The sequence below is a fragment of the Metabacillus niabensis genome (assembly GCF_902829255.1).
Classification (GTDB): Bacteria; Bacillota; Bacilli; order Bacillales; family Bacillaceae; genus Metabacillus; species Metabacillus niabensis.
The window spans coordinates 1-92687 of record NZ_CADEPK010000011.1; the positions used below are offsets into that span (position 1 = coordinate 1).

A 92687-nucleotide genomic window follows, 5' to 3' on the forward strand; every position below is an offset into this window, starting at 1 on the left:
CCGCTAATCTTTGGGAGCAAGCTCCCTCAGATCCGCTCGACTTGCATGTATTAGGCACGCCGCCAGCGTTCGTCCTGAGCCAGGATCAAACTCTCCAATAAAGTGTTTGACTTGCTCATTGTGTACTTAATAGTACGATTTGTTGTTAATCGAAATTAACGTTGGCACGCTTGGTTTTGTTTAGTTTTCAAAGAACATTCAATGTCGTTTCTTTCAGTGAAGCGACTTTCTTAATATAACATTTCTCGTTTTCTCTGTCAACACTTTTTTTAAAAAGTTTTTTTGAGAGAGAAAATTGAGATGATGGCCGCCGTTTTGTTAATCTGTAACAGCGACGTCTACAAATATATCATCTTCAATTATTCACGTCAACACTTTTTTCCAATAAAATATGCTCGATGAAAAATCCCTTTCCCTTTCGTTTCAATTCTTTTCGTTGAAATGTACTTTCTTTCAACTAAAAATTCTAAAATAATGCTTAAATCAACCGAATAATACTTAAGTTCTGGATGGTGATACAATTCATTATAAAACCACGATTCCTTTTCAGACATGATTGATATAATATGAGCAGCACCAATCTCTGTTTTTGAATGAATAAGAAAATCACTAGCTAAAAATAAAAGCTCTAATCTTTTTTCTAATGTTTCATCACTTTCTACTAGTTCCTTATATAGCTTATAAATTTGTGGCTCAATATGCTTAACCTGATTCCACACTGTTACCTCGGGATAAAACCCACGATCAATCACTTCTAATCGCGCTAAATGGTGTAATGCATGAACAATATGATTGTATGCATCAAGTAGCTGATTTGACTCAAAAAAGGCTTTTCCTTCAATATATCTTCGAATTAGTTTTCCATATTCAATTCCTATTTTTAATTTACGCTCTGCAAAAGGAAAGGTTTTAATGCGTTCAATAAGTTTGACTAAATATTCATTTCGATCAAAAAGAACTCGTCCATTTAATATCCATTCGACTATTCGTCGATTTGTCCCAAGTAAGATAGCCTCCTGTAAATCTTCTTTCGTCATAACTGTTAAAGATGCTTTTTTATCTTCAAATTCATAATGCTTAATTAATGTTGTTGCATCTGAGTCATTCACAACAACGAGTAAAACAGCATCTAAATTATCTGTTATAGGTGATGTTTGATTCCGCTTTTCAATCATAATGATCGCTAATGTATCGGAATGACTAGCCCGTTCCTGATAAATAGGACGGAGAATATTTTCCATCATTATTTTATTCCTCCAATATAAGGACTTTATTAATTACTTCTACATATAAAAGGCAAATCCCTTTTCAAAAATAGCACGAGGAAAATTATAAAATAATCTATATCGTTTAACAAATAAAAGTTTGCTAAGATTTTTCTTTTCTATAACATGATGCATTTCATTTGATTAATCATGTCACTCTTAAACAACCTGTGCTATATTTTAAACAAGGAGGTTTACGATTATGGCTCGTAAATATACTAGTAAAATTAATAAGATACGTACTTTTGCACTTAGTTTAGTTTTTGTCGGGTTTATCATTATGTATTTAGGTATCTTTTTCCGAACAAACATTTGGATTATGACGATTTTCATGCTGCTAGGGATGTTATCGATTATCGCTAGTACTGTTGTTTACTTCTGGATCGGAATGCTATCAACAAGAGCCGTTCAGGTAATTTGTCCAACCTGCGAAAAACCAACGAAAATACTCGGTCGAGTCGATATGTGCATGCACTGCAAAGAACCACTCACATTAGATAAAGAACTAGAAGGTAAAGAATTCGACGAAAATTATAACCGTAAAAATATAAAAGTGTAATTTCGAAAAGCGGAAGCGCCTTGTTCAGCCCCGACTAGCATAAGACGCAAAAGAAATGAAGGTGTTCTTTACCTTCAATTCTTTTGCGTCTTGTGACCTCCGAGGGCTATGCTTATCCTCAAAACTATGTACAAAACTACCTCTTCAAAAAAAGACGAGGCCTCTATATAGGAATACTCCCATAATAAGAAGCCTCTTTTTTCGTTCTCTACACAAAAAAACAAGCGCAGAATTGGTCCTGAGCTTGTCTTAATGCGTTTCCTTTTTATCGCATTCAGCGCATTTACCGTAAATCTCCATACGATGGTGACTTACTTTAAAGCCTGTTACATGAGCCGCTAACGCCTCAACTTCATCTAGTCCTGGATAGTGAAAGTCTACAATTTTACCACAGCTTTCACATATACAGTGATAATGATCTGACGTTACAAAGTCAAATCGACTTGATGCATCGCCATACGTTAATTCCTTTACAAGTCCAACCTCACGAAATACCCTTAAGTTATTGTACACAGTTGCAACACTCATATTAGGGAATTTTCCTTCTAACGCTTTATATATATCATCAGCTGTAGGGTGTGTCATGGAACCAACTAAGAATTCAAGTATAGCATGACGCTGAGGTGTGATACGTACTCCAGTTTGTTTTAAAGCATCTAAAGCATCCTTCAATTGATGTTCAGACATCCGCCATGCACCTCACTTCAATAAATATTATTACTTTATAATGTTTATAATTAGTGTACATTGTGACAAATAGTTTTGTCAAACCTCAATATATAGGATATTGTTTACTTTTTACCTTCTGTTATGCTTTTAATATCGTTTTCTCAAATCAATGATGTTCCGCATCATTGATAATTCACCATTTCTAAACCTTTCAAGGTTGTCCTCGAAGATTGGCATGACTCTCGGAAGGTAGTTTTTGGTAATGCCAGATAAATGTGGTGTGATCGTCACATTTTCCATATCCCAAAATGGATGGTGCTCATCGAGAGGTTCATGCTCGAATACATCTAATACAGCATGGCTAATTAGCCCTTCATCTAAAACCTTTAATAAGTCCTTTTCATTGACGACATCACCACGGCCGATATTAATAAAGACTGCCTCTCGCTTCATTTCTTTAAAAAGTTCATAGTTTAGTAGGCCTTTCGTTTGCTCTGTGCTTGGTAAAACAGAGATAACAAAATCCGCTTCTTTAATCGTTTCTTCCAGCTCTTTATATGTGTACATTTCCTGAAAGTATTCGACAGGTCTGCCATCCTGGTTCATCCCTAACACCTTCATACTAAACGCCTGAGTAAGCTTTGCTGTTTCCTGTCCGATTGCTCCTGCACCTAGTATATAGACTGTTTTCCCGTATAATTCCATCATTCTTACCGTTCTGTCCCATTTATGAGCTTTTTCATTTTCAATGAGCGCCTTCGATTGACGTGAAACCTGGAGCATCATGGCTAAGCAATACTCTGCCATCGGAATCGCATGTACCCCTTTTGAATTCGTAACGAGAATCCCTCTTTTTTCAATTTCATCAAATGGAAGCTTTTCAATTCCGGCTGATCCGACCATAATCCATTTCAGTTTTGTTGCAGCCTGTATATGGCTAGCTGTTAAGTCCTCTCCATACGTAAACAAAATATCTGCCTCAGCTAAAATATCCAGTGCTTCATCTATTTTTTTATCATGGTAAAATGTCACTGTCGGAAATTTGCTCTCAATTTGCTGTTTCAGTACAGTCGGGAGCTTCACTGTAGATAATATGTTCATAGGTTGTCACCCTCCATGCTCTATGTATTTTCTATATGGATAAAAAAGAGTGCGGAACAATTTCCGCACTAGTCCGGCGCTAACATTTGAGGAGGTAATGCCTTCCCTATAAGATACGAAAATTCACCTAGTTTGTCTGGACGTTTGCCTTGCTTCGAAAAAATAGGCTACTTTCTAAGATTCTCTTGATTTAAACCTTTGAGATCTGCTAGAACGAATTCCCCATCTTTTCGGATTAGAACATCATCAAAATAAATTTCCCCACCCCCGTATTCTGGACGTTGAATCAGCACCATATCCCAATGGATCGCTGATTTATTTCCATTATCTGCTTCCTCATATGCTTCGCCTGGTGTAAAGTGAAGACTGCCACATATTTTTTCATCAAATAATATATCGCCGATCGGTTCTTCAATATATGGATGAAAGCCAAGCGCAAACTCTCCGATAAATCTCGCTCCTTCATCCGTATCGAGAATTTCATTTAATTTGTTCGTATTATCTGCTGTTGCTTCAATGATTTTCCCATTTTCAAAAGTTAATTTAACATTTTTAAATGTTGTCCCATGATATGGACATGGTGTATTAAACAGAATCGTTCCGTTAACAGAGTCCTTTATTGGTGCAGTAAATATTTCACCATCTGGAACATTTGCTTCACCAGTACAAGGAATCGCAGGAATATTCTTAATCGAAAATTGCAAATCTGTACCAGGGCTTACGATTCGGACCTTGTCCGTTTTTTCCATCAGCTGCTTTAACGGGGAAACTGCTGCTGCCATTTTATCGTAATCAACCGTGCATACCTTAAATAAGTAGTCTTCAAAGGCTCTAGTGCTCATCCCTGCTTTCTGCGCTAACCCCTTCGTAGGATAATTGAGAAGCACCCATTTACGGTTATTCACATAAAACTCAGAGACTGGCTTCATAATTTCTCCACGTAAGCGATGCATTTCCTTTGGAACCTCGACCATTTCCGCATCATTTTCTTCCCCAATAATGATAATCACCGCATCGACATCTTGATAAATCTGCATTTGCCATTGTGCTTGTGCCGTCAGTTGGTCACGCTTGTAATTTTTCGCTAAATGGAGATTGATTTCATCGTCAAATAAATCAACATATGGATAAGCCCCTAGCTCATATGCTTGATCAATAAGCTCTGTTATTAAAGGCTTCGTATTTAGATGACCCCTTATTAAAACCTTTTCTGCCTTTTTTATCTTTACTGAATGTGTAAGCAAGATCGTGGCTAGTTTCGTTATTCTCTCATCCCTCATTTAGTCACCCGCTTATTTAGTTTTGAATATCTTTAATATATTGCAGCGCTTCTTCAACATGATCCTTTACTTTAACCTTTCGCCATTCCTTTACTACTTCCCCTTCAGGATTAATAATAAACGTCGACCGTTCAATTCCCATATATTCTTTGCCGAAATTCTTTTTCAATGTCCAAACACCGAATTCCTCTGCTAATTTATGCTCATCATCAACAAGTAATTGAAAAGGAAGCTCATGTTTTTCCTTAAACTTCTGATGTTTATCCTGCGGGTCTGGGCTAACTCCGATAATAACGGCATTTAACTCTGAAAAGCTTTGATGCTGGTCTCTGAAATCACATGCCTCTGTCGTACAACCAGGTGTCATATCCTTTGGGTAAAAATATAAGACAATGTACTTTCCTTGATAATCGGTTAAGCTAACCTGCTCGCCATTGTCTGCTAATAGCTTCATATTAGGTACTTTGCTGCCTACTTCTATTGTCATGTAAACTCCTCCTAAAAGATTGTCTAACTTAAGCGTATCCAACTTTTGCTCAACATACAACTAATTCTACTTATCTACCCCGATAAATGTTCGAGCGAGGAAAACTGCTGGTAGCACATAGCCAATTAACGCCTCAACAACAGCTAACAGCCTGCCAATACCGATCGGAACAAGGTCGCCGTAGCCAACGGAAAACAAGGTAACAGCACTAAAATACATCGACATAATTAACTTTTCGAAATAGGTCCCTGCAACCGGAACATCTGACTCTGTTAAAACAGTTAAATTACTTTGCATACAAATTAAATAAATCATTCCAAAGCCAATTAGCAATGTAATATAAAGATAAGAAAAAATAAGAATTGTTTCAAAGGAAAAGAAATTTTTCTGAAAGCATGCTTCTACAACACTTTTAAAGCTCATAAAAATACAAATGGCGATAAACAAGCAAAATATTATTTCCACAACCATCCCACCCTACTTGAGCCTTCGCTTTGTACAAATATATACAAGCAGTTGTGATGATATTCAACTGAATCCTTCGTATCCTAAAAAAAGCAGGATAGCTAAACTAGAAAAGAGCAAGCTCCTTGTACAGTTCAGCCAAAGTTGGGTCAAGACGAAAAAACTCGCTACCTTAATCGTAGCGAGCCTGCTCTTTCATAATATTTTATTTATATATAAGTTCAACTATAATCCTTTAATAAAAATCCCTCTTGATATTCCTTTGGAGAAATCCCCTCTAATTCCCTGAACACTTTTGTGAAACGCTTTGGGTTTTTGTATCCAACAATCGTTCCTACCTCAAATATTTTCAACTCTAGGTTTTTTAAGAGAATCTTCGCTTGCTCGATCCGAATCTTTTTTAAATAGTCGACAAAATTCTGCCCTGTGTATACCTTAAACATATGGCTAAAATAAGAATAGTTAAGGGAAACATAGTTTGATACGACAGCTAGATTTAAATCCTTATTGTAATTTTCATGAATATATTTTATTGCCTTCTCCATATATTTTTGCTCAGAATAGACTAGCTTAAGCTGTTTGTTATATTCATGTAATAGCAGGATGAGATTTTCAAGCTCATAGACATAGTCGTAAAACCTTTCAAAATGATAAATATCCCCGACCTTATCATACCGTTTAAGGATTTCAATTGATTCTTCTCCAAGTCTCTTAAATGCTTCGTCAAGAATAATCCGATTGATCGCATCATGAAGAGCCTCCATGTATTTAAGCCCGTAGGCTGAAATAACGTCGATATTCAGCACTTCTAATAAGTGAATCCGAATTTCCTGATCACGATTCGTCCCAATCATATTCGAGATTTTCTTTAATTCATCAATTGGTGGTGGCTGAACATCTCCTATGAAGTGATTGCTTACCTCTTCAAACCAAATCATTGACCTTCCTGGTAAAATGAAATGACTTTTTAAAGAAAATATAGCTTGTTCATAGGCTGTTTTAATTTTCCTAATCGAATTCTCCTTTCCGCTAACACCAATTGAGACATTTCTTAATGGAAGATGGTTGATTAATTCAGTAAACACTGAATCCTCTGTCGTTATCATCACAACATTTCCGTCTTTATCATGAAAACACAGAATGTTTTGCGGTGGTTCATTACAATAATTAGTAAGAATTCCTTTCACCCAAGAAGCCTGATCTTCAGCATCACTTTTCAAACATGTAAGTGCCCCAACATAATAACCATCTCCAAATAGAGCTATCGGTAGTCTCGCCGCAATCGCTTCGATTTCATCCTCAGAGATTTTCGGGTTTAAAAAAATATAGTTTAATTGATTTGACGTATATTCATCAAAGTCAAATTGGTTCTGCTTATCTGTGATTAGCTCATTTAAAACCTGATTCACTGTATTCTTTAACTCATCTCGATTAATCGGCTTAAGTAAATAATCCTTTACACGATATTTTATCGCTTCCTTTGCATATTCAAAATCATCATAACCACTAATCATCACAACCTCTGGCTTTCGATCCAATTTTTGAATTTCTTGTACAAGAGCTATGCCATCCATAGTAGGCATTTTAATATCTGTAAACATAATATCAATCTGCTCATTTTTTAATAGCGTAAGAGCCTCTTCACCATTACTTGCTAGCATAAATGTAAAGGATTCTGGAAATTCCCTCGATATCATCGCCCGAATTCCGAGACGAATATTTCTCTCATCATCAACAATTAATAGCTTATACATTTCCATTTGCCCCCCTTATTAATAAATAAGGTAGTTTGATGACAACTGATGTGTACTTACCTTTGACACTTCTCACGTTCAAGCCAAACTCTTTCCCGTAAAATAAGACAATTCGTTCATGAACATTTTTCAAGCCTATTCCGTTGCCTGATTGAGATTGCCTGTCACTATAACCTTCATCATGAAGGATTTTACGATTTAACATAGCAAGATCTGTCTCATCCATCCCTATACCATTGTCTGTTATTTCAACAAAAACGAATTGGTCATCTTTGTATGCGTTTACAATTATTCTCCCTCTCGTTGCAGCCTTACTCGGTTCAATTCCATGTTTAATTGCATTCTCAACAATTGGTTGTAAAGATAGCTTTAACATTTCTTGATTTAAAAGTTCATTTGGTATGACTACTTCTAATACAAGCTCTCGATCTAACCGCAGATTCATAATCATCACGTAATGCTTAATATGTGCTATTTCCTCACCTATGACAACAAATTCATTTTTCCATTTTATATTGTATCTCATCATTGAGCCTAATGAAGTAAGTGCGTCAGAAATCTCGTATTTCCCCTCAACCTCTGCCATCATTTTAATATTCTCTAATGTATTATAAAGAAAATGTGAGTCAATTTGGGTTTTCAACGCTCTAAGCTCAGTATCCTTTGAGACTGCCTGTTTATTAACGGCTTCAGCAATGAGATGATTGATTTTACTTAGCATATTCCGAAAATGAAACGCTAAAGTTGAAAACTCATCACGTCCATCAATGTCAATTTTCGTTGTAAAATCACCCTTTTCTACTTGCTTCATATTTTCAATGAGCTTATACATCTTTTTTAACAATAAGGATGTAATGACATATGTCAATGTTGATAAAATCGCGAGCAGCACAATAGCGATGATAATTGTCATATATCTTACTTTTCTCGTCTCTGAATCTATTTTCTCTAAAGAAACAACGTTAACCATTTTCATATTTAATTCCTCAATTTCTGTGGAAGCTATTAAATAAGGAATGCTGTTGTTCATATAAATAAAACGATTTTTACCATTCTGAGTTAATTGTTGAATAAGCTCTTGAAAGTGTTTCTTTTTAAATTTATGCTCGCGGAGAAATTTGTTTGCTGGATTCGTAAATACTTCCTTCTCCTGATCAATGATAAATATTTCTGATTGCCCATCAGTAATTGGACTGTACATTTTCGGAAAAAAGTTTCGTTGGAGCATTGAAATTTCGATCATTCCTAAATGGTTATTTTGACTATCCTTTACTTCCCTAAATAATGATATTTTCGGGTTATCGTCAGGAACATTTGAAAGCAGTCGATAATCCTGTCTTTTCAACCACCAAAGCTCTGTCCCATTCTGCTTCATCACCCTTTCGTACCAAGGCCTACTTTTTATTCGATTTTCCCGAAATAACAATGGCCACATCTCTATTAATGAAGGATCATCAATATAAAACTGTGAATAATCAATGAGTGGATTGACGGATTGCAGCTCCTTTGAGTCAATATGCTCGTTCTGAAATTCTATTAACTCACGCACACTTTTATCACGCCGATCACTAACAAAATGAATTAGTTGATCATCTGAAATTAACGTTTGCGCTGCTTCTCGCATCGCTTCAATATTTTTTTGAACCTGGATTTTCTCCATTTCAATTAAATATTCATTTTCTCGTATAGTATCAGAAATCACATTTTCATAAAACTCATGTGAGAGGACAAAAACAAGTACGAAAACTGGAATCATAAAAAGCGTTGTGTATAGAAAGACTAGTTTGTTTTGTAAAGACAACCGACTAAACCAACGATAGATTCGTTTTATCATCCTTTTGAGCAGCATAAACAACACATCCTAATAGGTGAAAGGTTTCGTATTTCTATTATGACATAGGATGTATGAAAGCGCTGTCTTTTTATAGACCGTTTCCGTAAACTTTGTTGCTTTTTATTATAGTCTTTTGGTAGATTTCATCGTGCAATGCTTGCTTTCTAATGGTTGGTGATTGCATTCTTGGTGTAAATACCTGCCAAGTCACATCCAAAGACCCCGTAAAAGTCTCGGCACTTATGCACTAAGCAACCTCTACAATGTTTTACAAAAAAAGTCTTAGAAAGAGAAAATCTGCAAATTAAGCAGATTCTCTCTTAATCTTTCCTATTCCTTTTTTTGCGTTTCCGCTTTTTCTATTTTCACTTTATTCTCTGCAAAGCGTTTCTCCTGATATTCCCTAACCTTGTCATATCCTAATTCATCACGTTTTTCTTGGAATTCTTGATAAATTTTTTCAAATTCCTCTTCAGATTTAGCTAATAGGAGCTTTGGTAATGTTTTCCCCCACTCCTGGGCAATTTTGCTATTAGCAATCCCTGCCTCAGAGGTTCCTTGCGGGTTAATATCATCATATACTGCAAAGCTTTTCGTTTTTCCTTTCGTCCAGTCTTCCATTTGTTTAAATGGCTCTTCAGTTGGTGTTTGCCATTGCAGCTGCATATCTGTGTCCATTAGCATCCAAAACGTGTGTGAAGCCCCATATTTTTTGTCAAATGCGGTGCGATCGGTTGTTAATAATTCATATGCTTCCTTCGTGAATTGTGGTTTACCATTAACAACTTCATGTACAACTCCTTCTGGACCAAGATACATATCCTTTTGTCCTTCTTCACTAAGCAAATAACTCATGAAACGAATCGCTCTTTCAGGGTCCTTTACATCCTTAGAAATCAATGTAATAGTCCAACCAGCTAAGCTATCACCTGCTAATGTCGGCTGGTCTAATTGTTCGTTTGCTGGTCCGTCGACAGCAATGTAGACAGAATTCGGATCATTTGCGTAAAGCGATAATTGCTGTGCCTGCATATCACTGCGCTGATAAAGCATTGCAAAGTAACGACCCTGGGCAATTTTTTCTTCCATTTGCGGACGTTTATCGATGAAAATATCCTTCGCCAATAATCCTTCTTCATTTGCTTCTCTAAATACCTTTAACCATTTCAAATATTCCGGGTCTGTTGAACGGTCATAAAGCTCTCCATCCTTCTCCATCGGAATCGCTAAAAAGTTTTGCAAATACCATTCAAGTGAGCTGTTTCCTGTATCAGTAAATTCATGCAAGCCTAACGGGATTAACGGCGCTCCATTTACTTCAGGGAATTTTTCCTTTGCAGCCTTTAATGCATTTAAGAACCCTTCAGGTGTCCGCATATCAGGGCTACCAATTGCCTCATATATATCCTTTCTAACTAAAAACGTTTGGTTTGATGGCTTCAATTCCTTATATTTCTCAAAGTTTGCCGGTGATGAGGAAGCATTTGGATAGCCATATACGTTCCCATCCTCCTGTCGATACCATTCAAGCTTTGCCGGATCAGAAACATTGAAAAAGTATGGATCATATTGATCAGCAAGCTCATTCAACGGAAGAACAAGCTCTCCTTCAATCATTTGCTTAACAGCCTCTTCCCCCCAGCCTAATGTAATAAAGTCTGGTAAACTACCAGAGGCGATCATCGTATTCATTTTCTCTGCTTCATTCCCTGCAGGTGTCATAATATTTAACGATACACCTGTTTTTTCCGTAATATATTTTGAGGTTGCATCATTTCCCCATTTGTTCGCAAACCATGAGAAGTTAATATACCAATCAAACGTAATTGGTGATGTGTCCTCCTTCCAGCCAGGCTCATCCGCAGATAGATTTGATTTTGGCTTTTCGGTTGATGATGCCTCTTCCTTTTTATTTGCTGAACAAGCGACCATAAGACTAGCCATAATTGAAATAATAAATGCTAAATAGAAAGCTCTCCTCAGTTTCATTCTCCCCATTGTTTTTACCCCTTTCGTTTTTAACCTTAACAACTTGCCTCCCCTTGCACTAGGAAAGGCAAGCTAGTATCTAGCAACCAGTATTCTTACCCTTTAATCGAACCAATTAACATTCCTTTCACAAAGTACTTTTGTAGGAACGGATAGACAATGACGATCGGCAATGTCGTGACGACCATTGTAGCTAGTTTAATAGACTGTGATGTAACTGTTTTACTAGCAACCCCGCCAGGAGCATTTGTTATCATTTGATTTGAGCTCGATTCGGCAATGATTTTATATAAATACGTCTGGATCGGCTGTAAATCTGGATTATTGACAAAAATAACCCCAGCAAAATAATCATTCCATTGATAGACACCGTGAAAAAGGGCAATCGTTGCGATGACAGGCATTGATAATGGAATGACTACCTTAAGAAAAATCTTAATATCACTCGCACCATCGATTTTAGCCGCTTCCTCTAAAGAGGTTGGCAAAGCTCTAAAAAAGGAGACAAAGATGATTAAATCAAAGAAACTAAATAAGGCTGGAATGATGTAAACAAAGAAGCTATCTAGTAAACCTAACTCACGATATAAAAGGAATTGTGGAATTAGTCCTCCGCTGAAGAACATCGTGACAATACCAATAAACATATAGAGTTTTCTGCCGCGTAAATCTTTACGTGATAACGCATAGGCAACCATTGCCGTGAAAAAAACGTGAGCCACAGTACCAATGACGGTTTTAGCAATTGTCACTCCATATGATGTCACAATTCCTTCATTAGCAAAAACCGCTTTATAGTTATCAAAGGTAAAATCTCGTGGCCACCAATAAATGCCACCCTTCATTGCATCCAAGCCCTCATTTAAGGAATTAACGAGCACATACCAAATCGGATATAACGTAATAAAGCAAATGAACAGCATAATTAGCACATTCAAATTGTCAAAAATATACTCGCTTGTCGTTCGTCTATTTCGTTTAAACAAGTTAAACATATGGTCTCCTCCTTTCTAAAATAGTGAAGTTCCATCTAGCTTTTTCGTAATTTTATTGGCTGCCAATAAGAGAATAAATGCAATAATAGACTTTAATAGCCCAACGGCTGTTGCATAAGAATATCGGGCATTTTGAATCCCAACCTGATAAACATATATATCAATTACATTACTAGCACTTTCATTTAGCGCATTTCGCAGGACGAGAATTTGATCAAAGTTCGTATTTAACACATTCCCGACTGCTAAAATAAATAAGATTGTAATCGTTGGTCTAATTGCTGGTAGTGTGACATGCCACATTTTTTGAAATTTCGTTGCCCCATCAATCGTCGCAGCCTCATACAGCTCAGGTGATACACTTGTAATGGCTGCTAGATAAATAATTGCTGACCATCCAAGCTCCTTCCAAATATCTGAAATAATCACAATACCCCAGAAATAGTCCGGCTCCGCTAAAAAGCTCAACCGTTCATTTGTTAGCCCTAATCCTATTAGAATATCATTGATAATTCCAACATCTGCGAGCCAAGTCGTTAAAATTCCCCCTAAAACAACCCATGATAAAAAGTGGGGTAAATAAGTAATTGTTTGCACGGCTCTTTTAAATTTTAACGACGTTAGTTCATTCATAAATAGAGCAAAGATAATTGGTAAGGGAAAGCCAATGATTAGTTTAATGACACTAATTCCAAGCGTGTTTTTCAGCACGACCCAAAACGCATCATCCTCAATAAATTCCTTAAAATGCGCTAGCCCTACCCACGGTGCCTCTGCAATCGTCCGAATGACACTGTATTCTTTAAAGGCGATAATTAACCCATACATTGGGATGTAATTAAAAATAATCATCCACAATATACCTAGCAATGCCATTACTTGTAGCTGCCGTTGGGCGATTACTTGCTTTACTAGTTTTCGTAGCCTTCCTTTTCGTGTTTCTCGTATAACCAGGTGGCTACTTTCCTTTGTTATTTTTGTATCCGTTTTCATTTCTCCACCTCAGCCTTCAGCATCTACTCTTTCGTTACGTCTATCATAGTGAAGTTTTTCGAGAGATGTAAGCACTTATATTTTGACTGAGGGAACATAATTTTAGGTTGGAGGTACAAATCCATTAAACGACAAAAAAGGCTTGATTTCATATCAAGCCTCTCTTATTGCACCGATTTAATTACCCGCTCCACGATACTTTTTCACCCCTGCATTCCAAAGCAGAACAGAAATTGTAAAAAAGACAATTCCGATTACAGGTGTCAAAAATGAATAAACATACCATTCTTCCTTTTCTAAGAAAAACGCTGCCGGATAAACCCCAACAAACGCGAATGGCAGAATCCACGTCAATACGAAACGAATTACGGAATTATAAATATCAACCGGATAACGACCATAGTTCCCGATATTGTACATCATCGGCATAAGTGATGTTCTTGCATCAGACCAAAAGCCAATGCTTGCTAACGATACAAAAATCCCGGCATACACAAGAGCACCACTTATCACAAAGACAATAAATAACAAAACATCATACCATTGGAACGTCAATTGCAGCTGTATTGCTGCATAGGCCATTATAATGATACCGGTGAAAGCCCCGAATAAAGATTCCAATTCCATACGTTCGAGCACAACCTGGAATAGACTATGAATCGGCCGCGTCAAAATCCGATCCATTTCTCCCTTAACGATATAACGCTCATTAAAATCCCAAATATTAAAAAATGCACCGAATATTGCATATGGAACGAGAAAAAAGCCATAAATAAAAATAATTTCATCACGATTCCAGCCGTTTAAAAACTGTGTATGACCAAATACAACGAGGATAAACACGAGATTTGTTACTTGAAACAGCATATCTGATAAAAGCTCGACAACCATATCTGCGCGGTATTGAAGCCTTGTTTTCATATATTGACCAACATATTGGGTAAACATTGAAAAGTAAAACATTCCCTCATCCCCCCTGTATAATCATTTGTTTTTTCGCTAATGACCAAAGCATTTGAATTGGGATGAGCAACACAATTGCCCACAAGCCTTGTAATAAAATCTTGTATAGAACCTCGTTTCCTGTTATCCCCTCAGTAAATATCATACTTGGAATATAGCTAATTGCCTGGAACGGAAGATAATTCATGATCTCCTGAGCCCACATTGGATAAAAGCTAATCGGTAAAAGAAGTCCAGAAAATAAATCAATAATCACACGTTTTGCTCTCATTAACCCATCATTATTAAATAAGAAAAACGTGAGCATCCCTGTAATTAAGTTAATCTGTGTATTAATAATGAAGCTAAATAAAAGCGAGCACGCAAATAACAGCCATGTTGTCCCATTTGATGAAAACTCCATCGGAAACACGAGACCGACGATCACCATTCCGGGAACAGAGAAAAATACTAAGCGAAATATCCCTTCACCAAAGGCTGCCATCGTTTTCATTCCTAAATAGTTATAAGGTCTAATAAGTTCAACCGCTACCTTCCCTTCCTTAATTTCCAAAGCAATTTCACGGTCAATATTATTAAAATAAAAGGCGCGCGCCATCCAGGAAACTGCTACATATGTCGTCATCTGCACAGCAGATAGTCCTTCAATTGATTCCTTGCCACCGTAAATCGCTGTCCAAAGGAAATAGTAAGCGCCGATATTAATACTATAAATTAAAATTCCGCTATAATAATTCGTTCGATAGGCAAGCATCATTAAAAAGCGGATTCGAATCATTTCAATATATTTATCCATCATTCCACCTCAGCTAGTTAACGCTTCTCCCTTTTCGTAAATTTTGCGGATGACCTCTTCGGTCGAGATTTCTGCAACCGTTAAATCAAGGATTTGATGTGCTCCAACTATACGGCCAATAAGCTCAGACATTTGCGCTTCCTTATCGCTAACAACCGCATTCCACACATTCAATTTATCCCCCTTTTGCCACATTACATCTAAATTTGCCGTTAAGGAAGACAAGCTGCTTTCCGCCACTTCTTCAGCAAATTGAAATTGAATTTGCTTCCCATCTCCCCAATGGGTTCTTAATTTTTCTAGCGCCCCATCATAAATGACCTTTCCTTCATCAAGCATGACAACTCGTTCACATAAAGCCTCAATATCGGAAAGATCATGTGTTGTCAGCAGGATTGTTGTTTTATATTTTTCGTTCATTTCTTTTAAAAACTGTCGGATTTTCAGTTTAACTAAAACGTCCAAGCCAATTGTCGGCTCGTCCAAAAAGAGCAATGGCGGATTGTGAATTAAGGCAGCAGCAAGCTCACATCGCATTCTTTGACCTAAAGACAGCTTTCTCACCGGCTTATCAAGTAACGGGCCGATGTCCAATGTCTTAATGACATGGTCCATATGCTCGTTATAATCTGCGTCCGAAACCTTATATACCTTTTTCAATAAGCGAAACGATTCCTGGACAGCGATATCCCACCATAGCTGTGAGCGCTGACCGAAGACAACCCCAATCGTCCTTACAAACCGCTCTCTTTCTTTATGTGGGTTCATTCCATTGACGAGAATCTCTCCTGACGTAGGAGTTAAAATCCCTGTTAGCATTTTAATTGAGGTTGATTTCCCCGCACCATTTTCGCCAATATAGCCAACCATTTCCCCTTGCTTAACAGAGAAGGTAACATCGTTAACAGCAGGAACAACTTTATATTGTCGATTTAACAAATCGCGAAACGCACCCTTAAGCCCTTGGCGACTTGAATACGACTTAAACTCTTTTCTAAGCTTTTTCACTTCGATAATATTTGACATGATTTTCCCTCCACGTTTCATCACAACGAATAGTTTAACTAATTTTTCTAAATCCAACAAATACTATGCGCTGGCTTTCGTCAAATATCTTAAGTTATGTTTCATACTTTATATTTTTTTACGTGCCTATTAAAAAGCTCCACCCGCAAAACAAGGAAATTTTTTATCCGCTTTTCTTATGCTAAAATGAAAAGGACTCGTAAGAAAGTAGGAGGCAATTATGGAATTTTCTAAATCAAACGCGTTACATGAAGAGGCATTACAACATATTGTCGGTGGGGTTAACTCACCTTCACGTTCGTATAAAGCTGTTGGCGGCGGTTCACCAGTTGCTATGGAAAGAGCAAAAGGTGCTTATTTTTGGGATGTGGATGGAAATAAGTATATCGATTATTTAGCAGCATATGGTCCAATTATTACTGGACATGCTCATCCGCACATTACAAAAGCAATCCAAAAGGCAGCAGAAAACGGGGTTTTATATGGGACACCTACTCCGTTTGAGGTTACCTTTGCAAAAATGCTAAAAGAGGCTATGCCAGCGTTAGATAAGGTTCGTTTTGTAAACTCTGGTACGGAAGCTGTTATGACAACAATCCGCGTTGCAAGAGCGTATACAGGTCGCAATAAAATCATTAAATTCGCAGGATGCTATCACGGACATTCTGATCTTGTCCTTGTAGCTGCAGGCTCTGGGCCTTCAACATTAGGAACACCTGATTCAGCTGGTGTCCCTAGCAGTATCGCTCAGGAAGTCATCACTGTTCCATTTAATGAAATCGAGCCATTAAAGGAAGCATTAGACAAATGGGGTGACCAAGTAGCGGCGATTTTAGTTGAGCCAATCGTCGGTAACTTCGGGATTGTAGAGCCTAAGCCTGGATTTTTGGAAAAGGTAAATGAATTAGTTCATGAAGCTGGTGCACTTGTCATTTACGACGAAGTAATTACGGCTTTCCGCTTTATGTATGGTGGGGCTCAAGACCTTTTAGGTGTCTACCCTGACTTAACAGCATTAGGGAAAATTATTGGTGGAGGTCTGCCGATCGGTGCTTATGGCGGACGGAAAGAGATTATGGAACAGGTTGCCCCATTAGGTCCAGCATATCAAGCAGGAACAATGGCCGGTAACCCAGCATCGATTTTATCAGGGATTGCTTGCTTAGAGGTGTTAAAGCAGGAAGGTGTTTATGAGCAGCTTGATGAGCTTGGAGCTATTCTTGAGGAAGGGATCCTTAAGCACGCTCGTACATATCATATTCCAATCACGATTAATCGTCTTAAAGGTGCACTTACTGTTTACTTTACTGACGAACAAATTACAAATTACGAGCAAGCAGAAAATACAGATGGTGAAATGTTCGCGAAATTCTTCAAGCTTATGCTTGAGCAAGGAATAAACCTAGCTCCTTCAAAATATGAAGCATGGTTCTTAACAATTGCACATACAAAGGAAGACATCGAAATTACATTAAAAGCCGTTGAGCATGCATTTAGTCAATTAATTGATGCATAATAAGCAAATAACATTAAAAATGGGGATACTTTAAGCAAGTATCCTCATTTTTAATTTTTTGAAAATACACTCTTTTTTCTTTTTTGTTAAAATGTATTTTTACATCTTGTATAAAGCATCTAAAGGTTGTATAGTACGTTATTGGTCTAAAAGTAAAACGATCGTTATATTGATATTTACATGTAGACAAATATGATATCTAAGAAAGGAATGTCATTCACATACATGAAACTAGGTGCTCGCATTCTCAAAACAGGGATTGCTATAACACTGGCATTAATTTTAGCAACAGCCTTTCAATTACCTTCGATTGCTTTTGCAGGAATCTCAGCAATATTTGCAATCCAACCGACAATTTATCGCTCATATCTATCAATTATTGAACAAATCCAAGCAAATATCATCGGTGCTGTTTTAGCGATAAGCTTTGGACTTATCTTTGGCTCACACCCTGTTATAACTGGGATTACAGCGATTATCGTCATTGGACTTAACATTAAATTAAAATCTGAAAATACAATTCCAGTCGCACTTGTCACAGTCATTGCGATATTAGAAAGTCCTGGGGAAAACTTTACAGAGGTTGCCTTAATTCGCTTTTTCACGATTTTACTCGGTGTGCTCGCAGCCTTTATCGTAAACCTCGTCTTTATACCGCCTAAATATGAGAAAAAGCTCTATTTGCGGATTACGGAAAATGCTGAAAATATTATAAAATGGATTCGAATCAGCCTGCGAAAATCGTCTGAGCATAATATATTAAAAGATGAAATTGATAAACTAAAGGATGAAATGCTTAAGCAAGATATCCTCTATCGAAATTATAAAGAGGAACGAAATTATTTTAAGAGAGAATCCTATGCGAAATCAAGAAAGCTCGTCCTTTTCAGACAAATGATCACAACGACAAACAGGGCATTCTTTACATTAAAAAGACTTCACCGCTTGGAAAATGAACTTATCCAATTGCCTGAAAACCTACAAAAAGGGCTATTTAATGAGCTAGAATATTTACTTTATGTTCATGAGGAAACATTGCTCCGGTTTATCGGGAAAATCAAAACCCAACCATCAACAAAGCTAATTGATGAAGGGAAATTCAATAAGAAACAGCTTATGGATGCCTTTATGGAATACTATAAAGACCATCCGACAGAATATTATCATCTATTACCGCTTATCTCAACGATTATAGATTACAGTGAACAAATCGAGCATTTAGAAACATTGATTTCAAGCTTCCATAGCTATCATAAAAAAGAAAATGAAGTAAAAATCGATGTTGGGTAAATAAACAAGAAGCTATTGTAAAAAGGTCTATCTCCTCCAAGTGTGAGGGGCTGATCATTTTTCGATAGCTTCATTTTGCTTTTCCCTCTTAAAACAACAAAAATCTCCCAAATGAAGGCCGTTCATTGAACAATACAAAAACTAAAAAGGTCCGAACTAATCCGAAATTCAATTAGAATTTCAATAATAGTTCGGACTTATCTTTGGCTGAAACCTTTTTTCCCTAACTCAAATCTTAATCAAGCTGCTGAATTTGGAACAGCTTATAATAACTTTCCTGTTTATCCATTAGCTGTTGATGACTTCCTTGTTCAACTACTTTTCCATCCTCTATTAAGACAATTTTATCAGCATGTGTAATCGTTGATAATCGGTGTGCAACGATAAACGTTGTACGATTTTTTGCGAGCTTTTCAAGTGCCTCTTGAATAAGATGTTCACTTTCTAAATCAAGCGCTGAGGTTGCCTCGTCTAGAATGAGGATCGGTGGATTTTTCAAAAAGACGCGAGCAATTGATACCCTTTGCTTCTGACCTCCTGAAAGCTTAACACCTCTTTCACCAACTTTTGTATCATAGCCATTTGGCAGCTTCATAATGAAGTCGTGTGCATTTGAAGCCTTTGCCGCATTGATTACTTCCTCTTCTGTTGCATCAGGCTTACCTATTAAAATATTTTCACGAACCGTGTTGCTAAACAGAAATGTATCCTGAAGCACCATCCCGATTTGCTCACGCAAGCTCTGTGCTTGGTAATCCCTAATATCGATGTTATCTAACAAGATTCTCCCTGCCGTTACATCATAAAAACGCGGGAGCAAACTAACAAGGGTAGATTTTCCTCCACCACTCATTCCGACTAAGGCAATTGTTTCCCCTTTTTTAACCTGGAGTGAAAGGTTTTCTAAAATGAGAGGTTCGTTCTCATTGTAGCGAAACGATATATTTTGAAACTCGATCTCACCCTTTACATTTTTAGCAATAATCGGATTTGGCTTATCAACTACCTCATATGGCTCATCAATAAATTCAAAAACACGATCCATTGATGCAAATGCTTGTGTTAACGTTGTCGAAGAATTGATTAAACGACGAAGCGGACCATATAGCTGTTCAATATACGCAATAAAGGCAACCATCGTTCCAATTGAGAGCGTTCCTTGAATAACATGATAGCCAGCATATGTAATGACGACTAATGGTGCAATGTCTGTTAACGTATTAACGACAGCAAAAGTTCGCGCATTCCAGCTCGTATGATCAAGTGCCTTTTTTAGAAAATTTGAATTTTCCTTCGCAAATTGTTGCTGTTCAAAATCCTCAGTTGCAAAGCTTCGAATAACAGGCATCCCTTGAACACGCTCATGTAAATGTCCTTGTACTTCGGCTAATGCCTGTGAGCGTTCTCTCGTTAAATGGCGCAGCTTTCCGTAAAAATATTTCACTGAGATTCCGTAAAACGGGAATAAAATAATTGAAACAAGTGTTAGCTTTATATCCATAGTTAGCATGATACCTATTGCAATCACAATTGTGACAACATCAAGCCAAACATTCATCAATCCAGTTATGACAAAATTCTTTGTTTGCTCAACATCATTAATAACTCTCGAAATAATTTCACCAGCACGGGTATTTGCATAATACCGCAGGCTAAGCCTTTGCAAATGCGTAAATAGTTGATCCCTGATATCGTATAAAATTTTGCTGCCTACCCATTGTGCAAAATATTGTCGATAATATTCAATCGGTGGCCTGACGACGACAAACAGAACGAACATAATTCCCATAATCGTTAATAGTGTCCTTATTTTTTCATCCGGTGAGCCAGTTCCTCCAATAATGTCATCAACAACATGTTTAATCAGCAATGGTAAAAGAAGTGGGATAGAAAACTTAATAATCCCAATAATAATCGTCCCCACGATTTGAATTCGATATGGCTTAACAAACTCCATATATCGTTTTATAGAACCCAAATAAATCCCCCGTTTCTAAAAAAGCGCAGGCGCCTTGAACAACCCCAACGTAAACTAGGGCAAGGCGCTTATTTCTACATTCAGAAAGCTATGGTCATTAGCTTTCCTTTTTTAAAATTCTTCTATGTAAAAAGGCTGACCCTCTTCCACTTCAATTATCTGGATAACTGAAGAACTGCCTGAGTCAACCCTACTCCTATTTTACATATGTTAAATACCGTTCATACCACTCATCAATAAATTCTGGAGCGAACGGACCTTTTTTTTGCCGAATCCACCTGAGCAATGTTTCTAAATTTTTCTTTAAAATCAAATCAATGACTTCAGGATAGTTCATTTCTTTGCTGTGCTGCTCATACTCATCCTCATCAAGTATCGTATAAGTCATATCAGGATACACTTTCACATCTAAGTCATAGTCGATATATTTTAATGCTTCATCATCCCAAACAAATGGTGAGCTTATATTACAATAATAATAAACACCGTCATCTCTTAGCATGCCTATAATATTAAACCAATATCTCGCATGAAAATAGCATATCGCCGGTTCTCTCGTAACCCATGTTCTACCGTCCGACTCTGTCACGACAGTCCGGTCATTTCCACCGATTATACAATGCTGAGAGCCTTTTAATACAGTCGATTCATCCCAGACTCTATGTATATATCCATTATGCTTATAGCTATGAATTTGGATTTTGTCTCCTTCCCTGGGAATACCCACTTTTCTCCCCTTCTTTCAACTATTCGAATCGTAAAACGAAATTTTTATGAATGATTTTATATACTTCTTTCTATTATAACGTTTGTCCTTAAAAAAACAAAATAAAAGAGCCATTTACATAGAAATGACTCTCATTTGCTACTAAGATACTGTTTCAAATCTTTGCTTTTCATACGAGCGAATCACTTCTTCTGTTTGCTTCTCAAAAACCTGTTGAATATGGTTTAGTTCTTTCTTCATTTCGATAATTTCTTCCTGTATAGATTGAAGCTTTGCCTCATCCTGTAACACATTTAATTGAGTTTTTATATCTTGACATCGCTCTATTTCTGATTGCAAATATAATAATTTATCCATCGTTTTTAATTGCTCGCCAACTAGCTGTTCAAAATTCATTGTTCCTCTCCTTTCAAATAAAGAGAATATATTTTTCATACTGTTTATTTCTTCATAATCTCTTTCTATCCTTTGACTACTTATGTAGAGGAAAAGGAGGTTTTGTCGTTTGAGAAATTTCTTTTTTGAAAAGTATGTTTTTTAGTCCTATAAATTTTGCCTACAAAAAAGACACCTCTCGACGATTGAGAGAGGTGTCTTTTAAACAAAATTAAGAGTTTTGACCTTTGTTTTGCTCAGCTTGTTGGTTACGTTTTTTTACGTCTTGAACGTTCGTTTCGCTAGCAAATTCAGTACCGAATTGACCTGAAGTTGCACCTTGGCCTTGAGCTGATTGAGCGTTTTGTTGTCTTACTTCTTGGATGTTAGTACCTGATGTTGTTTTACCACGATTATTTTGTGCCATCTTGATATCACCTCCACGACATATAGATTGTCCCAGAGGTTTGTTTTATATCCATGATTTCAAAAAAATTTTTTTAAACAAGGAGAGAGCGTCCACCATCAACGATAAGCGTTTGTCCTCGAATCATTGACGCCTTATCTGTGAGGAGAAATTCGATTGCATTGACCATATCCTCAATTTCCACCATTCTTCCTGCCGGTGTATTTTGTTTCGCATCCTCCAACAGTTCATTTCGATTTGGGAAATGCTTAAGTGCGTCTGTATCTACTGCACCACCAGAAACTGCATTAACAATAATATTTTTTGGAGATAGCTCAACTGCTAAATATCTTGTTAATGCTTCAAGTGCAGCCTTTGAAACACCGACCGTTGTATAATTTTCTAAATAACGAATCGAACCGAGTGAGCTCGTGCTAACGATAAAGCCCCCACCATTTCGTTCCATCAGCTTTGCCGCTTCCTGAGCACAGAATAGCAACGCTTTACTATTGATGTTCATCGTCCAATCCCAGTGGCTTTCTTCAAGCTCCATTGCTGGTTTTTGTACTCCTGATGCAGCATTGCTGACAAGGACATCAAGTCTGCCAAACTGTTCATCAATTTGTGCAAACAATTCCTTGATTTTTTCTGGCTTCCCGACATTTGCTTTAATCGCAACTGCTTTTACACCGAGTTTCTCGATCTCTTCAACGACCTCTAATGCAGCTGATTTACTGCGAGCATAGTTAACAACAATATCATATCCTTTTTCTGCTAATCGAATCGCAACTGCTCTTCCGATTCCACGACTACTTCCTGTAATTAATGCTACCTTATTTTGCTGGTTCATTTTGTCAGCTCCTTCTAGTTAAAACAATCGAATAGATGTTTATATTGTATCAGATAATATAGTGAAACTTCTAATTGCTAATTATCATTCATTGCGATATTAGATATTACACATTATGTAATAACAACAGCACTTTTCATTAAGGAGGGTTCACATGTACGTTGGTCGAGATATGACAGAATTATCAATGATGTCAAAAAAAGAGTGGGAAGACTCTGAGCTTGCTTATTTCCACCACTCATTACAGCAGGTTGTCCCATACCTTAACGCTGAAGGGCAGACAATCCATCGAGAAATCATCGAAGAAATCACCTCCCGCGGCGGCCTAAACCACAAACAAGCCACCTACACCCATGGCACAAAACCTCAATACGATTAGGGGGCAACCCTTAGGGGACAGTCCCCAAAATAAAGTGAAAATCTCAAAAATGCAATACTCACTTTGTTTTTGGGGACTGTCCCCATTCCCCCACTTTATAGTGAAATCCCCTTGATTTTACTGGGTTCACACTCTTTGGGGACTGTCCCCCAACGATTGAGATGACCACTCATTTCCTTGTGTTTCGCTTGGGTGGGGGACTGTCCCCTAATGTTCTCCCCACATTTTTGTTATTTTTTGATGTGATACGGGGAATGCGTGTTGTTCTAGTTCTTGTTTTGTGATGCGTTTTAGTGTTTCTTTTGGTTTGTTTTTTACTTCTCCGCTGTAGACGGATATGTTCCAGATGAGGTGAGAGAAGACGTGTTCAACTGTTCCGATAAGCTCGGATAGGTTGACTTTTGCTTCATATTCGCTTTCAAGGTACTCGGTAAGTTGCTCTCTATATGTTTTTGATTTTGATTGAGTAACTTCGACATTTGGGTGCTCCCATAGGTTTGCAAGTAGCCCTGTTGAAGGCCGTTTATGGATATAAAGATTGCCCTCGTTGTCGTAAAGAACAACCGCGGCCATTTGTAATGGCTTAGGCTTCTTTTTCTTACTTTTAATCGGCAATTCAGCTTGGACACCTTCTACAAAGGCTGAACAATGCTCTCGTACCGGACATAATAAACAAGATGGTGAAGTCGGTGTACAAATGAGAGCACCTAATTCCATTAGCCCTTGATTAAAGGATGACGGATCCTCTTTATCAATTAGTTCATATATCGCCTCTTCAAAAAGCTTTCTCGCCTTCGGTTTCGCGATATCCTCCCAGATTGATAATATTCTTGAGATGACTCTCATCACATTCCCATCAACTGCTGGTTCTGGAATATTATAAGCAATACTTAAAATTGCCCCTTTCGTATATGGGCCAACTCCCTTAAGCTTACCTAATTCCTCTGGGTTGTTAGGAACAACACCACCATAAACCTCCTTAACCTCTCTGACGGCGGCCTGAAGATTTCTTACTCGCGAATAATAGCCTAATCCTTCCCACGCCTTTAATACTTCCTCCTCATCAGCATCAGCCAACGCTTCAATAGTAGGAAATTTTGTTATAAATGAGTTAAAATAAGGAATAACCGTATCTACTCGAGTTTGCTGAAGCATTATTTCAGAAACCCAAACTTTATACGGATCCTGATCCTTCCGCCAAGGAAGATCTCGTTTTTCAGCAAGGAACCAATTAATTAAATCCTGCTGAAATTCATTAACCGAAAAGCCGTGAAGCTTTTCCTTTATATCGTTCATGTCTTTTCCCCCGATAATAAATAATGTTGTTATAGCAAAACTTTGTAGAGGTCGAAAAGAGCATTAGTGCGAGACCCCACAGGTGTTAAGGCTTGCCCCTTCCCTTGATAAGTGAGCACCGCACGAGAGAAATAACCAAAACGACTACCAAAAAGCTACAAAGTTTACGAAATAGTCTATTATAAAGATTTTTTGAAAACAAAAGCACCTACAATCTAAATCACCCGAGATGCTTCACATAAAAAATTTCAAGCAACAAAATATACAAAAACAGCCAAACTATAGAATGAATCTTTCAATTTATTTAATTGCCATTCAAGATTTATGAAAAGTAATAAGAATTCCTCACATTGGACAGGATGAGTACATATACATTCAATTGAAAACCTTATGTTAGGAAACAATAAAAAAGGAAAATTTCCATTTCGTTTAATACTCACAATTCACCTTATGAGTAAATACTAGGAGGTTACATTTTTGGACACCGGAACACATATCGTGATGGGAATCGCATTAGGAGGACTTGCAACTTTAGATCCTGTTGTCGGAATTGATAATCCAACAGCACATGCTGTCATGCTTGGAACGATTCTTGGTTCTCAGGCTCCTGATCTCGATACAATTCTTAAACTTAGCAATAACGCAAGATATATTCGAAATCATCGTGGAATTACTCATTCGATTCCAGCCATCTTTATTTGGTCTGTTCTGATCACGGGAATGATCACAATATTTTTCCCAGAAAGCAATTTATTGCATTTATGGCTATGGACACTTTTTGCGATAGTCCTTCACGTATTTGTTGACATTTTTAATGCATACGGCACACAAGCGTTACGGCCGTTTTCAAAAAAATGGGTTGCATTAGGAATGATTAATACGTTTGACCCTTTTATCTTTATAGCACATATCGTCGGAATTATCATTTGGTTAGTTGGCGCACCTCCTGGTTATACCTTTTTAGGTGTATACGCCGTTTTAATTGTCTATTACATCGTTCGCTTTTTTATGCAAAGACAAATTATTCATCAATTACACGAGCTTCTTGATGACATCGAGCAAATAACGATTTCACCTACAATGAAATTTAGACAATGGCATATCGCGATTACGACAAAAGATCGATTTCATGTAGCAAGAGCTGTTGAAGGAACAATTCATTTTTTGGATGAATTCGAACGAGTCCCTGTCCCCCAAACAGATGTCATGAAAGCAGCTGAAAAAGATAAAAATATTTCCGCTTTTTTATCGTTTTCTCCGGTTTATCGCTGGGAGGTTGAGGAATTCTCCGACCACTATGAAGTCCGTTTTATCGATTTACGCTATCGCAGCAAAAATTATTATCCATTTGTCGCAATCGTTCAGCTCGATACAAATTTAAATATTGTCAGCTCGTATACAGGCTGGATTTTCAGTGAAGAAAAGCTTCGGAAAAAGCTTGAGCTCATTCCCGAATAAATAATCGTAATAAATGGGCATCCGTTAAAGGATTGCCCATTTTTTCAGTTACGTTAAGTTGTTGATTTCACCATGAGGCATTCGCTTTCCATAGGCGGTCTGCGAACCTCCCTGTTGCTCTCCACTCCTGTAGGGGTCTCCTCCTGCACGCTACTCTAAGCGAGAGTCTCATATATCCGTTCCAATTAACAACTAAACAATCATCTTTTACCATAGCCATTAATTAAACAAATGTTAATGCTTTAAATAATCGTCGTTTAATAAATGACTATATTTTGGATTTGTTGCGATAAATTCATGTAGCTTCTCTCCATAATTCGTGATCATCTGTCTGACGACTTGCTCTGCCATCTCCTGCCCTCGATATTTTCTTCCTGCTTTAGCCTGTGTTGATTCAAAATCTTCCCATAAAAGCTCAACCCAAGTTCTCGCTTGAGCATAGGATAGTGTTTTGTTTTTACTCAATAATTCATTTGTTAATCGTTCAAAATAGATTTCCATTATTCTCACCTCTAGGAAGGATTCGTTACTTATATTCACATGATGAAAGCATCATACTAATTGTACACTTCACGTTTGCTGAAGTTGATGACTTATTGGGGAGGGATTTTGATGCGTAACAAGGAAAAGGGCTTCCCTTATCACGGTGATAATAAATTAGAAGGGGAACCGCGAGCGAAAGCAGAATATGCTTCAAAACGACCAGATGGAACGACAAATACCCATCCACAGGAGCGAATGAGAGCCTCTGGACAACGAGAAAATCCTTACTCCTAACCAATTACGGGGGGATTGTCCCCCTGTTTTATTTTTTTACGAGCATTGAGATCGGTAAAGCTTCTTCTACACCTGGTGTCGATAATCGGTTACCCCAGGCAAAAATTCCATTCATATAATCAATTTTAAACGATTCACCAGGGTCCCCTTCAATTTCATAAACCTCACCCGATTTATAATCATCAGGATTTAATAAGTATGATTGCGCCATCGTAATTTTCCGCTCTAACACGGCAAATTCGTTAATAATCCCTAATTGCTCCGCTTTTCGTGCCTTTTCCTTTAGCAGACCAATTTCTGTTTTTAATTCATACTCCGTCATTTCACTATATCGTTTCTGATTCATGATTATATCCCCTTACTCATTTAATCCCTCATTAAGATATTTTTCAATTAATTCGATTGAAAAGCCCTTTCTATATAAAAACTGCTTCATTTTTTGCTTATATTGATAATCTTCCTCATGGCTATATTTCCTTTTCGCCTTTTCGGCCTGTTTCATTAAAGCTTCCATTTCTTCGTTATCGTTCTGTTCAAATTGAACCTCTTCTAAAGCAATTGAAATAATTGAATAAGAATAACCTTTTCGTAACAAATACTGCTCTAGCTTTGCTTTTAACAAAACAGTTGAGAGATTATGATTCTTTTTCAGCAATTTGTTTGCATGGTTAATCGCTTCTTCCACTTGTGCCTCTTGGTCATATTGCTCAAGAGCTTGTTCGATTAATAGACTAGCGACCCCTTTTGCTTCTAGCTCTCGCTTTAATACAGTTGGACCTTTACCATTTGTTTGCCATCCTGTTTTCACATAGGCGATCGCAAATTCTAAATCATCAACATAACGATTATCCTTTAGCTTGCCAATTGTTTCTTGAATAATTGCATCATTATATTCATATTTTCTTAAATGATCTTCGACTTCCTTCATTGAGCGCATTCGATAACTGAGAAAGTCTAAAGCTTTATTATACGCCTTTTTTAATTCATCACCATATTGAATCTCAATAATATCAAATTCATCAAGCTCTTTGCCCTTTTTTAAATTAAATTTGATCAGAACATCCTGGTCAACACTAAAGGCAAACCTTTCACCGCTACCATCGTCCAAAAAAATGTTAAAGCGGTCATCTGATTGCTTTTGGGTCGTGATTTTCGTAATAATTGCCAAATCTATAACCTCCTTTCACTACCCTTGTACTTTTTTATCAAACATACAAGGAATTCTCTATTTTTACAGTGTATATAGTAGTATAAACGTTTTTAATAGGAATTGTTGTTCCTATTTTACCATGAACTGAAAAAACTTCTGTAGTAAAAAAACTGAATACATATGCAGGCAATTTCATATAAGAAAAAGTAACGAAAACCTTTGAAATGGAGTTTTTTATGAAAAAAACATATTTATTTAAGCAAGCTACTGTTTATCCAGTTACAGCAAATGTTTTATATGATACAGATGTCCTTGTAGAAAATGGCAAAATCATCGCGATTGAAAACAATATAGATGCTACCACGGAAATGAAGGTCATTCCTTGCAAGGATCATTTTTTGTTCCCTGGCTTTATTGATGTTCATACTCATATCGGATTATATGATGAAGGAACAGGCTGGGCAGGCAATGATGCAAACGAAACGATTGAACCATTAACACCACATATTCGGGCATTAGATGGTGTTCACCCTTTAGATCCTGCTTTTACTGATGCAATAAAATACGGTATTACTACATGTCACATTATGCCAGGAAGTGCAAATGTAATTGGCGGTACAACCTCTGTCATTAAAACCTTCGGAAAAAACGTCTCAAAAATGCTTTTAAAGGAGACGGCAGGGTTAAAAATCGCACTCGGGGAAAACCCAAAACGGATGCATAGCCATGGAAATAAAGAATCCATTACTAGAATGGGCATTATGGGGATGCTTCGTGAAGCGTTTTACAAAGCGAAGTATAGTGATGACTTTGAAGATTTTCGAATTATCCCTCTTAAAAAGGCTTTAAGCAGAGAAATCCCTGTGCGAATTCATGCTCATCGTGCAGATGATATTATGAGTGCGATTCGATTTGCCGAGGAATTCAACCTCGACTATCGGATTGAACACTGTACAGAAGGACATTTAATTGCTGATGAATTAGTCGGGAAACAAGTAAAGGTTTGTATCGGGCCAACGTTAACGCGAAAATCAAAAATAGAATTAAAAAATAAAAGCTGGACCACCTATCAAGCATTATCAGAAAAAGGTGTTGAAGTCTCAATTACAACCGATCATCCTTACACACCAATTCAATACTTGAATATTTGTGCCTCCATTGCTGTGCGTGAAGGCTTTGATGAGCAAAAGGCGCTTGAAGGAATTACGATTGCTGCAGCAAGAAATTTAAAGGTTGAAAATCGAATCGGGAGTATTGAGGTCGGAAAGGACGCTGACTTAGTTCTCTGGAATTATCACCCCTTCCACTATTTTGCAAAGCCGCAGCTAACGATGATTAACGGTGAAATCGTTTATCAAATTTAACAGAAAATTATTATTTTAATATTATAATGATCTGGTCTCTCAATAACGAAACTAGTTAAATTATGATCATAATCCATTTCACGCCCTCTACCTTTTTAACACATTAAATTGCTAGAATTATCAAAAATAATTATTCTAAAAATTACCAATCCGCTAGATTTCAACAACTATTCTAAGATACATATTTTTTTTTTGAAATTCGACAAAAAAGGTGTATCTTTTTTATTTAAATTGACGTATTATACTTCATGAAGATATCAATGTTCATAACTAGGAGGTACTATATCCTTTAGGAGAATTAGTACGATCAACTGATGATTAGACAATTAAATCTAGTAATGGGAAGGCAAATGGTGCGCCACCAGCTTTACTGGTTCTAGTGGGTTCGATTCCCACCCCGAAATTTTTTGATTTTATAGCTTTCATAAAAAAATTTCGAGGGTGGAGACAACCATACACGTGGGGTCTGCCCTCATATTGGAGGGATCCAGATGCTAAAAAAACGTGATATTCATGACAGTCATGCACTTTATGAACTTATGGTACACCCTGATGTCTTCCCTTTTGTGCGCCATAAAACAAATTCGATTGATGAATATTTATTTATTACAAAACAAACGATTGAGGCTGAAGAACGTGGTGAATTAATCTCACGTACCATTTTAGATGAATGGGGCTCTCCAATCGGAACGATAAGCTTATTTGATATTCAGGATAAAGCTGGATTTTTAGGAACTTGGTTAGGAAAACCATACCATGGCAAAGGCTATAACAAGCTTGCCAAGGATGCTTTTTTTCATGAATTATTTTATGAGCTAGATATTGAAACGATCTTTTTACGTATTCGCAAACAAAATATTCGTTCAACGAAGGCAGCAGAAAAGCTTCCATATGTAGTAAATGCAAATGAAACAAGAGCTGCATTACTTGAGCAAATTAACAACGGTGAAGATCTATACAATCTTTTTGAAATCACAAAGGATCGTTATACCTTTTATACGTATCAACAAGGTACGGAAATGGATGATCAACAACTTAAAGAAGCTTAAAAGATGTGGATATGTTAGCCACATCTTTTTTATATAATACATGCTATTTTTTAAGACAAGCTAGTTAACGAGAGAAGGACAGCAATTAAAATTCCAGGAAAATTTTTGAATAAAATCATCTCTAATGTCCAAACTAATGATGAATAATTTTGTTTGGAAGGTGGATAACGATGGCAAATGAAAAAAAGCGAAGAGATCGAACAAAATCAACATTATCTAGTAGCCAAGAAGTAACATACCAACGCGAATTTAAAATGGCTGACCGTGCAGGTGGATACATAAGTAAACGTCAACACTAATTTCCAATCATGATTTTCTGAAAATAAGCCAACCTAAACTTGAACGATATGTTCAATATTATTTTAGGGGGCTTTTTTCATGGGTCGCGGAAATAAACATAGTCATGGTTCACGTGATAAAAATACAAATACATTGCCACAAACACCGAAAAATTTAAAAAGAGATGGAATTGATCAAGAGTTTTCACAAGAATTAGCTGATCAAGACGATATTGAAGCACAAGCAAGAGCAAAAGCTGCTGACCAGCGTCAAAAGGCTAAGAAAAAACGGAAATAATATTCACGAGGCTGTCCATTATAAGACAGCCTCAAAACGTTATTGGATTTTTTTTCCTATCAACTCTAGCTTTCGTATCATCATAAAATAGTCGATACTCTCTTTTTGTCAGCTTTTATTAACTATTGTGGATAATCCTTTTATGTTTTGTGGATAAATACACTGGTAAATTTGTGGATATTGTGAATAAACTGTTCATAACCTTGATGTACATACATAACTTTATCCACATTATATTCAGTTCAGTAACCATCTAATATAAATTAGTTGTGGGAATTGTGGATAACTTCCTGTCTACTAAATCGGGTCTCACCATTTACTAGCTCCGTTCATACAATAAAGCGTAATAGTTTGTAAAATCAAATGACAGGGGTGTTTATCCGTTGGTTTACGAGATTACACGAGACTATATACGCACTGGTAACTCCCGCTCAGGTCAACGTATCGGTACTGTTCGCTTTATCGTCAGTCATGATACCGGCAATCCGGGCTCAACTGCTTACGGCAATCGCAACTATTTTGACAGGCAGCAACCATCCGCTTCAGCACACGCCTTTATTGATGATAAATATATTTTGGAGATTATCCCTTTAACAGAAAAGGCCTGGCACGTCCGTTCAAACGTAACAGGTGATAATAGAAGATATGGTGTAAACGCAAACGATGCCGCAATAGGTGTAGAATTATGCCATGGCGGAAAAATTAACTTTCAACAAGCCTATGCCCGCTACGTATGGTATCATGCATACCTTTGTGACAAGTTTAACTTAAACCCGAGAAATGATATTATCGCACACGCAACATTAGACCCATCAAGGCGTACTGATCCGATTAATGTTTTGCGTAATCATGGGATTTCTTGGTCAGTATTTATTGATGATGTTGCAGAAGCATTACAAAATTTCGGGAATTCAAACCCACCTGACACAACAACACCTGCTAAGCCGCCAACAACATCGAAGCCACCCGCATCTGTTGTAAAAGGAACAACAGTAAAGCTGCCGATCGGTGAAGGTGATTCAGGTCCGTTTGTACAGGATATTCAGGAGGAATTAATAAAAGCCGGTTATCGACTTCCTCGCTATGGAGCGGACGGACATTTTGGGGAGGAAACGGAAAATGCGGTAATGAGATTCCAAAAAGATTACGGGTTAGCTGTTGATGGATTAGTCGGCCCGATTACACTTAATAAGCTTCAAGAAGTAAATCATCAAAGGGTTTCTGCATCAGACTTCCCATTACCTACAGGTGTATTGAAAAGAGGTAGTCAAGGAGAAGCTGTAAGACAAGTTCAACGAGCGTTAAAACAAATCAATTTCAATCCTGGTACAATTGATGGTATTTACGGTCCTAATACAGAAGATGCTGTTAGAAGATTTCAATCAATGTATGCTGCGTTAGCTGATGATGGCATATATGGTCCAAATACTCGAAAATATATGCGAATGGAGCTAGACGATTAAAATCGTAAAAACGATGTATAACAACTCCATTTCCAACATAAAGTATTATTACATCAGGAACCGACATCACAGAAAAAAACACGCTTGCTCGTATTGAGTGGCGTGTTTTACTATAGATTCATTAATCTTCAACTAATTCACCTTTATATAATCTATTTCGGATCAGCGAAATATTAAGCTCCTTCGCCATTTTCTTTAATTCCCTTTCCTCACGTTCAGTTACAATTGAAACGACCGTACCAGAAGCTCCTTGTCTTCCTGTTCTTCCTGAACGATGAACATATTGCGAGACATTTGCAGGCAAATCAAAATGAATCACATGAGTAAGTCCTGCAATATCAAGTCCTCTTGCAGCCACATCTGTTGCCAATAAAAGTCCTTGATTTTCATTTCTCATCGCTTTTAGCGCTCTTTCTCTCTCATCCTTCTTCGTGTCACTATGTAAAAGATGTAAATCGACACCTTTATAATCAAGCTTTTCAGCAATGACGTTAAGATTACCGATATCCTTTACAAAGCCTAATCCCTTCATTCTTACCGTCTTTGCTATCCGTTCAAGCAAGGTGATTTTTTCACGCTGTTCACAAACGAGGTATACATGCTTAACATCACCAATTGGAACTTCATTAAGCTCCACCTGAATAATCTCAGGGTCCTTTTTCATTAAATCTCTTGCTCTCGATTCTGTTCCTTCATTTAAAGTCGCAGAAACTAAAACAATTTGACGTTCACTTCGTGTCGCCTTAACAATTTCTTTTATTGTATTTTTATGTTCAGGAGTAAGCAATTGGTCTCCTTCATCTAATACTACCGTCTTCACTTCATGCATTTTAAGCTTTTTTAATTTTATCAATTCTTGAATTCTTCCCGGCGTACCAACAACAATTTGCGGGCTCTTCTTTAGCTTTTCAACCTGACGCTTAATATTCGCACCGCCAATGAAGGATGCACTTGTAATACTACTTCCTTCAGACCATTTTTTTATTTCATCAAAAATTTGCATAACTAATTCCCTTGAAGGTGCAACGATAACGATTTGCGTATTTTTCTTTGTTTCTTCAACCCTTTGTAATAATGGTAGAACATACGCCAACGTCTTCCCTGTTCCTGTTGGTGATTCAGCTATAACATCTTTCCCACCGGCGATTAGTGGAATTGCTTTTATTTGTATCGCAGTAGCCTCAGCAAAGCCTGCCTTTTCCCAATTTGCTTGAATAAACGGCTTTACATCTTCAATTAAGTTCAGTTGAGTCATCAATATTTTTCTCCTTTACGAAAACAATTGCTTTAAAACATTGTTCATTAAGTCATCACTATCGTACAGTTTCTAATCAAGAAAAGCAAAACTAATTATGGGGACTGTCCCCTATTTTTCATATAAATAAAGGACTCCATTTTTCGCTCTCGTTAGTTTTGGTCCGATAAAGCCTCTTTTAATTAGCTCCTTATTTAAATAAATCATAAGAGCACCATGGCTGACAATTAGTGTTTCTCCCTCATTTTCACTCTCAATTTGATCAATTACTTTGCGAACCCTACATTTCACAGCAGCTTTTGCTTCCTTTTGGGTTTTATGGTTCATCAGCCAAGCAAATCTAAATAGAAACATCCATAAAACAAAAGGCATTTTTACATTTCGCAAATGAAATGGATAGATTGGTATTTCCCTCAATTCCTTTATCTGTTTAACTTCTCCTTGAAATAAGTAGCTAGCCGTTTTTACAGCCCGCTTCATATCACTTGAATAACATTGTACCCATTCTACCTCTTCTATATGTTCTCGATAATCCTCTATTTCAGCTCCATCATATTCCTGCACCCATTGAAATAATTCACCCTCAGTCATGAACTGTGTTGGCTTCTCCTTTTTCACCTTAAGATGCCTCACTAAACCAATTTTCATTTCTCACACTCTTTCGTCATATTTCCCCAGAAATAATTTCAATTTATCAATTATTTGTCGCAAGGGACGGTATATGTACTCGATTTCGTCATAAACATACAATCTCCTGCTAAAATCACTGCTTAATTAAACGTTTGTTTAAGGAAATTTCCATTCTCTACACGCTAATTTTTTATTATTTTATCGATTTTGTTTGTTTAGGACGAAATTTATCCGGGTATTAGCAAAATACAAATGAAAAATTGTATAGTCCTTGTTCTGACGACAAGTCTCTTATATGAAAATAATTTGGAAGGGCGTGGCGAAGTGTGGCACAAATACTAGAAGTTAGAAAGCTAACTAAAATAAAGGCTGAAATAGATGCTATTTCAAAGGAATGTAAGCAGGCCTTTTCAGCTTGGCTACAAGATCGAGATAATACCGAATTATTTATTGAATACAAAGAGCTTTTAGCTAAACGGAGAATGCTGCTTAATCGTTATCGTGCTTTTTCTATTATTTATGATGATAGAAAAAAAGTGTCAAATTATGAGCATTAGTGTTGATAAAAGAAAGGCTGATGTCAAACATCAGCACAGTAGAATTTAAAAACAAATACTCTTTTTCCTAATATTCCTATATAATATTAAAAACGCCTCTGTAGCTCCAGAAGGGAAGAGCGCCGGAAAACATTGTAGAACCGGGTCGCAAGGCAAGGGTTTCAGAAGCACCGAAAAGCAATTAGCTGAGACAGGTGGAATTCCTGTCGGTGAAATTCCGTAGGGAAGCGTGTTCCCCCTAGCCTAAGCTAAACAATCATGGATTGTGAGTGCGGGTTCGAATCCCGTCAGAGGCAGTCTTATCCTAGCTTTTGAATGAAAACTACCTTTAAGTAGTTTCCTTCCTTATACTCTTTCATCGTTGGAAAATCGCTCGGTAGACTATATTCCTCGATTATCTTATATTTCCCCTTTGTTGCTTTAAATGCCTTTTCAATAAAGCCTTTAAATTTATTCATGCCAAATGTACTGCAATTAGAGGAGGCAATGATGATTCCATCCCTTTTCGTTATCGCAATTGCCTGTTCTAATAGAGCTGGATAATCCTTACCTGCACTAAAGGTATGCTTTTTAGAACGGGCAAAGCTAGGAGGATCAAGGATCACCATATCAAAGGATAGCTTCTTTCGAACAGCATAGTGAAAGTAGTTAAAAACATCTTCAACAATGATATCCTGTGCTTCAACGTCAATTCCGTTCACTTGAAACTGCTCAATCGTCTTAGGCTTACTTCGATTTGCCAGGTCAACACTCGTTGTTTTTACAGCTCCTCCTAGTGCAGCAGCTACTGAAAAAGCACCTGTATATGAAAATGTATTTAACACATGCTTACCCTTTGCATATTTATTTTTAATCGTATTTCTTACTTCTCGTTGGTCTAAAAATACCCCAACCATCGCACCTTCATTTAAATAGGTAGCAAACTGAATATCATTTTGTTTAACGATAAGCGGAAACGTTGCTCTCTCACCAGCAACAAAGTCATCATCCTCAATATATTTCCCCTTCACATCAAACCGTTTTTTCTCATATATTCCTTTTACATCAAATAAAGATAAAAGAGAATCAATGACCTGCTTCTTAAACGTGTAAATTCCCTCACTATACCAACTAACAACGTAATAACCATCATAATAATCGATCGTTAAACCGCCAATTCCGTCTCCTTCACCATTAAATACACGAAAAGCAGTTGTTGATTCGTCGATAAAGAGATCCCGTCTTCTCTCAAATGCTTTCTTTAACCGTTGATCAAAAAAGCTTTGATCAAGTCTTTCATCTCGTTTCCGCGTCAGAATCCAGCCTATTCCTTTATTTTGAACTCCAAAATAGCCTTTCCCGATAAATTGCTGACCATCGAATAGCTCGATAATAGTCCCTTCCTGTATTCCTTCGTAGGCTGTAATTGCATCCTTACTAATAAGAGGAAAACCTGATTTTAATATTTTTGCAAAATCCTTTTTTACATTAAGTCGAGTTGTTTTTGTCATAGTTCACCAAACATTCTATCGTAGTCATTTTATTATGTGCATTTTCTATCATATCGATAATTCGATGAAAAGGAAAATTTAATTAAGTTTTGGGGAGAAATAAAAAAAAGGAAAGAAGTGTAAACTGGTACCTGTAGTTAGGACACTTGAAAAAGAGTGTTTTATCTACAGGTATTTTTACTAAGGGGTTATGATTTTTTTACTCTTCTGGCATCTTGCTTAACTGTGCTCGGGAAAGTGCCAAAGTTACTACAATAGCTATTGTAACTCCTAATGCGCCTATCCAGGTAACGGAAGATAGTGATACTTTCTCGACAAAAATACCTCCAATTCCTGCACCAGCCGCCATTGCCAATTGCATTACTGACTGATTTAAGCCTAATAATATACCTGATGACTCTGGCTCGATTGTAGCCAAGTTATATTGTTGTGTTGGTCCTGATGACCATGCAGCAAATGACCATAGTATTAATATTATTAAAACACTAATATAAGAATTTGTTACAAGAGATAATAATATTAGCGTAATGATGTGTAACGACATTCCACCTAACAGTGTTTTTTGAACTCCCCAACGATCTGTACTAAATCCACCAAATTTAGAACCGAATAAACTTGCGATACCAAAAATCAGCAATACACCACTTAAAAGTTTTTCCTCTATTCCTGATACATTTAACAAGTAAGGTGAAAGGTAAGTGTACGCAATTGAATACCCTCCAAGCCAGAAAAAAGTAATTGCTAATCCAAGTGTAACCCTACTTTTCTTAAGAAGAGCCAACTGTTTAACTAGTGGTACAGGCTTATCACCCTTAATAAGTGGAATAGATGCTCTAATTATTATCATTGCAAGAATTCCCAGCAGTGCTATTCCACCAAAAATAACTTTCCAACCTAATAAACTAGAAATAATTCTTCCAAGAGGTACTCCTATGATTAATGAAGCCGTAAACCCCATAACCACTGTAGCAATAGCGCTACCTTGTTTACCTTCTGGTGCTATCTTTGCAGCGATAGTTAATGCTGTAACAACAACCATCCCTGCCCCGAGTGCCATAACTACTCGAGCTACTACAAATAATCCGTAACCTGGTAGGATGAAGGCCAAGATATTACCTATTACGAACAAACCTAATGAAAAAATCATTAATTTACGTCTGTCAATACTAGATGTTATTCCCATAAGAATAGGTGTAAATATTGCATATACAAGTGAGAATATTGTAATTAATTGACCTGCTGCAGCCAAAGTTATTTCAAGTGAATCTGCAATCGTATCTAAAATTCCCGAAATAATATATTCGGAAGTTCCTACTAAAAAACTAACGATTGCCAAGATATAAATCTTCAAAGTATTAGACAAATGATGTCACTCCTTATAATTTTATTTCATATCGACATATCGTTAATCATCGATATGTGTATTCAAAAAAATATATAGCATGAATACTAGCTATGTATTCTAGCGGAAATGAAACTGAACCCTCCCAAAGAATTCGTAAGGAATTCAGTTTCACTCAGTTATTTCTTTTGCTTCAAGAACTCGGCGATCCCATTGATGGCATCTTCATTTCTTTTGTAATAAGTATACTTACCTATACGGTCAGCCTTTATAAGTCCAACCTGTAAGAGCATTGAGAGATAATGAGATGCTGTCGATTGCGTCATTTCCAATTTTTCTGTAATTTGACTAACGCATACCCCGGTTTTGTTCATATCAATCCCTTCGTGGGGAGTGAAATGGAGATCTGGTTCCTTAAGCCATTCTAAAATTTTGAGCCTTGCTTCATTAGATAATGCTTTAAAAATATCAACTTGTTTCATACAAATCATTGTATCGAGAATTATCGAATTGTCAAGTGCGCACTCTTTCTTCGAACCCATATAGGATTAATTCTCAACAAAATTAATATTATACAATTCATTATATCGAGAATTATCGATGCGTCAAGTGTGAGTGGTATAACTTTTTTATAAACAGTTCAACTTTATTTCAAATCTACAGTTTTAAAACGCTTGATAATTCCCCTCGACAGTTACATAAGCTAGCTTTATATCTGAATTAGTAGAAGATTCAGCATTCTTGAATATATAACATAACCTCGCGGATCGAATATAACTTGATCTAAAAAACAAAAAGCCCAAAGAAATAAAAAATACCCTATAAAGTAGAAGTCTACCAATAGGGTACTTTTTAAATTCTGTGGGCATGTTTTTACGAATCATTTCAAAAAGGATAATACCTTACTATATTGAAAGTTATAAAAGATCCACCATCACTCGATTTAACCCATTAAACCCGAAACTGCTCCACCATTTCCCTTAATTGCTCTGCTAATGTAGCAAGCGATTTAGACGAAGAATCAATCTCCTCCATAGATGCTAGCTGTTCTTCAGTTGAAGCGGCTACTTCCTCTGAGTTAGCTGCATTTACTTTTGCTAGGTTACTGATTTCGGTTGCGGAGCTGGAAGCCTGGTTAACTTTTTCAGAAATTTGCTGGATTGTAAAAGTGATCTCTTCGATTTGTGGTGAGATGGTTTTCATACTGTTCATGATTCCATCAAATTTTTGTGATGTATCATTTGTAATTTGAACACCTTGTTCGGCATTTTTGGTCACTTCATTCATGACGTTTACCGACTTTTCCGCATCTTGTTGAATGCTTGTAATTAAATCATGAATAAGCTTAGTTGATGCTTGAGATTGTTCTGCTAGCTTACGAACCTCATCTGCAACGACAGCAAAGCCTTTTCCATGCTCACCAGCACGGGCGGCCTCGATTGCAGCATTCAACGCTAGTAAGTTTGTTTGCTCAGCAATTCCACTAATGACAGTTAGAATCTCACTAATTTCTTTAGAGCGTTGCGATAGGGATGCGATAACTTTATTTGATTCGTTAACCGAGTTATTAATTGATTGCATTTGTGTCAAACTACTTTGTACAAATTGTCGTCCTTCTTCAGCCTCACTTGAAGTTTCCCTTGAAACCTCTGCTACTTTTTTCGTTCGATCCTTTATTCCTGAAACAGCCTGCTGAATCTCATTCAATGCACTTGAATTTTCTTCGATTTTCACAGTTGTATGCTCTGAGCTGCTCGCAATTTCCTGTGCAGAAGAAGAAACGGTTTCGGTTGCTTGAGCTGTCTGACCGGCACTTGCTGTTAACTGTTCAGCAGATGATGCCACCTGATTGATCGAATCCTTCAAGCTAAAAATAATCGACCGTAGTGTATTAACCATCGTATTAAAGCTGCTACCAAGCTTTCCGATTTCATCCTTGCCCTTCACGTCAATTTGCTCAGTTAAGTTTCCATTTGCAATCTGATCAGCTGATTTGATTAATGCTGATAATGGACGAGTAATCGAACGAATAATAAAGGTAACAAGGGCAGCACCGACTAAAACAGATGCAATAATGACGATAATCGTTGTGAAGAGAATGGATTTAACCTCTTCGTCAACTTCATCTGCATACATTGTCCCTGCAAGCTTCCAACCAGTTAACTCATTTGTTGTAAAGAACATTTTCTTTTTGTCTTTTCCGTTATGTAGGTAATCAAATGTACCTGCATCACTCTTATACAGGTTATCGTTTTGAACATTTTTAGGTGCTTCGCTACCTAGCTCTTGTTCAGGATGGTAGACAAATTTATGTTCTGAATCAAGGATATAAACATACCCTTCAGTTCCAACCTTGATTTCGCTTGTAATTTTTCCTATCTCATTTAAATTCACATTTGTTGCAACGACACCTTGTCCATCATTCGTTGTTTTTGCAATTGTAATGACAAGATTGCCAGTCGCATTTGATGTATAAGGCGCAGAAATAACAACCTTCCCTTTATTATCCATTGCTAGCTTATACCAATCTCTTACTCTAGGATCATAATCATCAGGGTTTTTCATTGAAGAAGGAGAGTTAATGTATACTCCCTTTTCCGTTCCGACAAAGACCAATTCAAGCTCAGGATGAACTTCCTTAAAGCGGTCAAGCTCTTTGGACACTTCCGAACTAACTCCGATATTGGAATTTTCTTTCACACTGATTGCTTCAGAATTGATGACAGTTGATAACAGCTCAACATCTCTCATTTTCGGTTCAATAAATTGATTGATTACATTGTTAAGCAGGTCCACGTTAGAAGTGGCTGATTTCATCATCTGATCCTCGACCTTTTGCGAAGCCCTTTCGAAAGAGAATGTTCCAATTACGATTGCTGGAATGATGAGAATCAGTAAAAATGAAACCCATAATCTTTTATTAATTGTCCATGTGAAATTTACTTTTTTCTTCAATCTTGTTTTCAAAACGAGAACTCCTTTATCTTTTATTTTATTGAAATATAAAAAACTGAAGTAATTAGGTGAGGAATTCGTGTTGTTAGAGCTAATATAGGACCTTATTGTCCGAGTGTATGTAAGATGATTAAGCTTGAAATGATTAGGTCATTAGTCGTGTGTCTTAGCTCATAATCTGTATTTTTCGAAATCAAACTATGACTATTATACTATATATCGGTAAAAAATCATTTATATTAACATTTTTTTTCGTAAATTAAAGTGTATTTATATATGAAATTTCAAAGGGAATGTGTGGATTTTAGAAGCTATTATTAAAGAAGTGGTGAAGAATTCCCGTAGAAATTACGGATATATATGAAGAAGCAACTTGCAATTAATGACTAAAATGAGAGGCGATCCAAGAAAGATAAAGTAATAAGGCAAAATGTGTTGTTATATTAAAAAAATGATCAAACGACATAATCGTTTGATCATCTTACAAGTTGGTAAATAGAAAATATTAACTTTAACTATTTCCCTTATGATAACGATACTCCAATTCATCTATCTGCTCATTATACTCAACAGATAAATCATGACCTTTAAAAAACCATAAGTCTGATTCTTCGATAAAAAAAGTAATGCCATCTTTAACGGTATGCACAGCGGCATCTTTCGAATCATTATTGATTGTAAAGGCAAGGGCATAACCCTCTTGAATAGGACTCGTTCCGTAAATTTGTGAAAAAAATCGAACTTTATTTCCTGTTTCTAAGCCGACTTCTTCTTTAAACCAATGTATTGCTTTCTCACTAATCTCTATTTTCATTGAAAACCGATCCTTTTATGATGGATTTGCTTGCAACAGCTATTAATAAACATCTCTTTGATATCTATTACTTTTTTTCATTTCATTCAATTGTTCTTCTGCTTCTTCTAAGCTTATGTTTCCTTCGTTTGATAAGATCTCGATAAGCGTATTGTGAACATCCTTCGCCATATGCTCCTTATCTCCACAAACATAAATATGGGCACCAGCTTGTATCCACTGATACAATTCCGCACTCGTTTCCTGCATTTTGTTTTGTACATACACCTTTTCCGCGGTATCACGTGAGAAAGCGGTTGTTAATTTTGTAAGTGCACCGTCTTTTTGATATTTTTCAAGCTCATCTTGATAAAGAAAGTCTGTTTTTGAATGTTGAGCTCCGAAAAACAGCCATGATCTTCCACTTGCATTTGTCATTGCACGTTCCTGAATAAAGGCACGGAAAGGGGCAATACCAGTACCAGGACCAATCATGATAACATCTACATCATGTGACTCTGGCAGTTTAAAGTGTTTATTTTGTTGAATATATACTGGAAGTGTATCACCTTCTAAAACACGTTCCGAACATTGAACTGAGCAAACACCATTTCTGTTCCGTCCATGAGCTGTATAGCGTACAGCACTTATTGTTAAATGCACTTCATCAGGATATGCCGAAAGACTGCTTGAAATCGAATATAGACGTGGTGGCATTTTTCTTAAAAGTGAAACAAACTCCTGTGCCTCAACAGTGCATGGACCAAAATCCTGTATTAAATCAAGTAAATCACGTCCATACATATACTCTTTTAACGATGCGGCATTTTCTAAAGAAACAAGACTCTCAAGTTCTTTATTGTCAACAAGCTTTGAGAAGTTTTGTACGATTTTCTTTGTCAATAACGTAATTTCAAAGTAAGTTGTTAAAGCATCCTTCAAGGAAAGCTCTTCACCTTTATTATTGATAATGACCTTCTGTTCTCCATCCCAATTCATTGCAGAAAGGAGAGACTCGACTAATTGTGGGTCATTTTCTGGAAAAATCCCAAGAGCATCTCCAGGAAGATAAGATATACCTGATCCCTTTAAGGATAATTCTAGATGTCTAGTTTCTCTATTTGAGCCAGCACCATTTAAGTTTATATTTTTTAAAACCTTTGCTCGAAACGGATTGTTTCTGGTGAATAGTTCTTTGTTTTGTTGATCTGTTTGACTACCATTCATATTTTTTCACCTATCTCCTAACTTTATTTTAACGCTAGAAACATGTTCTCTTTGAATAGATCGCTATCTATTATGTATTATACAGTTAAATGTCATATTCTCTAAACTCACATTCAATTATACGATGATTTTATTATAAGTTACTCATTTGCACTTTTTCAACTGATAAGTATAAAAAGTTTTTAATGTATAATTTGTATAGAAATTACAATTTTCTCGCCAACCGTTAAAGAATGGTTTCGCGCAGAAAATAATCATCATGAAGGACAATTCCGATAAATTCCGTCTAGAAAATATCGAGTGGAAAATCAATTTTACCGGTAACATGTATTTTGTAAAGGAGGGAAATGAATGCTACAAAAGTTCAATCATTTAATGGACTACATTGAGGCACATTTGACAGAGGATATCTCGGGAAAAGAGATATCGAAAATTGTCGGGCTATCTGATTATCATTTTAAAAGAATGTTTTCGTATATGGCCGGAATGTCATTGAATGAGTATATCAAAAATAGGCGATTATCAGCTGCAAATGTTGAATTAATTAACGGGGCAAAAGTAACAGATATTGCCTATAAATATCGTTATCAATCTATCGAAGGTTTTTCAAGAGCTTTTCGTGAATGGAGTGGCTTTTTACCTTCAGAAGTAACGAGAAACAAAATTCAAAAATCATTTCCCAAATTTTCATTCTACATCGATATAAGAGGAGGGATTTCAATGGAATTTAAAATTGAAAAGAAAGAAAAGTTTCATATAGTTGGTGTCTCGAAAAGAGTGCCAATACAATTCGAAGGAGAAAATCAAGCTATCATAGAGCTAGCCAAGTCAATAACTGAACAACAAAGAAATGAAATGCATCAATTAGCTGATGTATATCCTCATTATGTCTTAAATGTATCATATGATTTTGATGATGGTTACTTGGAGGAAAAAGGCCACTTAACCCATATGATAGGTTTTGCCACGACAAAGGAAAATCCTTTCGCTGATTTAGAGCAACTTACAATTGAAGCAAGCTTATGGGCAATCTTCCCAAATCAAGGCCCATTTCCCACTACACTTCAAGAAACTACCGCGAAAATTTATTCTGAATGGCTGCCTTCATCAGATTATGAAATAACAAATCTACCTGGCATCTCTTTTACAAAGCACAATGGTACTTCGGACAATGTGTATAGTGAAATTTGGATGCCAGTAAAGGAGAAAAAATAGCTAGTGGGAAACACAGGTTGGTATTCTGTTTAAAAATCTTTATTTATAATAATGGACCAGTTAAAATAAATTTAACTGGTCCATTATTAGTATAGAAGGATTCTAAGAAGAAAATCAAAAATTAAAAAGGCATTTGGGAAAGAAAGCTTTCCCAAATGCCTTTTGTCTTCAATCTGAGGCATTGTTCTTCGGAACAATGCCTTTTTTGAAGTTAAATAAACATATCCAGGATGAGGACTCCAACAAGTCAACTAAAGAAATATTCGTTACCATGATCGACCAAGTTTTAATGTTCTTTCCGATAGAAGGCACTAAAAATTGCATAGGTAATTTTTTATGTGATAGTACATTATTACTGTTAACGTAAAAACAGGGGATTATCAGAGAGGTAAAGGAAGCTGGATTAGGATTAAAAGAAGAGCTTACAATTGTATAACCCTCTCTCTTTTTATGTCAATTAAGTATATTTAAGATTAATTGCATTATTTTGATGAGTTACGTTAAATAGTCTCATTAGTCATTAATGGTTGCTGATAATTGGAAAAAAGTGAGGTTTATCAAAATTAGATAAATCTCATCTTCTTTTTTTTATATTTTAAAGATAGAGAAATGTAGGCTTGTCCGTTTAAAAAAATTAATCACCTTTATATGCTTAGACAAAAGAGCTAAACAGAAATTAAAACTTCTTGTTTAAGCTCTAGCTTTCGATATACAAGGGCAATTAACATTGCTGGCAAGGTACAAATAATCATTCCAATAAAGGCATATCTTGGTTCAATTTCGTATAAATAGCCTCCGAAGATAGTAAACACTGCCGTGCTCCAGCTTAGCGCAAGCGCTGAATACATGCCTTGTGCTTTCGGAATCTGTGCGTGTGGGATGTTATTGATTAAGTACTTCATAAAAGCAAAATGCCCCATAGCAAACGAAAATGCATGTAAGGTTTGCGCAACACAGAAAACAATAACATTAGGAAAGGCGAACACTAATATCCAACGAATTGAAGAACCAATTGCTGCTAGTGTCAGCAAAGTGCCTACAGAAAATTTGTTAAAGCTTTTATCTGCAATTGAGAAGAATATGATTTCTGCAATTACAGCAATGTTAATAATAAAACCGATTAGGTATATTGGTGCTTGAATATCTTGAAGAAAAATATAGCCATAATTGTAATAAGTAGCATGTGCTGCTTGCAGTAAAATGACAATTATGAGCACTAAACTAAAGTGTTTGATACGGAATAAGCGTAACATGCTTACTTGTTGTGTTTGCTTTACTTGTGGCTTTTTAGATAAAACATCAGGTGCATTCATAAAGCTTAAAAATACAAAACCAGTCATTCCAAGCAATAGTGCCCAAAAAATAACCTCATCTCCAAGCATTCCTGTAAAAATGGTTAAAATCATGCCAATTGAGACAAATCCTATTGATCCCCATTGACGACTTCTTCCATAATGTCTTAATTGTTTACTTTGCACAAGGATACTTGCAGCACTATCTAATGCAGGCATTAAAGCTGGATAAAATATGTGTAAAAGCATAGTTACTATCAATAAACCAGCAAAGGAGTTTACCGGAATATAACAAAGAATTGTAACGAGTGTACCGAGTCCGGCCACATTTAATAAGATTTTACTGCTCAATCGCCCTGATAAATAGGGAAAGGCAAATAATGTGGATAGTCCTCTTGCAATTAAACCGAAGCTCATGATTAAGCTAGCTTGTGATACTGTAATTCCTTTTGTATAAATCATCCACCCAGACCAATAAGGTAGAAAAATACCCCATGTCATAAAAAAACTAAAGAAACGTGTACTCATCCAACGTTGTGTATTCATTATTATCCTCCTCATTGATTGCATGATATCATGGAATGAAATATAAATAATATGAGAAATCTCATATTTTGAGGTGTAATATGGAAGTTTACAAAGGTGAAAAAAAGCGGTTGTTTTTAGAAAAAAATCCAATAGCACATCTATTTTCCATTCAAGTTGAGGAGTTTATAGAAGTGCACGAATATGTGCGAGATGAATGGATTATTAAAGAGGGCTTGAGACCGGCTTATCTTTATTATGTAATTGAGGGGAAAGCTAAAATATATGTAACACATCAAAATGGAAAAGTATCGTTAATAAATTTTATTAATGCCAATGATTATATTGGGGAAATGGAATTATTAAATGAAGTGTACTATACAAAGGGGATTCAAGCATCAACGAAGACGGTTTGTTTTGCGCTTCCGTTTCATCGCTATCGTACACAATTACTGGAAGATACAAAATTTCTACGTGAATTGACCAAATTTTTAAGTGTGAAGGCTACACTTATGGCAGCTAAGTATTCACAAATTCTCGCTTTCCCACTTGAAAATCGGCTAGCAGATTTTATTTTACAAACTGCTGATGAAGGGATCTATAGGGAAAAGCACGTAACGGTTTGTGATTATTTAGGTGTATCCTATCGACACTTATTGTATGTACTTACACAATTTTGTGAGAAAAATTATTTGCACAAGGAAGGTCGACATTATCGAATTAAACAATACCATTCCTTGTATGAACTTGCAGAAGTGTTGAGGAATAAATAATCATTTAGAAGCTTTCCAGGTAATCTACTAAAAGTTTAAGTGAACGCCAGTAAGAGGTGTAATTCTACTTTTTTAAAATTGGCGCTGATTAATCCTAGTTGTTTATTTCGCAACAGGGGTTCGCTTTTAATTGGCTGTCCGGGAGCTTCTTTGAGCGTTAGTGCCTGATGAGGGCTCCCTTTGACATACTTCTTTCGTAGGGGTCTCACATAAACAAATCTCAACAATAGGCTCTAAAATACCCCTAAATTTAAAAATAGCACATGATGTTTTAAGAGTTGCAATAAACATAAAATTATTTCAATAAAATAAATTTCAAGATAAATTAATGGGATTTGTTCAATATCCACGAATGCCAAAAAATGTTATATACTGATTTGTAACTACCTTTTTAACACAAAATGAATGATTGACATCAAGAAGGTTTTTTGGAATAATGAATTTAATTGCATAATGGTACCTTTAAATCAGTCCAGAGAGGCTGACAAGGACAGCGGATTTTTTATGATATACGAGGGATAGGTGTATTTACCTATATATCGTATTTTGTAATGGAAAAAGAGGCTAATTGTCAGGAGACTGGTGATTAGCCTCTTTTTTTGTGCTGTGGTATCAGGAAACATTAGATTTGGAGGAAATAATCATGGATAAAGTAGATTTAGAGTTTTCGTGGCAGGCTGTACCAAAATCGAACCGTAATAATTTCTGGAAAACATTATCGGTCATGTTAGGATTTACGTTTTTCTCTGCGAGTATGTTAGCTGGAGGAGAGCTAGGACTTGGCTTAACGTTTACGCAGTTTATTTTAATTGTATTAGCAGGTAACTTAGCACTTGGGATTTATACAGGTGCCCTTGCGTACATCGCAGCAAAAACAGGACTATCTACACATTTACTAGCAAAATATGCATTTGGTGATAAAGGATCATATTTACCTTCATTTTTATTAGGCTTTACTCAAGTTGGATGGTTTGGTGTAGGGGTAGCAATGTTTGCTGTTCCTGTAGCAAAGGCGATGGATTGGAATGTATATGCGTTAATTTTTATCTTTGGAATAGCAATGACAGCATCTGCAATATACGGAATGAAATCATTAGTCGTTTTAAGCTTTATTGCGGTACCAGCAATTGCAATTTTAGGAGGTTATTCTGCATTTGAAGCTACGCAGACGCTCGGTGGGTTTGGTGCATTATTTGATTATGAACCAAAAGAAACGTTAACAATTGCTGCGGCTTTATCAATTTGTATCGGCTCCTTTATTAGTGGTGGTACTTTAACACCTGACTTTGCACGATTTGCAAATACTTCACGTTCTGCCGTCGTGGCAACGGTGATTGCGTTCTTTCTAGGGAACTCATTAATGTTCCTATTTGGGGCACTTGGATCGATGTCTTATGGTTTAGGGGATATTTCAGAAGTAATGTTTTTACAAGGATTAATGATCCCAGCGATTATCGTTTTAGGATTAAATATTTGGACAACAAATGACAATGCCCTTTATGCATCAGGCTTAGGGTTTGCGAATATCACAAAGATTTCAAAAAAGGTGTTTGTTGTAGTAAATGGCCTAATCGGTACAGTGCTTGCGATGTGGATGTACAATAATTTTGTAGGATTTTTAAATGTCCTTGGTGCTGCTATACCTTCAATTGGTGCTATTATTATAGCTGACTATTTCTTTGTAAGACGTGGAAAATATGGTAAGTTTGAAGAGATGAAGTTTAAAACAGTGAACTGGATATCAATCGTAGCATGGGCGATCGGTGTAGTCATAGCTCAGGTTGCACCAGGTATTACTCCGTTAAATGCACTAATTGGAACAGCTGTAGTATATATCGTATTTATGTACATTGCTTCTAACAAAAAATGAATCAAAGAAAAGGTGATCACTGATGATAATTCAAAATGCAACATTAAGAGGTAAAGAAGGACTTTGGCATATTGTTGTTAAAGATGGTCAATTTGCGGCGATTACCCAAAATCTCGGTGAAATCGATCCGAATGAAGAGGTAATGGATGTAAAGGGATCTCTTGTTTTACCACCTTTTATTGAGCCACATATTCATTTAGATACAACATTAACTGCTGGTGAGCCGGAATGGAATCAGAGTGGAACATTGTTTGAAGGGATTCAACGCTGGTCCCAGCGTAAGGAATCTTTAACACATGAAGATGTAAAGGTGCGGGCAAAAACAGCTTTAAAATGGCAAATTTCGCAAGGGATTCAACAGGTTCGTACACATGTAGATGTGACAGATCCAAATTTAACAGCTTTAAAAGCAATGCTCGAAGTGAAAGAGGAAATGGCTCAATTTGTCGATATTCAGCTTGTCGCGTTTCCACAAGAGGGGATTTTATCATACCCTAACGGTGTAGAATTGCTTGAAGAATCACTAAAAATGGGTGCTGATGTTGTCGGAGGGATTCCTCATTTTGAGTTTACTAGGGAATATGGTGTAGAGTCTTTAAAAATCGCTTTTGATCTCGCTGAAAAATACGATCGCTTAGTAGATATCCATTGTGATGAAATCGATGATGAACAGTCTCGATTTGTAGAAGTTGTTGCAAAAGAGGCATATGAACGTGGAATGGGTGCTCGAACAACAGCGAGTCATACAACAGCAATGGGCTCTTATAATGATGCTTACACATACAAATTATTTAGATTATTGAAGCTATCTTCTATTAACTTTGTTTCAAATCCACTTGTGAATATTCACCTTCAGGGAAGATTTGATACATATCCAAAGCGAAGAGGCTTGACACGGGTAAAAGAATTACAGGAAGCAGGGTTAAATATTTGCTTTGGCCATGATGATATATTTGATCCATGGTATCCACTTGGAACGGGAAATATGCTTCAAGTGTTACATATGGGAATCCATGCTTCACAATTAATGGGTTATGAGCAAATTGTAAATTCAATCGATTTGATTACGAAAAATAGTGCAAAAACATTACACATTGAAGATGGATACGGAATCGAAGTTGGGAAGCCAGCTAACTTTATCGTCTTATCTGCAGAAAATGAATATGAGGCAATTCGCAAGCAAGCGACAGTCAGATATTCTGTACGAAAGGGTAAGGTTATTGCTGAAACAAAGCCAAGTGAAACATCGATAACATTAGGCGAATCTAAAGAGAAGATTGATTTTAATAGATAATAGATATTTGGGCACAACTTTAAATAGGGCTGTGCCTTTTCCCATAAAGGGATTAATTTTAAGACAAGGCTCTTTTCTAAAAGAATGTTTTTAGTACTACCTATATAAGGGTTGATTGGAGCTTGTTGCGAGACTCCTGCGGGATGCGTGGGAGAGGTTAATCTTGAGCAGGTGTTACACTGAGGAGGCTCACCACCCACCCCGCGGAAAGCGAGTACTGCAAAAGGAAATCAACCAAGACGATTACTCTGTTAAAAGAAACAAAGCCTGCGAAGACAGCCTAAGACAAAAACAAAAGTAGTGATTCTAAAAATCATCAAGGGGGTCAAAGGAAAATGAAAAGAGTTTATTTAGCTAGTCCGTTTTTTAATGAAAAAGAGATTGAATATGTGGAACAGGTTGAGAAGATTTTAGAGGAGAAGGGTTTGAATGTTTTTTCACCGATGAGAAACCAACTGGACGAAAAGCTTGAGACTGGTTCTCGTCAATGGTCAATCGAAACATTTATGAATGATTTAAAATACATTAAGTGGGCTGAAATTGTTGTAGGTATCTATCATGGTAACTATTCAGATAGTGGAACAGCCTGGGAACTTGGTTACGCATATGCTTCTGACAAGCCAGTTATTTTAGTTCATGTTGGTGAAAACAGTAATCTTATGGTGCACGAAGGTTCACATGCAAATCTTACTTTGGATGAACTTAAAGATTATGACTTCAACAAATTAGCTAGTTCTTTCTATACAGGTGAAATGTTCTAAGGATTAAACACCAACAAACCTTATTTAAGTTTGCTAAGGTAAAATAGCTTCTCATTAAATTATATTAGTATAATACCGTTCTTTGAAAAGGGCTTGCCATTTGGCAGGCCTTTTCGTTTTTAACTAGGAATATAATGAGCAATTTTGATTGTTGATTTAGCACTTTATGACACCTGTCATGAGGTTTTCCTTACAGGTGTGAATGTCGATCCATTCTTTTCTTAGATACGATAAAAATACAAATAAATTTAATTAGAAAAGGATGAAATGAATGGACATCAAAGGGAGAATTCGCTTACTCGATATTTTGCGAGGAATTGCAATACTTGGGACGTTAGGAACGAATATTTGGATTTTTGCACACTTAGGGGATTTATCGTATATTACGACATCAAATTATTCTGGATGGTGGAAACCAGATGATTTTCTGCGAATGATCGTGCTATTTTTAGTGAATGGAAAGCTTTTAGGTATGTTAACCATTATGTTTGGGGTAGGGATGGAGCTGAAATATCAGCAAGCATTGAGAAGAAAAAGAGCTTGGCCTGGAGTGTATTTATGGACAGCAGCTTTTTTACTTATAGAGGGATTCCTCCATTATACATTTGTAATGGAATATGACATTTTAATGAGTTATGGAATCACTGCCATTATTGTAGCATTTATCATAAAAGGTGGAGATCGCTTTATCGATAGAACGATGAAGGTAATCGGAAGTGTCTTTGCAGCTTTTATTTTGTTTATGTTAGTAGTTGGCTTGCTTGGATCAAATATGTCGTTAGGTAATTTTAGTGAGGTTGTTGCCCTTTATCAAAGTGGCAGCTGGCTTGAACAGGTACAATATCGATTCTTAAACTTCTTTGCCCTAAGAAGTGAAGCATTTTTTATTGTTCCAATGAATATCTTTTTGTTTTTACTTGGCGTTAGGATGATGCGTTCTGGAGTTTTTTCTCCTGATGAGAAGGGAAGGAAGCAACGCGACAAGCTTTTTAAAATTGGGATATATCTTGGTGTACCTTTAAATATGCTCATTTTTACACCTGGGGGAGCCTTTGATTTACCAGTTCGATATTTGTTTGCACCATTACTTTCGCTAGGTTATATTTCAATTATTGGTAAATTATTGGAGTATTATAAATGGGAGTGGCTCTGGCGCTGTCTTGAAAAGGTTGGGAAAATGTCTTTAAGCTGTTATGTCATGCAAAATATTATTTGCTCAATCGTCTTTTATGGTTGGGGGCTTGCCTTTGGCGGAAAGGTTAATTCCTTCATGGTTATAGCCATTTGGTTACTTATTTCACTTTTACAAATTATCATTTCATCTTTTTGGCTTCAAACTTTCAAAGCCGGGCCAATGGAATTTATTCGACAACGTACATTAAAGGTGTTCATTTCTAATTAAGGAATGGGAGGAAGTAATGAAGTATAAGATTTATCCTAGAGAACAAATTAGACAATATTTGCTTTTCGATGTGATATCAGTCGTGTTTTTATGCTATATCGTACTACGTTCAGATACGATTTTTGGGTTTTGGGGCAATCTTCTTCTAATTATGCTTTTTCTCTTTTCATTTTATATTGGACTATGGTATCGGGATGGACGTTTATTAGCATCATCTTTACTTGGCTTTTCTGTCATTACGATATTTGGTATTTATGTCGAGCTCAATATATTATTCTATGGTTTAATTTTTGCAGATCTGATTGGAAGGGCAAAGTCAAAGGTGCATATTGGGATAGGAATCGTAGCCATTGCCCTGATGTTTTTCATTGTTCAGTGGAAAACGGATGGAAGTCTTTTTAAGCAGGAATTTTCGATATTACTCCCTATCATGGTTGTGCAACTAATTTTACCGATTTTGATTTACATTAAAGAAAGAGCAAAAAGTTTAAAGGGAGAATTGGAAATCGCCAATCTGCAAATTGAGAAGCTTATTCAACAGGAGGAAAGGCAGAGAATCGCAAGGGATCTTCATGACACGCTTGGGCAAACATTAACAATGATTAAATTAAAAAGTGAATTGACTGCAAGATTAATAGACAAAGATTCCTTTGAAGCAAAACAGGAATTAAAGGATATATTAACAATGACTAGAAGAGCTTTACATCAGGTAAGAGAGGTAGTTTCAGATATGAAATTTATCCCTTTGGAAAGTGAAATAGAGAATTCAAGAAAACTAATGCAGTCTGTTGGCATTGAACTCATAGTAAAGAAAGGTGATATCCCGCTTTTACCTAGTGTAACCCAGACAATGCTTGCTCTTTCGATTCGAGAAGCGCTGACAAATGTCATTAAACATAGTAAGGCTGCTCACTGTATACTGGAATTGGATGTAATCGATCATACGCTTCTAATTCAAATTAAAGATAACGGGATAGGTTTAGCAAAGGTACAGAGTGGGAATGGCATTCAGTCGATGAAAGAGCGACTTCGAGTTGTTCAGGGAACAGCAGTGGTGACCAATTCGCCAAGAGGTGGAACGAATGTAATGTTGAAACTTCCAATCTATCAAACAGGAAAGGAGAATCCAACTTCATGATACGGGTCGTTATTGCAGAAGATCAAAAAATGCTTCGGGGAGCATTAACAGCTCTATTAAAATTTGAAACAGATATTGAAGTGTTAGCAGAAGTATCTGATGGACAGAAGGCTTGGGAAGTGATTCAGAGGAAACAGCCTGATGTATGTATACTAGATATTGAAATGCCTATTATCAACGGTCTTGAATTAGCAGATAAAATAAAGAAGGATCGTATATTACACCATTGCAAAATCATCATTGTTACGACCTTTGCACGTCCAGGATACTTACAAAAGGCAATGGATTTGCAGGTAGATGGCTATCTATTAAAGGACGAACCGATTGATTACCTTATTGAGTCTATTCGTAAAGTCATGAATGGAGAGCGGGTGATAAGTATCGACCTTGCAGCATCCCTCTTTATGAAGGAAGAAAATCCATTAAGTGAACGAGAAATAGAAGTATTGCGACTTACGAAGGATGGATTGACAACAAGCGAAATTAGTAACACTCTTTTTTTAACAAAGGGAACAGTACGTAATTATCTTTCCTCTGCGATTCAGAAACTTGAAGCAGAATCGAGGCAACAGGCTGTAAATACCGCTGTCGAAAAAGGTTGGTTATAATATCTACTTACTCTTAATCAGCTAACACCCATATAAACAACCTACTATTTCAAAAATAAGGTTTATTATATGGGCGTTATTTAATTTACCCTTCCCGCAAAATTGGCAAGGTACAACAGCGAAAGGATCCACCTGATTTAATAATTTCAGTAATATCAACTTCTATAACCTCAAAGCCGCGGTCACGAAGCTGCTTGTTTACCTTTTTATTAACGGGCAGTCCTAATACTCGGTTGTTACCGATACTCAATACATTTGTTCCTAATTGAAATTGTTCTTCTTCCGTAACTTCAATTAAATCATAGCGGGAAGCGAATAGGTCAATTTCCTTTTGATTTAAAGCATGCGGGTAAATAAGAGCGACATCTGGTGAAACGACGTTAAATATACAGTCCAAATGCAAGTATTTTTCTTTAAATGGAATCGTAATGACTTGAAACTCATTTAAAAGACGCTGTAATTGATCGGCAGCCTTCTGATTTGTTCGATTACTGAGACCGACGTAAATTGTATCTTGATCGATTACAACATCTCCACCTTCGATTTGCTCTTCAACTAAATTATAATAGGAGATTTCTTCATCCTCTAACCATTGCTTTAAAACGTTTTCCTCACCAGCACGAACATCTGTGGCCATGTTAGCAACAAAGATTGTTTGTCCTAGTGTAAATCCAATATCACGTGTAAAGACCTGTTCTGGATATTTTTTATGATATGGTAATAAGATGACATCGATATCATTTTTTTTAAGGGTTTTGACAAATTCATCATGCTGCTCAAGTGCACGTTCAATATGGATCCCTTCATGCTTAAAATGCTCCTGTGTATCATTAATAACTTCGCGGATTGTCATATATTGCGGCTGACAAAGAATGACTCGTTTCAATGTATCATATTCACTCATACAAAAAGACTTTTTGTTGTTTGACTTTATGCGTTCTTCCATTTTTTAGCCATCCTATCTATACTTTTACTAACTATTTTTTCCTAAACAAGTGTAATTATTACAAGTTAACATTAAGAAAATCCCTTCGAAGTTATTTTTGAGATAAAGATAAATAAGCGGAAAATGATTAGATCATTGATGTTAGGTGTAAAGGACATATCGGTAAAAAAAAAAGAATTGGCTCTCTAAACATTTCCTATGTATAAATATTTATTCTTCAATTTTCCACGCCCGTACTACTTTTCATTCCTTGTTACGTATTCAAAAAATTTGTTAATGAAAGGGAGTGGCAAGCTCCCAAATCTTTGGAAATGAGGCATACTATATTCTTGTTCAGGGCCAGACCATAAGAGCAAGAATGAGGACGAAATGGAGGTTAATTACTTGTTAAAATGAGTCCAACAACCAGTAGGGGGATTAAAAATGAATAAGATTCAGGAATTTAATGAGATGCACTTTTCAAAGGATCTATTATTTTTAGGAAATGCATGGGACTTGCTTTCTGCTTTAACACTTGAAAGGTTAGGATTTAAAGCAATCGGAACGACAAGCTGGGGAATCGCAAATTCACTAGGATGTGCAGATGGAGAACTGATTGATTTTAAGAGGCATTTAGGAATCATTAAAACGATCGTAGCGAATGTAAAAATTCTTGTTTCTGCTGATATTGAGGCAGGGTATGGGAAAGATATTCCAACAATTGTTGAGCATGTGTTAAGGACAGCAGATGTTGGGGTAGCTGGCATCAATATTGAGGATTCATTCAAAAAACAAAAAGGATTAAGAGATATATCTTGTCATTGTGACCTTCTAAGTAATATAAGAACAGCGTTAGATAGTAATGGGTATAGAAATTTTTATATTAACGCAAGAACGGATACTTACCTTCAAAGGCAAAATCCCTTATCAGAAACAATTGAACGAGCAAAGGTATACGTTGAGAGTGGTGCCAGTGGGATATTTGTTCCAGGTTTAATTGACGATGATGAGATTAAGGAAATGACCGTTCATATTAGTGCTCCACTAAATGTATTATCTTTACCTGGACTAACGAATTGTAATAAGCTTAAAGAATTAGGTGTAAAACGATTTAGTTTTGGAAATGCCTTATCTGATAAAGTGATTTCCTATTTAGAAAAGAAGGTTGGCAAATTATTAGAGGAACAGGATACGTCAGTATTATATGAGAACTAACATAAATGCTGAAAGGATAGTGGTGGACATGGTGGCTAATATCAATCTTTCCTTTGAAGAGATGTGGGAGAAAATCATCGCTTGTGATCGTAAATATGATGGTCTATTTTTTACAGCAGTGAAAACAACAAAAATATACTGCCGTCCTTCGTGCAGATCAAGGAAGCCTAAAAAGGTAAATGTAGAATTTTACCATGATATAAATGAGGTTGAAGCGGCAGGCTACCGTCCTTGCAAAAGATGCCAACCGGAAGTTGAACAATCTCCGCATATTGCAGTTGTTAGAAATAGTATTACATTCCTAGTTAATCATTATAAACAAAATTTGTTATTAAAGGATATAGCAGATCAAGTCGGCTTAAGTCCGTTTTATTTGGAGCGCTTATTTAAACAAGAGACCTCTGAGACTCCACGTACTTATTTAGAAAAAATACGTATCGATAAAGCAGCACACCTTCTTAAGTATACAGCTATGACAAACTTAGAAATCTGTTATGAGGTAGGCTTCCAAAGCCCATCCAATTTCTATAAAGTATTCCGCAGCTTAAAAAACTGCTCACCTAGCGAATATCGGAAGGAACTCCGAAATGAATTGGATTGATTATGAATTATATTTGGATATTTATCCTCCAAAGGAATTTAAATTCGAGGAATGTTTAATTTTTTTAGGAAGGTCCGAGCAGGAAGTGCTGCATCAGATTAAAGCTAAAGCTATATATAAGCTAATAAAGGTTAAAGAATCTTTCATTTTATGTAAAATAGAGTATATCAATCATTGTATAAAGGTTGAATTTCCATATGGAGATCCATCCATTGTTGAGCGCAAAAAGGTAGGAGAATTTATTTGGGAATGGTTTGATTTGGATCAGGACTTGGGGCAATTTTATCAAATGGCTCGTAATGATAAAATTTTAACGAAACCTGTGGAAAAATATGCAGGTTTACGAATTATGTGCATCCCAGATTTATTTGAAGCACTAGTATGGGCTATCATCGGGCAGCAAATAAATTTATCATTTGCTTACACATTAAAGCAACGATTCGTTGAACAATTTGGAGAGTTTTTAACCTTTGAAGGAGAAACATTTTGGGTATTTCCTTCAGCCGAAAAAATTGCCTCCTTGAATGTCGAGGATTTAAGGAAACTTCAAATTACTAAAAGGAAGGCCGAATATATTATCGGTGTTGCTAAGGAAATGAAAAGTGGAAGATTAACAAAGGAATTATTGCTAGAAAAAAACGATTATGAGCAGGTGCAAAAATCATTAATGTTCATTAGGGGGATCGGTGCATGGACGGCTGATTATGTAATGATGAAGTGCTTGCACTATACCTCATCCTTCCCAATTGCAGATGTTGGTCTTCATAATGCTTTAAAAAATCTCTTGAATCTTAAGGAGAAACCGACGATTGCTGAAATAGAAGAATATGCAAAAAATTGGGAGGGCTGGCAGGCATATGCTACTTTTTATCTTTGGAGGTCATTGTATGACAAAACGATATAAATTAGACTACGAATCACCGATTGGTGTAATTGAAATAATTGGTACGGATAAAGCTATCCTTTCAATCTTGTTTTCTGAAGAAATTAAAAAAGAAACTGTATTGCAAGCTGAAACTCCTTCTGTTTTAACAGAATGCTATAACCAACTTGACGAATATTTTAAGGGGCAGCGCAAGGAATTTACATTTCCGTATTATTTTGAAGGGACTGACTTTCAAAAAACAGTATGGAACGCTTTAACAAAAATACCCTATGCTAAAACGGGATCCTATAAGGATATTGCTGTTTCTATCGGAAATGAAAAGGCGATTAGAGCAGTAGGGAGTGCGAACGGGAAAAATAAGCTAAGCATTGTAATCCCTTGCCACAGAATAATCGGTTCAAATGGAAAATTAACTGGTTATGCTGGTGGTCTTTGGAGAAAAGAATGGCTGCTTCAACATGAGAAAGCTCATCACATTTAAGAGCCTCTTTTAAATACGTTAGGAGGAGTAAAATGGATAGCATTAAAAAGGTCTTATGCATGTCTCTTCATCAATTGCAGTAACATTTAGCATTAGCTGAACCTTTAACAGCAGCAATATTGGGAGTTTTATTATTAAATGAAAGCTTAGATATTGTTTCATGGAGTGGGATTTTCCTTTTACTGCTTGGAATTGAATATTTATATGGTCTTCCGGTAATCAAAATCGTGCGAAGAGACTAAGTACTTAGCTGAAATAAAAGATTGATAAGGAAAGCATACGATCCCAAAAATTCTAAAAAAAATGGAAAAAGCCCAGCAGTAATAACTACTGGGTTGAACGTTACAAAATATATAGTAAAGCGTTAGAGAAAAAATAAATGACATAATTATGCATTACTTTTAAATTCCTGAATACCAAATAAATCATTAAAATCAGACCATTTCATTTTTCGTTTCAAATATTCCCGAAAGGAAAAGACGTGTTTATCCTGGGGTTTATTGTAAAGTAACGAAATATAGCTTTGTAAATGGACCTGAACGATAAAATAATAATGATGATCAGTCTTTAATACAGGGATTTCAATTACTTTTATCCGCTGCTTTACTATATTTTTGAACTCTAGGCTCTTAGACAACAAAATACCATCCTCTTTTATACCCGTTTGTACATATTATAACGTATTGGAAGCATTTGCATAGTGAGTTTTTGAAATAATTTGAAAATAAAATTAATTATAAAAAACTGGAATCAAAAAGGATTCCAGTTTTTTAACCGTTCTTTGTAATGTTGATTTTCAAATAGTAGTACTCTTCAGTTAGACCGTTAATGCAATGCCTCTTTTATGCTAGTCTTGTTTTGAAATCCTGATAACCGAATTCACGGACGACTTTACAATCACCATTTTTATCTTGTATCGCAATAGCTGGCAATGCCATTCCATTGAATGTATTTGTTTTTACCATCGTGTAAATTGCCATATCGCCGAAGACTAATCTGTCACCACATTTTAATGGTTCGTCAAAGGAATAATCTCCAATTACATCACCTGTTAGACAGGTTTGTCCGCCAAGTCGATAGGTAAATGGCTTTTCTCCTGGCTCGCCTGACCCTAATAGAGGTGGTCGATATGGCATTTCCAATACATCAGGCATATGACAAGTAGCTGATGTGTCAAGAATTGCAATATCGATCCCGTTTGTATGAGTATCAAGTACTGATGTAATTAGGTATCCTGCATTAAGAGCAATAGCTTCTCCTGGCTCAAGATATACCTCCAACCCATACTTATCCTGCATTCTTTTAATACATGATTCTAGAGTTGGAATATCGTAATCTTCTCTTGTAATATGGTGGCCACCGCCAAAATTAATCCATTCCATTTGTGGCAACCATTGCCCAAACCTTTCTTCCACTGCATTTAGAGTTGTCTCTAAATCGTCTGAGTTTTGCTGGCAAAGGGTATGGAAGTGTAGCCCTGAGACACCTTCAAGCAAATTAGGACGGAAATCCTCCTGTTTAACACCGAATCTCGAACCTGGTGAACACGGATCATAGATTTCATGACCAACCTGTGTGGAGCATTCAGGGTTAATACGTAAGCCAACCTTTCTTCCTGCTTGAAGAGCCTTATCTTTGAACTTTTCCAACTGTGAAAAGGAATTAAAGATAATATGATCGCAAATAGATATAATTTCGTCGATTTCATCCTCACGGTAGGCAGGGGCAAAGACATGATTTTCCTTGCCCATTTCCTCGTGACCTAGGCGAGCCTCAAATAAACCGCTCGCTGTTGTGCCACTTAAGTATTTTCCAATTAGGGGATACATCGTTGTCATGGAAAATGCCTTTTGTGCCAACACAATCTTTGCTCCTGTACGTTGCATAACACCATTCAGGATTTTTAGATTTTTTTCAATGAGTTTTTCATCGACTACATAACAAGGAGTTGGTAATTCTTCAAAAAGCATTTTAGCGAACTAACTCCGGTTCTGTAGTTTTTGTAGATTCCTCATCAACAAGAACTGGATTAAAATCTTCTACCCATGGAAGTCCCCATTTGTTCAACTCTTCCATAAATGGATCTGGATCAAATTCTTCAATATTGAATACGCCTGGTTTGTTCCACTTTCCAGTTAAAATCATCGCTGCACCGATCATAGCTGGAACACCTGTTGTATAAGACACTGCTTGGGAGCCAACTTCTGCATAGCATTCTTGGTGATCACAAACATTGTATAAGTAGTAAGTTTTCTCTTCGCCGTCTTTTTTCCCTTTAAAGATACAACCAATGTTTGTTTTTCCAACAGTACGTGGTCCTAGTGTTGCAGGATCAGGTAAAACAGCCTTTAAGAACTGAAGCGGAATAATTTGCTTGCCTTCAAACTCAATTGGTTCAATAGAAGTCATTCCTACATTTTCAAGTGCTCTTAGGTGAGTAAGGTAGCTTTCACCGAATGTCATGAAGAAGCGGATACGCTTAAGTCCTGGAATGTTAACAGCTAGAGATTCAAGCTCCTCATGGTAAAGCAAATACATATCCTTTTCGCCAACTTCAGGGAAGTTATAAACACGTTTGATTTCCATTGGTTCAGTTTCAATCCATTCACCATTTTCCCAGTATCTTCCGTTTGCTGAAACTTCACGGATATTGATTTCAGGGTTGAAATTAGTTGCAAATGGATAACCATGATCGCCACCATTACAGTCGAGAATATCAATATACTCAATCTCATCAAAGTGATGTTTTAACGCATATGCAGAGAAAACACCTGTTACACCTGGGTCAAATCCACTACCTAAAAGAGCTGTAATCCCAGCCTTTTCAAATCGCTCGCGGTATTCCCATTGCCATTTGTATTCGAATTTTGCTGTATCTTCTGGCTCATAGTTTGCTGTATCCATATAGTGTGTTTTTGTAGCAAGACAAGCATCCATGATCGTTAAATCCTGGTAAGGTAAAGCTAAGTTCATTACGATATCTGGTTTTACTTCTTCAATTAATGCAATGAGCTCATCAACATTATTTGCATCAACCTGTGCAGTCGTAATTTTTGTTTTGCCACCATCTAGTTTTGCCTTTAATTCATCACATTTAGATTTTGTACGGCTAGCGATACAAATTTCTTCAAATACCTCACTGTTTTGTACACATTTATGAATGGCAACTGATGCCACTCCACCACAACCAATAACTAGAGCTTTTCCCATTTTTCGTCTATCTCCTCACTTAATAGATTTTTTTAACGGAATTTCATAACAACCCGATTAACGGTGTATCTGCCACTTGCGATGTTTGTAGAAAAAGGAAGATTTATATAACTACTCAAAACAAAAAAGCAAGTGTAAAAACGCATCATCGCGCATCACACTTGCTTAAGATATAATCGTTAATATTAAAGAAAAAGAGGTAACTCCATAACAAAAATAATGTGTAAAAATACGAAGAAAGCTCTTTAATATTCAGAATATATCAATTATGGATCAGAGTCTATATAGCAAATAATTACTTTTTCCACTCTTATTGACCGTTTCACAAGTTGATGTGCAAATGCACTGGTTGTAAAGTAACCAACTTATAAAATTTGAGCTTTTAACTCAATCAATAAGGCAACTAAAGTTGCCGATCGGCATTTGACCCGGCTGTCCGTATGGCCTTAACATCCTTTATAAGGGAAGTGGTCAAAAATTATCTGCTTGGAAAGACCCAAATATTTTGAAATGAAGCTTTCCATTTACGCATCTTTTATAATAACACATGCTATATTATTGCAAAAGAAAAAAATAAAATTATTTATTAAAAATCGACAAATTAAGACATTTCTATATTTTACATTGCAAAATGATGCCTAAAACAACTTCGTAAAACCCTTTTATATTTGTAGATTAAGATGCACTAAATAAAAATGAAACATAATAAAAATTATCTCCAATTTTAATGAAAGACCAAAATTTTCATTTTTTTCGGATGCTTCATTAAGAAGTAATTCGTGTATGTTTCTAGGCTCTATGGACAGATTTCTCACTTTTTTACAAGCTTTAAATAGTTTATAATTATTTGATAAAGTAGATACTTTAATCTTTAAATAGTTTATAATTATCTGATAATAGAAAAATTTTAATTTTATATAGTTTGCGTATTTAAAATGGTTAATTTAGACAGAAAAGGTGTTTGACTAAATCGTGTCTTGGTTTGTTGTGACGCATATAAACAGCGCTTACATCCTTTCTGCAAATTTTAGGGGGATAAGGAGTAAAATGAGCAATAAAGAAACTACCACAGACGTTATCTTAATTGGTGCCGGAATCATGAGTGCGACTTTAGGGACACTTCTAAAAGAACTAGTTCCTGATTGGAAAATTACTGTTTTTGAAAAGCTTTCAAAAGCAGGTGAGGAAAGCTCTAACGAATGGAATAATGCAGGTACGGGGCATGCGGCATTGTGTGAACTAAACTACACAGTCGAAAAACCAGATGGATCTGTTGATATTAGTAAAGCGATCAGCATAAATGAACAGTTTCAGGTTTCAATGCAGTTTTGGTCTTATCTTGTAAACAGCAAGCTGATACATAATCCACAGGATTTTATTATGCCTTTGCCACATATGAGTTTAGTACAAGGGGAACAAAATGTATCGTTTTTAAAAAAGCGTTTTAAAGCGTTATCAAACAATCCGTTATTTAAAGGGATGGAATTTTCCGATGAGCCGGAAAAATTAATGGAATGGATTCCGCTCATTATGAAAGACCGCAAATTAGATGAACCAATCGCGGCTACGAAAATTGACTCTGGTACTGATGTTAATTTTGGTGCTTTAACACGTATGTTATTTGAACACTTAAAGGGTCAAAATGTCGATATCCATTACAAACATAATGTTAGTAATATTTATCGTACGAGTGACGGCTTATGGGAATTAAAAGTGAAGAATCTTGAAAGTGGTAATGTTGAACACCATACTGCCAAATTTGTCTTTATTGGAGGCGGTGGAGGAAGCCTACATTTATTGCAAAAATCCGGTATTCCTGAAGGGAAGCATATTGGTGGTTTCCCGGTAAGTGGAATTTTTATGGTTTGTAATAATCCGGAAGTTGTTGCTCAGCATCATGCAAAGGTATATGGAAAAGCTAAGGTTGGTGCGCCACCTATGTCTGTTCCGCATTTGGACACGCGATATATTAACAACAGAAAAACGCTGCTTTTTGGACCATTTGCAGGCTTCTCACCAAAGTTTTTAAAAAATGGCTCAATGTTCGATTTAATAACTTCAGTGAAACCGGATAATCTTTTAACAATGCTTGCGGCAGGCGTAAAAGAGATGTCATTGACGAAATATTTAATCCAGCAAGTTATGCTATCAAAAGAACAGCGAATGGATGAGTTACGTGAGTTCATCCCAAATGCTAAAGATGAGGATTGGGATTTAGTAGTAGCTGGTCAACGTGTGCAAGTGATAAAAGATACTGAAGCTGGAGGAAAAGGAACGCTTCAATTTGGTACAGAAGTAATTACTGCTAAGGATGGTTCGATTGCAGCATTACTAGGTGCCTCTCCAGGTGCTTCAACAGCTGTTCACGTTATGCTTGAGGTAATTCAAAATTGCTTCCCAGAACATATGGATGAGTGGGGGCCGAAACTAAAAGAAATGATTCCTTCTTATGGGTTGTCATTAATGGAAAACCCTGAGCTTCTCCATGAAGTTCATACTTCTACAGCGCAAGCGCTTGGTCTAAGCCAAAAAAGGCCGGTTTTTAGTTAAGGCTCTTTTCTGAAAGTGAGACTTCTGTGTGTTACATGGGTAGGTGAGGCACCTCAAATGTTTACACTAAGGCGGTATACCACCCACCCCGCGAAAAGGGAGTACTGTATGAGGAAATCAAGAAAAACGACAACTAAGTAAAAAGCAACAAAGTTTACGAAAACAGCCTTAGTCTGGAAATAATGAGTACCTTCGATCGATTCTTGGATTGAAGGTCTTTTTTCTGTATAAGGAAAAAAGAAATAATAAGCCTTTTGCAACATTTATAAATGGAGAGATGTTGGTCTAGATGAGGCTTTAGTTGAGTTATGCTTCGTAAATGGGTATAGAAACAGTTGTAAAGTAAAAGAAGCGAAAACTGTAGAAGGCATTAGGCGTTGTTATCTATAAAACCATTAGACATAATCAATCGGAAATACTGCTGTTGTACAAAAATAATGCGGATGTTTCATGTGAAACATTCGCAAATTTTAGAACATGATATACGAAAAAGAGTAAGTGCCTTTCGATCTACCTATTTGAATAAAAAGACATTTAGTTTTTCGGTTTTGTCAATTGTCGCAAGTAGGACTTTTTCCACCTCAGTTTGATATAATCTTTTTAAATTGGAAACGAGCCATTCTTTATCCTTTTGAATGTTTGTTAATTCCTGGGCAATAATTTTCCCTTCTTTAATAATTGTTCGCGGCATATCAAAGGATTTCACCTCTATATTTAATGTTTCTGGAGTAATTGGTTCATATTTTGGATCTAAGAAAATGGATAATTTTCCTTCTGCCTCCCAATAAGCTAAAGCAACCTTTTTAATATCTTCAATTTTATCCTTTCTTAATTCCTCCAATAAAACATCAATAGATATTCTCGCATGGAGTAAACCTTTATATATAACTTCCCCATTTTTGATAACAGGAATTGGTTCATGATTTACAAAATTCCGAAACCATGGAAATTTTAGCATAGAGAAAACCCCTATAATATATAAAATGACTAAAACAACCGTAGTAATGATTGATCCTTTTAGACCAAGTTCCTCGTCAGATAAAGGGTGAGCTATAATATTTCCGATAACTAAAGCAATGACAAAATCAAGGAGCCTTAATTGAGAAATAGCTCGCTGTCCAATTATTTTAGCCACAATAACTAAAAAGAAAAATGATACGACGGCTCTCAGAACCCACTCAATTGTAGTAAGAGATCCCTGACTTTGGAAAAAGTCCATCAATAAACACTTCCTTTATTCGAAATAGCATATTTTCAAAGTACTAGTGGTTGATGCTCTTAGTATAAGATAGGAATGTTTTCCTCTATGGAGGAAAGGTACATTAAGAAGGCACAAACTAGGAGATGCTCTAGTATGTCGTCTAACGAATCATTTCCCTTTTTTTATCAGTTTTATTTAATAATGAGACATTTCTACATTATATCCTTTCTCAGTTAAAGCTTTATGGAGAAGGGAGATATGGTCATGATTTTTTGTTTCTACAGATATCTCAAGCTGTGCATATCCAGGAAGAATATTTTTCCCTATTCGGCTTAAATTAACCGATTGAATATTTGCATCATGGGCAGAAATGGAATTTAAGACCTTTTGGAGCTGCCCTGGTTTATCAGTTATAGTAATCGTAAATTCAACAAATCTACCTGACTCAACCATACCACGTTCAATAATTCTAGATATAAAATTCACATCAACGTTTCCGCCACTTAAAATAGCAACTACTTTTTTCTCCTTTAGTTTTACTTTATTATATAGCAATGAAGCAAGGGAGCATGCACCAGATCCTTCAACAAGTAGCTTATTCCTCTCTAATAGCATAAGCATCGTTCTTGCTATCTCCATCTCATCTACACAATAGATATCATCGACATACTTTTGGACAATTTCAAATGTTCTTTGTCCGGGCTTCTTAACAGCAATCCCGTCGGCTATCGTAGGTGATGACTCAACAGTAATAGGCTTATTTACATGAATGGATTGTTGCATGCTTGGGCAAGAGAGCGCTTGGACGCCGTATACGGAAATATGGGGGTTTTTCTCTTTTACTGCCATTGCAACTCCTGCAATAAGGCCCCCCCCGCCTACTGGGCAAATAATTGCCTCAACATCAGGAAGCTGTTCAATAATTTCTAACCCAACCGTACCTTGCCCAGCGATAATCGCTTCATCATCAAAAGCATGAATAAATGTAGCATCCATTTTCTGTTTAACTTCTAATGCATAAGATAGGGCATCATCAAAGGTGCCACCCTCCAATATAACATCTGCCCCGTACTGCTTAGTTGCTTGAATCTTACTAAGTGGTGCACCTTTAGGCATGACAATTGTGCATGGCACATCAAGCATTTGGCTAGAATATGCCACTCCTTGGGCATGGTTACCTGCTGAGGCAGCCACAACGCCCTTCTTTAACTCATCCTTTGCAAGGGAGCTAAGCTTATTATAGGAGCCTCTTACTTTAAACGACCCAGTTTTCTGGAGATTTTCAAGCTTTAAAAAGACTTCATTTTTCGCTAGATTACTAAAGGTTTTTGAATAATCTAGTGGAGTTGTATGAACAATCCCTTTCATTTTCTCCCTTGCGATAACAATGTCATTAAGATTCATAAGGTTCGCCTCCATTTTCGTGCCAGCCAGAATTCCTTTTCTTAGGATGTGCTTGTGACAGCATACTATGTCTTATTTTAGAAAATGACTATAATTTAAGAGAAAGAGTGGAATGAATTTATGTTATTTACTCAATTTTTAGTAAAAAATACCTATGATGTGTTAGGATATACAAAGATGAAGTATTAAGATATTTGAAATAACAAAGGAGTATGTATGAACGAATTTTATACTCATATAAATAAAAGGCTTTATTATATTACTGTGATCATTGTTATTTTCTTATTAATAACTGGTATATTAGTAAAAAATCCATTTTTAAGAGAAGTAAATGCAGGGTACATTATCCAGATTGTTCTTGCCTTTATTCTTACTATCTGTTTATTGTTATATCCAAAATATGTGACACATTATTTGAGAGTAATCATTACTATAACAGGTGCGGCATATTTCTATGTTTTATTCTTTTTATATCCGGAGACGTGGTCAACCTTTATTTTTCTTTGCTTGATTCCGGCATCAGCGATTATGTTTTTTGATTCAAAGCTTTTTTATTTTTCGATTGCTTTAAATAGTATTACGATCATCCTTCTATTTGGATATATTGCGTTTGTGGACAAGGGAAATCTCTATCCTTACATTAAACAGGATATAATCGGGAATGTAATAAATTTTATCGGTAGTCAAGGAATCCTATCGTTTATCTTCTATTTATCCCATGGGCGCATTAAAAAGCAGCAGCTTTACTATGAACAAATCCAACAATCTGAACGTTTAAAAACAACTGGACAGCTTGCAGCTGCAGTCGCACATGAAATTCGAAATCCTTTGACCGTTGTGAAGGGATTTCTCCAGTTATATAAAGATGATCCTGAAGTTAATAATGATAAAAAGGGACATTTTACATTAATGATCGATGAATTAAACACAGCTGAGCAGGTTATTTCTCAATTTCTAGCAGTTGCAAAGCCTACGAAGGAGTTAGAAACAGAAACAGTCAATGTAAAAAGTGTTCTTCAAAGTGTTACAGACTTACTACTTTCCTATGGGCTGTTACATGATAAAAAAATTGAATTAGAAATGATAGAGGATTGTTATATAGCTGCAAATAATATTGAAATGAAACAGCTGCTTATAAATATTATAAAAAATGCAATTGAAGCTTCCAAAGAAGGGGATTCAGTATATATAGTAGCGGGAAGAAAAAAAGATGCTGTTGAGATCAAAGTGATTGATTATGGAACAGGGATGACGGAGGAAGAAGTAAATTCCCTTGGGACGCCTTTTTATTCATTAAAAAGCAAAGGAACAGGATTAGGGATGATGATATGCTTCAACATTGCGGCCAAATATAAAGGCACAATTCGTTTCCAAAGTGCTAAAGGGAAAGGGACAACGGTGACAATTAGCTTTCCAGCAATTAAATAAGAAAAAGAAAGTAAAAAGGAGAGTGACTCAAAAGGGTCTGCCCCTTTTGAGCCCCCTCATCATTTACACCTTTCTCATAAGGAGATAAATAAAATAAGGTGCTCCTAATATAGACACGACAATTCCGACTGGTAATTCCATCGGTGCCATAATTACTCGACCTAACGTATCAGCTGACAAGAGAAGTAAACCACCTAATACTGCTGATAAGGGGAGAACCTTAGCGTGGGTTGCTCCTACTAATCTTCTTGCAATATGTGGGGCAATTAAACCTAAGAACGTAATACCGCCACCTACTGAAACACATGCCCCAGCAAGTGCTACAGAGATGACTAATAGCAATCGCCGTTCTTTTTCCAGTTGGACACCTACCCCAATCGCAATTAAATCTCCAAGCCGCATGACATCTAAAACCCTTGATTTATAAATAGTAAAAGGAATTAGAAGGATGACCCATGGTAATAAAGCTAAAACAAATGTCCAATTCGTTCCCCAAATTGTCCCCGATAACCAGACAATGGTCTTCATAAAATCAACAGGCTCCATTTTCATTTGAAAAATGATTAGACCTGCACCAAATGCAGCATTTACGCCAATTCCAACTAATAAAAGTCTTACCGACGTAACTTGTCCGTTTTTCCAGGAAATAAAATAGATTAAAAACGCTGCTAGAAATGCCCCAACCAAAGCGGTGAGCGGCATGATAAATACCGATGTCCAGCCGTTAATAAAGCTTGTCCCTTGAAAGAAAAACATATATAAAACAACTGCAAAACCTGCTCCAGAATTAATCCCTAGTATACCTGGATCAGCTAAAGGATTCTGTGAAATTCCTTGAAGGATTGCTCCCGAAACGGCAATACCCATCCCTACTAGAATGGCCATAATGATTCTTGGTAAGCGAAACTGAAATATTGTTAATTCATTTTGCGGTGTACCATTTCCAATGAGAGTGGAGAGAACATCATGTATCGGAATTTTGATTTGTCCTGCATTAATACTAAGAATAATGACTAATACAGTTAGAATAAGTGATGTTATCATTAATCCCCGAAACATATTCTTTTTCGGGGTGAAGTTTTTTTCTATCATAAACCTCTTCCTTCCTTACGAGCTAGATAGAGGAAAAAGGGAACGCCGATAATAGCAGTAATAGCTCCAACTGGCGTTTCATATGGTGCATTAACCATTCGTCCAACAATATCAGCTACAATTAAAAGAATTCCTCCTAAAACGGCCGAGAAAGGAATAATCCAGCGATAATCAGTTCCGACTATAAATCGCGTTATATGTGGAATAACCAGCCCGATAAATCCGATCATTCCTGCAATCGAAACGGCGGCACCAGTTAACAATAATACGACAATTGTACCAAATAGCTTCACTATACTAGTATTTTGCCCAAGTCCTTTAGCAACATCTTCACCTAAACTTAAGATAGAAATAGAGCGCGAAAGGAATAAAGAAAGTACAAGTCCACCAATAATAAATGGTAAGGCAAATTGAATATGCTGAGGCTGCACACTTGAAATACCCCCTGCATACCAGTAGCTAATGTCTTTTGAAATATTGAATTTTATTCCTGTTGCAGTAGATAACGAGCTAAGTAAAGAAGTAATTGCTGACCCTGCAAGAGCAAGTTTAACAGGAGTAATTCCTCCTTTAGAGAGTGAGGAGATACCAAATACTAGAGCAGCACCTAAGCCTGCACCAATAAAAGAGAAGGACATTAAGCCTAAATGTGTAATCCCTGGAATCAACGCAAGTGAAATAGCAATTAAAAAGGAAGCTCCTGCCGTCACACCCATAATAGAAGGGGATGCTAGAGGATTTCTAGTCATTCCTTGCATAATTGCTCCAGAAACTGCTAGGGCAGCACCAACAAAAACGGCAGCAATAGCGCGAGGTAAACGTAGTTCATGAATAATTACATGTGCGGAATTATGTAAATCATAATGAAAGATAGCATTTAAAACATCATGATAGGTTAAGTCAGCTGCACCGAAATGGATAGACACAATAATTGAGAAAAATAAGAGAACGATTCCAAATATTAGAATAACTACACTGACAAACCGATTTTTATATGTATAGGGTAATTCATTAGTAACGGGTTTCTTTATTGCCATTGTTAACAACTTCCCTCTAAAATAATAGTTGACAATGAGAGATTAAAAAAACTAAAATGAGTATGACATTGAGAATCATTATCAAAAAATAGCTAAGTACTATTTTATCATAACTTTAGGGGGAATAAAATTGCTTAATAAGAAAAATATGCTGAAGATCGTTGGAATAGGCATATTAACAATAGCATTAGCCGCATGTGGTCAACAGGATTCATCTCAAGGGGATTCATCAACAAAAAAGGCGGATAATGGAACAGAAGAAGCGGCTACAAGAACATTAACGGATGCGATGGGTAATGAGGTCACAATTCCTGCTAACCCAAAACGTATTATTGCTAGTTATTTAGAGGATAATCTTGTAGCTTTAGGTGTGAAGCCAGTCGCTCAGTGGAGTGTAAATGATGGACAAAGCATACAAGGTTATTTACAAGATGGCTTAAAGGAAATTCCAACAATTCCTCATGACCTCCCGTTTGAAGCTGTTCAAGAAATGCAGCCAGATTTAATCATTATGGATTCCGCAAGTATGGTAGAAGGCGGGAAATATGAGCAATATAATCAAATTGCGCCAACATATGTTATTGGAACAGAAGAAAATAATGATTGGCGTCTTGAATTAACAAAGGTTGGAGAAATTCTAGGTAAAGAGGAAGAAGCTAAGAAGGTATTAGAGGATTATGATAAGAAAGCTGCTGAGGCAAAGGCGACGATTGAAGAAAAGGTTGGAAATCCTTCAGTTGCTGCTGTTTGGTTAGTTGGCGGGAAATTCTTTATGGTTAGTGAAACTTTATCAAGTGGTGCTGTTATGTATGGAGATTTAGGGTTGAAAGTACCTTCTGTTGTTAAAGAAATCTCAGCAAAAGCAACAGGAAACTGGAGCGAAATATCACTCGAGAAATTAGCTCAATTAGATGCAGATCATTTATTTTTAATCAATAGTGATAAGGCAACAGGCTCAGCACCTTTAAGTGATGCGTTATGGAAGAGCATCCCTGCTGTAAAAGCAGGTAACGTTTATGAATTTTCTCCTGACGATAGCTGGTTATATACTGGTGCAATTGCAAATGGCCAAATTATCGATGACATCCTAGAAAGTTTAGTTAAATAATTTTAAGAGAGAAGGCTATCATTTTTTTGATAGCTTTTTTTATGTTTAGGGATCTTTTGTAAGTTTTTAACGAAAGCTAAAAAAGGGTAAGTTGATAATAATAAAGGTTTTTGCTAGTTAAGTGATATAATATCTATATAAAGTAACTATTCCACGATCCATAGAGGAGGATAAAAATGAAGGCTCAAGATATTATGAACAAATATGTATACAAAGTAAAAGAGACAGAAAGTGTTCGTAATGTAATTGAAAAGTTTATCGAACATGGGATAAGTGGGTTACCGGTAGTAAATGACCGAAATGAAATTGTTGGCTATGTAAGTGATGGGGACATCATGCGTTTTATCGGAAAGCATAAAGATATCATTATTAATGGTTTCTTTTATGTAAATGTTATAAAAGGTGACGAAGAAGAGTTTGAAGAAAGAGTAAAAAAAGTACTTGAATTAAATGTAATGGAAATTGCAAAAACATCTGTGGAAAAAGTATCTTGGGACACGGATGTAGAGGATATCGCAGCATTGTTAGGGAAAAAGCAAATTAAAAAGCTCCCTGTGGAACGTAACGGAGTATTAGTTGGTATTATTAGCCGTGGTGATGTCATTCGAACATCGTTTAAGGCGTTAATGTGAAGTTAGATAAAGAGAGTCCGCCTCATTCTATTTGAGGCGGATTTTTTAACAAGGTAAGAAAGTATAACATTTTGAACTTAGTTTTAGTGTCTAGCTCCAGCGCCTAGCCCCTCGAGGTCATAAGTCAATTTGGAATTGAAGGCAAAGAACGCCTTCTACTCCAAATCGCCTTATGCTTGTCGGGGCTGATCAAGGCGCTTGCGCTTTTCTTATGAATAAGGGTATTTAAGAATTAAAAATCAAAATTATCTGGGTCTGGTCCTACACGATAATTATCATTTAAACGATTAATTCGTTCCATATCTTCAGCATTAAGCTCAAAGTCAAATATATTTGCATTAGCTAGAATGCGTTGTTCTTTTGTTGATTTTGGGATTGTGACAACACCATTTTGTAAGTCCCAGCGTAAAATGATTTGTGCAACAGTTTTGTTATAGCTTTTTGCAATTTCTTGTAAAAGCGGATGGTCTAATAATTGTCCTTGCATTAAAGGAGACCAAGCTTCTAATTGAATGTGATGCTCCTTACAAAATGTTTGGACTTCCTTTTGGGTGAGTCTAGGATGATACTCAACTTGATTGACCATTGGATTTATTTCAGCGTCCTTTATTAACTCCTTTAAGTGATGAACCTGAAAGTTACTTACACCTATTGCTTTAACTCGACCTTCTTTATATAAAGTTTCTAATGCACGCCAAGCTTCTTTAAATTTTCCTTCTACAGGCCAATGGATAAGATATAAATCTAAATAATCTAAGCCTAGTTTTTTTAAGCTAGCATCATATGCTGCAATGGTAGATTCGTACCCTAAATCAGAATTCCACACTTTAGAGGTTATAAATAGTTCCTCTCTAGAAATGCCAGTTTCTTTTATTCCTTCTCGAATGGCTTGTCCAACACCTTCTTCATTTTCATAAATGGCAGCCGTATCAATACTGCGGTACCCTTGTTTAATTGCAAATTTAATTGCATTTACCAATTCAGGACCTTCCTCAACCTTAAAAACACCGAGGCCGAACCAAGGCATTTGTATACCGTTCGCTAATTTCGTTGTATCTTGTAAGCTAGTAATCATCATTAATTCCTCCAAATGTTAAATATTTTTTTGATTGTTAAAGTTAGAGTGATCTTTTTTCTCAAGGGACCGGCTCAAGCCAGTAAGGAATACAGCTAATAAGACCATTAGTGAGCCGATCCAAGTAGTATGAATAAGTCCAATGGAATCAGTAATGACACCACCCAAAAAGGAGCCTAGCGCAATCCCTGCATTAAAAGCAGCAATATTAATCGCAGATGCGACATCTACTGCAGAAGGAACAAATCGTTCAGCTAACATGACAACATATACTTGTAATCCAGGTACATTCATAAAGGCTAATAAGCCCATCAAGAATATACTTATTAATCCAGCTATTTTAAATGGTGCAGTAAACATTAAAACAAATAGAACAATAGCTTGAATAATGAACATGTAAAATAACGATTTAATCGGATTTTGATTAGAAACTTTTCCGCCAATCATGTTTCCGATTGCAATGGCGATTCCATAAACAAGAAGGATGATAGCAACTGTTCCCTCTTTAAAGCCGGTTATATTAGTAAGGATCGGTGTTAAATAAGTAAAAACGACAAATGTTCCGCCATACCCTAATGCAGTAATGATAAAGACAAGCAATAAGCGTCCGTTTGTTACTAATTTTAATTGGTCGCTAAACGTAGTTCGCGTTGCCTTCTTTAAATTAGCAGGAATAAGGATACTATTTGAAAAGAGAGCGATAATTCCAACAATAACGATGACGACAAACGCGATTCGCCAGCCAAACTGTTGACCAATAAATGTTCCTAAAGGTACTCCGGTTACTGTTGCAACAGTGAGTCCTGTAAACATAATCGATATTGCACTAGCTCGACGATTTTCAGGTACTAAATCGGCAGCGATTGTCGAACCGATTGACATAAATACACCGTGAGAAAAAGCTGAAATAATACGTGCAATAAGTAAAATCGCAATGCTTGGTGCACAAGCAGCGATACTATTCCCAATAATAAAAATAATCATAATCCAGAGCAATAAAGTCTTTCGTGACATTCTTGAAGTAACTGATGTAAGAATTGGTGCTCCAAATGTTACTCCTAAAGCATATAACGAAACAGTTAAACCTGCTGTTGTTACTGGTATTTGTAAATCATCAGATATTAAAGGCAAAAGTCCAACACTAATGAATTCCGTAGTACCAATTGCAAATGCACTCACTGCTAAAGCAAGAAGTGCAAAGGTACTTCTTTTTTTATCTAATGTCATTTTTTCTCCTCCTTCTTTTTGATTAGGGATAAAAAAATCCCTCTATAACGCAAACTATATAAAAATCCTTTACTATAAATTTCAGCCGGCAAATGTTATTATGATACACATATAACAAAGTGAGAAGTACGTACTTTAAAGTAATATAGATACTAAAAAGTGATATAGGTACTTTTTGGTTCCTATAAAAAGGAGGACATTAATTGTGCAAAAAAAGAAATATAATATATCTGTTGAAGCAACGTTAGAAGTAATTGGCGGAAAATGGAAATGTGTTATTTTATGTCATTTAACACATGGAAAGAAACGAACTAGTGAATTGAAGCGGCTTATGCCAGATATAACTCAAAAGATGCTAACACAACAATTGAGAGAATTAGAGGCAGATGGGGTCATTAATCGAATTGTATACCAACAAATCCCTCCTAAAGTGGAGTATGAGCTAAGTGAATATGGATGGAGCTTGCAGGGTATATTAGATTCTCTATGTGCATGGGGGGAGAAGCATATAAAGAAAGTGTACGGGAACACATATGATGTATTAGAGGAAAATGAATTAAATAAACATCTAATGGAAGAGCGTCAGTAATTTTTATATATTTCGTCTTGCAAAAGGAAGTCAAGTGATGGGAAATTATGCTAAAAAACTTGAATTAGGATTGTAAAATAGTTTACGTTGGGGAAAAGATGACGTCATGGTTATCAAATTGTTTAAAATGCAATTTAAAGATGGAAAAGGCATGTATTAAACAATGATAATACAATTTTAATTATTAAAGATTTAAATGTAAAAGGGAGTTCATCTGTTTTGAAGCTAGGGTGAAAAACATTCGTTTAGTAAACGGAATTCATAATATAAATTGTAAAATTGAGGGATTAAGCAGCAAAAAAACAGGAGTCTATTTTAGGGACTCCTGTTTTATTTTATATGGTTTTACTTATCGAATGGTTTTTAATGCTCCACTCCAAGCAATTACTTGGTCAAGCATTTCATTTACATTTTTTAAATGTAATTCAGCTGGTTTGAAGGTAGTTCCATTTTCAAAATCAGTAAATAATGAAAGTGTTGGGTGTACACGAACATCTGCGATTAATAATTCTCCCATAATACCACGTAAATGTTCGGCAGCACGAGCTCCACCTGTAGAGCCATAGCTTACAATACCAGCAGCTTTGTTGTTCCATGCTTCACGTGCAGAATCAAGTGCGTTTTTAAGTGCTCCTGTAATGCTGTGGTTATATTCTTGAACAATAAAAACAAAGCCATCAAGTGTTGCTAACTTTTCATTCCATGCTTGTAAGCCAGGCTCTTGACCAGTACCTTCTCCTAAAAGTGGAAGTTTGTATTCTGCAATATCAACGATTTCATAATCCGCATCACCACGTTGATCTGCGATTGATTTTACCCATTCTCCGACTTGTGGACTCACACGGCCTTGGCGTGTACTTCCTAAAATAATCCCAATTTTTAATTTACCATTTGTCATTTGCTGTTCCTCCTTTGAATTTTTACCGAATAGTTTGTTTAAAAATCCCAAATTTATTGCACCACCTATAATTAATGGAAAACCCTTTACATCCAATTTTTCTTGAATTAAAATATTATTAATTCGAGATAATTGTATTAGACTGTATGGATTTTGTCAAGGCGTTTAAAATATATTCATTACAACAAAAAATGATGACGAAGGGAACGAAAATAATGGATAAATTTCATGAAAAACCAAATGTATTTGTTGGAGAAGTAACAATTAAAGTACAAGATTTAGAAAAAGCTACAGCCTTTTATCAAGAAATAATTGGTTTCCAACTATTAAAGAAGGAGGATAAAAAGGTTATTTTAACAGCAAATGGGCAAACCCCCTTGCTAACTTTGGAGCAGCCAGATCATGTAATTCCAAAAGAAAAAAGGGCATTAGGACTATACCACTTCGCAATTTTGCTACCAACAAGAGAGGATTTATCGCAATTTTTACGTCATATCATTCAAGTAGGATATCCAATTGGGGCAGCAGATCATGATGTTAGTGAGGCTTTGTACTTAAATGATCCAGATGGAAATGGCATTGAAGTATACCGTGATAGACCTTCGTCACAATGGACATGGAACAATGAATTGGTTCATATGGTGACAGAACAACTTGATGGAGACGGGATTCTAGCCGAAAGTAGTAAAAGTTGGCAAGGGCTACCGAAAAATACAATAATGGGGCATATCCATTTACATGTAGCTGATGTTAAAAAAGCAGAGGAATTTTATACGAAAGGGCTAGGCTTTAACGTTGTTAGTTACTATCCGCAAGCAGCATTCCTTTCAACGGGGAATTATCACCACCATATTGCCGTTAATATGTGGCAAGGAGCAAATGCACAAGTACCATCTAAAAATAGTGTCGGTTTAAAATGGTATACACTTGTGTATCCAAATGAGGCGGAAAGACAAGCTGTTGTTGAAAGGTTAAAGCAGCTTGGGGCACCAGTAAGAAAAGAAGAAGACTTCTATACGACGGAAGATCCGACAGGTAATCAAATTAAACTTGTTATTTAAAGCAAAATCAATCGCCAAGAAGATCACTTCATTAAAAATGAATGGTATGATAACAATAAAAACAGTATTATTTTCAGGAAATAATTAATGCAATAGGAATCGTTGTGAAGGTGGAGTATATGGCTAAAACAATAGTAGAAAAACTAAATTTACAAAAGTATGAAGATGTTGCGATTCTTAACCTACCAGAAGGTGAAGACTATTTAACAGAGCTGTCAAATTATGAAACTGAGCTTAAAAAGAATCGTTCATATGATTTAATTTTTGCCTTTGTATTAGACATGGAATCATTAAAAGAACTTGTTAATCAAGTAATTGAGCAAAAATCCCTTAATAAAAATGGCTATATGTACGTGGCGTATCCTAAAAAGGGAAACAAAAAATATTCAACATTCATTCACCGTGATGACCTGTTAGAGGGGATAGGTGCGGATGCAAATGGTTATGTTGGCAACAGTAATATAAAGTTTTCCAGAATGGTAGGATTTGACGATGTATTTACAGTAGTCGGTCTGAAAGAGGACGCAAAAGGGAAAAATAAGAAGTCAACAAAGGCTAGTCAATGTGTTGATGATTATATTGATCTCATTCCAAGTATCGAACGTGACTTACAAGATTCACCGGATTTACTTGCATTTTATCAATCCCTTACTCCAGGCTATCGAAAGGATTGGGCACGGTATGTATACAGTGCAAAACAAGAGGCCACAAAAGCAAAGCGTCGTGAAGAAATGAAAATGATTCTTGGTGAAGGATATAAAAGCCGAGATTTATATCGCCTTGATAAATAAAAAAAAAGAGACATTGGACAAATCCAGTGTCTCTATTTTTTACACTTTTTAGGAAGTGAAATTACCATCATAGCTTAACGTTATTACACCATAAATAATATTGTTCGTTTTCTTTAACACGAATTTCATAGGTTACTTCATAATCATTTCCAGAAATTACGGACCTAAATTTAACAAGCTACTCTTTCTTAATAACAATTTAAACTAGTTTTTGTTACCTGGGGCTGTGCATTCTTTTATGTTAGTCCATCATACGTTTACGATAGACGAAGATAACAAAGATAAAAACTACAGCTACCCAAATAAGAATAATGGCAAGGTTGGACCATACATCTATAAGATTTGCCCCTAACTGTACTTCATTTGCTAAAGTAATTAATTGCGAGTTAGGCATAAACTCAGCGACTTTTAAGAAAGGGTATCTATCAGAAAAAGCCGTTAAAAAATCTCCAAACGAAAAAATAAATATGAAAGGTAATATGATAACAGATGCTTCCATAACTGATTTCGTCATTAATCCTAATAAAGTACCAAGACCAATATAGAAAAAGGTTGAAATAATTATAGAGATTGCTATAACTAATGGGTTTTTAGGAAGATATTCTGTTAAAAAAGCACAAATGATAATAATGAATAAAGTTCCTAATAAGCTTAAAAGACTTTTACCTACTAATATTTCAAGTGAACTAGCGGGTGAGAGCATGAGACCGCGTAATGTACTCTTTTCCTTCTCTTCTGCGATTAGAGAGCATTGTACATAAGCAGATACTAAACAAAAAACCATATTAAATACTAAATAATGCTCATTAACCGTTTCAACACCGAATCGTCCATAAAGTGCGGCGATAATAAGTGGCATAAGTGCTGACGATGAAACAAATAGATTTTTAGAAACATCTTTATAGTCCTTTTGAAGTATTGCAGCCGAACGTTTAAATGAAAAAGTTGTCATGATAATTTCCTCCCTGTTACTTCTACAAATATATCTCCAAGTGTTGGTTCATTTGAGTAAATCGATACAATTTTGTCTTGCCTCATATAATCATAGATTGCTTGAGCTCCATCAGGTCCTTTGTCAATAATTTCCTTATTACCATCGGTAAGCTCAACAGTTAATGTATGATTAGCAAATTTTTGCCGAAGTGACTTGGGTGTATCCAACAATTGGATGGATCCATTATGTAGAAACGCTACTCTGTCACAAAGTGTTTCAGCTTCATTCATATCATGTGTAGTTAGAAAAATGGTTGTTCCTTGTTCCTTTAAGCCTTCTAATCCTTTATAAATATGCTTTGTATTAACGGGGTCAAGTGCAGAGGTAGGCTCATCTAGGAATAAAAGATCTGGCTTATGTAAAAAAGCTCTTGCCAAAATAACACGCTGAAGCATTCCCTTCGATAGCTTTGATACAACTTTTTTTTTTTGCCTCACTTAAATTCACCATTTCCAAAACTTCAGAAATTCTAGTATGTGGTACATCGTAAAGGTCACAATAGAGCTTTAAATTATCATAAACTGTTAATCTTTCATATAAACCAGTGTTGTCTGTAAGAACACCAATTTTTTTTCGATAGGCCGTTTCCTTTAATTTTGAAGCTGGAACACCAAAAACAAGTGCTTCTCCATCTGTTTGCGCTAGCTGAGCAGTTAATATTTTTATCGTTGTTGTTTTTCCTGAACCACTAGGACCTAGAAAGCCAAAGATTTCACCCTTCTTCACTTCAAATGAAACATCCTTTAATGCTTGTTGGTTTGCAAACAGTTTCGCTAATCTTCTTACTTCAATAATATTCTCCATCTTCATCCTCCACTGCTTTTATAGTAGTTGTTTGACGATATTGTAAAGAGCACTTTTATACTGAAACTCTCTTATTGCAGAGAGCTGTTCAAGGTGCTTCTGCGTTTCTTATGCTTCTATCATAGGAAACAAATTAGTATTTCACATTATATTTTCGATGAAAGGAGCTATGATATGTATGAGTGGAGAATATTTAGCGTGAATGGAGTCTATTTTAAGCCCAACATTCCTTTTAATTCTGCCATTTTCGTTTTTGATAATGGGATAGAGGACTTTTTAGCATCTGCTAATATTAAAGAAAAACTGTTCCTTGTAAATGTCACGACTTCACGAACTTTTTGTAAATTAACGATATACGACCTGTGGCATCTAAAGAAACCATATGGATTCAATCTCGTCTCTAACTCTGCCATTGTGAAGGCACATGGGTATGCTTCACCATTAATATAGATAATAGAATTGCCTTCACTGCTTTCAATATAATCAATTTCAGGAGGGTCAAATAATACAATCTTGTCGTTAACCTTTGTAGGGATTTTTTCAAAACGAACAGGTTGAATGATAACTTCCTCTTCTTCTTTAGTAGCTGATGCCTCTTCTATAGTTACTTCCTCTTCGGAGAGAACATCAAGAGCATGTAACCCCGTTTCATCTAATCGATAAACCTGGTTTGTTACAAAAAGGGCACTTTCTACATTATTCGTTAAAATTAAGACAGCTTTTCCATCTTGGCCTAGCTGTTTAACCAATTTGATCAATATTTGCTTTGTTTCTAAGTCAACATTTTGATCAGGCTCTTCAAATATATAAAGATCAGAATTTTGAAAAAGTAACCGACCAAAATGAACCCTTCTTTTTTCTGAATAAGTCAACTTACTAACACGGTAGCCTTTTTTACTTTCAAGTTGAACTGCTCTAATACAGTCTTCTACAGATAGCTTTGAACTATATATTGTTCTGTAAAAAAGGTAATTATCCTTAACGCTTAATCTATCATATAGGCCATCATCTAAAAGGGAAAATCCAATTTTTGAATGGACAAATCTCATAGAAGTTCTAGTAATCTGCTCTCCACATATGAAAATTGACCCGTTGGAGATGGGGATTTCGCCCATTAACATTTTTAGTAGAATTGAACGTACATTTGTATTAGCATGAATCGCGATAATGTCTTTTTCTGAAACAGTCAAATTAAATTCTGGAAAAATGAGAGAATGCTCATCGTGCTTTTCTAGTTTCTTTATTTCTAAAATGCTCATGTTATATCCACCTTTTTCACTAATTGAGTTATGACCGGAATTTTCCACTATTACTAATTATATACTGATTCAAATTTCATAACTTGAGTAAGAGTTAAAAATTCTAGTATATATTGTTATTTTTTGTAGAATAGGATCATTTCCTAGGAAATGGACGAGGAGAAATTGGAGGAATTTGTTAAATGGTGTTAGTTGTATTCTGACAGATAGAGTGTATTTTAATGAGTACAGTAAAGCTATGAGCATGTATGTTTCAGTTCTGAATAGTCCATGCTACAATTGTTATTACTGATAGAAAGAGGTGGATTGTTATGAAAATTGAAGTGTGGTCAGACTTTGTTTGTCCGTTTTGTTATATAGGAAAACGTAGATTAGAATTAGCATTAGAGCAATTTCCTCATAAAGATGCTGTCGATGTCGAATTTAAAGCCTTTGAATTAGATCCAAACGCTGATGTCTATTCAGGTAAAAGTATTCATGAAGCACTAGCTTCTAAATATGGAATGAGTATTGAGCAAGCTAAGCAAAGTAATGCTCAAATTGGTCAGCAGGCAGCAACGGTAGGCTTGACATTTAATTTTGAGGACATGAAGCCAACAAATACGTTTGATGCTCATAGATTAGCGAAATTTGCTAAGGAGCAAAATAAAGAGAAAATCATAACAGAAAAGCTGCTATATGCATATTTTACTGAGTCGAAGAATTTAAGTGATGTTGAAACGTTAGCAGATATTGCAGAAGACTCAGGGTTAGATAGACAAAAGGCTTTAGATGTACTTAATGATAAAACGGTATTTGCAAATGATGTGAGAATTGATGAAGGTATTGCCCAACAATATGGAATTAGAGGTGTGCCTTACTTTATTATTAATCAAAAATATGCCATTTCAGGTGCTCAGCCATTAGATACATTTGTAAGTGCACTTCAAAAGGTATGGGAAGAAGAGAATCCAAAGCCAAAATTTGAGGATCTTTCTACAGACCAGTCAACTGATGCGTTTTGTGCCGATGGAAGCTGTGCAGTGCCAACAAACAAAGAACAAAATTAAGAAATATGTAAGGACATCACAGAGTATGATGTCCTCAGACTGTAGACAAACTCGATAAAATCGAGTTTGCATACAGTCTTTTTTTATTTAAAATATTTATTAATAGATATTTTAGAGGTGATGGATAATGATGACAAGAAACAATAATACTGAAAGAGATTATTGAAGTGTTTAAGAAAAGGAGATGATTTGGTGGGGAAGGTATACGTTTTTGATCATCCATTAATTCAACATAAACTTACATATATTCGTGATAAGAATACAGGAACTAAAGAATTTCGTGAGCTAGTTGATGAAGTAGCAAGCTTGATGGCCTTTGAAATTACAAGAGATTTGCCTCTTGATGAGGTTGATGTAGAAACACCTGTTACAACAGCAAAATCAAAAGTTCTTTCTGGGAAAAAGTTAGGAATTATTCCAATTTTACGTGCAGGTCTTGGGATGGTGGACGGTATTTTAAAGCTTATCCCTGCTGCAAAAGTTGGACATGTTGGTTTATATCGTGATCCTGAAACACTTCAACCAGTAGAATACTATGTAAAGCTTCCATCAGATATCGCAGAACGTGAATTAATTGTCGTTGATCCAATGCTAGCAACTGGCGGCTCTGCAGTAGAAGCGATTGATAGTCTTAAAAAACGCGGTGGAAAAAACATTAAATTTATGTGTTTAATCGCCGCGCCAGAAGGCGTTGAGGTTGTGAAGGAAGCACATCCTGACGTTGATATTTATATTGCAGCTTTAGATGAAAAGCTAAATGATCATGGTTATATTGTCCCTGGGTTAGGAGACGCTGGTGACCGATTATTTGGAACGAAATAATTTTGAAGAGAACCTATTTGTAGGTTCTCTTTTTTCATAGAGCAAAGTAGACGTAACACTACACTCTCTACATGATTTTTTCATAATGGAGCAAACTAAGAGTGAGGTGGAACGAATGAACTTAACAACAAGAGCTTCAATCCTTTTTCTCCTAATCATGCTTTTTACAAGCAACGTCCATGCGATTACATATCCTGGACGCCCGCCACTCCCGACTGAAGAGCATTCGAAAATAGAGCAAATGCTATTCGTCGTCGATAAAGAAAATGTCACTTCCTTTAAGCGTAAAGTAAAATCATTTCCAAGCATCAAAATCCGCCAAACGTTTAATCATGTTTTCACTGGATTTTCTTTAGAAGGTCCTCCTAATCTTTTAACACAATTAAAAAAAGAAAATGCCGTTGTACACGCTAGTCCTGTCGTTCCTTTTCAAGCTCAAATTGATGAAAGCGTCCCGTTTATTGGTGGTAAAGATGTTAGAGGGTTATTTGATCAGGCGAATCATCGATTAACAGGGAAAGGTGTGAAAATTGCTGTCATCGATACAGGGATTGATTATCATCATCCTGATCTATCACGGAATTACCGTGGAGGATACGATTTTGTGGATAATGATGATGATCCGATGGAGGCAAGCGATATAAGAGGTAGTGAAACGTTGCATGGAACACATGTAGCAGGTGTCATTGCGGCTAATGGAAAGCTAAAGGGTGTTGCTCCTGAGGCGGAAATTATTGCGTATCGAGCGTTGGGGCCGACTGGTATGGGAACATCTGAGCAAGTAATAGCAGCGATAGAAAAGGCGATTGAAGCAAAGGTCGATATTATTAATCTTTCCCTAGGAAATACGATTAATGGACCTGATTGGTCTACTAGCTTAGCTCTTAATAAGGCGGTTGAGTCAGGGATTGTTGCGGTTACGTCGAGTGGTAATTCTGGCCCGAAGGTTTGGACGGTTGGTTCACCTGGTACGTCTGAGAAGGCAATCTCAGTAGGGGCATCATCCCCACCTTTGCAAATGCCTTATCTAAAACTACATGGTACAAGGCACTTAATTAGAATGAATGAGATGCAAGGTGCCAATGCTTGGGATTTGAAAGGGTCTGAAACGATCGTCTATAAAGGATTTGGAGAAGAGAAGGACTTTAAGGAATCAGTCCATAAACAGGTTGTCCTTGTTGATAGAGGAAAAATGACCTTTACCGAAAAGGCGATCAAAGCCAAAAAGGCTGGTGCAAAGGCGGTTATTATTGCGAATAATGTAAAAGGGCCGTTTGCAGGAGCATTAGAAATGGAACTAGACATTCCCGTTGTTTCTATTTCTAAAGAGGCAGGAGACAGAATAAAGCGAGAGCTAAAGGAACATGATCGTGCACAAACGATCTATATAAAGGAAGAAGACAAGCTAGCCAACTTCAGCTCAAGAGGACCTGTGACAAATACATGGGCAATAAAGCCAGATGTCGTTGCACCGGGTGTAGCCATTACAAGTACGGTTCCACATGGATATTTAGCCCTTCATGGTACAAGCATGGCGGCGCCACATGTAGCAGGGGCATGTGCTCTTATTAAACAAGCCCATCCTGACTGGAGCCCTGAACAGATTAAAGCCTCTTTAATGAATACAGCAAAACGATTAATGAATAAGGAAAAGAATAGACTGAAGCCAACTGAGCAAGGCAGTGGGCGGATAACTATAAAAGAGGCTATTAAGGCAGAAGTGCTAGTCTACCCTGGCTCACTCACTTTTGGGCAATACAATAAGAAGGATTTGCGCACGAAAAAAACGGTAAAACTAACATTAGATAATCAATCCACACAAAAGACAACGATATCATTCGAAATGCCAAAAGCGAAAATGGGTATCCAATGGAAGCTGCCCACGCCAACCCAGCTAAAGCCAGGTGAGAAAAAACAAGTAGAAATAAGCCTTGATATCACGCCAACCCGCTTAGAAGCAGGAATACATGAAGATTGGCTCGAGCTTGATGCAGGTAAAGAAAGAATAAGTCTTCCGTATATTTATGTTGTGGATGAACCTAACTACCCGCGCTTAATGGGCTTTGAATTTACACATGGGGACAGTCCCCATGAATATAAGTACCAAACGTATTTACCTGGTGGGGCAGATGAGATGGGAATTGCTCTTTATGATCCGGACACATTAGCGTTTATAGGATTTTTGGACTGGCAAAAAAATGTGTCTCGAGGCATTGTAGAAAAAGTTGTGACGAAGGAAAAGCTATCGTTAAAACGAGAAAGCTATAAGGCTGTAGTTTTTGCGGAAAAGGATGGAAAGGAAGATGTAATTGAAACAAATATTTTACTTAGTGAATGATTAATGAGATTGAATAAGTCAAGGGGTTTTTTAGCGAAAATGTGAACAATTTGTGATGGTTCGGTAAGATTGTGAATATTTTAACTTTAAACGGATTGACATGACCTTTATGCTATTGTATGCTAAACGAGGGTGTAATGATAAGGTTTACAAAACCTTTTCAAAACCCTTTTTAACCCCTTATACCATTTATAAATCAAGTAACGAGGATTTATATATATGCGACAAAAACCACGACACCCCTTGCATGCAATGGGGCTGATGTCAGCTATCTTATCTCAGTTGGTTGGATCAACTTTAATTGGGATTTTTGGCGGAAAATGGCTCGATCATCATTTTAAAACGGAACCATTGTTTTTAGTCGTAGGCCTTCTGCTTGGACTAGCTACTGGTATTTATGCCATGTATAAATTAGTCCACCACTATTTCTCAGGAGAATAAACATTTCATGTTTGATATGCATCTGATGTTTCGCAGATATCGTAAATACATATTTTATCTACTCGCCATCTATGTATTAGGATGGGGTTTTACGGAATATCAGTCTGTCTTTCTAGGGCTCATTCTAGGAACAAGCATTACTCTGTATAATTTGTGGATTATGGTAAGAAAGCATCGTCAATTTGACCTTGCCATAAAAGAAGGAAGAAAAGCGGGGTCGTTAGGAACAACGTCACGAATGGCCGCAGCAGGTGTTGCAGTCTTTTTTGCTATTAAGTTTCCTGACTATTTTAATTTGTACAGTGTTATCATTGGATTAATGACGATGTATGTCGTTATTATGATAGATTATGTTATTCAACATTCACGCGCTTAGCTGGGAAGAGAGGTGAATCTATTGGATCACGGAGCTCCTGTGGTAAAGTTTTTAGGTCTTACTTTTAATTTATCAAATGTACTGATGATTACGATTGCTAGTTTAATCGTTTTCTTAATCGCTTTTTTTGCTACTCGTAAATTAGCGATGAAACCAACGGGAATGCAGAATTTTATTGAATGGGTTGTCGATTTTGTTAAGAATATTATCGGCAGTACAATGGATTGGCAAACAGGTGGGCGTTTTTTAACGTTAGGCATGACATTATTAATGTATGTATTCGTAGCAAATATGTTAGGTCTACCATTTGCAATTGTAGTTGGACATGATCTATGGTGGAAGTCACCAACTGCAGATCCAGCCATCACTTTAACTCTAGCAATTTTAGTAGTAGCATTAACACACTACTATGGCATTAAGATGAAAGGTGTTTCTGAGTATGGTAAGGATTTTATCAGACCGATGCCTTTTATGTTCCCGCTTAAGATTATTGAAGAATTCGCAAACACATTAACATTAGGTCTTCGTCTTTACGGGAATATTTATGCAGGTGAGATTTTATTAGGCTTACTTGTAGGTCTAGGTACAAGTGGTTATGCTGAAAGTTTAGGAAATGGTATTCTCGGCTCGCTAGTAGCTGCAATACCGATGTTAGCATGGCAAGGTTTTAGTATCTTTGTTGGTGCTATCCAAGCGTTTATTTTTACTATGTTAACGATGGTTTATATGGCACATAAAGTGAGTCATGACCATTAATCAATATATGTTCAAAACATTTGAACACTTATTAAGAAATGAAATACTATTTTTCATACATTTAAAGGAGGAAATTTAACAATGGGTTTATTAGCAGCTGCAATTGCAATTGGTTTAGCGGCACTAGGTGCTGGTATTGGTAACGGTCTTATCGTATCTCGTACAGTAGAGGGGATTGCACGTCAACCTGAAGCTCGTGGAGCTCTACAAACAGTTATGTTCATCGGGGTTGCATTAGTTGAGGCGATTCCTATTATCGCCGTTGTTATCGCGTTTATCGTTATGGGTCAATAATAAAAAGATAAAATATTCTATATGGCGAAGATCATTCGAACCGAACCTTCGCCATTCCTTTATTACAAACATAAGGGGCAGTAAGTTTCTACTTGTGCTTTCGTACTAGTAGATGAACTGCCCTTACTTGTCGGTAGTCTATCAACCTCAAATGAAAAAGAGGTTGAGCTTAACTTAGAAAAAAACAGTTTACTGTCATTATCATAACCCATCATGGAACTCTTGAAGGGAGTGAAACCGAGCTATGTTAACTTTTGATCTAGTATTAGGTGCATCAACTGGCCTAAACACAGGTGATATCGTATTCCAGCTCTTAATGTTCTTAATCCTTCTTGCATTACTAGGAAAGTTTGCATTTGGACCTGTAATGAACATTATGAAGCAGCGTGAAGAGCATATTGCCAATGAAATTAATAGTTCTGAAGAAAGAAATAAAGAAGCACAAAAACTAGTAGAAGAGCAACGTGAAATGTTAAAGCAAGCACGTGTTGAAGCTCAAACATTAGTAGAAAATGCGAAAAAGCTTGGTGAGCAACAAAAGGAAGATATTATCCAAGCTGCTCGTGCTGAAGCTGGCCGTTTAAAAGAATCAGCATTGAAAGAAATCGAACGTGAAAAAGAACAAGCTGTTGCAGCGTTACGTGAGCAGGTTGCTTCTCTTTCTGTCTTAATTGCTTCGAAAGTAATCGAAAAAGAGTTGGATGAAAGAGAGCAAGAAAAATTGATTAACGACTACATCAATGAGGTGGGCGAAGGTCGATGAGCAAAGAAATCGTTGCGAACCGTTATGCATTAGCTCTTTTTCAACTTGCAAAAGAACAAAACACGATTGAAAAAACTGAAAGTGAATTACTCGTTGTAAAAGAAGTATTTTCTTCGAATAAGGAGCTTTTAAATGTACTAAACCATCCGAAATTTTCTAAAGAGGCGAAAAAGTCAATTGTAACTGAAGCATTTCAATCGCTGTCACAGCATGTTGTAAATACTTTATTAATACTAGTTGACCGTCATCGTACAAACCTCGTTACAGAGGTAGTAGATGCTTTCGTTCAAAGTGCAAACGAAGCGCGTGGTACAGAGGATGCGATTGTATACTCTGTTCGTCCACTTACAGATGTTGAATTATCATCAATCTCATCTTCATTTGCCAAGAAAATCGGTAAGGTATCATTGCGCTTGCAAAATATAGTCGACAAAAACCTAATTGGTGGCGTAAAGCTACGTATCGGTAATCGTATATATGATGGAAGTATAAGCGGAAAGCTTGAACGTATAGAGCGACAAATTGTCGCAAATAGATTGTAGATAGGGGTGAAACTCATGAGCATCAAAGCTGAAGAGATTAGTGCGCTTATAAAGAAGCAAATTGAAAACTATCAGTCAGAAATAAAAGTTAGCGATGTAGGTACAGTCATTCAAGTTGGGGACGGTATCGCTCGTGCTCATGGCCTCGACAATGTCATGGCTGGAGAGCTTTTAGAATTCTCAAACGGCGTTATGGGTATGGCTCAGAACCTAGAGGAAAATAACGTTGGTATTATCATTTTAGGACCATTCACAGATATTCGTGAAGGTGACGAAGTTCGTCGTACAGGACGCATCATGGAGGTTCCTGTAGGTGAAGCGTTAATCGGACGTGTTGTTAACTCATTAGGACAACCGGTAGATGGCCTTGGTCCAATTGAAACGACAAAAACTAGACCAATTGAAAGTCCAGCACCAGGTGTAATGGATCGTAAATCAGTTCATGAACCACTTCAAACTGGTATTAAAGCGATCGATGCGCTTGTACCAATCGGACGCGGACAACGTGAGTTAATTATCGGTGACCGTCAAACTGGTAAAACATCTGTAGCAATCGATACGATCTTGAACCAAAAGGATCAAGATATGGTTTGTATATATGTTGCAATTGGTCAAAAGGAATCAACGGTTCGTGGTGTTGTTGAAACATTACGTAAACATGGTGCATTAGATTACACGATCGTTGTAACTGCTTCGGCATCACAACCAGCTCCATTATTATACTTAGCTCCTTATGCTGGTGTAACAATGGGTGAGGAATTCATGTACAATGGCAAGCACGTGCTTGTTGTTTATGATGACCTTTCTAAACAAGCTGCGGCATACCGTGAACTTTCATTATTACTTCGTCGTCCTCCAGGTCGTGAAGCATACCCTGGTGACGTTTTCTATTTACATTCTCGCTTGCTCGAGCGTGCAGCAAAATTAAGTGATGCAAAAGGTGGCGGTTCACTAACTGCATTACCATTTATTGAAACACAAGCAGGTGACGTTTCTGCTTATATTCCAACAAACGTTATCTCGATCACTGATGGACAAATCTTCCTTCAGTCTGATCTATTCTTCTCAGGTGTTCGTCCAGCGATTAACGCAGGTTTATCTGTATCTCGTGTCGGTGGTTCAGCACAAATCAAAGCGATGAAGAGTGTTGCTGGTACATTGCGCTTAGACTTAGCGTCATTCCGTGAGCTCGAATCATTCGCTCAATTCGGTTCAGATCTTGATAAAGCAACACAAGCAAAATTAGCTCGTGGTGCTCGTACTGTTGAAGTATTAAAACAAGGTCTTAATAAGCCATTAAAAGTAGAAAAACAAGTTGCGATTCTTTATGCATTAACAAAAGGATTCTTAGATGATATTCCAGTTGCGGATATTACTCGTTTTGAAGAAGAATTCTATGCATATTTAGACCAAAACCATGCAGCTCTTCTTGAAGAAATCCGTACAACGGGTAAACTTCCGAAAGATGAAGATATGGCTGCTGCTATTGAAGGCTTCAAAAAGACTTTTGCTCCTTCTGAACAATAATTTTCTGATTGATATGATAGGGTCTGATTCCACCCACAATTGTAATAGTTAGCGGATTTCATTAATTTGCTTATCTATTGATTTAAGTGGGGTCTGACCCTTGTTAGATGATTTTTTAAAAAAGGTGGTGAGAACCTTTGGCATCATTACGCGATATAAAATCAAGAATTAATTCAACGAAAAAGACAAGTCAGATTACGAAAGCGATGGAAATGGTTTCTGCTGCGAAATTAAATCGTGCAGAAAACAATGCAAAAGCATTTGTACCTTACATGGAGAAGATACAAGAGGTTGTTGCGAGCATTGCAAACGGTAGTTCTGATGCTAGCCATCCGATGTTGGAAAGCAGACCGGTTAAGCGTACTGGATATTTGGTCATTACGTCTGATCGTGGACTTGCAGGTGCCTTTAACAGTAGTGTTATCCGTGCTGCCTATCAAGCTATCCAAAAACGACATAAATCAAATGATGAGTTTGTTGTCATTGCAATTGGACGAATGGGTCGTGATTTCTTTAAAAAGCGCGGAATGAACGTCATTTCTGAAATTGTCGGAGTTGGCGATGAAACGAACTTTTCACAGATTAAGGATATTGCTAGCGGTGCAGTTAATATGTACGCTGACGAAACATTTGATGAGTTATATATGTATTACAACCACTTTGTAAGTGCGATACAACAAGATGTAACGGAGAAAAAGCTTCTTCCGCTATCTGATATCGCTTCTTCTGGTCAAAAGCTAACTTCATATGAATTTGAGCCAAACCAGGAGGAAATTCTTCAAGTGTTGTTACCGCAGTATGCTGAAAGTCTCATCTATGGAGCATTACTCGACAGTAAAGCTTCTGAGCATGCAGCACGTATGACAGCAATGAAAAATGCAACGGATAATGCAAAAGAACTTATCGACGGCTTAACATTAACATATAACCGTGCTCGTCAAGCAGCAATCACACAAGAGATTACTGAAATTGTCGGCGGTGCGGCTGCATTAGAATAGTATAACAATTGATAATCATTTAGTTTGGTGTCTAGCTCCAATGCCTAGCCAGGTAAGTCTAGCCAATTAGGAATGGAAGGCAAAGAACGCCTTCTTTTCGTGATTGTCTTACTTACTTAACGGCTTTGTGAGGCGCTAACGCATTTTATGATAGGAGGGAAAACGATGAATAAAGGACGCATTACCCAAATTATGGGTCCGGTTGTTGACGTTAAATTCGAAAGTGGTCAACTGCCAGATATTTATAATGCCCTTACAATCAAAACAGAAGGTAGTGAAACTGAAGTAGCTGTAGATCTTACTTTAGAGGTTGCCTTACATTTAGGTGATGATACAGTACGTACAGTTGCGATGTCTTCTACAGATGGACTTGTGCGTGGCTTGGAAGTAACAGATACAGGTGCTCCTATCTCAGTTCCTGTAGGTGATGTTACTTTAGGTCGTGTATTTAACGTATTAGGAGATAACATCGACTTAGATGCTCCAATCCCAGCTGATGCTCGTCGTGACCCAATTCACAGACAAGCTCCTAAGTTTGACCAGCTTTCAACAGAGGTTGAAATTTTAGAAACAGGGATTAAAGTAGTTGACTTATTAGCACCTTATATTAAAGGTGGTAAAATTGGTCTATTCGGTGGTGCCGGTGTAGGTAAAACCGTATTAATTCAGGAGTTAATCAACAACATCGCACAGGAGCACGGTGGTATTTCTGTATTCGCTGGTGTTGGTGAGCGTACTCGTGAGGGAAATGACTTATACCATGAAATGACTGACTCTGGTGTTATTAAGAAAACAGCAATGGTATTCGGACAAATGAACGAGCCACCTGGTGCACGTATGCGTGTTGCGTTAACAGGTCTTACAATGGCTGAATACTTCCGTGATGATCAAGGACAAGACGTTCTTTTCTTCATGGATAATATCTTCCGTTTCACACAAGCAGGTTCAGAGGTTTCTGCCCTACTTGGACGTATGCCATCTGCCGTTGGTTACCAACCGACATTGGCTACAGAAATGGGTCAATTACAAGAACGTATCACATCAACTAACGTTGGTTCTGTTACATCTATCCAAGCGATTTATGTACCTGCCGATGACTATACGGATCCGGCTCCTGCTACAACATTCGCTCACTTAGATGCAACAACGAACCTTGAGCGTAAATTATCTGAGATGGGTATTTACCCAGCGGTAGACCCACTTGCTTCAACTTCTCGTGCATTGTCACCAGAGATTGTTGGAGAAGAGCATTATGAAGTAGCACGTAATGTTCAACAAACATTACAACGCTATCGTGAGCTTCAAGATATTATCGCTATTTTAGGTATGGATGAATTATCTGACGAAGATAAGCTTACGGTTGCTCGTGCTCGTCGTATTCAATTCTTCTTATCTCAAAACTTCCACGTTGCAGAGCAATTTACAGGACAACCAGGTTCATATGTACCTGTAAAAGAAACTGTACGCGGCTTTAAAGAGATTCTTGAAGGTAAGTACGATCACCTTCCAGAGGATGCGTTCCGTCTAGTTGGACGTATTGAAGAAGTTATTGAAAGTGCAAAACAAATGGGTGTAGAAGTCTAATTTTGGGACCTAGGAGGGTATGAGTATGAAGACAGTATTAGTCAATGTCGTTACTCCCGATGGCCCAGTTTACGATGCAGACGTAGAGATGGTGAGTGTAAAAGCTCAAAGTGGTGAGCTTGGTATTTTACCAGGTCATATTCCTATGGTTGCTCCATTAGAAATTGGTGCAGTTCGCCTAAAGCAAGGGAGTGGCACGGAGCTTGTTGCAGTAAGTGGTGGCTTTATCGAGGTTCGCCCTGATAAAGTAACAATTCTTGCTCAAACTGCCGAGAAAGCCGAGGATATTGATGTTGCTCGTGCTGAGGCGGCGAAGAGACGTGCTGAAGAACGTCTAAATCATAAATCAGACGAAATCGATTTTAAACGTGCTGAATTAGCACTTCGCCGTGCGATCAACCGTTTAAACGTAACGAAATAATAGAAAAAGGATGATATAAGAGAGCATTCTCTTATGTTATCCTTTTTTCATTTAGGTGTTTAAGCGCTATCATAAGGAAAAATCAACGAAACATACTCCACAATTCCAACGAAAACTATCCTTTACTAAACACATTCAAAAAATCTGCTTAATAATGAGTGAAATACTGGAAAAAGAAGGCCGAAATCGTTTTTTAAAATAGTTAATTTACAGCCTTAAATTTACTTTTTTTGTAACAATTTATACATAAATAATAAGGTCATTTTAAGGGTAGCTGTAGTAAAATAATAAGGTTGAAACAAGAAATTAATGTATTATTTTTTAAAAATTTGTAAACTAGAACCTTTATTC

At 36.6% G+C, this 92687-nt stretch carries 89 protein-coding genes, 1 rRNA gene and 3 pseudogenes; 46 read left to right on the top strand and 47 right to left on the bottom strand.

The annotated features are described in order from the left end of the window. A 16S ribosomal RNA gene (locus HU235_RS02215) occupies positions 1–101 on the bottom strand; the annotation flags it as partial. Positions 102–368: 267 nt separating this feature from the next. Further along, positions 369–1241, bottom strand: coding sequence for a nucleotidyltransferase-like protein (locus HU235_RS02220; protein WP_174879264.1), 873 nt, complete (start codon positions 1239–1241; stop codon positions 369–371). A 226-nt stretch (positions 1242–1467) separates the two neighbouring features. Here HU235_RS02220 and HU235_RS02225 point away from each other — a divergent pair, with 226 nt between their 5' ends. Beyond that, positions 1468–1824 carry a YgzB family protein gene (locus HU235_RS02225; RefSeq protein WP_174879229.1) on the top strand — a complete coding sequence of 119 codons (357 nt, stop codon included), beginning with the start codon at positions 1468–1470 and terminating at the stop codon, positions 1822–1824. Positions 1825–2073: 249 nt separating this feature from the next. Here HU235_RS02225 and perR read toward each other — a convergent pair whose 3' ends face one another. From perR to HU235_RS02290, 13 genes are all read right to left on the bottom strand, one after another. After that, positions 2074–2511: a peroxide-responsive transcriptional repressor PerR gene (perR, locus tag HU235_RS02230; RefSeq protein ID WP_145582606.1), complete on the bottom strand. Its 438-nt coding sequence runs from the start codon at positions 2509–2511 to the stop codon at positions 2074–2076. Positions 2512–2640: 129 nt separating this feature from the next. Next, positions 2641–3594, bottom strand: coding sequence for a D-2-hydroxyacid dehydrogenase (locus HU235_RS02235; RefSeq protein WP_174879230.1), 954 nt, complete (start codon positions 3592–3594; stop codon positions 2641–2643). A gap of 167 nt (positions 3595–3761) precedes the next feature. Then, a complete protein-coding gene (locus HU235_RS02240; RefSeq protein WP_095303309.1) occupies positions 3762–4874 on the bottom strand; it encodes an aminopeptidase in 1113 nt (370 codons plus the stop codon). A 16-nt stretch (positions 4875–4890) separates the two neighbouring features. Then, the gene (gene bcp / locus HU235_RS02245) at positions 4891–5361 is read right to left on the bottom strand and encodes a thioredoxin-dependent thiol peroxidase (protein ID WP_095303308.1); all 471 of its coding nucleotides are present in this window, start codon (positions 5359–5361) and stop codon (positions 4891–4893) included. Positions 5362–5427: 66 nt separating this feature from the next. Then, the gene (locus HU235_RS02250) at positions 5428–5826 is read right to left on the bottom strand and encodes a two pore domain potassium channel family protein (protein ID WP_174879231.1); all 399 of its coding nucleotides are present in this window, start codon (positions 5824–5826) and stop codon (positions 5428–5430) included. 221 nt (positions 5827–6047) lie between these two features. Beyond that, positions 6048–7580: a response regulator gene (locus HU235_RS02255; protein ID WP_174879232.1), complete on the bottom strand. Its 1533-nt coding sequence runs from the start codon at positions 7578–7580 to the stop codon at positions 6048–6050. Continuing rightward, on the bottom strand, positions 7573–9429 hold the full coding sequence (locus tag HU235_RS02260) for a sensor histidine kinase (RefSeq protein ID WP_174879233.1): 1857 nt from the start codon (positions 9427–9429) through the stop codon (positions 7573–7575). The genes HU235_RS02255 and HU235_RS02260 overlap by 8 nt, the downstream gene beginning before the upstream one ends. Before the next feature lie 315 nt (positions 9430–9744). Then, on the bottom strand, positions 9745–11403 hold the full coding sequence (locus tag HU235_RS02265; protein ID WP_174879265.1) for an extracellular solute-binding protein: 1659 nt from the start codon (positions 11401–11403) through the stop codon (positions 9745–9747). A gap of 95 nt (positions 11404–11498) precedes the next feature. Next, complete coding sequence (locus HU235_RS02270) at positions 11499–12398, bottom strand: carbohydrate ABC transporter permease (RefSeq protein WP_174879234.1); 900 nt, start codon at positions 12396–12398, stop codon at positions 11499–11501. Positions 12399–12413: 15 nt separating this feature from the next. Further along, complete coding sequence (locus HU235_RS02275) at positions 12414–13391, bottom strand: ABC transporter permease (protein WP_095303303.1); 978 nt, start codon at positions 13389–13391, stop codon at positions 12414–12416. Between the two features lie 177 nt (positions 13392–13568). After that, positions 13569–14354: an ABC transporter permease gene (locus HU235_RS02280; protein ID WP_174879235.1), complete on the bottom strand. Its 786-nt coding sequence runs from the start codon at positions 14352–14354 to the stop codon at positions 13569–13571. Positions 14355–14358: 4 nt separating this feature from the next. Continuing rightward, a complete protein-coding gene (locus HU235_RS02285; protein ID WP_095299476.1) occupies positions 14359–15150 on the bottom strand; it encodes an ABC transporter permease in 792 nt (263 codons plus the stop codon). A 9-nt stretch (positions 15151–15159) separates the two neighbouring features. Then, a complete protein-coding gene (locus HU235_RS02290) occupies positions 15160–16176 on the bottom strand; it encodes an ABC transporter ATP-binding protein (protein WP_174879236.1) in 1017 nt (338 codons plus the stop codon). A 220-nt stretch (positions 16177–16396) separates the two neighbouring features. On the opposite strand from HU235_RS02290, the gene HU235_RS02295 reads away from it, so the two are divergent. After that, complete coding sequence (locus HU235_RS02295) at positions 16397–17692, top strand: glutamate-1-semialdehyde 2,1-aminomutase (protein ID WP_174879237.1); 1296 nt, start codon at positions 16397–16399, stop codon at positions 17690–17692. 225 nt (positions 17693–17917) lie between these two features. Next, on the top strand, positions 17918–18982 hold the full coding sequence (locus HU235_RS02300) for an FUSC family protein (protein ID WP_095299473.1): 1065 nt from the start codon (positions 17918–17920) through the stop codon (positions 18980–18982). A gap of 235 nt (positions 18983–19217) precedes the next feature. Here the strand turns inward: HU235_RS02300 and HU235_RS02305 are convergent, their stop codons facing one another. From HU235_RS02305 to fabL, 5 genes are all read right to left on the bottom strand, one after another. Further along, positions 19218–20960 (bottom strand): ABC transporter ATP-binding protein, encoded by a 1743-nt coding sequence (locus tag HU235_RS02305; RefSeq protein ID WP_307190882.1) that lies wholly within the window; start codon positions 20958–20960, stop codon positions 19218–19220. Between the two features lie 196 nt (positions 20961–21156). Next, positions 21157–21687, bottom strand: a complete 531-nt coding sequence (ntdP, locus tag HU235_RS02310) for a nucleoside tri-diphosphate phosphatase (RefSeq protein WP_095299471.1) — start codon at positions 21685–21687, stop codon at positions 21157–21159. Between the two features lie 141 nt (positions 21688–21828). After that, on the bottom strand, positions 21829–22083 hold the full coding sequence (locus tag HU235_RS02315) for a YgaB family protein (protein ID WP_095299470.1): 255 nt from the start codon (positions 22081–22083) through the stop codon (positions 21829–21831). A gap of 211 nt (positions 22084–22294) precedes the next feature. Beyond that, positions 22295–22489: a gamma-type small acid-soluble spore protein gene (locus HU235_RS02320; protein WP_095299469.1), complete on the bottom strand. Its 195-nt coding sequence runs from the start codon at positions 22487–22489 to the stop codon at positions 22295–22297. A 73-nt stretch (positions 22490–22562) separates the two neighbouring features. After that, complete coding sequence (fabL, locus tag HU235_RS02325) at positions 22563–23318, bottom strand: enoyl-[acyl-carrier-protein] reductase FabL (RefSeq protein ID WP_095299468.1); 756 nt, start codon at positions 23316–23318, stop codon at positions 22563–22565. A 154-nt stretch (positions 23319–23472) separates the two neighbouring features. Here fabL and HU235_RS02330 point away from each other — a divergent pair, with 154 nt between their 5' ends. Further along, entirely contained in the window at positions 23473–23697 is a 225-nt protein-coding gene (locus HU235_RS02330) for a hypothetical protein (protein WP_174879238.1), read from the top strand. 207 nt (positions 23698–23904) lie between these two features. Here HU235_RS02330 and mutY read toward each other — a convergent pair whose 3' ends face one another. Next, complete coding sequence (gene mutY / locus HU235_RS02335; protein ID WP_174879239.1) at positions 23905–24993, bottom strand: A/G-specific adenine glycosylase; 1089 nt, start codon at positions 24991–24993, stop codon at positions 23905–23907. Positions 24994–25470: 477 nt separating this feature from the next. On the opposite strand from mutY, the gene HU235_RS02340 reads away from it, so the two are divergent. Next, positions 25471–26451 (top strand): metal-dependent hydrolase, encoded by a 981-nt coding sequence (locus HU235_RS02340; RefSeq protein WP_145582617.1) that lies wholly within the window; start codon positions 25471–25473, stop codon positions 26449–26451. A 234-nt stretch (positions 26452–26685) separates the two neighbouring features. Here HU235_RS02340 and HU235_RS02345 read toward each other — a convergent pair whose 3' ends face one another. Further along, complete coding sequence (locus HU235_RS02345) at positions 26686–26952, bottom strand: YfhJ family protein (RefSeq protein WP_174879240.1); 267 nt, start codon at positions 26950–26952, stop codon at positions 26686–26688. Between the two features lie 111 nt (positions 26953–27063). Here HU235_RS02345 and HU235_RS02350 point away from each other — a divergent pair, with 111 nt between their 5' ends. Next, complete coding sequence (locus HU235_RS02350) at positions 27064–27228, top strand: small, acid-soluble spore protein K (RefSeq protein WP_095299459.1); 165 nt, start codon at positions 27064–27066, stop codon at positions 27226–27228. 28 nt (positions 27229–27256) lie between these two features. Here the strand turns inward: HU235_RS02350 and HU235_RS02355 are convergent, their stop codons facing one another. Together HU235_RS02355 and recX are read right to left on the bottom strand one after the other, a co-directional pair. After that, positions 27257–27574: a YfhH family protein gene (locus HU235_RS02355; RefSeq protein WP_095299458.1), complete on the bottom strand. Its 318-nt coding sequence runs from the start codon at positions 27572–27574 to the stop codon at positions 27257–27259. Positions 27575–27586: 12 nt separating this feature from the next. Then, positions 27587–28396: a recombination regulator RecX gene (gene recX, locus HU235_RS02360; protein ID WP_174879241.1), complete on the bottom strand. Its 810-nt coding sequence runs from the start codon at positions 28394–28396 to the stop codon at positions 27587–27589. A gap of 218 nt (positions 28397–28614) precedes the next feature. Between recX and HU235_RS02365 the strand changes: the two genes are divergently transcribed. The 6 genes and pseudogenes from HU235_RS02365 (at position 28615) to HU235_RS24950 (ending at position 32830) form a co-directional block, all read left to right on the top strand. Beyond that, a complete protein-coding gene (locus tag HU235_RS02365; RefSeq protein WP_174879242.1) occupies positions 28615–29742 on the top strand; it encodes an amidohydrolase in 1128 nt (375 codons plus the stop codon). 491 nt (positions 29743–30233) lie between these two features. Then, on the top strand, positions 30234–30791 hold the full coding sequence (locus HU235_RS02370; protein ID WP_095299455.1) for a GNAT family N-acetyltransferase: 558 nt from the start codon (positions 30234–30236) through the stop codon (positions 30789–30791). 170 nt (positions 30792–30961) lie between these two features. Next, positions 30962–31090, top strand: coding sequence for a YfhE family protein (locus tag HU235_RS02375; RefSeq protein WP_095299454.1), 129 nt, complete (start codon positions 30962–30964; stop codon positions 31088–31090). 79 nt (positions 31091–31169) lie between these two features. Next, entirely contained in the window at positions 31170–31367 is a 198-nt protein-coding gene (locus HU235_RS02380; protein ID WP_095299453.1) for a YfhD family protein, read from the top strand. Between the two features lie 383 nt (positions 31368–31750). Next, positions 31751–32272, top strand: a pseudogene (locus HU235_RS24945) (peptidoglycan recognition protein family protein); the annotation flags it as partial. Between the two features lie 99 nt (positions 32273–32371). Further along, a complete protein-coding gene (locus tag HU235_RS24950) occupies positions 32372–32830 on the top strand; it encodes a peptidoglycan-binding domain-containing protein (RefSeq protein ID WP_255451933.1) in 459 nt (152 codons plus the stop codon). 121 nt (positions 32831–32951) lie between these two features. Here HU235_RS24950 and HU235_RS02390 read toward each other — a convergent pair whose 3' ends face one another. Both HU235_RS02390 and HU235_RS02395 read right to left on the bottom strand, forming a co-directional pair. Next, a complete protein-coding gene (locus tag HU235_RS02390) occupies positions 32952–34085 on the bottom strand; it encodes a DEAD/DEAH box helicase (protein ID WP_095299451.1) in 1134 nt (377 codons plus the stop codon). Between the two features lie 111 nt (positions 34086–34196). Then, on the bottom strand, positions 34197–34733 hold the full coding sequence (locus HU235_RS02395; protein ID WP_174879243.1) for a histidine phosphatase family protein: 537 nt from the start codon (positions 34731–34733) through the stop codon (positions 34197–34199). A 308-nt stretch (positions 34734–35041) separates the two neighbouring features. Between HU235_RS02395 and HU235_RS02400 the strand changes: the two genes are divergently transcribed. After that, entirely contained in the window at positions 35042–35272 is a 231-nt protein-coding gene (locus HU235_RS02400) for a hypothetical protein (protein WP_174879244.1), read from the top strand. Between the two features lie 299 nt (positions 35273–35571). Here the strand turns inward: HU235_RS02400 and HU235_RS02405 are convergent, their stop codons facing one another. The 6 genes from HU235_RS02405 to HU235_RS02430 all read right to left on the bottom strand — a co-directional run bounded on the left by HU235_RS02405 (position 35572) and on the right by HU235_RS02430 (position 43079). After that, positions 35572–36762: a class I SAM-dependent rRNA methyltransferase gene (locus tag HU235_RS02405; RefSeq protein WP_174879245.1), complete on the bottom strand. Its 1191-nt coding sequence runs from the start codon at positions 36760–36762 to the stop codon at positions 35572–35574. Between the two features lie 199 nt (positions 36763–36961). After that, on the bottom strand, positions 36962–38125 hold the full coding sequence (locus HU235_RS02410; RefSeq protein WP_174879246.1) for an MFS transporter: 1164 nt from the start codon (positions 38123–38125) through the stop codon (positions 36962–36964). Between the two features lie 158 nt (positions 38126–38283). Then, positions 38284–38586, bottom strand: a complete 303-nt coding sequence (locus HU235_RS02415) for an ArsR/SmtB family transcription factor (RefSeq protein WP_145580371.1) — start codon at positions 38584–38586, stop codon at positions 38284–38286. Between the two features lie 469 nt (positions 38587–39055). After that, positions 39056–41071: a methyl-accepting chemotaxis protein gene (locus tag HU235_RS02420; RefSeq protein ID WP_174879247.1), complete on the bottom strand. Its 2016-nt coding sequence runs from the start codon at positions 41069–41071 to the stop codon at positions 39056–39058. Positions 41072–41570: 499 nt separating this feature from the next. Continuing rightward, positions 41571–41873 (bottom strand): HesB/YadR/YfhF family protein, encoded by a 303-nt coding sequence (locus HU235_RS02425; protein WP_095302894.1) that lies wholly within the window; start codon positions 41871–41873, stop codon positions 41571–41573. Positions 41874–41915: 42 nt separating this feature from the next. Next, positions 41916–43079 carry a sulfite reductase subunit alpha gene (locus HU235_RS02430; protein ID WP_174879248.1) on the bottom strand — a complete coding sequence of 388 codons (1164 nt, stop codon included), beginning with the start codon at positions 43077–43079 and terminating at the stop codon, positions 41916–41918. A 351-nt stretch (positions 43080–43430) separates the two neighbouring features. Between HU235_RS02430 and HU235_RS02435 the strand changes: the two genes are divergently transcribed. After that, a complete protein-coding gene (locus tag HU235_RS02435) occupies positions 43431–44294 on the top strand; it encodes an AraC family transcriptional regulator (protein WP_174879249.1) in 864 nt (287 codons plus the stop codon). A 665-nt stretch (positions 44295–44959) separates the two neighbouring features. Here HU235_RS02435 and HU235_RS02440 read toward each other — a convergent pair. Beyond that, positions 44960–46132, bottom strand: coding sequence for an MFS transporter (locus HU235_RS02440; RefSeq protein ID WP_145582731.1), 1173 nt, complete (start codon positions 46130–46132; stop codon positions 44960–44962). Positions 46133–46212: 80 nt separating this feature from the next. On the opposite strand from HU235_RS02440, the gene yeiL reads away from it, so the two are divergent. The 7 genes from yeiL to HU235_RS02475 all read left to right on the top strand — a co-directional run bounded on the left by yeiL (position 46213) and on the right by HU235_RS02475 (position 53957). After that, complete coding sequence (gene yeiL, locus HU235_RS02445; protein WP_174879250.1) at positions 46213–46884, top strand: transcriptional regulator YeiL; 672 nt, start codon at positions 46213–46215, stop codon at positions 46882–46884. Positions 46885–47527: 643 nt separating this feature from the next. Beyond that, on the top strand, positions 47528–48754 hold the full coding sequence (gene codB / locus HU235_RS02450) for a cytosine permease (protein ID WP_095301635.1): 1227 nt from the start codon (positions 47528–47530) through the stop codon (positions 48752–48754). A gap of 22 nt (positions 48755–48776) precedes the next feature. Next, entirely contained in the window at positions 48777–50048 is a 1272-nt protein-coding gene (locus tag HU235_RS02455) for a cytosine deaminase (RefSeq protein ID WP_095301634.1), read from the top strand. Positions 50049–50383: 335 nt separating this feature from the next. After that, complete coding sequence (locus HU235_RS02460; RefSeq protein ID WP_095301633.1) at positions 50384–50809, top strand: nucleoside 2-deoxyribosyltransferase; 426 nt, start codon at positions 50384–50386, stop codon at positions 50807–50809. A gap of 271 nt (positions 50810–51080) precedes the next feature. Beyond that, entirely contained in the window at positions 51081–52211 is a 1131-nt protein-coding gene (locus HU235_RS02465; RefSeq protein ID WP_174879251.1) for a DUF418 domain-containing protein, read from the top strand. 16 nt (positions 52212–52227) lie between these two features. Further along, on the top strand, positions 52228–53349 hold the full coding sequence (locus HU235_RS02470; protein WP_174879252.1) for a sensor histidine kinase: 1122 nt from the start codon (positions 52228–52230) through the stop codon (positions 53347–53349). Then, positions 53346–53957, top strand: a complete 612-nt coding sequence (locus tag HU235_RS02475; RefSeq protein WP_095301630.1) for a response regulator transcription factor — start codon at positions 53346–53348, stop codon at positions 53955–53957. Before HU235_RS02470 ends, HU235_RS02475 begins: the two co-directional genes overlap by 4 nt. Positions 53958–54042: 85 nt before the next feature. Here HU235_RS02475 and HU235_RS02480 read toward each other — a convergent pair whose 3' ends face one another. Then, entirely contained in the window at positions 54043–54903 is an 861-nt protein-coding gene (locus tag HU235_RS02480) for a dimethylarginine dimethylaminohydrolase family protein (protein WP_174879253.1), read from the bottom strand. Positions 54904–55326: 423 nt separating this feature from the next. On the opposite strand from HU235_RS02480, the gene HU235_RS02485 reads away from it, so the two are divergent. From HU235_RS02485 to HU235_RS02500, 4 genes are read left to right on the top strand one after another with little or no spacing between them, the layout of a single operon-like run. Then, the gene (locus tag HU235_RS02485; protein WP_174879254.1) at positions 55327–56097 is read left to right on the top strand and encodes an isocitrate lyase/PEP mutase family protein; all 771 of its coding nucleotides are present in this window, start codon (positions 55327–55329) and stop codon (positions 56095–56097) included. Positions 56098–56125: 28 nt separating this feature from the next. Beyond that, the gene (locus HU235_RS02490) at positions 56126–56698 is read left to right on the top strand and encodes a bifunctional transcriptional activator/DNA repair enzyme AdaA (RefSeq protein ID WP_095301627.1); all 573 of its coding nucleotides are present in this window, start codon (positions 56126–56128) and stop codon (positions 56696–56698) included. Then, entirely contained in the window at positions 56685–57602 is a 918-nt protein-coding gene (locus tag HU235_RS02495) for a DNA-3-methyladenine glycosylase family protein (protein ID WP_145582725.1), read from the top strand. Before HU235_RS02490 ends, HU235_RS02495 begins: the two co-directional genes overlap by 14 nt. Next, entirely contained in the window at positions 57586–58065 is a 480-nt protein-coding gene (locus tag HU235_RS02500) for a methylated-DNA--[protein]-cysteine S-methyltransferase (RefSeq protein ID WP_095301625.1), read from the top strand. Before HU235_RS02495 ends, HU235_RS02500 begins: the two co-directional genes overlap by 17 nt. A gap of 388 nt (positions 58066–58453) precedes the next feature. Here HU235_RS02500 and HU235_RS02505 read toward each other — a convergent pair whose 3' ends face one another. From HU235_RS02505 to HU235_RS02515, 3 genes are all read right to left on the bottom strand, one after another. Beyond that, positions 58454–58702 (bottom strand): DUF2535 family protein, encoded by a 249-nt coding sequence (locus HU235_RS02505; protein ID WP_307190879.1) that lies wholly within the window; start codon positions 58700–58702, stop codon positions 58454–58456. A 205-nt stretch (positions 58703–58907) separates the two neighbouring features. Continuing rightward, positions 58908–60035 carry a carboxynorspermidine decarboxylase gene (gene nspC, locus HU235_RS02510; RefSeq protein WP_174879255.1) on the bottom strand — a complete coding sequence of 376 codons (1128 nt, stop codon included), beginning with the start codon at positions 60033–60035 and terminating at the stop codon, positions 58908–58910. Position 60036: 1 nt separating this feature from the next. Beyond that, complete coding sequence (locus HU235_RS02515) at positions 60037–61275, bottom strand: saccharopine dehydrogenase family protein (RefSeq protein WP_095301622.1); 1239 nt, start codon at positions 61273–61275, stop codon at positions 60037–60039. Positions 61276–62286: 1011 nt separating this feature from the next. Between HU235_RS02515 and HU235_RS02520 the strand changes: the two genes are divergently transcribed. Next, complete coding sequence (locus tag HU235_RS02520) at positions 62287–63825, top strand: malate:quinone oxidoreductase (RefSeq protein WP_267905702.1); 1539 nt, start codon at positions 62287–62289, stop codon at positions 63823–63825. A gap of 514 nt (positions 63826–64339) precedes the next feature. Here HU235_RS02520 and HU235_RS02525 read toward each other — a convergent pair. Next, a complete protein-coding gene (locus HU235_RS02525) occupies positions 64340–65044 on the bottom strand; it encodes a DUF421 domain-containing protein (protein ID WP_174879256.1) in 705 nt (234 codons plus the stop codon). A 177-nt stretch (positions 65045–65221) separates the two neighbouring features. Then, entirely contained in the window at positions 65222–66430 is a 1209-nt protein-coding gene (gene ilvA, locus HU235_RS02530; RefSeq protein ID WP_233452114.1) for a threonine ammonia-lyase, read from the bottom strand. Positions 66431–66646: 216 nt separating this feature from the next. Between ilvA and HU235_RS02535 the strand changes: the two genes are divergently transcribed. Beyond that, positions 66647–67858 carry a sensor histidine kinase gene (locus tag HU235_RS02535; RefSeq protein WP_145582720.1) on the top strand — a complete coding sequence of 404 codons (1212 nt, stop codon included), beginning with the start codon at positions 66647–66649 and terminating at the stop codon, positions 67856–67858. 63 nt (positions 67859–67921) lie between these two features. Here HU235_RS02535 and HU235_RS02540 read toward each other — a convergent pair whose 3' ends face one another. Together HU235_RS02540 and HU235_RS02545 are read right to left on the bottom strand one after the other, a co-directional pair. Next, positions 67922–68950 (bottom strand): FecCD family ABC transporter permease, encoded by a 1029-nt coding sequence (locus HU235_RS02540; RefSeq protein WP_174879257.1) that lies wholly within the window; start codon positions 68948–68950, stop codon positions 67922–67924. Continuing rightward, on the bottom strand, positions 68947–69987 hold the full coding sequence (locus tag HU235_RS02545; protein ID WP_095301616.1) for a FecCD family ABC transporter permease: 1041 nt from the start codon (positions 69985–69987) through the stop codon (positions 68947–68949). The genes HU235_RS02540 and HU235_RS02545 overlap by 4 nt, the downstream gene beginning before the upstream one ends. 148 nt (positions 69988–70135) lie before the next feature. Between HU235_RS02545 and HU235_RS02550 the strand changes: the two genes are divergently transcribed. Beyond that, entirely contained in the window at positions 70136–71095 is a 960-nt protein-coding gene (locus HU235_RS02550; protein ID WP_145582741.1) for an iron-hydroxamate ABC transporter substrate-binding protein, read from the top strand. Between the two features lie 176 nt (positions 71096–71271). Next, positions 71272–71727, top strand: coding sequence for a CBS domain-containing protein (locus tag HU235_RS02555; RefSeq protein ID WP_095301615.1), 456 nt, complete (start codon positions 71272–71274; stop codon positions 71725–71727). A 232-nt stretch (positions 71728–71959) separates the two neighbouring features. Here HU235_RS02555 and HU235_RS02560 read toward each other — a convergent pair whose 3' ends face one another. Together HU235_RS02560 and HU235_RS02565 are read right to left on the bottom strand one after the other, a co-directional pair. Continuing rightward, on the bottom strand, positions 71960–72802 hold the full coding sequence (locus HU235_RS02560) for an aldo/keto reductase (protein WP_174879258.1): 843 nt from the start codon (positions 72800–72802) through the stop codon (positions 71960–71962). An 18-nt stretch (positions 72803–72820) separates the two neighbouring features. Then, positions 72821–74029 (bottom strand): MFS transporter, encoded by a 1209-nt coding sequence (locus tag HU235_RS02565; protein ID WP_145582552.1) that lies wholly within the window; start codon positions 74027–74029, stop codon positions 72821–72823. A 205-nt stretch (positions 74030–74234) separates the two neighbouring features. On the opposite strand from HU235_RS02565, the gene HU235_RS02570 reads away from it, so the two are divergent. Together HU235_RS02570 and HU235_RS24850 are read left to right on the top strand one after the other, a co-directional pair. Continuing rightward, positions 74235–74618 carry a winged helix-turn-helix transcriptional regulator gene (locus HU235_RS02570; RefSeq protein WP_095301611.1) on the top strand — a complete coding sequence of 128 codons (384 nt, stop codon included), beginning with the start codon at positions 74235–74237 and terminating at the stop codon, positions 74616–74618. A 150-nt stretch (positions 74619–74768) separates the two neighbouring features. Beyond that, positions 74769–74920: pseudogene (locus HU235_RS24850) on the top strand (PhnA domain-containing protein); the annotation flags it as partial. Positions 74921–74967: 47 nt separating this feature from the next. Here the strand turns inward: HU235_RS24850 and HU235_RS02580 are convergent. Next, on the bottom strand, positions 74968–75567 hold the full coding sequence (locus tag HU235_RS02580; protein ID WP_095301610.1) for an NADPH-dependent FMN reductase: 600 nt from the start codon (positions 75565–75567) through the stop codon (positions 74968–74970). Between the two features lie 164 nt (positions 75568–75731). On the opposite strand from HU235_RS02580, the gene HU235_RS02585 reads away from it, so the two are divergent. Then, positions 75732–76577: a VOC family protein gene (locus tag HU235_RS02585; RefSeq protein ID WP_145582553.1), complete on the top strand. Its 846-nt coding sequence runs from the start codon at positions 75732–75734 to the stop codon at positions 76575–76577. A 119-nt stretch (positions 76578–76696) separates the two neighbouring features. Continuing rightward, on the top strand, positions 76697–77368 hold the full coding sequence (locus HU235_RS02590; protein ID WP_095301608.1) for a YdeI/OmpD-associated family protein: 672 nt from the start codon (positions 76697–76699) through the stop codon (positions 77366–77368). A gap of 241 nt (positions 77369–77609) precedes the next feature. Here the strand turns inward: HU235_RS02590 and HU235_RS02595 are convergent, their stop codons facing one another. The 3 genes and pseudogenes from HU235_RS02595 to HU235_RS02605 form a co-directional block, all read right to left on the bottom strand. Next, positions 77610–78320: an ABC transporter permease gene (locus HU235_RS02595; RefSeq protein ID WP_174879259.1), complete on the bottom strand. Its 711-nt coding sequence runs from the start codon at positions 78318–78320 to the stop codon at positions 77610–77612. After that, positions 78317–79166, bottom strand: a pseudogene (locus HU235_RS02600) (ABC transporter ATP-binding protein). The gene HU235_RS02595 and the pseudogene HU235_RS02600 overlap by 4 nt, the downstream one beginning before the upstream one ends. Before the next feature lie 209 nt (positions 79167–79375). Further along, positions 79376–80425, bottom strand: a complete 1050-nt coding sequence (locus HU235_RS02605) for a LytTR family transcriptional regulator DNA-binding domain-containing protein (RefSeq protein ID WP_174879260.1) — start codon at positions 80423–80425, stop codon at positions 79376–79378. A gap of 311 nt (positions 80426–80736) precedes the next feature. On the opposite strand from HU235_RS02605, the gene HU235_RS02610 reads away from it, so the two are divergent. The 13 genes from HU235_RS02610 to HU235_RS02670 all read left to right on the top strand — a co-directional run bounded on the left by HU235_RS02610 (position 80737) and on the right by HU235_RS02670 (position 92336). Beyond that, complete coding sequence (locus tag HU235_RS02610; protein WP_174879261.1) at positions 80737–81474, top strand: DsbA family oxidoreductase; 738 nt, start codon at positions 80737–80739, stop codon at positions 81472–81474. Positions 81475–81666: 192 nt separating this feature from the next. After that, positions 81667–82296 (top strand): uracil phosphoribosyltransferase, encoded by a 630-nt coding sequence (gene upp, locus HU235_RS02615; RefSeq protein WP_095301784.1) that lies wholly within the window; start codon positions 81667–81669, stop codon positions 82294–82296. A 115-nt stretch (positions 82297–82411) separates the two neighbouring features. Further along, positions 82412–84634 carry a S8 family serine peptidase gene (locus HU235_RS24960; RefSeq protein WP_174879262.1) on the top strand — a complete coding sequence of 741 codons (2223 nt, stop codon included), beginning with the start codon at positions 82412–82414 and terminating at the stop codon, positions 84632–84634. A gap of 219 nt (positions 84635–84853) precedes the next feature. Further along, the gene (locus HU235_RS02625) at positions 84854–85075 is read left to right on the top strand and encodes an AtpZ/AtpI family protein (protein ID WP_095301535.1); all 222 of its coding nucleotides are present in this window, start codon (positions 84854–84856) and stop codon (positions 85073–85075) included. Positions 85076–85082: 7 nt separating this feature from the next. Then, complete coding sequence (locus tag HU235_RS02630) at positions 85083–85451, top strand: ATP synthase subunit I (RefSeq protein WP_095301536.1); 369 nt, start codon at positions 85083–85085, stop codon at positions 85449–85451. Positions 85452–85472: 21 nt separating this feature from the next. Next, entirely contained in the window at positions 85473–86207 is a 735-nt protein-coding gene (gene atpB, locus HU235_RS02635; RefSeq protein ID WP_095301537.1) for a F0F1 ATP synthase subunit A, read from the top strand. Between the two features lie 81 nt (positions 86208–86288). After that, positions 86289–86501, top strand: a complete 213-nt coding sequence (atpE, locus tag HU235_RS02640; RefSeq protein WP_095301538.1) for a F0F1 ATP synthase subunit C — start codon at positions 86289–86291, stop codon at positions 86499–86501. Positions 86502–86745: 244 nt separating this feature from the next. Beyond that, the gene (gene atpF, locus HU235_RS02645; protein ID WP_095301539.1) at positions 86746–87264 is read left to right on the top strand and encodes a F0F1 ATP synthase subunit B; all 519 of its coding nucleotides are present in this window, start codon (positions 86746–86748) and stop codon (positions 87262–87264) included. After that, positions 87261–87806, top strand: coding sequence for a F0F1 ATP synthase subunit delta (locus tag HU235_RS02650; RefSeq protein ID WP_095301540.1), 546 nt, complete (start codon positions 87261–87263; stop codon positions 87804–87806). The genes atpF and HU235_RS02650 overlap by 4 nt, the downstream gene beginning before the upstream one ends. A gap of 15 nt (positions 87807–87821) precedes the next feature. Continuing rightward, a complete protein-coding gene (gene atpA, locus HU235_RS02655; RefSeq protein ID WP_174879263.1) occupies positions 87822–89333 on the top strand; it encodes a F0F1 ATP synthase subunit alpha in 1512 nt (503 codons plus the stop codon). A 137-nt stretch (positions 89334–89470) separates the two neighbouring features. After that, complete coding sequence (locus HU235_RS02660; RefSeq protein ID WP_095301542.1) at positions 89471–90331, top strand: F0F1 ATP synthase subunit gamma; 861 nt, start codon at positions 89471–89473, stop codon at positions 90329–90331. A gap of 165 nt (positions 90332–90496) precedes the next feature. Continuing rightward, positions 90497–91915 (top strand): F0F1 ATP synthase subunit beta, encoded by a 1419-nt coding sequence (gene atpD, locus HU235_RS02665; protein ID WP_095301543.1) that lies wholly within the window; start codon positions 90497–90499, stop codon positions 91913–91915. A gap of 25 nt (positions 91916–91940) precedes the next feature. Next, positions 91941–92336: a F0F1 ATP synthase subunit epsilon gene (locus HU235_RS02670; RefSeq protein ID WP_095301544.1), complete on the top strand. Its 396-nt coding sequence runs from the start codon at positions 91941–91943 to the stop codon at positions 92334–92336. Positions 92337–92687 lie beyond the last annotated feature (351 nt).

What these genes read in the sequence shown, in the direction of transcription:
- HU235_RS02255 (WP_174879232.1), bottom strand. Translation starts at nt 7,580, where the DNA reads ATGTATAAGCTATTAATTGTTGATGATGAGAGAAATATTCGTCTCGGA.
- HU235_RS02395 (WP_174879243.1), bottom strand. Translation starts at nt 34,733, where the DNA reads ATGAAAATTGGTTTAGTGAGGCATCTTAAGGTGAAAAAGGAGAAGCCA.
- HU235_RS02545 (WP_095301616.1), bottom strand. Translation starts at nt 69,987, where the DNA reads ATGGCAATAAAGAAACCCGTTACTAATGAATTACCCTATACATATAAA.
- HU235_RS02455 (WP_095301634.1), top strand. Translation starts at nt 48,777, where the DNA reads ATGATAATTCAAAATGCAACATTAAGAGGTAAAGAAGGACTTTGGCAT.
- mutY (WP_174879239.1), bottom strand. Translation starts at nt 24,993, where the DNA reads ATGAACGATATAAAGGAAAAGCTTCACGGCTTTTCGGTTAATGAATTT.
- HU235_RS02425 (WP_095302894.1), bottom strand. Translation starts at nt 41,873, where the DNA reads ATGAAAATAGAGATTAGTGAGAAAGCAATACATTGGTTTAAAGAAGAA.
- HU235_RS02355 (WP_095299458.1), bottom strand. Translation starts at nt 27,574, where the DNA reads ATGAATCAGAAACGATATAGTGAAATGACGGAGTATGAATTAAAAACA.
- HU235_RS02480 (WP_174879253.1), bottom strand. Translation starts at nt 54,903, where the DNA reads ATGGAAGAACGCATAAAGTCAAACAACAAAAAGTCTTTTTGTATGAGT.
- HU235_RS02330 (WP_174879238.1), top strand. Translation starts at nt 23,473, where the DNA reads ATGTACGTTGGTCGAGATATGACAGAATTATCAATGATGTCAAAAAAA.
- HU235_RS02380 (WP_095299453.1), top strand. Translation starts at nt 31,170, where the DNA reads ATGGGTCGCGGAAATAAACATAGTCATGGTTCACGTGATAAAAATACA.
- HU235_RS02440 (WP_145582731.1), bottom strand. Translation starts at nt 46,132, where the DNA reads ATGAATACACAACGTTGGATGAGTACACGTTTCTTTAGTTTTTTTATG.
- HU235_RS02365 (WP_174879242.1), top strand. Translation starts at nt 28,615, where the DNA reads ATGAAAAAAACATATTTATTTAAGCAAGCTACTGTTTATCCAGTTACA.
- atpD (WP_095301543.1), top strand. Translation starts at nt 90,497, where the DNA reads ATGAATAAAGGACGCATTACCCAAATTATGGGTCCGGTTGTTGACGTT.
- HU235_RS02610 (WP_174879261.1), top strand. Translation starts at nt 80,737, where the DNA reads ATGAAAATTGAAGTGTGGTCAGACTTTGTTTGTCCGTTTTGTTATATA.
- HU235_RS02595 (WP_174879259.1), bottom strand. Translation starts at nt 78,320, where the DNA reads ATGACAACTTTTTCATTTAAACGTTCGGCTGCAATACTTCAAAAGGAC.
- HU235_RS02460 (WP_095301633.1), top strand. Translation starts at nt 50,384, where the DNA reads ATGAAAAGAGTTTATTTAGCTAGTCCGTTTTTTAATGAAAAAGAGATT.
- HU235_RS02390 (WP_095299451.1), bottom strand. Translation starts at nt 34,085, where the DNA reads ATGACTCAACTGAACTTAATTGAAGATGTAAAGCCGTTTATTCAAGCA.
- HU235_RS02650 (WP_095301540.1), top strand. Translation starts at nt 87,261, where the DNA reads ATGAGCAAAGAAATCGTTGCGAACCGTTATGCATTAGCTCTTTTTCAA.
- HU235_RS24960 (WP_174879262.1), top strand. Translation starts at nt 82,412, where the DNA reads ATGAACTTAACAACAAGAGCTTCAATCCTTTTTCTCCTAATCATGCTT.
- HU235_RS02220 (WP_174879264.1), bottom strand. Translation starts at nt 1,241, where the DNA reads ATGGAAAATATTCTCCGTCCTATTTATCAGGAACGGGCTAGTCATTCC.
- HU235_RS02550 (WP_145582741.1), top strand. Translation starts at nt 70,136, where the DNA reads ATGCTGAAGATCGTTGGAATAGGCATATTAACAATAGCATTAGCCGCA.
- HU235_RS02515 (WP_095301622.1), bottom strand. Translation starts at nt 61,275, where the DNA reads ATGGGAAAAGCTCTAGTTATTGGTTGTGGTGGAGTGGCATCAGTTGCC.
- HU235_RS02260 (WP_174879233.1), bottom strand. Translation starts at nt 9,429, where the DNA reads ATGCTGCTCAAAAGGATGATAAAACGAATCTATCGTTGGTTTAGTCGG.
- HU235_RS02500 (WP_095301625.1), top strand. Translation starts at nt 57,586, where the DNA reads ATGACAAAACGATATAAATTAGACTACGAATCACCGATTGGTGTAATT.
- yeiL (WP_174879250.1), top strand. Translation starts at nt 46,213, where the DNA reads ATGGAAGTTTACAAAGGTGAAAAAAAGCGGTTGTTTTTAGAAAAAAAT.
- HU235_RS02475 (WP_095301630.1), top strand. Translation starts at nt 53,346, where the DNA reads ATGATACGGGTCGTTATTGCAGAAGATCAAAAAATGCTTCGGGGAGCA.
- HU235_RS02465 (WP_174879251.1), top strand. Translation starts at nt 51,081, where the DNA reads ATGGACATCAAAGGGAGAATTCGCTTACTCGATATTTTGCGAGGAATT.
- HU235_RS02370 (WP_095299455.1), top strand. Translation starts at nt 30,234, where the DNA reads ATGCTAAAAAAACGTGATATTCATGACAGTCATGCACTTTATGAACTT.
- fabL (WP_095299468.1), bottom strand. Translation starts at nt 23,318, where the DNA reads ATGAACCAGCAAAATAAGGTAGCATTAATTACAGGAAGTAGTCGTGGA.
- HU235_RS02295 (WP_174879237.1), top strand. Translation starts at nt 16,397, where the DNA reads ATGGAATTTTCTAAATCAAACGCGTTACATGAAGAGGCATTACAACAT.
- HU235_RS02235 (WP_174879230.1), bottom strand. Translation starts at nt 3,594, where the DNA reads ATGAACATATTATCTACAGTGAAGCTCCCGACTGTACTGAAACAGCAA.
- HU235_RS02345 (WP_174879240.1), bottom strand. Translation starts at nt 26,952, where the DNA reads ATGGAAATCTATTTTGAACGATTAACAAATGAATTATTGAGTAAAAAC.
- perR (WP_145582606.1), bottom strand. Translation starts at nt 2,511, where the DNA reads ATGTCTGAACATCAATTGAAGGATGCTTTAGATGCTTTAAAACAAACT.
- HU235_RS02285 (WP_095299476.1), bottom strand. Translation starts at nt 15,150, where the DNA reads ATGGATAAATATATTGAAATGATTCGAATCCGCTTTTTAATGATGCTT.
- HU235_RS02555 (WP_095301615.1), top strand. Translation starts at nt 71,272, where the DNA reads ATGAAGGCTCAAGATATTATGAACAAATATGTATACAAAGTAAAAGAG.
- HU235_RS02350 (WP_095299459.1), top strand. Translation starts at nt 27,064, where the DNA reads ATGCGTAACAAGGAAAAGGGCTTCCCTTATCACGGTGATAATAAATTA.
- HU235_RS02280 (WP_174879235.1), bottom strand. Translation starts at nt 14,354, where the DNA reads ATGTTTTACTTTTCAATGTTTACCCAATATGTTGGTCAATATATGAAA.
- HU235_RS02485 (WP_174879254.1), top strand. Translation starts at nt 55,327, where the DNA reads ATGAATAAGATTCAGGAATTTAATGAGATGCACTTTTCAAAGGATCTA.
- HU235_RS02275 (WP_095303303.1), bottom strand. Translation starts at nt 13,391, where the DNA reads ATGAAAACGGATACAAAAATAACAAAGGAAAGTAGCCACCTGGTTATA.
- HU235_RS02605 (WP_174879260.1), bottom strand. Translation starts at nt 80,425, where the DNA reads ATGAGCATTTTAGAAATAAAGAAACTAGAAAAGCACGATGAGCATTCT.
- HU235_RS02630 (WP_095301536.1), top strand. Translation starts at nt 85,083, where the DNA reads ATGTTTGATATGCATCTGATGTTTCGCAGATATCGTAAATACATATTT.
- HU235_RS02670 (WP_095301544.1), top strand. Translation starts at nt 91,941, where the DNA reads ATGAAGACAGTATTAGTCAATGTCGTTACTCCCGATGGCCCAGTTTAC.
- HU235_RS02625 (WP_095301535.1), top strand. Translation starts at nt 84,854, where the DNA reads ATGCGACAAAAACCACGACACCCCTTGCATGCAATGGGGCTGATGTCA.
- HU235_RS02590 (WP_095301608.1), top strand. Translation starts at nt 76,697, where the DNA reads ATGGCTAAAACAATAGTAGAAAAACTAAATTTACAAAAGTATGAAGAT.
- HU235_RS02225 (WP_174879229.1), top strand. Translation starts at nt 1,468, where the DNA reads ATGGCTCGTAAATATACTAGTAAAATTAATAAGATACGTACTTTTGCA.
- HU235_RS02415 (WP_145580371.1), bottom strand. Translation starts at nt 38,586, where the DNA reads ATGAAACAAGTTGATATTTTTAAAGCATTATCTAATGAAGCAAGGCTC.
- HU235_RS02490 (WP_095301627.1), top strand. Translation starts at nt 56,126, where the DNA reads ATGGTGGCTAATATCAATCTTTCCTTTGAAGAGATGTGGGAGAAAATC.
- HU235_RS02435 (WP_174879249.1), top strand. Translation starts at nt 43,431, where the DNA reads ATGCTACAAAAGTTCAATCATTTAATGGACTACATTGAGGCACATTTG.
- HU235_RS02270 (WP_174879234.1), bottom strand. Translation starts at nt 12,398, where the DNA reads ATGTTTAACTTGTTTAAACGAAATAGACGAACGACAAGCGAGTATATT.
- atpE (WP_095301538.1), top strand. Translation starts at nt 86,289, where the DNA reads ATGGGTTTATTAGCAGCTGCAATTGCAATTGGTTTAGCGGCACTAGGT.
- HU235_RS02320 (WP_095299469.1), bottom strand. Translation starts at nt 22,489, where the DNA reads ATGGCACAAAATAATCGTGGTAAAACAACATCAGGTACTAACATCCAA.
- HU235_RS02300 (WP_095299473.1), top strand. Translation starts at nt 17,918, where the DNA reads ATGAAACTAGGTGCTCGCATTCTCAAAACAGGGATTGCTATAACACTG.
- atpA (WP_174879263.1), top strand. Translation starts at nt 87,822, where the DNA reads ATGAGCATCAAAGCTGAAGAGATTAGTGCGCTTATAAAGAAGCAAATT.
- HU235_RS02265 (WP_174879265.1), bottom strand. Translation starts at nt 11,403, where the DNA reads ATGAAACTGAGGAGAGCTTTCTATTTAGCATTTATTATTTCAATTATG.
- codB (WP_095301635.1), top strand. Translation starts at nt 47,528, where the DNA reads ATGGATAAAGTAGATTTAGAGTTTTCGTGGCAGGCTGTACCAAAATCG.
- HU235_RS02565 (WP_145582552.1), bottom strand. Translation starts at nt 74,029, where the DNA reads ATGACATTAGATAAAAAAAGAAGTACCTTTGCACTTCTTGCTTTAGCA.
- HU235_RS02585 (WP_145582553.1), top strand. Translation starts at nt 75,732, where the DNA reads ATGGATAAATTTCATGAAAAACCAAATGTATTTGTTGGAGAAGTAACA.
- HU235_RS02315 (WP_095299470.1), bottom strand. Translation starts at nt 22,083, where the DNA reads ATGAATTTTGAACAGCTAGTTGGCGAGCAATTAAAAACGATGGATAAA.
- HU235_RS02495 (WP_145582725.1), top strand. Translation starts at nt 56,685, where the DNA reads ATGAATTGGATTGATTATGAATTATATTTGGATATTTATCCTCCAAAG.
- HU235_RS02405 (WP_174879245.1), bottom strand. Translation starts at nt 36,762, where the DNA reads ATGACAAAAACAACTCGACTTAATGTAAAAAAGGATTTTGCAAAAATA.
- atpF (WP_095301539.1), top strand. Translation starts at nt 86,746, where the DNA reads ATGTTAACTTTTGATCTAGTATTAGGTGCATCAACTGGCCTAAACACA.
- HU235_RS02560 (WP_174879258.1), bottom strand. Translation starts at nt 72,802, where the DNA reads ATGATTACTAGCTTACAAGATACAACGAAATTAGCGAACGGTATACAA.
- HU235_RS02540 (WP_174879257.1), bottom strand. Translation starts at nt 68,950, where the DNA reads ATGATAGAAAAAAACTTCACCCCGAAAAAGAATATGTTTCGGGGATTA.
- bcp (WP_095303308.1), bottom strand. Translation starts at nt 5,361, where the DNA reads ATGACAATAGAAGTAGGCAGCAAAGTACCTAATATGAAGCTATTAGCA.
- HU235_RS02470 (WP_174879252.1), top strand. Translation starts at nt 52,228, where the DNA reads ATGAAGTATAAGATTTATCCTAGAGAACAAATTAGACAATATTTGCTT.
- HU235_RS02525 (WP_174879256.1), bottom strand. Translation starts at nt 65,044, where the DNA reads ATGGACTTTTTCCAAAGTCAGGGATCTCTTACTACAATTGAGTGGGTT.
- HU235_RS02430 (WP_174879248.1), bottom strand. Translation starts at nt 43,079, where the DNA reads ATGAATGGTAGTCAAACAGATCAACAAAACAAAGAACTATTCACCAGA.
- HU235_RS02290 (WP_174879236.1), bottom strand. Translation starts at nt 16,176, where the DNA reads ATGTCAAATATTATCGAAGTGAAAAAGCTTAGAAAAGAGTTTAAGTCG.
- HU235_RS02375 (WP_095299454.1), top strand. Translation starts at nt 30,962, where the DNA reads ATGGCAAATGAAAAAAAGCGAAGAGATCGAACAAAATCAACATTATCT.
- ilvA (WP_233452114.1), bottom strand. Translation starts at nt 66,430, where the DNA reads ATGAATCTTAATGACATTGTTATCGCAAGGGAGAAAATGAAAGGGATT.
- nspC (WP_174879255.1), bottom strand. Translation starts at nt 60,035, where the DNA reads ATGCTTTTTGAAGAATTACCAACTCCTTGTTATGTAGTCGATGAAAAA.
- HU235_RS02240 (WP_095303309.1), bottom strand. Translation starts at nt 4,874, where the DNA reads ATGAGGGATGAGAGAATAACGAAACTAGCCACGATCTTGCTTACACAT.
- HU235_RS02535 (WP_145582720.1), top strand. Translation starts at nt 66,647, where the DNA reads ATGAACGAATTTTATACTCATATAAATAAAAGGCTTTATTATATTACT.